Annotated in this window: 105 protein-coding genes and 1 tRNA gene (1 of these 106 only partly in view); 62 read left to right on the plus strand and 44 right to left on the minus strand. The window is 67.0% G+C overall.

What is annotated here, in order from left to right; genetic code table 11:
- Nucleotides 1-338 precede the first annotated feature (338 nt).
- Nucleotides 339-1,265, plus strand: a complete 927-nt coding sequence (locus tag EV147_RS00005; RefSeq protein WP_130389094.1) for a DUF3047 domain-containing protein — start codon at nt 339-341, stop codon at nt 1,263-1,265.
- Here the strand turns inward: EV147_RS00005 and EV147_RS00010 are convergent.
- Nucleotides 1,262-2,455 (minus strand): M20 aminoacylase family protein, encoded by a 1,194-nt coding sequence (locus EV147_RS00010; RefSeq protein ID WP_130389095.1) that lies wholly within the window; start codon nt 2,453-2,455, stop codon nt 1,262-1,264. The genes EV147_RS00005 and EV147_RS00010 overlap by 4 nt on opposite strands.
- Before the next feature lie 328 nt (nt 2,456-2,783).
- Between EV147_RS00010 and EV147_RS00015 the strand changes: the two genes are divergently transcribed.
- The 5 genes from EV147_RS00015 (at nt 2,784) to EV147_RS00035 (ending at nt 8,538) form a co-directional block, all read left to right on the plus strand.
- A complete protein-coding gene (locus tag EV147_RS00015) occupies nt 2,784-4,382 on the plus strand; it encodes an ABC transporter substrate-binding protein (RefSeq protein ID WP_130389096.1) in 1,599 nt (532 codons plus the stop codon).
- Between the two features lie 169 nt (nt 4,383-4,551).
- Complete coding sequence (locus EV147_RS00020; protein ID WP_130389097.1) at nt 4,552-5,529, plus strand: ABC transporter permease; 978 nt, start codon at nt 4,552-4,554, stop codon at nt 5,527-5,529.
- A 3-nt stretch (nt 5,530-5,532) separates the two neighbouring features.
- Entirely contained in the window at nt 5,533-6,462 is a 930-nt protein-coding gene (locus tag EV147_RS00025; RefSeq protein WP_130389098.1) for an ABC transporter permease, read from the plus strand.
- A 16-nt stretch (nt 6,463-6,478) separates the two neighbouring features.
- Nucleotides 6,479-7,477 (plus strand): ABC transporter ATP-binding protein, encoded by a 999-nt coding sequence (locus EV147_RS00030; protein ID WP_130389099.1) that lies wholly within the window; start codon nt 6,479-6,481, stop codon nt 7,475-7,477.
- The gene (locus EV147_RS00035; protein ID WP_130389100.1) at nt 7,474-8,538 is read left to right on the plus strand and encodes an ABC transporter ATP-binding protein; all 1,065 of its coding nucleotides are present in this window, start codon (nt 7,474-7,476) and stop codon (nt 8,536-8,538) included. Before EV147_RS00030 ends, EV147_RS00035 begins: the two co-directional genes overlap by 4 nt.
- A 5-nt stretch (nt 8,539-8,543) precedes the next feature.
- Here EV147_RS00035 and EV147_RS00040 read toward each other — a convergent pair whose 3' ends face one another.
- Nucleotides 8,544-9,740 carry an ABC transporter substrate-binding protein gene (locus EV147_RS00040; protein WP_130389101.1) on the minus strand — a complete coding sequence of 399 codons (1,197 nt, stop codon included), beginning with the start codon at nt 9,738-9,740 and terminating at the stop codon, nt 8,544-8,546.
- A 263-nt stretch (nt 9,741-10,003) separates the two neighbouring features.
- On the opposite strand from EV147_RS00040, the gene EV147_RS00045 reads away from it, so the two are divergent.
- The 4 genes from EV147_RS00045 to EV147_RS00060 all read left to right on the plus strand — a co-directional run bounded on the left by EV147_RS00045 (nt 10,004) and on the right by EV147_RS00060 (nt 15,860).
- A complete protein-coding gene (locus EV147_RS00045) occupies nt 10,004-12,109 on the plus strand; it encodes a molybdopterin-containing oxidoreductase family protein (RefSeq protein WP_130389102.1) in 2,106 nt (701 codons plus the stop codon).
- Nucleotides 12,106-13,239: an aminopeptidase gene (locus tag EV147_RS00050; RefSeq protein ID WP_130389103.1), complete on the plus strand. Its 1,134-nt coding sequence runs from the start codon at nt 12,106-12,108 to the stop codon at nt 13,237-13,239. The genes EV147_RS00045 and EV147_RS00050 overlap by 4 nt, the downstream gene beginning before the upstream one ends.
- Nucleotides 13,240-13,314: 75 nt before the next feature.
- A complete protein-coding gene (locus EV147_RS00055; RefSeq protein ID WP_198680151.1) occupies nt 13,315-13,980 on the plus strand; it encodes a TetR/AcrR family transcriptional regulator in 666 nt (221 codons plus the stop codon).
- Nucleotides 13,981-14,177: 197 nt separating this feature from the next.
- Nucleotides 14,178-15,860 carry a long-chain fatty acid--CoA ligase gene (locus tag EV147_RS00060; RefSeq protein WP_130389105.1) on the plus strand — a complete coding sequence of 561 codons (1,683 nt, stop codon included), beginning with the start codon at nt 14,178-14,180 and terminating at the stop codon, nt 15,858-15,860.
- Nucleotides 15,861-15,933: 73 nt separating this feature from the next.
- On the opposite strand, the gene EV147_RS00065 is transcribed toward EV147_RS00060, so the two are convergent.
- The 4 genes from EV147_RS00065 to EV147_RS00080 form a co-directional block, all read right to left on the minus strand.
- Nucleotides 15,934-16,398, minus strand: coding sequence for a hypothetical protein (locus tag EV147_RS00065; protein WP_130389106.1), 465 nt, complete (start codon nt 16,396-16,398; stop codon nt 15,934-15,936).
- Nucleotides 16,395-16,901: a MarR family winged helix-turn-helix transcriptional regulator gene (locus EV147_RS00070; RefSeq protein ID WP_130389107.1), complete on the minus strand. Its 507-nt coding sequence runs from the start codon at nt 16,899-16,901 to the stop codon at nt 16,395-16,397. Before EV147_RS00070 ends, EV147_RS00065 begins: the two co-directional genes overlap by 4 nt.
- Nucleotides 16,902-16,962: 61 nt before the next feature.
- Nucleotides 16,963-17,964 (minus strand): Bug family tripartite tricarboxylate transporter substrate binding protein, encoded by a 1,002-nt coding sequence (locus tag EV147_RS00075; protein ID WP_130389108.1) that lies wholly within the window; start codon nt 17,962-17,964, stop codon nt 16,963-16,965.
- 182 nt (nt 17,965-18,146) lie between these two features.
- Entirely contained in the window at nt 18,147-19,331 is a 1,185-nt protein-coding gene (locus EV147_RS00080) for a porin (protein WP_130389109.1), read from the minus strand.
- Nucleotides 19,332-19,670: 339 nt separating this feature from the next.
- Here EV147_RS00080 and coq7 point away from each other — a divergent pair, with 339 nt between their 5' ends.
- The 16 genes from coq7 to ftsZ all read left to right on the plus strand — a co-directional run bounded on the left by coq7 (nt 19,671) and on the right by ftsZ (nt 38,297).
- Nucleotides 19,671-20,294, plus strand: coding sequence for a 2-polyprenyl-3-methyl-6-methoxy-1,4-benzoquinone monooxygenase (gene coq7, locus EV147_RS00085; RefSeq protein WP_130389110.1), 624 nt, complete (start codon nt 19,671-19,673; stop codon nt 20,292-20,294).
- Between the two features lie 448 nt (nt 20,295-20,742).
- Entirely contained in the window at nt 20,743-21,171 is a 429-nt protein-coding gene (gene mraZ, locus EV147_RS00090; protein ID WP_130389111.1) for a division/cell wall cluster transcriptional repressor MraZ, read from the plus strand.
- Between the two features lie 7 nt (nt 21,172-21,178).
- Nucleotides 21,179-22,156 carry a 16S rRNA (cytosine(1402)-N(4))-methyltransferase RsmH gene (rsmH, locus tag EV147_RS00095; protein WP_130389112.1) on the plus strand — a complete coding sequence of 326 codons (978 nt, stop codon included), beginning with the start codon at nt 21,179-21,181 and terminating at the stop codon, nt 22,154-22,156.
- Entirely contained in the window at nt 22,153-22,470 is a 318-nt protein-coding gene (gene ftsL / locus EV147_RS00100; protein ID WP_130389113.1) for a cell division protein FtsL, read from the plus strand. The genes rsmH and ftsL overlap by 4 nt, the downstream gene beginning before the upstream one ends.
- Complete coding sequence (locus EV147_RS00105; RefSeq protein ID WP_130389114.1) at nt 22,467-24,281, plus strand: peptidoglycan D,D-transpeptidase FtsI family protein; 1,815 nt, start codon at nt 22,467-22,469, stop codon at nt 24,279-24,281. Before ftsL ends, EV147_RS00105 begins: the two co-directional genes overlap by 4 nt.
- Nucleotides 24,278-25,825 (plus strand): UDP-N-acetylmuramoyl-L-alanyl-D-glutamate--2,6-diaminopimelate ligase, encoded by a 1,548-nt coding sequence (locus tag EV147_RS00110; protein WP_130389115.1) that lies wholly within the window; start codon nt 24,278-24,280, stop codon nt 25,823-25,825. Before EV147_RS00105 ends, EV147_RS00110 begins: the two co-directional genes overlap by 4 nt.
- Nucleotides 25,822-27,231 carry a UDP-N-acetylmuramoyl-tripeptide--D-alanyl-D-alanine ligase gene (locus EV147_RS00115; protein ID WP_130389116.1) on the plus strand — a complete coding sequence of 470 codons (1,410 nt, stop codon included), beginning with the start codon at nt 25,822-25,824 and terminating at the stop codon, nt 27,229-27,231. The genes EV147_RS00110 and EV147_RS00115 overlap by 4 nt, the downstream gene beginning before the upstream one ends.
- A 13-nt stretch (nt 27,232-27,244) precedes the next feature.
- Nucleotides 27,245-28,414, plus strand: coding sequence for a phospho-N-acetylmuramoyl-pentapeptide-transferase (gene mraY / locus EV147_RS00120; protein ID WP_130389117.1), 1,170 nt, complete (start codon nt 27,245-27,247; stop codon nt 28,412-28,414).
- A 50-nt stretch (nt 28,415-28,464) separates the two neighbouring features.
- On the plus strand, nt 28,465-29,976 hold the full coding sequence (gene murD / locus EV147_RS00125; protein WP_130389118.1) for a UDP-N-acetylmuramoyl-L-alanine--D-glutamate ligase: 1,512 nt from the start codon (nt 28,465-28,467) through the stop codon (nt 29,974-29,976).
- Nucleotides 29,973-31,214, plus strand: a complete 1,242-nt coding sequence (ftsW, locus tag EV147_RS00130; RefSeq protein ID WP_130389119.1) for a putative lipid II flippase FtsW — start codon at nt 29,973-29,975, stop codon at nt 31,212-31,214. Before murD ends, ftsW begins: the two co-directional genes overlap by 4 nt.
- A gap of 109 nt (nt 31,215-31,323) precedes the next feature.
- The gene (gene murG / locus EV147_RS00135; RefSeq protein ID WP_130389120.1) at nt 31,324-32,394 is read left to right on the plus strand and encodes an undecaprenyldiphospho-muramoylpentapeptide beta-N-acetylglucosaminyltransferase; all 1,071 of its coding nucleotides are present in this window, start codon (nt 31,324-31,326) and stop codon (nt 32,392-32,394) included.
- Between the two features lie 10 nt (nt 32,395-32,404).
- Nucleotides 32,405-33,820: a UDP-N-acetylmuramate--L-alanine ligase gene (gene murC / locus EV147_RS00140; protein ID WP_130389121.1), complete on the plus strand. Its 1,416-nt coding sequence runs from the start codon at nt 32,405-32,407 to the stop codon at nt 33,818-33,820.
- On the plus strand, nt 33,817-34,800 hold the full coding sequence (locus tag EV147_RS00145; RefSeq protein WP_130389122.1) for a D-alanine--D-alanine ligase: 984 nt from the start codon (nt 33,817-33,819) through the stop codon (nt 34,798-34,800). Before murC ends, EV147_RS00145 begins: the two co-directional genes overlap by 4 nt.
- A 34-nt stretch (nt 34,801-34,834) precedes the next feature.
- Nucleotides 34,835-35,731, plus strand: a complete 897-nt coding sequence (locus tag EV147_RS00150) for a cell division protein FtsQ/DivIB (RefSeq protein ID WP_130389123.1) — start codon at nt 34,835-34,837, stop codon at nt 35,729-35,731.
- A complete protein-coding gene (gene ftsA / locus EV147_RS00155; protein ID WP_061955279.1) occupies nt 35,728-36,960 on the plus strand; it encodes a cell division protein FtsA in 1,233 nt (410 codons plus the stop codon). The genes EV147_RS00150 and ftsA overlap by 4 nt, the downstream gene beginning before the upstream one ends.
- 140 nt (nt 36,961-37,100) lie before the next feature.
- Nucleotides 37,101-38,297, plus strand: a complete 1,197-nt coding sequence (ftsZ, locus tag EV147_RS00160) for a cell division protein FtsZ (protein WP_130389124.1) — start codon at nt 37,101-37,103, stop codon at nt 38,295-38,297.
- An 81-nt stretch (nt 38,298-38,378) separates the two neighbouring features.
- Here the strand turns inward: ftsZ and EV147_RS00165 are convergent, their stop codons facing one another.
- Nucleotides 38,379-38,642 carry a hypothetical protein gene (locus EV147_RS00165; protein ID WP_130389125.1) on the minus strand — a complete coding sequence of 88 codons (264 nt, stop codon included), beginning with the start codon at nt 38,640-38,642 and terminating at the stop codon, nt 38,379-38,381.
- A gap of 49 nt (nt 38,643-38,691) precedes the next feature.
- Between EV147_RS00165 and EV147_RS00170 the strand changes: the two genes are divergently transcribed.
- Nucleotides 38,692-39,198, plus strand: a complete 507-nt coding sequence (locus EV147_RS00170) for a peroxiredoxin (RefSeq protein WP_130389126.1) — start codon at nt 38,692-38,694, stop codon at nt 39,196-39,198.
- Nucleotides 39,199-39,361: 163 nt separating this feature from the next.
- Nucleotides 39,362-40,279, plus strand: a complete 918-nt coding sequence (lpxC, locus tag EV147_RS00175; RefSeq protein WP_130389127.1) for a UDP-3-O-acyl-N-acetylglucosamine deacetylase — start codon at nt 39,362-39,364, stop codon at nt 40,277-40,279.
- Nucleotides 40,280-40,350: 71 nt separating this feature from the next.
- On the opposite strand, the gene EV147_RS00180 is transcribed toward lpxC, so the two are convergent.
- From EV147_RS00180 to EV147_RS00190, 3 genes are all read right to left on the minus strand, one after another.
- The gene (locus EV147_RS00180) at nt 40,351-41,055 is read right to left on the minus strand and encodes a hypothetical protein (protein WP_130389128.1); all 705 of its coding nucleotides are present in this window, start codon (nt 41,053-41,055) and stop codon (nt 40,351-40,353) included.
- Nucleotides 41,056-41,093: 38 nt separating this feature from the next.
- Complete coding sequence (locus tag EV147_RS00185) at nt 41,094-42,266, minus strand: M20 aminoacylase family protein (RefSeq protein ID WP_130389129.1); 1,173 nt, start codon at nt 42,264-42,266, stop codon at nt 41,094-41,096.
- A gap of 160 nt (nt 42,267-42,426) precedes the next feature.
- Entirely contained in the window at nt 42,427-42,930 is a 504-nt protein-coding gene (locus EV147_RS00190; protein ID WP_130389130.1) for a DciA family protein, read from the minus strand.
- A gap of 345 nt (nt 42,931-43,275) precedes the next feature.
- Between EV147_RS00190 and secA the strand changes: the two genes are divergently transcribed.
- From secA to EV147_RS00215, 5 genes are all read left to right on the plus strand, one after another.
- Complete coding sequence (gene secA, locus EV147_RS00195) at nt 43,276-46,068, plus strand: preprotein translocase subunit SecA (protein WP_130389131.1); 2,793 nt, start codon at nt 43,276-43,278, stop codon at nt 46,066-46,068.
- A 172-nt stretch (nt 46,069-46,240) separates the two neighbouring features.
- Nucleotides 46,241-47,467, plus strand: coding sequence for a bifunctional glutamate N-acetyltransferase/amino-acid acetyltransferase ArgJ (gene argJ, locus EV147_RS00200; protein WP_130389132.1), 1,227 nt, complete (start codon nt 46,241-46,243; stop codon nt 47,465-47,467).
- A gap of 53 nt (nt 47,468-47,520) precedes the next feature.
- Nucleotides 47,521-48,411: an ATP-binding protein gene (locus tag EV147_RS00205; protein WP_130389133.1), complete on the plus strand. Its 891-nt coding sequence runs from the start codon at nt 47,521-47,523 to the stop codon at nt 48,409-48,411.
- Between the two features lie 6 nt (nt 48,412-48,417).
- Nucleotides 48,418-48,861, plus strand: a complete 444-nt coding sequence (locus tag EV147_RS00210) for an NUDIX domain-containing protein (RefSeq protein WP_130389134.1) — start codon at nt 48,418-48,420, stop codon at nt 48,859-48,861.
- Nucleotides 48,862-48,952: 91 nt separating this feature from the next.
- Nucleotides 48,953-50,986 (plus strand): OPT family oligopeptide transporter, encoded by a 2,034-nt coding sequence (locus EV147_RS00215; RefSeq protein WP_130389135.1) that lies wholly within the window; start codon nt 48,953-48,955, stop codon nt 50,984-50,986.
- Between the two features lie 76 nt (nt 50,987-51,062).
- Here the strand turns inward: EV147_RS00215 and EV147_RS00220 are convergent, their stop codons facing one another.
- From EV147_RS00220 to ispB, 8 genes are all read right to left on the minus strand, one after another.
- Nucleotides 51,063-51,251 (minus strand): DNA gyrase inhibitor YacG, encoded by a 189-nt coding sequence (locus EV147_RS00220; RefSeq protein ID WP_130389136.1) that lies wholly within the window; start codon nt 51,249-51,251, stop codon nt 51,063-51,065.
- Nucleotides 51,252-51,259: 8 nt separating this feature from the next.
- On the minus strand, nt 51,260-52,018 hold the full coding sequence (gene zapD / locus EV147_RS00225; protein WP_130389137.1) for a cell division protein ZapD: 759 nt from the start codon (nt 52,016-52,018) through the stop codon (nt 51,260-51,262).
- A 228-nt stretch (nt 52,019-52,246) separates the two neighbouring features.
- The gene (coaE, locus tag EV147_RS00230; protein ID WP_130389138.1) at nt 52,247-52,873 is read right to left on the minus strand and encodes a dephospho-CoA kinase; all 627 of its coding nucleotides are present in this window, start codon (nt 52,871-52,873) and stop codon (nt 52,247-52,249) included.
- Between the two features lie 63 nt (nt 52,874-52,936).
- Complete coding sequence (locus EV147_RS00235) at nt 52,937-53,836, minus strand: prepilin peptidase (RefSeq protein ID WP_328591099.1); 900 nt, start codon at nt 53,834-53,836, stop codon at nt 52,937-52,939.
- Between the two features lie 18 nt (nt 53,837-53,854).
- On the minus strand, nt 53,855-55,117 hold the full coding sequence (locus EV147_RS00240; RefSeq protein WP_130389140.1) for a type II secretion system F family protein: 1,263 nt from the start codon (nt 55,115-55,117) through the stop codon (nt 53,855-53,857).
- Between the two features lie 148 nt (nt 55,118-55,265).
- Entirely contained in the window at nt 55,266-56,987 is a 1,722-nt protein-coding gene (gene pilB / locus EV147_RS00245) for a type IV-A pilus assembly ATPase PilB (protein WP_130389141.1), read from the minus strand.
- A gap of 326 nt (nt 56,988-57,313) precedes the next feature.
- A tRNA-Pro gene (locus tag EV147_RS00250) sits at nt 57,314-57,390 on the minus strand.
- 130 nt (nt 57,391-57,520) lie between these two features.
- Nucleotides 57,521-58,450, minus strand: coding sequence for an octaprenyl diphosphate synthase (ispB, locus tag EV147_RS00255; RefSeq protein WP_130391134.1), 930 nt, complete (start codon nt 58,448-58,450; stop codon nt 57,521-57,523).
- 507 nt (nt 58,451-58,957) lie between these two features.
- Here ispB and rplU point away from each other — a divergent pair.
- The 4 genes from rplU (at nt 58,958) to proB (ending at nt 62,010) form a co-directional block, all read left to right on the plus strand.
- Nucleotides 58,958-59,269, plus strand: a complete 312-nt coding sequence (rplU, locus tag EV147_RS00260; protein WP_008647259.1) for a 50S ribosomal protein L21 — start codon at nt 58,958-58,960, stop codon at nt 59,267-59,269.
- 53 nt (nt 59,270-59,322) lie between these two features.
- Nucleotides 59,323-59,583 carry a 50S ribosomal protein L27 gene (gene rpmA, locus EV147_RS00265; protein ID WP_071015560.1) on the plus strand — a complete coding sequence of 87 codons (261 nt, stop codon included), beginning with the start codon at nt 59,323-59,325 and terminating at the stop codon, nt 59,581-59,583.
- Nucleotides 59,584-59,738: 155 nt separating this feature from the next.
- Nucleotides 59,739-60,836, plus strand: coding sequence for a GTPase ObgE (gene obgE / locus EV147_RS00270; protein WP_130389142.1), 1,098 nt, complete (start codon nt 59,739-59,741; stop codon nt 60,834-60,836).
- Nucleotides 60,837-60,891: 55 nt separating this feature from the next.
- Nucleotides 60,892-62,010 (plus strand): glutamate 5-kinase, encoded by a 1,119-nt coding sequence (gene proB / locus EV147_RS00275; RefSeq protein ID WP_130389143.1) that lies wholly within the window; start codon nt 60,892-60,894, stop codon nt 62,008-62,010.
- A gap of 92 nt (nt 62,011-62,102) precedes the next feature.
- Here the strand turns inward: proB and EV147_RS00280 are convergent, their stop codons facing one another.
- Both EV147_RS00280 and EV147_RS00285 read right to left on the minus strand, forming a co-directional pair.
- Complete coding sequence (locus tag EV147_RS00280) at nt 62,103-62,690, minus strand: CNP1-like family protein (RefSeq protein ID WP_130389144.1); 588 nt, start codon at nt 62,688-62,690, stop codon at nt 62,103-62,105.
- Entirely contained in the window at nt 62,683-63,387 is a 705-nt protein-coding gene (locus EV147_RS00285; RefSeq protein ID WP_130389145.1) for an RNA pyrophosphohydrolase, read from the minus strand. The genes EV147_RS00280 and EV147_RS00285 overlap by 8 nt, the downstream gene beginning before the upstream one ends.
- Before the next feature lie 194 nt (nt 63,388-63,581).
- Here EV147_RS00285 and EV147_RS00290 point away from each other — a divergent pair, with 194 nt between their 5' ends.
- The 4 genes from EV147_RS00290 (at nt 63,582) to EV147_RS00305 (ending at nt 67,813) form a co-directional block, all read left to right on the plus strand.
- Nucleotides 63,582-65,303 carry a proline--tRNA ligase gene (locus EV147_RS00290; protein ID WP_130389146.1) on the plus strand — a complete coding sequence of 574 codons (1,722 nt, stop codon included), beginning with the start codon at nt 63,582-63,584 and terminating at the stop codon, nt 65,301-65,303.
- Between the two features lie 16 nt (nt 65,304-65,319).
- Complete coding sequence (locus tag EV147_RS00295; protein WP_130389147.1) at nt 65,320-66,057, plus strand: lytic transglycosylase domain-containing protein; 738 nt, start codon at nt 65,320-65,322, stop codon at nt 66,055-66,057.
- Nucleotides 66,054-66,950, plus strand: coding sequence for a prolyl hydroxylase family protein (locus EV147_RS00300; RefSeq protein ID WP_130389148.1), 897 nt, complete (start codon nt 66,054-66,056; stop codon nt 66,948-66,950). Before EV147_RS00295 ends, EV147_RS00300 begins: the two co-directional genes overlap by 4 nt.
- A 224-nt stretch (nt 66,951-67,174) precedes the next feature.
- The gene (locus tag EV147_RS00305) at nt 67,175-67,813 is read left to right on the plus strand and encodes a LysE family translocator (protein ID WP_130389149.1); all 639 of its coding nucleotides are present in this window, start codon (nt 67,175-67,177) and stop codon (nt 67,811-67,813) included.
- Nucleotides 67,814-67,834: 21 nt separating this feature from the next.
- On the opposite strand, the gene EV147_RS00310 is transcribed toward EV147_RS00305, so the two are convergent.
- Both EV147_RS00310 and ffh read right to left on the minus strand, forming a co-directional pair.
- On the minus strand, nt 67,835-68,377 hold the full coding sequence (locus tag EV147_RS00310; RefSeq protein ID WP_130389150.1) for a hypoxanthine-guanine phosphoribosyltransferase: 543 nt from the start codon (nt 68,375-68,377) through the stop codon (nt 67,835-67,837).
- 44 nt (nt 68,378-68,421) lie between these two features.
- Nucleotides 68,422-69,813 carry a signal recognition particle protein gene (ffh, locus tag EV147_RS00315; protein ID WP_130389151.1) on the minus strand — a complete coding sequence of 464 codons (1,392 nt, stop codon included), beginning with the start codon at nt 69,811-69,813 and terminating at the stop codon, nt 68,422-68,424.
- A gap of 139 nt (nt 69,814-69,952) precedes the next feature.
- Between ffh and EV147_RS00320 the strand changes: the two genes are divergently transcribed.
- The 8 genes from EV147_RS00320 to EV147_RS00355 all read left to right on the plus strand — a co-directional run bounded on the left by EV147_RS00320 (nt 69,953) and on the right by EV147_RS00355 (nt 81,186).
- Nucleotides 69,953-70,888, plus strand: coding sequence for a cytochrome C assembly family protein (locus tag EV147_RS00320; protein WP_130389152.1), 936 nt, complete (start codon nt 69,953-69,955; stop codon nt 70,886-70,888).
- 51 nt (nt 70,889-70,939) lie between these two features.
- Complete coding sequence (locus EV147_RS00325) at nt 70,940-71,215, plus strand: PP0621 family protein (protein ID WP_130389153.1); 276 nt, start codon at nt 70,940-70,942, stop codon at nt 71,213-71,215.
- Entirely contained in the window at nt 71,215-73,269 is a 2,055-nt protein-coding gene (locus EV147_RS00330) for a PAS domain-containing sensor histidine kinase (RefSeq protein ID WP_198680152.1), read from the plus strand. Before EV147_RS00325 ends, EV147_RS00330 begins: the two co-directional genes overlap by 1 nt.
- Before the next feature lie 21 nt (nt 73,270-73,290).
- Nucleotides 73,291-74,961, plus strand: coding sequence for a sigma-54-dependent transcriptional regulator (locus tag EV147_RS00335; protein ID WP_130389155.1), 1,671 nt, complete (start codon nt 73,291-73,293; stop codon nt 74,959-74,961).
- Entirely contained in the window at nt 74,954-75,565 is a 612-nt protein-coding gene (gene ampD / locus EV147_RS00340; protein ID WP_130389156.1) for a 1,6-anhydro-N-acetylmuramyl-L-alanine amidase AmpD, read from the plus strand. The genes EV147_RS00335 and ampD overlap by 8 nt, the downstream gene beginning before the upstream one ends.
- Before the next feature lie 548 nt (nt 75,566-76,113).
- Nucleotides 76,114-79,050: a ribonucleoside-diphosphate reductase subunit alpha gene (locus EV147_RS00345; protein ID WP_130389157.1), complete on the plus strand. Its 2,937-nt coding sequence runs from the start codon at nt 76,114-76,116 to the stop codon at nt 79,048-79,050.
- A gap of 140 nt (nt 79,051-79,190) precedes the next feature.
- Nucleotides 79,191-80,384, plus strand: coding sequence for a ribonucleotide-diphosphate reductase subunit beta (locus EV147_RS00350; protein WP_130389158.1), 1,194 nt, complete (start codon nt 79,191-79,193; stop codon nt 80,382-80,384).
- A gap of 322 nt (nt 80,385-80,706) precedes the next feature.
- Nucleotides 80,707-81,186, plus strand: a complete 480-nt coding sequence (locus tag EV147_RS00355) for a type II toxin-antitoxin system PemK/MazF family toxin (protein WP_130389159.1) — start codon at nt 80,707-80,709, stop codon at nt 81,184-81,186.
- 120 nt (nt 81,187-81,306) lie between these two features.
- On the opposite strand, the gene EV147_RS00360 is transcribed toward EV147_RS00355, so the two are convergent.
- Nucleotides 81,307-81,510 (minus strand): helix-turn-helix transcriptional regulator, encoded by a 204-nt coding sequence (locus EV147_RS00360; protein ID WP_130389160.1) that lies wholly within the window; start codon nt 81,508-81,510, stop codon nt 81,307-81,309.
- A 22-nt stretch (nt 81,511-81,532) separates the two neighbouring features.
- Nucleotides 81,533-81,907 (minus strand): hypothetical protein, encoded by a 375-nt coding sequence (locus tag EV147_RS00365; protein ID WP_198680153.1) that lies wholly within the window; start codon nt 81,905-81,907, stop codon nt 81,533-81,535.
- Between the two features lie 202 nt (nt 81,908-82,109).
- Here EV147_RS00365 and EV147_RS00370 point away from each other — a divergent pair, with 202 nt between their 5' ends.
- Complete coding sequence (locus tag EV147_RS00370) at nt 82,110-83,072, plus strand: quinone oxidoreductase family protein (RefSeq protein ID WP_130389161.1); 963 nt, start codon at nt 82,110-82,112, stop codon at nt 83,070-83,072.
- A 26-nt stretch (nt 83,073-83,098) separates the two neighbouring features.
- On the opposite strand, the gene EV147_RS00375 is transcribed toward EV147_RS00370, so the two are convergent.
- Both EV147_RS00375 and EV147_RS00380 read right to left on the minus strand, forming a co-directional pair.
- Nucleotides 83,099-84,034 (minus strand): recombination-associated protein RdgC, encoded by a 936-nt coding sequence (locus EV147_RS00375; RefSeq protein ID WP_130389162.1) that lies wholly within the window; start codon nt 84,032-84,034, stop codon nt 83,099-83,101.
- A 174-nt stretch (nt 84,035-84,208) separates the two neighbouring features.
- Entirely contained in the window at nt 84,209-84,808 is a 600-nt protein-coding gene (locus tag EV147_RS00380) for a BPSL1445 family SYLF domain-containing lipoprotein (protein WP_130389163.1), read from the minus strand.
- A 253-nt stretch (nt 84,809-85,061) separates the two neighbouring features.
- On the opposite strand from EV147_RS00380, the gene EV147_RS00385 reads away from it, so the two are divergent.
- Nucleotides 85,062-85,514: a hypothetical protein gene (locus tag EV147_RS00385; RefSeq protein WP_235844570.1), complete on the plus strand. Its 453-nt coding sequence runs from the start codon at nt 85,062-85,064 to the stop codon at nt 85,512-85,514.
- A 98-nt stretch (nt 85,515-85,612) separates the two neighbouring features.
- Here the strand turns inward: EV147_RS00385 and EV147_RS00390 are convergent, their stop codons facing one another.
- The gene (locus tag EV147_RS00390) at nt 85,613-86,011 is read right to left on the minus strand and encodes a tautomerase family protein (RefSeq protein WP_130389164.1); all 399 of its coding nucleotides are present in this window, start codon (nt 86,009-86,011) and stop codon (nt 85,613-85,615) included.
- A 130-nt stretch (nt 86,012-86,141) separates the two neighbouring features.
- On the opposite strand from EV147_RS00390, the gene EV147_RS00395 reads away from it, so the two are divergent.
- On the plus strand, nt 86,142-87,029 hold the full coding sequence (locus EV147_RS00395; protein ID WP_130389165.1) for a LysR family transcriptional regulator: 888 nt from the start codon (nt 86,142-86,144) through the stop codon (nt 87,027-87,029).
- A 53-nt stretch (nt 87,030-87,082) separates the two neighbouring features.
- On the opposite strand, the gene EV147_RS00400 is transcribed toward EV147_RS00395, so the two are convergent.
- The 3 genes from EV147_RS00400 to EV147_RS25885 all read right to left on the minus strand — a co-directional run bounded on the left by EV147_RS00400 (nt 87,083) and on the right by EV147_RS25885 (nt 89,219).
- Complete coding sequence (locus EV147_RS00400) at nt 87,083-88,063, minus strand: tripartite tricarboxylate transporter substrate binding protein (protein WP_130389166.1); 981 nt, start codon at nt 88,061-88,063, stop codon at nt 87,083-87,085.
- A 170-nt stretch (nt 88,064-88,233) separates the two neighbouring features.
- Nucleotides 88,234-88,704: a DUF2147 domain-containing protein gene (locus EV147_RS00405; protein ID WP_130389167.1), complete on the minus strand. Its 471-nt coding sequence runs from the start codon at nt 88,702-88,704 to the stop codon at nt 88,234-88,236.
- Between the two features lie 347 nt (nt 88,705-89,051).
- Entirely contained in the window at nt 89,052-89,219 is a 168-nt protein-coding gene (locus EV147_RS25885; RefSeq protein WP_157994656.1) for a hypothetical protein, read from the minus strand.
- A 937-nt stretch (nt 89,220-90,156) separates the two neighbouring features.
- Between EV147_RS25885 and EV147_RS00415 the strand changes: the two genes are divergently transcribed.
- The gene (locus EV147_RS00415; RefSeq protein ID WP_130389168.1) at nt 90,157-90,789 is read left to right on the plus strand and encodes a histone H1-like DNA-binding protein; all 633 of its coding nucleotides are present in this window, start codon (nt 90,157-90,159) and stop codon (nt 90,787-90,789) included.
- 237 nt (nt 90,790-91,026) lie between these two features.
- Here the strand turns inward: EV147_RS00415 and EV147_RS00420 are convergent, their stop codons facing one another.
- The 8 genes from EV147_RS00420 to aroQ form a co-directional block, all read right to left on the minus strand.
- On the minus strand, nt 91,027-91,494 hold the full coding sequence (locus EV147_RS00420) for an outer membrane lipoprotein (protein WP_130389169.1): 468 nt from the start codon (nt 91,492-91,494) through the stop codon (nt 91,027-91,029).
- A 68-nt stretch (nt 91,495-91,562) separates the two neighbouring features.
- Nucleotides 91,563-92,510, minus strand: coding sequence for a carbohydrate kinase family protein (locus tag EV147_RS00425; protein WP_130389170.1), 948 nt, complete (start codon nt 92,508-92,510; stop codon nt 91,563-91,565).
- Nucleotides 92,511-92,622: 112 nt separating this feature from the next.
- Nucleotides 92,623-93,123 carry a thiol peroxidase gene (gene tpx / locus EV147_RS00430; RefSeq protein ID WP_130389171.1) on the minus strand — a complete coding sequence of 167 codons (501 nt, stop codon included), beginning with the start codon at nt 93,121-93,123 and terminating at the stop codon, nt 92,623-92,625.
- Nucleotides 93,124-93,202: 79 nt separating this feature from the next.
- The gene (locus EV147_RS00435; protein WP_130389172.1) at nt 93,203-94,864 is read right to left on the minus strand and encodes a DUF3426 domain-containing protein; all 1,662 of its coding nucleotides are present in this window, start codon (nt 94,862-94,864) and stop codon (nt 93,203-93,205) included.
- A 9-nt stretch (nt 94,865-94,873) separates the two neighbouring features.
- Nucleotides 94,874-95,800: a 50S ribosomal protein L11 methyltransferase gene (gene prmA / locus EV147_RS00440; RefSeq protein ID WP_130389173.1), complete on the minus strand. Its 927-nt coding sequence runs from the start codon at nt 95,798-95,800 to the stop codon at nt 94,874-94,876.
- 43 nt (nt 95,801-95,843) lie between these two features.
- Nucleotides 95,844-97,211 (minus strand): acetyl-CoA carboxylase biotin carboxylase subunit, encoded by a 1,368-nt coding sequence (accC, locus tag EV147_RS00445; RefSeq protein WP_130389174.1) that lies wholly within the window; start codon nt 97,209-97,211, stop codon nt 95,844-95,846.
- Between the two features lie 121 nt (nt 97,212-97,332).
- Nucleotides 97,333-97,791 carry an acetyl-CoA carboxylase biotin carboxyl carrier protein gene (gene accB / locus EV147_RS00450; protein ID WP_130389175.1) on the minus strand — a complete coding sequence of 153 codons (459 nt, stop codon included), beginning with the start codon at nt 97,789-97,791 and terminating at the stop codon, nt 97,333-97,335.
- Between the two features lie 144 nt (nt 97,792-97,935).
- Nucleotides 97,936-98,424 carry a type II 3-dehydroquinate dehydratase gene (gene aroQ / locus EV147_RS00455; protein WP_130389176.1) on the minus strand — a complete coding sequence of 163 codons (489 nt, stop codon included), beginning with the start codon at nt 98,422-98,424 and terminating at the stop codon, nt 97,936-97,938.
- Between the two features lie 80 nt (nt 98,425-98,504).
- On the opposite strand from aroQ, the gene EV147_RS26390 reads away from it, so the two are divergent.
- Nucleotides 98,505-98,633 carry a hypothetical protein gene (locus EV147_RS26390; RefSeq protein ID WP_268907397.1) on the plus strand — a complete coding sequence of 43 codons (129 nt, stop codon included), beginning with the start codon at nt 98,505-98,507 and terminating at the stop codon, nt 98,631-98,633.
- Nucleotides 98,634-98,652: 19 nt separating this feature from the next.
- Here EV147_RS26390 and EV147_RS00460 read toward each other — a convergent pair whose 3' ends face one another.
- Nucleotides 98,653-99,201, minus strand: a complete 549-nt coding sequence (locus EV147_RS00460; protein ID WP_130389177.1) for a TlpA family protein disulfide reductase — start codon at nt 99,199-99,201, stop codon at nt 98,653-98,655.
- A 54-nt stretch (nt 99,202-99,255) separates the two neighbouring features.
- Nucleotides 99,256-99,933: a UDP-N-acetylmuramate--alanine ligase gene (locus EV147_RS00465; protein WP_130389178.1), complete on the minus strand. Its 678-nt coding sequence runs from the start codon at nt 99,931-99,933 to the stop codon at nt 99,256-99,258.
- Nucleotides 99,934-100,085: 152 nt separating this feature from the next.
- On the opposite strand from EV147_RS00465, the gene mpl reads away from it, so the two are divergent.
- From mpl to mtgA, 7 genes are all read left to right on the plus strand, one after another.
- The gene (gene mpl, locus EV147_RS00470; protein WP_130389179.1) at nt 100,086-101,471 is read left to right on the plus strand and encodes a UDP-N-acetylmuramate:L-alanyl-gamma-D-glutamyl-meso-diaminopimelate ligase; all 1,386 of its coding nucleotides are present in this window, start codon (nt 100,086-100,088) and stop codon (nt 101,469-101,471) included.
- Nucleotides 101,472-101,486: 15 nt separating this feature from the next.
- The gene (locus EV147_RS00475; protein WP_130389180.1) at nt 101,487-102,086 is read left to right on the plus strand and encodes a YqiA/YcfP family alpha/beta fold hydrolase; all 600 of its coding nucleotides are present in this window, start codon (nt 101,487-101,489) and stop codon (nt 102,084-102,086) included.
- A 17-nt stretch (nt 102,087-102,103) separates the two neighbouring features.
- The gene (locus EV147_RS00480) at nt 102,104-102,745 is read left to right on the plus strand and encodes a chorismate--pyruvate lyase family protein (protein ID WP_130391138.1); all 642 of its coding nucleotides are present in this window, start codon (nt 102,104-102,106) and stop codon (nt 102,743-102,745) included.
- 155 nt (nt 102,746-102,900) lie between these two features.
- Nucleotides 102,901-105,042, plus strand: coding sequence for a ribonuclease catalytic domain-containing protein (locus EV147_RS00485; RefSeq protein ID WP_130391139.1), 2,142 nt, complete (start codon nt 102,901-102,903; stop codon nt 105,040-105,042).
- Nucleotides 105,043-105,175: 133 nt separating this feature from the next.
- Nucleotides 105,176-106,105 carry an energy transducer TonB family protein gene (locus EV147_RS00490; protein WP_130389181.1) on the plus strand — a complete coding sequence of 310 codons (930 nt, stop codon included), beginning with the start codon at nt 105,176-105,178 and terminating at the stop codon, nt 106,103-106,105.
- Nucleotides 106,105-106,983, plus strand: coding sequence for a shikimate dehydrogenase (gene aroE, locus EV147_RS00495; RefSeq protein ID WP_130389182.1), 879 nt, complete (start codon nt 106,105-106,107; stop codon nt 106,981-106,983). Before EV147_RS00490 ends, aroE begins: the two co-directional genes overlap by 1 nt.
- A gap of 80 nt (nt 106,984-107,063) precedes the next feature.
- Entirely contained in the window at nt 107,064-107,765 is a 702-nt protein-coding gene (gene mtgA / locus EV147_RS00500; protein WP_130391140.1) for a monofunctional biosynthetic peptidoglycan transglycosylase, read from the plus strand.
- A gap of 14 nt (nt 107,766-107,779) precedes the next feature.
- Here mtgA and corA read toward each other — a convergent pair whose 3' ends face one another.
- Together corA and EV147_RS00510 are read right to left on the minus strand one after the other, a co-directional pair.
- Nucleotides 107,780-108,742 carry a magnesium/cobalt transporter CorA gene (gene corA, locus EV147_RS00505; protein ID WP_130389183.1) on the minus strand — a complete coding sequence of 321 codons (963 nt, stop codon included), beginning with the start codon at nt 108,740-108,742 and terminating at the stop codon, nt 107,780-107,782.
- A 186-nt stretch (nt 108,743-108,928) separates the two neighbouring features.
- A complete protein-coding gene (locus EV147_RS00510) occupies nt 108,929-109,813 on the minus strand; it encodes a DMT family transporter (RefSeq protein WP_130389184.1) in 885 nt (294 codons plus the stop codon).
- A 120-nt stretch (nt 109,814-109,933) separates the two neighbouring features.
- Between EV147_RS00510 and pyrF the strand changes: the two genes are divergently transcribed.
- On the plus strand, nt 109,934-110,752 hold the full coding sequence (gene pyrF, locus EV147_RS00515; RefSeq protein ID WP_130389185.1) for an orotidine-5'-phosphate decarboxylase: 819 nt from the start codon (nt 109,934-109,936) through the stop codon (nt 110,750-110,752).
- A 75-nt stretch (nt 110,753-110,827) separates the two neighbouring features.
- On the opposite strand, the gene EV147_RS00520 is transcribed toward pyrF, so the two are convergent.
- A complete protein-coding gene (locus EV147_RS00520; protein ID WP_130389186.1) occupies nt 110,828-111,325 on the minus strand; it encodes a CinA family protein in 498 nt (165 codons plus the stop codon).
- A 43-nt stretch (nt 111,326-111,368) separates the two neighbouring features.
- Nucleotides 111,369-111,420: the final stretch of a phosphatidylglycerophosphatase A family protein gene (locus tag EV147_RS00525; protein ID WP_130389187.1), read on the minus strand. Its footprint extends 521 nt past the window's final position; 52 of the gene's 573 nt are visible here — the last part of the coding sequence; the start codon falls outside the window, past its right edge; its stop codon occupies nt 111,369-111,371.

The following is a 111,420-nucleotide window of genomic DNA, read 5'->3' on the forward strand; positions in this document are numbered from 1 at the left end:
GGACCGTGAAACGACTTTGCGCCGATGATAGTGCGGATACCCGTGTGAAAGTAGGTCATCGCCAGGCTCTTATGCCCCAAAACCCCTCGACAGCTCTCGCTGCGAGGGGTTTTGTTTTTGCGCGCATGGTTTTTATCCAGCTTCGTTCGTGACTGTTGTATTCCCGTTTTCAGGGTCGCGGAGCATTCCTGACGCAATACGCATCTGATAATGTCACCGTCAAGCGCCGAGGAACATCGACGCGATGCAGTCTGCAACAGTGAAGTCGCGGTGCCGCAGGGCCTGACGCATGTTGTTGGATTTGGCTGGCGGGTGGGAAACAGGGTTCAGGGGGTCTTATGCCCAGGAAGTTCGGGCTGGTACTGACGGTACTGGCGGGCGCAGTGTTGCTTGCTGGTTGTGCATCCACGGCGGTGGCGCCGGCGGATCCGTCGAAAATGGTGTCCGTCTCGGACGGCAGCTGCAAGACGTTTGCAACCAAACCGGTCATGCTGAAGGCATCGACCGGTGCCGCAGCCGATCCCCTGGCCGTCGCCAACCGGCAGAAGCCGGTGGAGCCGGATCAGGAGGCCGGGTCCGATGGCGAAGCTGACGCCGAGCCGGCCGCGCTGCAGTTGCTAAGCGAGTTGCCGGCGTTTTCCCTCTTCAATGCGGCATCGGCTGACCCGGCTGGCTGGCAGCCCTGGAAGGTCAATCGCAACAAAACACCCACGCGCTATTCCCTGACCGAGGTCGATCATCACACGGTGCTGCACGCCCAGGCGGACGGCTCGGCGTCGGGATTGTACGTGCCGCTGGTCAGTCGTGAGGCCGGGACGCTGCGCTGGCGCTGGAAGACACGCGACGTGATTCGGGTTGCCGACAACGCGGTGAGCCATCGGGAGGATGCGCCGCTACGGATTTTCGTGGCGTTCGACGGAGATCGCAGCACGTTGCCGCTGCGGGATCAGTTGATGTACGAGATGGCACGCATCACCACGGGCCGCGAGATGCCCTATGCCACGCTGATGTACATCTGGGGTGGGCGCCGCGCCGAGGGCAGTATCCTGAACAATCCGCACACCGATCGCGTCCGCATGATCGTGATGGATTCGGGCACCCGAAATCTGGATCAATGGCGCTGCCACGAGCGCGACCTCCGCGCGGACTACCGCAAGGCCTTCGGCACAGACCCCGGCAAGGTGCTGGCGGTCGGCCTGATGACCGACACCGACAACACCAGAAGCCGCGCCGAGTCCTGGTATGGCGATATTGCTATTGACTAGCTGGGTGCCAGCCATTTCTCCACGAGCTTGACGAAGAACGTCGAACCCACGGGCAGCAGTTCATCGTTGAAATCGTAGCTCGGGTTGTGCAGCATGCACGGACCCATGCCGTGGCCGGCTTCGCGGTGCGAACCCTCGCCATTGCCAATGAACAGGTAGCAGCCGGGGCGCTCCTGCAGCATGAACGAGAAGTCCTCGGCGCCCATCGTGGGCTCCACGTTGCCGTCGACGTTCGACGCGCCCACCAGTTCGCTGGCGATCTCCACGGCGAACTCGGCTTCGGCCGCGCTGTTGATCGTCGGCGGATAGTTGCGGCGGAATTCGAAGTCGATGGTGCAATCGAACGCCTGCGCCACCGCCCGCGCCACCTCTTCCATGCGCCGCTCGATCAGGTCCAGTACCGGCACCGTGAACGTGCGGACGGTACCGCCCAGCCAGACCTCGTTCGGGACGATGTTGGTGGCATCGCCGCCGTGGAACTGCGTGACCGAGATCACGGCGGTGTCGATCGGCCGCTTGTTGCGCGTGATGATGCCCTGCAGCGCCGAGACGATCTGCGCGCCCGTGAAGACCGGGTCGCAGCCGTTGTTCGGCATTGCCGCATGCGCGCCCTTGCCGCGCACCACGATCTTGAACTCGTTGCTCGACGCCATCAGCGGCCCGGCCGTCGTGCCGAACGAGCCGGCCGGCATGCCCGGCCAGTTGTGCATGCCGAACACGGCGTCGCACGGGAAGCGCTCGAACAGGCCGTCCTTGATCATCTCGCGCGCCCCGCCGCCACCTTCTTCGGCGGGCTGGAAGATGAAGTTGACCGTGCCATCGAAGTTGCGGTGTTCGGCCAGGTAGCGCGCGGCACCCAGCAGCATCGCCGTATGACCATCGTGGCCGCAAGCGTGCATCTTGCCTTCGTGCCGGGAGCGGTGGCCGAAGGTGTTGGCCTCCTGCAGCGGCAGCGCGTCCATGTCGGCACGCAGGCCGATCGTGCGTCCGCCGTTGCCGCTGCGCAGCACGCCCACCAGGCCGGTGGTGCCCAGGCCCCGGTGCACTTCGATGCCCCAGGATTCGAGGTTGCTGGCCACCACATCGGCGGTGCGCTGCTCTTCGAAACAAAGCTCCGGATGGGCGTGGATGTCGCGCCGGATGGCACGGATTTCGGCTTGCGCCTGCAGGATTTCGGGAATGAGCTTCATGATGCCGTCGAGGGCTGATCGGACTTTTGGATACCCCGATCATACGACGCCTGTCGTAGAAGCGCCAAAACAAGGCTGAGGCGCCACAGGAACGCAAAAAACTGGTGCACCGCCGCATCGATTCCGGGGGTGGCGCGGGTGGGTTTCCCCGCATGGCGATTGCCCCCGGCTGCTGGAACAGTTCATGCTTGAAGTGCCCGGCCGGCCGCGTGCCGCGCTGCATGGCGGAACACCGCACCAAAACGCGGCCCGTCTCCACCCATCGCAGCCATCCGCGCGGCCGATCCTCATTGTCATTTCAAGACTTCCCATCAGGGAGAATCGCACGATGTCCCTCAGCAACGTCAAGAAGGCAATCGGCAGGACGGTCGGCACCGTCATGCTTGGTGGCGCCCTCGGCTTTGGCCTGTCTGCCCCGGCGCTCGCGGCCGATCTCAAGCTGGCCATGAGCTCGCCGCCCACCTCGATGGACCCGCATTTCTATAACCTGTTCTCGAACATCAACGTGTCCGAGCACGTGTTCGAGGCGCTGGTCAAGCTCGACCCGGACAGCAAGATCGTGCCGGGGCTGGCGGAGTCGTGGAAGCTCGTGAACGACACGACCTGGGAGTTCAAGATCCGCAAGGGCGTGAAGTGGCACGACGGCACCGAGTTCACCACCGATGACGTGGTGTGGTCGCTCGACCGGCCCGCCACCATCGTCAACAGCCCCGGCAAGTTCGATGTCTACACCAAGGCCATCGTCAGCAAGAAAATCATCGACAAGCACACGATCCAGCTGACCACGGCCCAGCCGTATCCGTTGATGCTGAACGACCTGACGTCGATTTTCATGGTGCAGAAGAAGGCCACGCAGGGGCTGGGTTCCGACGATTTCGCGCAGGGCAAGGGCATGATCGGCACCGGCCCGTTCAAGTTCGTGAGCTACGCACGCGACGACCGGGTGGAACTGGTGCGCTTTCCCGACTACTGGGGGCCAAAGCCGGCGTGGGACAAGGTGACACTGCGCTTCATCCCCAACCCGGCCACGCGCCTGGCCGCGCTGCTTTCGGGCGACGTGCAGGCCATCGAGAACGTGCCGACGCCAGACCTGCCGAAGGTGCGCAACGACCCGAAGCTCAGCTTCTTCTCGAAGATCTCGCACCGCGTGATCTACCTGTATTTCGATGCCAAGCGCGACAAGTCGCCGTTCGTGACCACCAAGGACGGCCAGCCGATGGACAAGAACCCGCTGAAGGATGCGCGCGTGCGCATTGCCATCAGCACGGCCATCAACCGGCAGGGCATCAAGGACCGGCTCATGGAGGGCCTGTCCGAGCCGACCAACAATCTCGTGCCGCCCACGCTGTTCGGCCACAACCCGGCGCTGAAGACGCTCAAGTACGACCCCGAGGCGGCCAGGAAGATGCTGGCCGAGGCGGGCTACCCCAACGGTTTCGGCATTACGCTGCACACGCCGAACAACCGCTACGTGAATGACGAGAAGATTGCGCAGACCATCGCGCAGAACCTGACGCGGATTGGCATCAACACCAAGGTGGAGGGGATGCCGATGGCCACGTACTCGTCGAAGGGGATCAAGCACGAGTGGTCGTTCGGGCTGCTGGGCTGGGGCGCGCAGACCGGCGAAGTCAGCTCGCCGCTGCGGGCGCTGCTGGCGTGCGAGGACTCGAAGAAGGGCTTCGGCACCACCAACTGGGGCGAGTACTGCAATCCGAAGATGGACGTGGTGCTCGAAAAGGCGCTGGCCACCGTGGATGACCCGGAGCGCTCCAGGCTGCTGCAGGAGGCCACGGCCATCGCGGTGCTGGACGGAGGCATCATTCCGGTCCACCATCAGGTGACCACGTGGGCCACGCAGAAGGGCATCACGTACGTGCCCCGTACCGACGAACGCACCTACGCGCACCTGTTCAAGCCGCAGTAACGGGCGGCAAGGCAGAGGCAGGCGGGGCCGGCGCGCGGGCGTCGGCTCCGGTATCATCGCGGCCCCGGTCCGTCAGAATGGCCGGGGCGTATCGCCCACGATGTCCCCCGTGGGCCGCGAACCCGCTGGCCGTGCCCCGGCGCGACGGCGAAAGGATAGCGTCCGAAACATGCTGGTCTTCATCATCCGGCGCCTGATGCAGAGCGTGGTCGTGCTGCTGGTCATGTCGCTGCTCGTCTTTCTTGGCGTTTTTGCGATCGGTAACCCGGTCGATATCCTGATCAGCCCGCAGGCCGACCAGGAAGACATCAAGCGCACCATCGCCGCGCTTGGCCTGGACAAACCACTCTGGGAGCAATACTGGATCTTCCTGCAGAACGCGCTGCACGGAAATCTCGGCACCTCGTTCGCGCATGGCACGCCGGCGCTCAAGCTGATCTTCGAGCGCATGCCCGCGACGATGGAACTGGCGATCTGCGCGATCCTGCTGGCCATCGTGCTCGGCATTCCGCTGGGGCTGTGGGCGGGCCTGCGGCCCAACGGCGTGGCCGGCAAGACCATCATGACGGTGTCGATCCTGGGCTTTTCGCTGCCCACCTTCTGGGTGGGGCTGATGCTGATCATGGTGTTCGCGGTGCAGTTGGGCTGGCTGCCGTCGAACGGCCGCGGCGAAACCGTGCGCGTGCTGGGCATGTCGCTGAGCTTCCTGACCGTGGACGGCATCCGGCACCTGATCCTGCCGGCGGTCACGCTGTCGCTGCTCAATATCGCCATGGTGATCCGGCTCACGCGGGCTGGCACGCAGGAGGCCATGCTGCAGGACTACGTGAAGTTCGCGCGGGCCAAGGGGCTGTCGAACGCGCGCATCGTCGGCGTGCACGTGCTCAAGAACATCCTGATTCCGATCGTCACGGTGATCGCGCTGCAGTTCGGCTCGATCATCGCTTTCGCCATCGTCACCGAATCGATCTTCGCGTGGCCGGGCATGGGCAAGCTGATCATCGATTCGATCCAGTTGCTGGACCGCCCGGTGATCGTCGCCTACCTGATGGTGATCGTGACGCTGTTCATCCTGATCAACCTGCTGGTGGATATCGTCTACAGCATGCTCGATCCGCGCATGCGCATTGCTGACAACAAGGGCTGAGCCATGAGCACATCCGCTACCCCGCAAGCCCCCGCCGCGCCGGCACCCGCGCAGAAGGAGCAGACGCCGTTCCGGCGCTTCGCGCGCCAGTTCGTCGAGAGCAAGCTGGCCGTGCTGGGGCTGGCCACGCTGGTGCTGATCCTGCTGATCGCCATCTTCGCGCCGTGGCTGGCGCCGCAGAACCCCTACGACCTGGCCACGCTCGACGTGCTCGATGCCCGCATGGCGCCGGGCGAGCAGTCGGGCATGGGCATGACGTTCGTGATGGGATCGGACGAACAGGGCCGCGACATGCTCTCGGCCGTGATGTACGGCCTGCGCATCAGCGTGGGCGTGGGCGTGGCCAGCACGGTCATCGCGCTGTTGCTCGGAGCCACGCTGGGGCTGCTGGCCGGCTTCCTGGGCGGGCGTACCGAGGCCATCATCATGCGCGTGGCCGATCTGCAACTGTCGTTCCCGCCGATCCTGCTCGCGCTGATTCTTCTGGCGTTTCTACGACCCGGCATCGGCAATATCGTGATCGCGCTGGTGGCCGTACAGTGGGCCTACTACGCACGTACCACGCGCAGCGCGGCGCTGGTGGAGCGGCGCAAGGAATACATCGAGGCCGCCACCTGCCTGGGGCTGCCGCCGCGCCGGATCATGTTCCGGCATCTGCTGCCGAACTGCCTGCCGCCGCTGATCGTGATCGCCGCCCTGCAGGTGGCGTCGGCCATCACGCTCGAAGCCACGCTGTCGTTCCTCGGGCTCGGCGTGCCGGTGACCGAGCCGTCGCTGGGCATGCTGATCGCCAACGGCCAGCAGTACATGCTCTCGGGCAAGTACTGGATCAGCTTCTTCCCGGGCATCGCGCTGGTGGTGACCATCGTGGCGATGAACCTCGTGGCGGATCAGTTGCGCGATGTGCTGAACCCGCGCCTGCAAACGCAATGACCGACCGGGAGCCAACATGACACAACCGACTCTCGTCGTAGAAAACTTAAAAACGCAGTTCTTCACCCGTGCCGGCGTGGCCAAGGCCGTCGACGATGTGTCGTTCTCGGTCGGACGTGGCGAAATCATGGGGTTGGTGGGGGAATCGGGCTCGGGGAAGTCGATGACCGGGTACTCGATCATGGGATTGATCGACCCGCCGGGCAGGGTGGTGGACGGGCGCATTGCGCTGACCAGCCGCGATGGCGTCACGCGCGACCTGCGCACGCTCACGCCGGCCCAGCAGCGCGACGTGCGTGGCAACCGCATCGCCATGATCTTCCAGGACCCGATGATGACGCTGAACCCGGTCCTGCGCATTGACACGCAGATGATCGAGGCCGTGCGTGCGCACGACAACGTCAGCAAGCCCGCCGCCCGCGAGCGCGCCCGCAATGCGCTGGCGCGCGTGGGTATCCCGTCGCCGGACGAGCGCCTGCAGGCGTACCCGCACCAGTTCTCGGGCGGCATGCGCCAGCGCGTGGCCATCGCCATCGCGCTGCTGAACAAGCCGGACCTGATCATCGCCGACGAGCCCACCACGGCACTCGACGTGACCATCCAGGGCCAGATCCTCTACGAGATGCAGACGCTGTGCCGCGAGTCGGGCACCGCTTTGATCTGGATCACGCACGACCTGTCCGTGGTGGCCGGGCTGGCCGACAAGGTCTGCGTGATGTACGCGGGCAAGATCGTGGAATCGGGCGATGTGCGGCAGGTGCTGGAACGCCCCGGCCATCCGTACACGCACGGGCTGATCGGCTCGGCACCGTCGCGCAACCCGCGCGGCACGCCGCTGCGGCAGATTCCCGGCATGACGCCCTCGCTGCTGAACCTGCCGGGCGGCTGCTCGTTCCGCAATCGCTGCCCCTACGCCACGGACGTCTGCCGAACCGATCCGCCGCTCGACACCTCGCCCGATGGCCGGCAGTTGCGCTGCTTCCACCCCGTCAATGCCCAGCAGGAGGCCGCATGAGTACGCCGGTCATCGATTCCCCGAACGCGGCCGCGTCCCCGGCCCAGCCCGAGGCGGGCCTGCCGCCCGCGCCGCTGCTGGAGCTGCGCGGCGTCTCGAAGCGCTTCGTCAAGTCGCTCGACGCGGCGGCGAAAATCGCCAATCTCTTCGGCGCGAAGCAGAAGATGGAGGTGGTGCACGCGGTGGACCGCGTCGACCTGGCGATCCGGAGCGGCGAGGTCGTGGGGCTGGTGGGCGAGTCAGGCTGCGGCAAGTCCACGCTGGGGCGCATGGCGGTGGGCCTGCATACGCTGACCGAGGGTGAACGTTTCTGGCGCGGCACCGATCTGGACCGGCTGCCGCCCGACAAGAAGCGCGAGCGCCAGCTGGCCATCCAGATGATCTTCCAGGACCCGTATGCGTCGCTGAATCCGCGCCTGCGCGTGCTCGACATCGTCGGCGAGGCGCCGGTGGTGCACGGCATGGTCGAGAAGCGCGCCCAGCAGGCGTATGTGGAGGACATGCTGGTGCGCGTGGGCATGGACCCCACGGTGCTGCGCCGCTTTCCGCATCAGTTCTCGGGCGGCCAGCGGGCGCGGATCGGTATCGCCCGCGCGCTGGCGGTGCAGCCCGAGTTCCTGGTCTGCGACGAATCGGTGGCGGCGCTCGATGTTTCGATCCAGGCCCAGGTGCTGAACCTGTTCATGCGCCTGCGCGAGGAACTGAACCTGACCTACCTGTTCATCAGCCATGATCTGGGCGTGGTCAAGCACATCAGCGACCGCGTGGTGATCATGTACCTGGGGCGCGTGGTGGAATCGGCGCCGACCGAACAGGTGTTCGCGGCGCCGAACCATCCGTACACCCAGGCGCTGCTGGCCGAGGCGCCGAAGCTGGAGGTCGGCAAGAAGACCTACGTGGCGATCCGGGGCGAGATTCCGTCACCGCTGCATCCGCCGACCGGCTGCCATTTCCATCCGCGCTGCCCGCATGCGATGCCGCGCTGCCGGGAGGAACAGCCGGTGCTGAAGGAGATCGCGCCGATGCGGTGGTCGGCCTGTCATCTGAATGACATGGCCTGAACCCGCTACCGGATCACCACCCCGCGCGAGTTGATGATCGTCATCTCCACGAACTTCGATCCCACGTGGCTGTCGGGGCCGAACTGGACGATGAAGCCGCCCAGGTCCACGTTGCGCATGCCTTCCACGGCCGAGACGAAGCGCTCGCGGGTCAGGTCGCGGCCCGCGCGGCGCAGTCCTTCCACGAACGCCTTGGCGGCGATGAAGCCCTCGATGCTGGCGTAGTCGAACTCGTTCGGCTTGCCGGCGGCCTGCAACAGGCGCAGGTACTCGCGGACCACGGGCAGCGTGGCGTTGCCGGGGTGCGGCATCACCTGCGAGATGATCACGCCGCTGCCCTGCGGACCCACTTCGCGGGCCAGCGCCTGGGTGCCGACGAACGAGACGTTGTAGAACTGGCCGCTGTAGCCCCGGCGCAGCGCCTCCTTCACGAAGGCGCCCACGGTGCGGTAGGCGCTGATCAGCACCACGGCGTCGGGCCTGGCTTTCATGGCCGTCTGCATCGCGTCGCCGATCTCCACGGTGTTGCGGATCACGCTTTCCTGCGCCACGAGTGTCACGCCGCTGTTGGCCGGCAGCGCCTTGATGGCGTGCTCGATGCCGGAAATGCCGGCGCGGCCGTACGCGTCGTCGTTGTAGACCACGGCGATGCGCTTGAGCCCGGTGGTGTGGATCTGGCGCACGATGGCGGCGGTTTCTTCCTCGTAGCCGGCGCGCACATGGAACACGTAGCGGTTGTGCGGGTCGCGCAGCGACTGGGCGCCCGTGAACGGCGCGAAGAACGGGATGCGCAACTGGTTGACCAGCGGCAGCACGGCCTGGCTCGTGGGGGTGCCCACGTAGCCGAACAGCGCAAAGACGCGGTCTTCCTCGATCAGCTTCTTCGTGTTCCTGATGGCCTCGTCGGGCTCGTACATGTCGTCGAGCGCCTTGAGTTCGATCTTGCGCCCGAACACGCCACCCTGGCTGTTGATGTGGTCGAAGTACAGGCGCGCGCCCGCGTTCATCTGCTTGCCCAGCACCGCCGTGGAGCCGGTCAGCGCGGCCGACTGGCCCAGCACGATGGCGTCGGCGGTGACGCCGGTCTCGCCGGCGCCGGTGTTGGCGGCAAAGGCGGCGGCGGGCAGGCCGCTCGCGGCGATGGCGGACGCCATCAGCAGGCCGACCATCTGGCGGCGCTTGACCCCTGTTCTGAAACCCATGTAAATCCCCGTCAAAAAAATCCGTACAACGTTCTGATGATTCTGGTGGTGCCGTGCTGCCGGCGGACCCCGCGCGCCCCGTCCGGTCTGGTGCCGACAAGGGAAATCCGGCCGGGGCCGGACTGCGCCGGCACATCATAATCGAATACAATCGGAGCCAAACAATTTCCCCCGGTCCGGCAGGCTCGGCCGACGCAGTGGCGCCACAGTCACGCCGTTGACACGCGCCGGCCCCTTCGCCAGACACACCCGTTCATACCGCCATGGCCCCCCGTATCGTCCGTGCCGCCTGTCCCCACGATTGTCCCGATACCTGTGCATTGCTCGTCACCGTCGAGGATGGCCGCGCCATCAAGGTGGCCGGCGATCCCGAGCATCCGGCCACCCAGGGCGTGCTGTGCACGAAGGTCTCGCGCTACACCGAGCGCACCTACCACCCGGACCGCGTGCTGACGCCGCTGCGCCGCGTGGGACGCAAGGGCGAGGGCAGGTTCGAGCCGGTGTCGTGGGACGAGGCGCTCGACGAGATCGCCGTACGGCTGTCGGCCATCGCCGCCCGCAATCCGGAAGCCATCGTCCCCTACAGCTACGCCGGCACGATGGGCCTGGTGCAGGGCGAGAGCATGGCCGCGCGCTTCTTCCACAGGCTCGGTGCGTCGCTGCTGGACCGGACGATCTGCGCCAGCGCGGGTGCCACGGCGCTGAAGTACACCTATGGCGCGACGGTCGGGATGGACATCGAGTTCGTGGCCGACGCCAGGCTGGTGATCATCTGGGGCGGCAACCCGATAGCCTCGAACCTCCACTTCTGGACCCGCGTGCAGGAAGCCAAGCGCCGCGGCGCCACGCTGGTGGCCATCGATCCGTACCGCTCGCTGACGGCCGAGAAGTGCCACCGCCATATCGCGCCGATGCCGGGCACCGATGGCGCGCTGGCGCTGGCGATGATCCATGTGCTGATCCGCGACGGGCTGCTGGACCACGACTACATCGCGCAGCACACCGTGGGCTTCGATGCGCTGCGTGAACGGGCGATGGAGTTCCCGCCGGCGCGGGCGGCCGGGATCTGCGGCGTGCCGGTGGAAGATATCGAATGGCTGGCCGGGCTCTACGGCACGCTGGCCGTCCGCGAGCGCCAGCCGGTGGCGATCCGCATGAACTACGGCATGCAGCGCGTGCACGGCGGCGGCCAGGCGGTGCGCGCCGTGGCGTGCCTGCCGTCGCTGGTGGGTGCCTGGCGCGACCCGGCCGGCGGCCTGCAACTGTCGACCTCGGGCTTCTTCCCGATCGACCACGAGGCGCTGCAGCGTCCCGACCTGCTGCCGCACTGGCCGCAGGTGCCGCGCACCGTCAACATGAGCACGATCGGCGACGCGCTGCTGGACGACGGCACCCAGGGCAACGGCCCGAAGATCGAGGCCGTGGTGGTCTACAACAGCAACCCGGTGGCGGTGGCCCCCGAATCGGTCAAGGTGGCCGAAGGCTTCGCCCGCGAGGACCTGTTCACCGTGGTGCTGGAGCATTTCCGGACCGATACCGCCGACCACGCCGATTTCGTGCTGCCCGCGACCACCCAACTCGAACACGTGGACGTGCACAAGGCGTACGGCCATACCTATTTCCTGGCCAACAACCAGGCCGTCGAGCCGCTGGGCCAGGCGCTGCCGAACACCGAGATCTTTCGACGCCTGGCGGCGCGCATGGGCTTCACCGAGCCGTGCTTCGCCGACAGCGACGAGACCATCGCCAGCCAGGCCATCCTGCGCGACGACCAGCGCGCGGCGGGCATCAGCTGGGATTCGCTGAAGGAGCAGGGCTGGCAGAAGCTCAGGATCGGCAAGGCGCCGTTCGCAAATGGCGGTTTTCCTACGCCTTCGGGAAAGTGCGAGTTCTATTCGGCGGCCATGGCGCGCGACGGCCTCGACCCCGTGCCCGCCTACGTGGCGCCCTACGAGGCCCCGTCGTCGGCGCCCGAACTGGCCGCGCGCTATCCGCTGGCGATGATCTCGCCGCCAGCGCGCAACTTCCTGAACAGCACGTTCGTCAACGTCGACAGCCTGCGCGGCACCGAGGGCGAGCCGCACCTGGACATCCACCCCGACGACGCCGCCGCGCGTGGCATCGTCAACGGCGGCATGGTGCGGGCGTTCAACGACCGCGGCAGCATGCAGGCGCGCGCCCGGGTGACTGACCGGGCCAGGCGGGGCCTCGTGGTGGGCCTGTCGATCTGGTGGAAGAAGCTGGCTCCGGATGGCAAGAACGCCAACGAACTGACCAGCCAGCGCCTGACCGACATGGGCCGCGCACCGGTGTTCTACGACTGCCTGGTCGAAGTGGAGGCGGTCCCCTCGGAGGCGCTCGCATCATGATCCGCTGGCCGGCCCGCCGGCGCCGGGCGGGTATCGTCGCGATACTGGCCTGCGGCGCGCTGGCGGCCGGCTGCGACACGGTCGGCTATTACTACCAGTCGATCGGCGGGCACCTGGGCGTGATGGCGTCGGCCCGGCCCATCGACGACGCCATCGCCACGGCCAACGGCGCCAACGACGCCCGGCTGGCCCAGCGGCTGGAACTGGCGCGCCGCATCCGCGACTACGCCTCGCGCGAACTGAAACTTCCCGACAACGGCAGCTATCGCCGTTACGCCAATCTGCACCGTCCCTACGTGGTCTGGAGCGTGTTCGCCACGCCCGAACTGTCGATGGACCTGCGCAAGTGGTGCTTCCCGATCGTCGGCTGCATCAGCTATCGCGGCTACTACGACCAGAACGATGCCGAGCTTTACGCCAGGGGTCTGCGCGGCGACGGTTTCGAGACCTACGTGGCCGGCATCCCGGCCTACTCGACGCTCGGCTATTTCGACGATCCGCTGCTGAATACCTTCGTCTACCAGCCCGAGGGCGAGCTGGCGCGGCTGATCTTCCACGAACTGGCGCACCAGGTGGTGTACGTGCGCAACGACACCGCGTTCAACGAGTCGTTCGCCACCGCCGTGGAAGCGGCCGGGGTGGAGCGCTGGCTGGCGCAGGAAGGCTCGGCCGACGCCCGCGCCAGCTACCGGATCTACGATGGCCGGCGCCGCCAGTTCCGGGCGATGCTGCTCGATACGCGCGACAAGCTCGTCAAGCTCTACCAGTCGCGGCAGGACGATGCCGCCAAGCGCCAGGGCAAGGCGCGCATCTTCGATGAACTGCGCGCCGAGTACGGCGCCCTGAAGGCGGAGTGGGGCGGCTACACCGGCTACGACCGCTGGTTCGACCAGCCGCTGACCAATGCCCACCTGGCCGCCGTGGCCACCTACCAGCAGTGGGTGCCCGCTTTCACGGCGCTGCTCGCGCAGTCCGGCGGAGACTGGGACCGCTTCTACGCCGAGGCGCGCCGTATCGGCGATCTGGCGCCCCCCGAGCGCGATGCCGCGCTGCGCAAGCTGGCGCCGCCGGCCACCGAGGTCACGCCGCTGACGGCCGGGCAGGCTGGCGGGGCGGCGCCGAAGCCCTGAGCCCCCCTTCGCCGCGGGCTGACACGCGGGAGTTTCCCGATGGTGGCGCGCCCGGCGCATGCGAGAATGTCACCTATGTCTCATGCCCCCAGGAAACCGGCCCATCCGCCGCGCGCCACCGTTGCCGCCACCCTGGCCGAGGACGGCCCGGCGCGCTCGCACGTGGCCGAACGCCAGGAAGCGCGCCGCCGCCAGATCCTCGATACGGCGGCCCAGCTTTTCTACACGAAAGGCTATCCGGGCATGACGATGAACGACCTGTGCCGCGCGCTGGGCGTCACCAAGCCGGCGGTCTACTACTACTTCGCTGACAAGTACGAAATCTTCGACATCCTGTGCCGCGAATCGGCGCAGACCTGCCTGCCGGTGATCCGCGAGACCGCCGATCCGGCGCTGCCGGTGCGCGAGCGGCTGCAGGCCTGCCTGCTCGAAATGGCGCGGCGCTGCGTGCGCTGCCACGTGGCCGCCGCGCTGAGCTTCCGCGACAACCAGTACCTGAAGCCCGACACCGTCGACTGGCTCAACAGCATGGCGCGCGATTTCTACCGCGACCTCTACGGGCTGCTGGAGGAAGGACGCGCAGCCGGCGTGTTCGCGTTCGGCGATGCGCGCGTGACGGCCCATTCCATGGGCGGCGTGATCGGTTTCATGTACACCTGGCACGAGCCCGGCCGCATGGATCCCGAGGCGCTGGCCCGGGAGCTGGCGCAGAACATGATGAAGCTGGTGCTGCCGGCCTGAAGCACTGTCCTTGATCGGGGCCAAACCATGCCGGAATCGTCAGGGTATTCCCTTGAACCGATCGTGGCGTGACGCATAATTCACCAAATCCGCGAGCGAATTCGTGGAGGACTTCGTCTAACGGGTTGTCTTTACATGGGGCAGGCGTTTAGCATTCCCCAAAAATCGAACGACCATTCAGAAATTCAGGAGACGGTATGGAAAAGCTGTGGCTGAAACATTATCCGGCGGGCGTACCGGCAGAGATCGACGCCAGCCAGTTCCGTTCGCTGGCCCAGTTGCTCGAGGAATCGTTCCGTACCTATGCCGACCGCCGTGCCTTCATCTGCATGGACAAGGCCATCACCTATGGCGAGCTGGACGCGCTGTCGCGCCACTTCGCCGCCTGGCTCCAGTCGCGCGGCCTGCGCCCCGGCGCCCGCGTGGCGATCATGATGCCGAACGTGCTGCAGTATCCGGTGGTGCTGGCCGCCGTGCTGCGCGCCGGGTACGTGGTGGTCAACGTCAACCCGCTGTACACGCCGCGTGAGCTGGAGCACCAGCTCAAGGACAGCGGCGCCGAAGCCATCGTCATCCTGGAAAACTTCGCCAGCACGCTGCAGGCCGTGCTGCCGGCCACGCCGGTGCGCCACATCGTGGTGGCCAGCATGGGCGACATGCTGGGCGGGCTGAAGGGCGCCATCGTCAATTTCGTGGTGCGCAACGTCAAGAAGATGGTACCGGCGTGGGAACTGCCCACCTGCGTGCGCTTCAACGACGTGCTGGCCGAGGGCCGCGCCATGGAACTGAAGCCGGTCAGCACCGGCCCGGACGATATCGCGTTCCTGCAGTACACGGGCGGCACCACCGGGGTGTCGAAGGGCGCCACGCTGCTGCACCGGAACATTGTCTCGAACGTGTTGCAATCCGAGGCATGGATGCAGCCGGCGCTGGCCAAGGGCGCCCCCGTGGACCAGGTCATCACGATCACCGCGCTGCCGCTGTACCACATCTTCGCGCTGACGGTCTGCTGCCTGCTGGGCATGCGCAGCGGCGGGCTGAGCATCCTGATTCCGAATCCGCGCGACATCCCGGGCTTCATCAAGGAACTGCAGAAGTACAAGTTCAACATGTTCCCGGCCGTGAACACGCTCTACAACGCGCTGCTGAACCATCCGGACTTTGCCAAGGTGGATTGCTCGGGCCTGCGCGTGGCCAACGGCGGCGGCATGGCCGTGCAGGAAGCCGTGGCCAAGAACTGGCTGGCCAAGACCGGCTGCCCGATCATCGAGGGCTACGGCCTGTCGGAAACCTCGCCGTCGGCCACCTGCAATCCCACCGACACCGACGCATTCTCGGGCACCATCGGCCTGCCGCTGCCGTCCACGGAAGTGTCGATCCGCGACGACGATGGCAACGAACTGCCGCTCGGCCAGCCGGGCGAGATCTGCCTGCGCGGCCCGCAGGTGATGGCCGGCTACTGGAACCGCCCGGACGAGACCGCCAAGGTCATGACCCCGGACGGCTTCTTCAAGACCGGCGACATCGGCGTGATGGACGAGCGCGGCTACACGAAGATCGTCGACCGCAAGAAGGACATGATCCTGGTCTCGGGCTTCAACGTGTACCCGAACGAGGTGGAAGGCGTGGTGGCGGAATGCCCGGGCGTGCTCGAAGTGGCCGCCGTGGGCGTGCCCGACCAGCACTCGGGCGAGGTGGTCAAGCTGTTCGTGGTCAAGAAGGACCCGGGCCTGTCGGAAGCCGACGTGATCGCGTTCTGCAAGGAGCGCCTGACCGGCTACAAGCGTCCGAAGTACGTGGAATTCCGCACGGAGCTGCCCAAGACCAATGTCGGCAAGATCCTGCGCCGGGAACTGCGGGATAGCCGGAAGGCGGCGTAGAGGTTTAATCCCTCGCCCGTTCTTTCCCCTCTCCTGCTGCGCGGGAGAGGGAGACCACCACCGGCCGGCAAACTCAACACTCGTTCGACGGCGCCATCTGCGGTTGTGCCTGCCCATCGGGATAGATCAGCCGCACGCAGGTGCCGGGCTCCAGTCCCTGCGCGGCCGGGGCGTCGATCTGGGCCACGGTGCCGTCGCTGGCCCGCACCTTGTAGCGGTAGAGATCGACCTGCTGCGGCGGCGCCGGCCGGCTGAACAGCCGGGTCAGGTCGACCGACAGGCCAACCCCGCCTCCGCCCCCACCCCCACCTGCAAAACCTCCCACGCCTACCCCGGTGGCGCCGTACCCGGCGCCGGGGCTGGCCACGTCCACGCGTGACAGGAATGCCTTCTCGGTCACCCGCCCGAGCTTGATCGTGGCGTTGACGGGGGTGATCTGCGGGGCCGCCGGGGTGCTGCTGCAGGCGGACAGGGTGGCAAACGTGGCGCCGAGGGCCAGGAGCGCCAGCGGGCGGAGAGGGAGTCGGGATCGGGTCATGGCGTGGTCAGGCTTGTCTTCAAACGTCCCAGCAATCGGAACAGCGCGCGTCTGTCCGTTTCGGCAAGCCCGGAGAACAATTGTTCCACCCAGCTTTCATGGGCGCGCGCCATCTGCGAGAACGCCTCGCGCCCGGCAGGCGTCAGGCGGATCAGGAAAGCACGGCGGTCCGTGGGGAGCGCCTCGCGCGTGACCAGGCCCTCCTGCTGGAGCTGGTCGGTGATGCCGGTGACGTTGCCCCCGGTGACCATCATGCGGCGCGACAACTCGCCCATCTTGAGGCCCTCGGGGTGGCGGTCGAGCTGCGACATGAGGTCGAAGCGCGGCAGCGTGACCGCGAAATCCTGCCGCAGCCGCGATCGGATATCGCCCTCGATCAGCGTGGTGCAGGTCAGCAGCCGCAGCCAGAGCCGCAGCGCCTCGTGCGCCGACTCGCCGGCGCTGGTTTCCAGGTCTACCGGCGCGGGGTCGGCCGGATTGCTACCGGCGGAAGAGTTGGGCATCGTGATCGAGGCACCCTGAACATTTCATGCCTCAAGTATATGCGCGATGCCCGCTGCCGGATCAGTCCACCTTCGCGCCCGAATCCTTGACCACCTTGGCCCACTTGGTGGTCTCCGAGCGGATCAGCGCCGCGAACTGCTCCGAGGTGTTGCCCGAGGGCTCGGCGCCCTGCGCCTGCAGCCGCTCGCGCACGGCCGGCGAGTTCAGGCTCTTGGCTACCTCCTGCTGGATGCGGTTGACGATCTCCGGCGGCGTACCGGCCGGCGCCAGCAGGCCGAACCACGAGCTGGCCTCGAAGCCGGGCAGGTTGGCCGCCTGGGCGATGGTCGGCACGCCCGGCAGCGCGGGAGACGGCTTGGCGCTGGTCACGGCCAGCGCCTTGAGCTTGCCGGTCTTGATCAGCTGCATGGAGGACGGCAGGTTGTCGAACATCACCTGCATCGTGCCCCCGGTCAGGTCGGTCAGCGCCGGGCCGCTGCCGCGGTACGGGAAGTGGACCATGAACGTGCGCGTCTGCGTCTTGAACAGCTCGCCGGCCAGGTGGATCGACGTGCCATTGCCGCTCGACGCCATGTTCAGCTTGCCCGGATTGGCGCGGGCGTAGGCGATCAGGTCGTTGACGCTGTTGATCTTGTTCTGGGCGGCGAAGGCCGGATTGACCACCAGCACGTTCGGCACGGCGGCCACCAGCGTGACCGGCACGAAATCCTTGATCGGATCGAACGGCAGCTTGCCGTACAGCGACTGGTTGATGCCGTGCGTGCCCACGGTGCCCATCAGCAGCGTGTAGCCGTCCGGCGCGGCCTTGGCGGCCATGTCCGAGCCGATGTTGCCGCCGGCGCCGGGTTTGTTGTCGACCACCACGTTCCAGCCCGGCAGCTTCGACAGTTCGGCCGAGACGGCGCGCGCCATGATGTCGGTGGTGCCGCCGGCCGGGAACGGCACGATGAGCCGGATCGGCTTGCTCGGGTAGGCGTCGCTGGCGTGGGCCGCGGCAATGGCCAGCGGGCTCAGGGCGATCGACAGCAGCAGCGCGGAGGCGCGGCGGCGGGTTGCTTGCATGGCAGGGTCTCCAGGGAAGGGCGGCCGGTCATCGGTCTGGAGGCCATTCTAGTGGCCGGCGCCTGCGGCGCAGATGAGGTGAAACCCGTTGAGACATTCGGGCCGGGTGCGGGAGCGGGGGCAACAAAAAAGGCGCCCGGAGGCGCCTTGAAAAGGAACAATGTCGATGCGTGGTACGGCGGTCAGAACTTGTGGCGCACACCCACGGCCACGCCAACCTGGCTGGTCTTGCCCTGCTGCAGCGGATAGCCGTTGGCAAAGCTCACTGCCGAGGTGTCGAAGTTCAGGCCCGAGTTCTTCACGTAGCCGGCCGTCAGGTAGACGTCCGTGCGCTTCGAGAAGTTGTAGTCGGCCACGAAGCTGATCTGCCACGGGTTCTTGGGGTTGTCGCGGGCGAACGCCGACGACGCGCGCATCGTCTTCACGTCGTCGTAGAAGTACGCCAGCGTCAGGCCCAGCGGTGCGGTGACCTGGTAGTTCACGCCGAACCAGTAGTAGTTGTCGCGCAGCAGTTCCTGGTCGGCGTTGTCGGTGGTGCGGCCGTAGCGGTAGCCCGCCATGACCTTTGCCGGGCCGAACGTGTAGCTGGCCGCGGCACCCACCTTGCGCGAGCGGCCCGGCTGGCCGATCGTGATCGTCGGGCGCCATTCGTCGTAGGCCACCGTCAGGCCCAGCGGGCCGCTCATGTACAGCACGCCGGCACCGCCGCCCGCGTTGTTGTTGAAGTTGCCCGGCGATTCGCCGGCACCGGCGCCAGCCAGCGGCACCGGGCCGATCGCGGCCACGCCCGTGCCGAAGCTCCAGTGCGCCTCGGCCGTGACCGGGCCCACCTTGGCGGTGTACTTGACCGTGTTGTCCGAACGGAAGTTGGTGCCCAGCTGCGCCACCACCGGTTCGTAGATCGTCGCGTAGCCGGTCGGCGAGAAGTTCGCGAACATGTCGAACATCGTCGTGTACTGGCGGCCGAAGGTCACGCGGCCGAGCGTCGTGCTCTGCAGGCCCAGGTACGCCTGGCGGCCGAACAGGCGGCCACCCTGCTGCGAGCGGCCATCGTCGAGGCCGAAACCGCTTTCCAGCACGAACAGCGCCGAGAGGCCGCCGCCGAGGTCTTCCGTGCCACGCAGGCCCCAGCGCGAGCCGGACAGGCCGCCGCCGGTCTGCAGGCCCACGCGGCTGCCGCCGCCGGCCAGCGAAGGCGGGCGCCCGTTCGGGCCCCAGCTGGCCGGATTGGTGTTGAAGCCCGGTGCCAGGTGATTGTTATATTCGATCGGCACGTCGACGACGCCGTAGAGCGTCACGCTGGTTTGCGCGTTTGCAGCAGAGGCAAACGCGCTCATCGCGGCAAGCGCGAGTAGCGATTTTTTCATGCTGGGTGATCTCCACTTAAGAATTATTAGTTGAAGCTTCGGAAGGACCTCCTGTGAGCCCTCTATATCCTTCCGCGCTTGACTTCCTTGGAAGCTGCGGACAACTCTAGCAAAACGGTTCTTTTTTTGACCCTGTGGTAAACGTCTTGTCTTGTTTTCACAACTCAGGGTTTCTGGGTACGCAGGCGCAAGCCGGAAGCGCCCGCCGGCCCGCGCGGGCAGACCTGCATAAAGCCGCGCGGGTACAATGCGGGAATTCCCGATGCGCAACCGAGGCATGACTCTACCCATCGGTGGGGCATGCGCGCGGCGCGCCGGCAGACCTCTCCATTGACACGCATGGACACGCTGATCCGAGAATTCGATGTCGCACTGCGCGCGATCGCCGGTGCCACCCGCGCGGGCCGCGACAACCCCGCCGACCGCCTCACGCCCGATACCGAAGCCATGAGCGCCGAGGAGCGCCGCCACGTGGCCGGTCTCATGCGCATCAACCATGTGGGCGAGGTCTGCGCGCAGGCCCTGTACCAGGCGCAGAAGCTGACCGCCCGCACGCCGGAAGTCCGCGCGCAGATGGACGCCGCCGCCAGCGAGGAGGAAGACCACCTCGCCTGGTGCGCCGAGCGCCTGCGCGAACTCGGCAGCCGGCCAAGCCTGCTGAACCCGGTCTGGTATGCGGGCGCCTTTGCCATCGGCTTCGTGGCCGGCCGTGCGGGCGATCGCGTGAGCCTGGGTTTCGTCGCCGAGACCGAGCGCCAGGTGGAGCACCACCTGACCGGCCACCTCGACCGCCTGCCGCCCGCCGATGGCCGCTCGCGCGCCATCCTCGAACAGATGCGCGACGACGAGATCCGCCATGGCGATGCCGCGCGCGATGCCGGCGGCGTACCGCTGCCCGGCGCGGTGCGTGCGCTGATGCGCGCGGCGTCGAAAGTCATGACCTCCACGGCCTACCGTATCTGACCCGTCCGAGCCCGGGGCGGACCCTGTGGAAAACTGCCGCAAGCCCTTGTTCCGGAAGGGCGCGCGGCAAAACGTTGTATCCTTCCCCAACGCGCGGAACCGAATGCATGCCGCGCGGTCTGGCAGTCCCCCTCCCGGCAGTTCTCAGGTGGTTTCTCTGCTTTGCTCCCCAAGTGCTTCATTTCATTAAGGATTCCCATTATCAGTGCGTGAAGTTGTCGCGCTAAGTCTTTGTTCTGATTCAAAAATTCCCTGTTTCTGCCCCGTGACGAGCCTTGACCGGCCAAAATGCTTCCTCTAAAGTGGGAAATAGTGTGAGGAAGTGTATTTTTGTGTGAATTACGGGGCTGTCTCTGCGATCATTCGCAGCGGATGGAACGGTGGCGGACCAGGATGAATCGACCAGCCGCGGGCGCATGAGACGCCGGCGGACACCGGGGGGCTTAGCTTGTTTCAGGGAGCATCGGCGCTGTCGCTGGATGCCAAGGGGCGGATGTCAATTCCGTCCCGGCATCGCGAGGCGCTGCAAACGCAGGCCGAGGGCCGGGTGACGCTGACCAAGCACCCGGACGGCTGCCTGCTGCTCTTTCCCCGGCCGGAATGGGAGGTGTTCCGCGGCCGCATTGCGGCGCTGCCAATGGATGCCCATTGGTGGAAGCGGATCTTTCTCGGCAACGCCGCCGACGTGGAGATGGACGGCGCGGGCCGCGTGCTGATTGCACCGGAACTGCGCAGTGCCGCCATGCTCGACAAGGAAGTGATGCTGCTCGGCATGGGCAGCCATTTCGAAGTCTGGGATGCCGCCACCTACGCCGCCAAGGAACAGGCGGCGATGGCGCAGGGCATGCCCGACGCATTGAAGAATTTCTCTTTCTGAAGAGGTCATGAGCCCTACCGCAACGCCGGGGACCACCGCCCTGCGCCATCGCACCGTGTTGCTGGACGAGGCCGTCGACGCGCTCGTCTGGCGGCCCGACGGCGCCTACGTGGACGGCACGTTCGGCAGGGGCGGGCACAGCCGCGCGGTGCTGGCGCGGCTGGGACCGGCCGGCAGCCTGGTCGCCTTCGACAAGGATCCGGCAGCAATCGCAGAAGCGGGCACCATCGGGGATGCCCGCTTCTCCATTGAGCACGCGAGCTTTGCGGAAATGGGCGCCCGGCTGGCAAGCCGCGCGCCGGTGGCCGGCGTGCTGCTCGACCTGGGCATCAGCTCGCCCCAGATCGACGAGGCGGCGAGGGGATTTTCCTTTCGTTTCGAGGGCCCGCTGGACATGCGCATGGACACCACGCGCGGCGTCACCGCCGCCGAGTGGCTGGCGCAGGCGGACGAGCACGACATTGCCAGGGTGATACGAGACTATGGGGAAGAACGGTTTGCTGTACAGATTGCAAAGGCGATTGTTGCTCGCCGGCGCGAACCCGGCGATGGCGGTCCAGTCGCCACTACTTCAGACCTTGCCGCGCTCGTGGCGAAAGCCGTCAAGACACGTGAGAAGGGTCAGGACCCTGCGACCCGCACCTTTCAAGCTCTACGGATTCACGTCAATCAAGAGCTTGCGGACCTCGAAACCGGTCTGAAGGCCGCATATGACCTGCTGCAGGTCGGGGGCCGGCTCGTGGTGATCAGCTTCCATTCGCTGGAGGACCGCATCGTCAAGCGGTTCATGCAGGCGCACGCGCGTCCCGAGCGGGATGCCGATCCCGCGCTGCGCCGCGCGCCGCTGCGTGCCATCGACCTGCCCCAGCCGACCATGAAGCTGCTGGGCCGCTTCAAGCCCGGCACCGAGGAGGTGTCCGACAACCCGCGCGCCCGCTCGGCGGTGATGCGCGTGGCCGAAAAGCTCGGAGCGCCGCCGGCATGAACCGCCTGACCTTCTTCCTGCTTGCCGCCCTGATGCTCTGCGCGCTGTCCCTGGTCAGCGCGCAGCACCAGGCACGCACGCTGTTCGTGGCGCTGGAGCGCGCGCAGGCCGAGGAGAAGCAGCTCGACATCGACTGGTCACGCCTGCAGTACCAGCAGAGTTCGCTGAGCAAGAGCGCGCGGATTGCCGATTCGGCGCGCGCCCAGCTCAAGATGTCGCCGGCGCTGGCCGGCCGCACGCAATACCTGCAGGGCGTGGTGCTGCCGACGACCCCGCCGGACGCCGGGAAGCCCGCCGGAGGCGCCGACAAATGACCGCGCGCCAGCCCCTGAACCGCCCCCGCAACGGCAACAAGCCCCGTGGCGAGGCGGCGCGTCCGCGTACCGGCCAGTTCTCGGCCAGCCCGGTGCTGGGCCTGCGCCTGCCGATGTGGCGCTCCAAGTTCGTGGTGTTCCTGATGTTCGCGGCCTTTGCGGCGCTGGCCGTGCGCGCGATGTGGATCCAGGGCCCGGGCAACCAGTTCTACGAGGCCGAAGGCAAGAAGCGCTTCCAGCGCACGCTCGAACTGCCCGCCACGCGCGGCAAGATCCTGGACCGCAACGGTCTGGTGCTGGCGACCAGCCTGCCGGTCAAGGCGATCTGGGCCGTGCCCGAGGACGTGCCCAACGACATCGATCCGCAGCGCATGCGCCAGCTGGCGAAGCTGCTGGAAATGTCCGAGAAGGACCTGCGCGCCAAGTTCAACGAGGACAAGAGCTTCGTCTACCTGAAGCGCCAGGTGCTGCCCGACGCGGCCGACAAGATCGCCGCGCTCAAGATCGACGGCGTGCACCAGACGCGCGAATACAAGCGCTTCTACCCGGAAGGGGAGGCGATGGCCCATATCGTCGGCTTCACCAACGTGGAGGACAAGGGCCAGGAAGGCATGGAACTGGCGCGCGAGAGCGTGCTGGCCGGCCGTCCCGGCGCGCGCCAGGTGATCAAGGACCGGCTGGGCCGCGTGGTCGAGGACGTCGGCATCCTGAAGACGCCGCGCGACGGCGAGGACCTGCAGCTGTCGATCGACGCCAAGATCCAGTACCTGGCGTACAACGAGGTCAAGGCCGTGGTCGAACGCCACAAGGCCAAGGCCGCCAGCGCCGTGGTGCTCGACGCCCAGACGGGCGAGGTGCTGGCGCTGGCCAACTGGCCGACGTACAACCCGAACGACCGTGCCCGCCTGTCTGGCGAGCAGCTGCGCAACCGCGTGCTGACCGATACCTTCGAGCCGGGCTCGATGATGAAGCCGATCACGGTGGGCCTGGCGCTGCAACTGGGCCGCGTGACGCCGTCGACGACGATTGCCACCACCGGCAAGTACACATTCGAGGGGGCGACGATCTCCGATACGCACAACTACGGCTCGCTCACGGTGAGCGGCGTGATCCAGAAGTCGAGCAATATCGGCACGACCAAGATCGCGATGATGATGAAGCCGCAGGAAATGTGGGACATGTTCACCAGCGTGGGCCTGGGCCAGGCGCCGAAGATCGGCTTCCCGGGCGCCGTGGCGGGCCGTGTGCGCCCCTGGAAGAGCTGGCGCCCGATCGAGCAGGCGACGATGTCGTACGGCTACGGCCTGTCGGTGTCGCTGTTCCAGGTGGCGCACGCCTATACGATCTTCGCCCATGACGGCGAGCTGATCCCGGTGTCGATGTTCAAGACCAGCGGCCCGGTGACCGGCGAACGCATCCTGACGCCGAAGGTGGCGCGCGACGTGCGCGGCATGCTCGAAACCGTGACGGCGCCGGGCGGCACGGCCCCCGAGGCGCAGGTGATGGGCTACCGCATCGGCGGCAAGACCGGTACCGCGTACAAGCACGTGGGCCGGGGCTATGACCGCAGCAAGTACCGCGCGTCGTTCATCGGCCTGGGGCCGATGTCGAATCCGCGCGTGATCGTGGCCGTCAGTGTCGACGAGCCCACGGCCGGCAGCCACTACGGCGGCGCCGTGGCCGGCCCGGCGTTCTCGGCGATCACCGGCGGCGCCCTGCGCGCGCTGAACGTGCAGCCCGATTCGCCGATCCGGCAGTTGATGGTCACCGACAAGGTGGCCGAGAGCGAACCCTTGGGGGCGATGCCATGACGGCCAAGCCGCTGCTCCCGCTCGAAGTTTCCGCCCAGGCCAGCAACGCGCTGGCCTGGCTGCGTACGCACGCGCCCGCCGGCGCGAAGCTGACCGGCGATACGCGCCGGGTGCAGCCCGGCGACGTGTTCTTTGCGTACGTGCTCGGCAACGAGCGGCTGGCCACCGATGGCCGCCCCTATATAGACAAGGCGATTGCGGCTGGCGCCTCGGCCGTGGTCTACGAGGCCGACGGCTTCGACTGGTTCCACGGCGACGCGGTGCCGCATCTGGGCGTGTCGCGCCTGCACGACCTGGCTGGGCCGATCGCGGCCGGTTGGTACGGCATCGCGGCGCGCGGGCTGGCCGTGACCGGCATCACCGGCACCAACGGCAAGACGTCGTGTGCCCAGTGGCTGGCGCGCCTGCTGCAGGCCGCCGGCACGCCGTGCGCGACGATCGGCACGCTCGGTACGGGCTTTCCGGACGCGCTGCGCCATACCGGATTCACCACGCCCGATGCGGTGCAGTTGCAGGCCAGCCTGGCCGAACTCCACGACGCGGGCGCCCGCGCCATCGCCATGGAGGTCTCCTCGCACGGCCTGGAGCAGGGCCGCGTGGCCGGCACCGGGTTTGGCGTGGCCGTGCTGACCAACCTGACGCAGGACCACCTTGACTACCACGGCACGATGGCCGAGTACGAGGCCGCCAAGGCGCTGCTGTTCCAATGGGATGGCCTGCGCGCCGCGGTGGTCAACCGCGACGACTGCATGGGTGCCCGCCTGCTGGCCGGCAATGCCGCAGCGGTGGCCGCGCCGGTGGTGATCGAATACGGCATCGACGGCAAGGCCGGCGCCACCGCGTCGCGCGCCCAATGGCTGCGCGCCACCGGCGTGCGCGCCACGGGCACCGGTACCGCCTTCCATGTCGATGGCAGCTTCGGCTCGGCCGATGTGAGCACGCCGATGATCGGCACGTTCAACGTCAGCAACCTGCTGGCCGTGCTCGGCGCCGCGCTGGCGCAGGGCGTGGCGTGGGACGCCGCGCTGGCCGCGCTGCGGACGCTGACACCGGTGGAAGGCCGCATGGAACTGTTCGGCGGCCACGACGCCCCGCTGGCCGTGGTCGACTACGCCCACACCCCCGACGCGCTGGTGCAGACGCTGGGCGCGCTGCGCCCGGTGGCCGACGCCCGCCAGGGCCGGCTCTGGTGCGTGTTCGGCTGCGGCGGCGACCGCGACGCCACCAAGCGCCCGCTGATGGGCGGCGTGGCCGAGCGGCTGGCCGACGAGGTGGTGCTGACCAGCGACAATCCGCGCAGCGAGGACCCGCGCGACATCCTCGAACAGATTGCGGACGGCATGCAGGACCGTGGCCGCGCCCGGCTGGTCGAGGACCGCGCCGCCGCCATTCTTTATGCAATCAAGCACGCCGCCCCGGCCGACGTGGTGCTCGTGGCCGGCAAGGGCCATGAGGCCACGCAGGAGATCCAGGGCCGCAAGCGGCCGTTTTCGGACCGCGAACATGTGCGCCTGACCCTGGGCACACGGGGGGTGTCGGCATGACAGGAACCCCGATGACGACTTTGCAGCAAGCCGCCGGCTGGATGGCCGGCGCGCGCATTTCAGGCGATGCGGCGCGCAGCTTCACGCGCGTGCATACCGACAGCCGGACCGTGGCCCCGGGCGACCTGTTCGTGGCGCTCAAGGGCGAGCGTTTCGACGCGCACGACTTCCTGGCCGATGTGGTGGCGCGCGGCGCCGCCGCCGTGCTGGTCAGCAGCGAGGCGGCGCTGGCCGGACTCGACGTGCCCGCGCTGGTCGTGCCGGACACGCGGCTGGGCCTGGGCGAACTGGGCGCCGGATGGCGCCGCCAGTTCACGCCGCCCACGGTGGCCGTGACCGGCAGCAACGGCAAGACCACGGTCAAGGAAATGATCGCCGCGATCTTCGCGGCGGCCGTGGGTGAGGACGACCGCCTGGCGACGGGCGGCAACCTGAACAACGACATCGGCCTGCCGCTGACCGTGCTGCGCCTGCGCCAGCATCACCGGCTGGCCGTGCTCGAACTCGGCATGAACCATCCGGGCGAGACGGTCTACCTGGCCGGCATCGCCCAGCCCACGGTGGCCGTGATCACCAACGCCCAGCGCGAACACCAGGAATTCATGGTCAGCGTGGAGGCGGTGGCGCACGAGCACGCGAGTGCCATCGCGGCGCTGCCGGCGGACGGCGTGGCCGTGTTCCCGGTGGATGCCGAGAGCGGCGGCGCGCACGCGGACATCTGGCGCCGCGCGGCTGGCGGGCGCCGGGTGCTGGCGTTCGGTACCGGTGCGTCGGCCGATGTGCGCGCGACGGTGTCGCTGGAGGATGGCGTACAGGTCTTGCATGTGGACGCGCAGGATAAGGCGTTCGACTTGCGCCTGCCACTGCTGGGCACGCACAACGTGCGCAACGCGCTGGCCGCCACGGCCTGCGCGCTGGCGGCCGGCGTGGAGATCGATGCGATCCGGCGCGGCATTGCCGGGTTTGCCGCCGTCAAGGGCCGGCTGCAGGTCAGGCACACGCCCGCCGGCGTGGTGGTGATCGACGACACCTACAACGCCAACCCCGACTCGATGCGTGCCGCCATCGACGTGCTGGCCGGCTTTGCCGCCCCGCGCGTGCTGGTGCTCGGCGACATGGGCGAGGTGGGCGACCAGGGCCCGGCGTTCCATGCCGAGATCGGCGCCTATGCGAACGAGCGCGGGATCGAGACGGTGTGGGCCATCGGCGAACTGGCGCCGCACGCGGTGCAGGCGTATGGCGCGGCGGGCCGGCATTTTGCCGACGCCGAGGCGCTGCTGGACGCGCTGCGGCAGGACAAGGAGGGCGTGGTGGCCGGTGCGGCCGCCGTGCTCGTGAAGGGATCGCGCTTCATGCGCATGGAACGGATGGTCGAGGCGCTGGTCGCATCACCTTCCGCTCACTAATAGAAGACACACGATGTTATTGGCTCTGGCCCAGTGGCTGCAAAACGATTACAGCTTCCTGCGGGTCGTCAACTACCTGACTTTCCGCGCGGTGATGGCCAACCTCACCGCGCTCGTGATCGGCCTTGGCTTCGGGCCGTGGGTGATCCGTCGCCTGACCGAACTGAAGATTGGCCAGGCCGTGCGCACGATCGGCCCGCAGACCCACCTCGTGAAGTCGGGCACCCCGACCATGGGCGGCGTGCTGGTGCTGATCTCGATCGCCATTTCCACGCTGCTCTGGTGCGACTGGGGCAACCGCTTCATCTGGGTGGTGCTGCTGGTGACGATCGGCTACGGCGCCGTGGGCTGGGTCGATGACTACCGCAAGGTGGTCTACCGCGACCCGCGCGGCATGTCGAGCCGCGAGAAGTTCTTCTGGCAGACGCTGATCGGGCTGGTAGCGGCGGTGTACCTGGCGTTCTCGGTGTCCGAGGCCAGCAACGTGCGTGTCTGGAGCCTGTTCCTGGGCTGGATCGAGGGCGGGATGTTCGCCGACATGCCGTACAAGACCAACCTGATCGTCCCGTTCTTCAAGGAGATCAGCTATCCGCTGGGTGTCACGGGCTTCATCATCCTGACCTATCTGGTGATCGTGGGTTCGAGCAACGCCGTGAACCTGACGGACGGCCTGGACGGCCTGGTCATCATGCCCGTGGTGCTGGTGGGCGGCGGGCTGGGCGTGTTTGCCTACGTGATGGGCAGCTCGGTCTACAGCAAGTACCTGCTGTTCCCGCACATTCCCGGCGCCGGCGAGCTGCTGATCTTCTGCTCGGCGATGGCCGGGGCGGGGCTGGCCTTCCTCTGGTTCAACGCCCACCCGGCGCGGGTGTTCATGGGCGACGTGGGCGCGCTGGCGCTGGGCGGCGCGCTGGGCACCATCGCCGTGATTGTGCGCCAGGAGATCGTACTGTTCGTGATGGGCGGCATCTTCGTGGTGGAAACGCTTTCGGTGATGCTGCAGGTCACGTGGTTCAAGTTCACGAAGAAGCGCTATGGCGAAGGCCGGCGCCTGTTCCGCATGGCGCCGCTGCACCATCATTTCGAGCTGAGCGGCTGGAAGGAAACGCAGGTCACCGTGCGGTTCTGGATCATCACGATGCTGCTGGTGCTGATCGGGCTGTCGTCGCTGAAGCTGCGCTGACCGGGATCATCCCTCTCTCTCTATATATATATATAAGGCAGGAATCCGAAGTGTTTGGCGCGTTGCAGAAACCTCAAGTGCTGGTACTGGGCCTCGGCGAATCGGGCCTGGCCATGGCGCGCTGGTGCGGCCTCAACGGCTGCCGCGTGCGCGTGGCCGACACGCGCGAGGCGCCTGCCAACCTGGGCCTGCTGCAGGCCGAACTGGCGTCGGCGCAGTTCGCCGGCGGCCGGTTCGCCGAAGCGCTGCTGGACGGCATCGGCCTCGTGGCGATCAGCCCGGGGCTGTCGCCGCTGGACCCCGACACCCGGGCGCTGCTCGATGCGGCGCAGGCGCGCGGCATTCCGGTCTGGGGAGAGATCGAACTGTTCGCGCAGGCGCTCGGCTACCTCGAGGCCACCTCGGGTTACGCTCCGAAGGTGCTGGCGATCACCGGCACCAACGGCAAGACCACTACCACCGCACTGGCCGGCCGGCTGGCCGAACGGGCGGGCAAGACCGTTGGCGTGGCCGGCAACATCAGCCCGTCGGCGCTGGACAAGCTCTCGGCATGCATTGCCAGCGCCACGTTGCCCGATGTCTGGGTGCTCGAACTGTCGAGCTTCCAGCTTGAGACCACATATTCGCTGGCGCCCCATGCGGCGACTGTGCTGAACCTCACACAGGATCACCTGGACTGGCACGGCTCGATGGAAGCCTACGCCGCGTCCAAGGCGCGCATCTTCGGCCCGGCCGACAAGGGCTGCGTGCAGGTGCTGAACCGCCAGGACAAGCTGACCATGGACATGGCCCGGGCCGGCGCGCCGCTGGTGACCTTCGGCACGGACCTGCCTGAAGTGGCCGGCAGCTACGGCGTGCTGCGCGACGGCGGCATGCCGTGGCTGGCCGTGGCCGAACCCGACCCCGAGGCGGAAAGCGAGCAGAAGCCGCGCCGCCGGAAGAAGGACGAGCCCGCCGAGCCGCCCGTACCGGTGCGCCACAAGCGCCTGATGCCGGCCGACGCGCTGCACATCCGCGGCATGCACAACGCCACCAACGCCATGGCCGCGCTGGCGCTGTGCCGCGCCATCGACCTGCCGCTGAACGCGCTGCTGCACGGCCTGCGCGAGTATCGCGGCGAGCCGCACCGCGTGGAGTGGGTGGCGACGATCGACGAGGTCGAATACTTCGACGACAGCAAGGGCACCAATGTGGGCGCCACGGTGGCCGCGCTGAACGGTCTGGACAAGCGCGTGGTGCTGATCGCCGGTGGCGAAGGCAAGGGGCAGGATTTCTCGCCGCTGGCCACGCCGGTGGCGCAGTACGCGCGGGCCGTGGTGCTGATCGGCAAGGATGCCGGGGTGATCCGGGCGTCACTCTCCGATGCCGGGACCGAAATCGTGGACGCGGCCTCGCTGGAAGAGGCCGTGGAAAAATCGGCCGCGCTGGCGGAATCCGGTGACGTCGTGCTGCTCTCACCGGCCTGCGCCAGCCTCGACATGTTCCGCAACTACGTCCACCGCGCGCAGGTGTTCCGCGGCGCCGTGGAAGAACTGGCCTTGTCCCGGGGGATCATGCCATGAGCGAGCCACAGGTCAAGCGCAGCGGATTCATCGGCGCCACCATCGGCAACGCCTGGGGTGGGCTGCGCGACGCGGTGTCGGGCGTCAAGCCGACCCGTTCGCGGATGATGGAGTACGACCAGCCGCTGCTGTGGGTGGCGATCGTGCTGCTGACGTTCGGCCTGGTGATGGTCTATTCGGCGTCGATCGCGCTGCCGGACTCGCCGCGCTATGCCAACTACCGCGAAGTGCACTTCCTGACGCGCCACGCGTTTGCGCTGTTCGTCGGGCTGTCGATGGGCCTGGTGGCGTTCCAGGTGCCGGTCAAGGTCTGGGACAAATACGCCCCGAAGCTGTTCCTGATCGCGCTGGCGCTGCTGGTGATCGTGCTGGTGCCGTTTGTCGGCAAGGGCGTGAACGGCGCGCGGCGCTGGATTCCGCTGGGCGTGATGAATTTCCAGCCGTCCGAACTGATGAAGCTGGCCGTGGTGCTGTATGCGGCCAACTACACCGTGCGCAAGCAGGAATGGATGCAGACGGTGTCCAAGGGCTTCCTGCCGATGGGCGTGGCCGTGGTGGTGGTGGGCATGCTGCTGCTGCTGGAGCCCGACATGGGCGCCTTCCTCGTGATCGCGGCCGTGGCGATGGGCATCCTGTTCCTCGGCGGCATCAACGGCAAGCTGTTCGCCGGGCTGGTGGGCGTGGCGGTGGGCGCGTTCGGCCTGCTGATCACGGCGTCGCCATGGCGGCGCGAGCGGATTTTTGCGTACCTGAACCCGTGGGAAGAAAGCAACGCGCTGGGCAAGGCATACCAGCTGACCCACTCGCTGATCGCCTTCGGGCGCGGCGAATGGACCGGCGTGGGCCTGGGCGGCAGCATCGAAAAGCTGCACTACCTGCCGGAGGCGCATACCGACTTCATCCTGGCCGTGATCGGCGAGGAGTTCGGCTTCATCGGCGTGCTGGTGATGATCGTGCTGTTCTACTGGCTGGTGCGCCGCTGCTTCAACATCGGCCGCACCGCGCTGCAGCTCGACCGCACCTTCGCCGGCCTGGTGGCCAAGGGCATGGGGGTCTGGATCGGCTGGCAGACCTTCATCAACATGGGCGTGAACCTGGGCCTGCTGCCCACCAAGGGGCTGACGCTGCCGCTGGTGAGCTACGGCGGCTCGGGGATTTTGATGAATTGCGTGGCGCTGGCCATCGTGCTGCGGATTGATTACGAAAATCGAGTGTTGATGCGCGGAGGGAAGGTATGACCGGAGTGCGTCAACGCTCGATTTCGGTGAAGGCTAACTTCCTGCGTCAGCAGGAAGTTAAGCGCAGCGGCCGAAGCCAAAATCGCGTTCCGATGCGCGGAGGGAAGGTATGACCGCGCGCACTCTTCTCGTCATGGCTGGCGGCACTGGCGGACACGTCTTTCCGGGGCTGGCGGTGGCGCACGCGCTGCGTGACGAGGGCTGGCGCGTGGTGTGGCTGGGCAATCGTACCGGCATGGAAGCCACGCTGGTGCCGAAGCACGACATCCCGATGGAGTTCATCCAGTTCGGCGGGCTGCGCGGCAAGGGCCTGATGACCAAGTTCCTGCTGCCGCTGAACCTGCTGCGCGCGTTCTGGCAAAGCATTGGCGCGCTGCGCCGGGTGAAGCCGGACGTGGTGCTCGGCATGGGCGGCTACATCACGTTCCCGGCGGGAATGATGGCGTCGCTGCTGGGCCGGCCGCTGGTGCTGCACGAGCAGAATTCGATTGCCGGGCTGACCAACAAGGTGCTGGCGAAGGTGGCCGACCGCGTGCTGTGCGCGTTCCCGGACGCTTTGCCGGACAGCGAGTGGACCGGCAACCCGGTGCGCGCCGAACTGGCCGCGATCCCGGCGCCCGAGGCACGCTACGACCATCGCACCGGCCCGCTGCGCCTGCTCGTGGTGGGCGGCAGCCTGGGCGCGGCGGCGCTGAACGACGTCGTGCCGAAGGCGCTGGCGCTGCTGCCCGAGGCCAGCCGGCCCACGGTGAAGCACCAGGCCGGGGTGAAACAGATCGACCAACTCCGTGCGAACTACGCGGCGGCGGGCGTGGCCGGCGAGACCGTGCCATTTATCGACGACATGGCGGCGGCCTATGCCGACGCCGATCTGGTCATCTGCCGCGCTGGCGCGATGACGGTATCGGAAGTGGCGGCCGCCGGAGTGGCCGCACTGTTCGTGCCGTTCCCGCACGCGGTGGACGACCACCAGACCACCAACGCGGCGTTCCTGTCGAGGCAGGACGCGGCGCTGCTGGTGCAACAGAACAACCTGAGCGCGGAAGGGCTGGCACAGACCATCGCCGGCCTGACGCGCGAGCAACTGAAGGACATGGCGCGCGCGGCGCGCAGCCTGGCCAAGCCTGAGGCAACCCGGCGCGTAGCCGAGATCTGCCGGCAGGCGGCGGGCGACAAGTGAAACGAATTCAATGAAGCATATCGTCAAGAACATCCACTTCGTAGGCATCGGCGGCGCCGGCATGAGCGGCATCGCGGAGGTCCTGCTGAACCTGGGCTACAAGGTCTCGGGCTCCGACATGGGCAGCAACGCTGCCACGCGGCGCCTGGCCTCGCTCGGCGCCCGCGTCTGCCACGGCCATGATGCCGCCAACGTGGAAGGCGCCAACGCCGTGGTGGTGTCCACCGCGGTGACCAACGACAACCCCGAGGTGCTGGCCGCCCGCGCCCGCCGTATCCCCGTGGTGCCGCGCGCGGTGATGCTGGCCGAGCTGATGCGCCTGAAGCAGGGCGTGGCCATTGCCGGCACGCACGGCAAGACCACCACCACCAGCCTCGTGGCCTCGGTGCTGGCCGAAGGCGGGCTGGACCCCACGTTCGTGATCGGCGGCCGGCTGAACTCGGCTGGCGCCAACGCGCGGCTGGGCACCGGTGACTTCATCGTGGCCGAGGCCGACGAGTCGGACGCGTCGTTCCTGAACCTGTTCCCGGTGATGGAGGTCATCACCAATATCGACGCCGACCACATGGACACCTACGGGCACGATTTCGCCCGGCTCAAGCAGGCGTTCGTGGAATTCACCCAGCGCCTGCCGTTCTACGGCATCGCGGTGCTGTGCGTCGATGACCCGAACGTGCGCGAGATCCTGCCGTTCGTGTCCAAGCCGGTGGTCCGCTACGGGTTTGCCGAGGACGCGCAGATCCGGGCGATCAACGCGCGCGCCGTGGACGGCCAGATGCATTTCACGGTGCTGCGCCAGCTCAACGGCCATGCCGAGCCGCCGCTGGACATCGTGCTGAACCTGCCGGGCGACCATAACGTGCAGAACGCGCTGGCCGCCATCGCCATCGCCACGGAGCTGGAGGTGCCGGACGCCGCCATCGTCAAGGCGCTGCGCGAGTTCCACGGCGTGGGCCGCCGCTTCCAGCGCTATGGCGAGGTGGCAACGCCCGACGGCGCCGGCACCTTCACGCTGGTGGACGACTACGGCCACCACCCGGTGGAAATGGCCGCCACGCTGGCCGCCGCGCGCGGCGCGTTCCCGGGCCGCCGGCTGGTGCTGGCGTTCCAGCCGCACCGCTTTACCCGGACGCGCGACTGCTTCGAGGATTTCGTGAAGGTGCTCGGCACCGTCGATGCGCTGCTGCTGGCCGAGGTCTACGCCGCCGGCGAGGCCCCGATCGTGGCCGCCGACGGCCGGGCGATGACCCGCGCGCTGCGCGTGACCAACAAGGTGGAACCTGTTTTCGTGGAACAGATCGAGGATATGCCCCAGTCGATCCTGAATGCCGTGCGGCCTGGCGATGTGGTCGTGACGATGGGCGCCGGTTCGATCGGCGCCGTGCCGGGACAACTGGTGTCGCGCCAGGCGGGAGGTCAGCAATGAGTTTCGTGGCCCATCCCAATATCGATCCGAAATCGCTGGGCAAGGTTGGCGTGCTGCTGGGCGGCAAGTCGGCCGAGCGCGAGATCTCGCTGATGTCCGGCAACGGCGTGCTGGCCGCGCTGCAGTCGCGCGGGGTGGACGCCCACCCGTTCGATCCGGCGCTCCAGTCCGTGGCCGAACTGGCCGCGGCCAGGTTCGACCGCGTCTTCATCGCGCTGCATGGCCGCTACGGCGAGGACGGCACGATGCAGGGCCTGCTCGAACAGCTGGGCGTGCCGTACACCGGCAGCGGCGTGCTGGCGTCGGCGCTGGCCATGGACAAGCAGGCCACCAAGCGGCTGTGGATGACCCACGACCTGGCCACGCCGCGCTTTGCCATGCTCCACGCCGACACCGATTTCGACGCCGTGGTGCGCGACCTGGGCCTGCCGCTGATCGTCAAGCCGGCGCGCGAGGGGTCGTCGATCGGGCTGACCAAGGTGACCGCGGCCGACCAGATGGCCGCCGCGTTCCAGAAGGCCGCCGACCTCGACAACGACGTGATTGCCGAATCGTTCATCGACGGCGCGGAGCTGACTTGCCCCGTCGTGGGCGAGGGTGCGACGGCCGAAGCGCTGCCGGTTATCAAGATTGTTGCGCCAGAGTCGAACTACGACTATCAAAATAAGTACTTTACTGACGATACCCAATACCTGTGCCCCTCGACTTTGCCTGAAACGCTGGAGAACGAAGTCCGCGCGCTGGCCGTCGAAGCATTCCGCGTGTTGGGCTGCCGAGGCTGGGCCCGCGCGGACGTAATGCTGACGCGCGATGGCCGCCCGTACCTGCTCGAAATGAATACCTCGCCTGGCATGACCGGCCATTCGCTCGTGCCGATGGCGGCGCGCGCGAATGGCATCAGCTACGAGGACTTCGTGATGCAGGTGCTGGCCCTGGCGACGCTGGACCTGCACCCGAACGAGCACTGGAAACCCGAATAACAGCCGGACCGACGACCCCGAGACCCAACCAACCATGTGGCATAACGCGCGCCTGCTCAACCTGATCGCCTCAGCGCTCTACGCGCTGGTGGCGCTCATGGCGCTCGGCGCCGGCCTGCTGTGGCTGGCGCAGCGGCCCGTGTTCGCCATCACCCACGTGGAACTGACGTCGATGGAGGGCGGCCCGCTGCGGCACGTGAACGCGCCGAGCGTGCGCGCCAACGCGCTGGGCAAGCTGTCGGGCAACTTCTTCACGCTCGACCTGAACGCCGCCCGCCAGGCATTCGAGTCCGTGCCATGGGTGCGCCATGCCAGCGTGCGCCGCGAATGGCCGAACGGGCTGGCGGTGCAGGTGGAGGAGCACGAGGCGCTCGGCACCTGGGGCGGGGCCGATACCGGCCGGCTGATCAATACGTACGGCGAGGTGTTCGTCGCCAACACGGCCGAGGCCGAAGAGGACGCGCAGCTGCTGGCGCTGGACGGCCCGCCCGACAGCGAGGAAGACGTGGTCGGCAAGCTGGAAATCATGCGCGAATGGTTCCGGCCGATGAAGGCCGAGCCGCTGTCGGTGGCGCTGTCGGGGCGCTATGCCTGGCGCGCCCGGCTGTCGAACGGGCTGGTGGTGGAGTTCGGCCGCGAACAGAACGAGGACGACCGCGCCGCCATGGAGGCGCGTGTGAAGCGCTTCGTGGCGTCGTGGCCACAGTTGACGGAGCAGTGGGGCAAGCAGATCGAGTACGCCGACCTGCGCTACCCCAATGGTTTTGCGATCCGCGCGGCCAACGTGCGCTTCCTGACCGATGCCCAGGCCGCCGCGGCGGCCAAGGCGGCGGCGAAGGCGGCAGCGGCAGCGCCCCAGGCGGCTTCGGCCGGTACTACCAACAACAATCCGACGCGACTCAAGAGCAAGAACGCGGAGAAAAGTCGATGAGCAAGGAATACAAGGACCTACTGGTCGGTCTCGACATCGGCACCTCGAAGGTGGCGGCCGTGGTGGCGGAACTGCGCCCCGACGGCAGCTACGAGGTCATCGGGATGGGCCAGTCCGAGTCCAAGGGTCTGAAGAAGGGGGTCGTGGTCAACATCGAAGCCACCGTGCAGTCGATCCAGCGCGCGCTGGAGGAGGCCGAACTGATGGCCGACTGCAAGATCGCCGAGGTGTTCACCGGTATCGCCGGCAGCCATATCCGCAGCTTCAACTCCAGCGGCATGGTGGCCATCAAGGACAAGGAAGTCACCCAGACCGACGTCGCCCGCGTGATCGAGACCGCCAAGGCGGTCAACATCCCGACCGACCAGCAGATCCTGCACATCCTGACGCAGGAATTCATCATCGACGGCCAGGAGGACGTGCGCGAGCCCATCGGCATGAGCGGCATCCGCCTGGAAGTGAAGGTGCACATCGTGACCGGCGCGGTCAGCGCGGCCCAGAACATCGTCAAATGCGTGCGTCGCTGCGGGCTGGAAGTGCACGACCTGATCCTGCAGCCGCTGGCGTCGAGCCTGGCGGTGCTGACCGAGGACGAGAAGGAGCTGGGCGTGGTGCTGGTCGACATCGGCGGCGGCACCACCGACATCGCCATCTTCAGCGAAGGGGCCATCCGCCACACGGCCGTGATCCCGATCGCCGGCGACCAGATCACCAACGACATCGCCATGGCGCTGCGCACGCCGACGCCCGATGCCGAGGATATCAAGATGCAGTACGGCATCGCCAAGCAGGCGATTGCCGATCCGGAAGACATGATCGAGGTGCCCGGGGTGGGCGACCGCGGCACGCGCACGCTGAGCCGGCAGGCGCTGGCAGCGGTGATCGAGCCGCGTATCGAGGAACTCTATTCGCTGGTGCACCAGGTGGTGCGCGAATCGGGCTACGAGGAACTGCTGTCGTCGGGCGTGGTGATCACCGGCGGCACGGCGATGATGCCGGGCATGGTCGAACTGGGCGAGGACATCTTCCTGAAGCCCGTGCGCGTGGGCGTGCCCGAGTACCGCGGCAACCTGCACGAGGTGGTCAAGAGCCCGCGCTACTCCACGGTGATGGGGCTGCTGCAGGAAGGCTGCGTGCAACGCATGCGCGGCCGCAAGGTGGCGGTGCAGAGCGGACAGGTCAAGCAGGTCTGGACACGCATGAAGGAATGGTTCGTCGGCAACTTCTGAAGCCGGCGCGTGTCAGGAAGGTTTCGTAGTGGTATCGGCCATGTTGGCCATGTAGTTATTCGATGGTTTCTTGTTCAGGAACCAAGGGTTGCGGCGGGGAGGCCGCAGCGTTTGGGGACTGATTTTTCTCGGAGGCAGTGATGGACTTTGACATGATTGAAACGGAGATTCAGGACGGCACCATCATCAAGGTGGTGGGCGTGGGCGGTGCGGGCGGCAACGCCGTGCAGCACATGATCAGCCGTGGCGTGCAGGGCGTGGAATTCATCTGCATGAACACGGATGCCCAGGCACTGAAGCGCTCCAGCGCCTCGCGCGTGCTGCAGCTCGGCAATACGGGCCTGGGCGCCGGCGCCAAGCCCGAGGTGGGCCGCAACTGTGCCGAACAGGCGCGCGAGCAGATCGCCGACGCCCTGCGCGGCGCGCACATGGTCTTCATCACTGCCGGCATGGGCGGCGGTACCGGCACCGGTGCTGCCCCGATCGTGGCGCAGGTGGCCAAGGAAATGGGCATCCTGACCGTGGGCGTGGTCAGCAAGCCGTTCGACTTCGAAGGCGCACGCCGCGCCAAGGTGGCCGAACATGGCTCGGGCGAGCTGGAATCGTCGGTTGACTCGCTGATCGTCGTGCTCAACGAGAAGCTCTTCGAAGTCATGGGCGACGACGCCGAGATGGACAAGTGCTTCCAGTGCGCGGATGACGTGCTGCACAACGCCGTGGCTGGCATTGCCGAAATCATCAATGTCGACGGTCTGGTGAACGTCGACTTCGAGGACGTGAAGACGGTGATGGGCGAGCAGGGCAAGGCCATGATGGGCACGGCTACCGTGTCCGGCGTGGACCGCGCCCGCCTGGCGGCCGAGCAGGCCGTGGCCAGCCCGCTGCTGGAAGGCGTGGACCTGTCCGGCGCGCGTGGCGTGCTGGTCAACATCACGGCCAGCCGCTCGCTGAAGCTGTCGGAAACCAAGGAAGTCATGAACACGATCCGCAGCTATGCCGCGGAAGATGCGACCGTGATCTTCGGTACGGTGTACGACGACTCGATGGGCGACGCGCTGCGCGTGACCGTGGTGGCCACGGGCCTGGGCCGTTCGGCCAAGAAGCAGCAGCCGATGACGCTGCTGAAGACTGGCACGGACAACATCCCGGTGCAGATGATGGCCGGCATGGGCGTTGCCACGTCGCACGCGCACGCCGCGCCGGACTACAGCAACCTGGATACGCCGGCAGTGTGGCGCAGCTCGCGTGAGTCGGCATCGGCCCACGTGGCGGCGCTGCAGGAAAAGGGTGTGGATACGTACGACATCCCGGCCTTCCTGCGCAAGCAGGCAGACTGAGTTGGGCTCCGGCAGGGCGGCGGCAGCGGCCGCGCGCCTGGCGGGTTCTCCACGGTCCATCACGCGTCGCCCGAGCGCTCCCTATCCGCTCGGCGATTGCCAGGACTGACGGCCCTCGTCAGCGCGCCCGGCTGCGCCGCGCCCGCGCCTCATGTCGTCCATCGCATCCCGCTGCCGGGACAGGCGGGCCATCGGCCGCCTCCCCGGACTCATCTCCCGCCCTCCGGGCGGCGGGATGTACTCGTCCGCGCGGCGCGTCCAGAAGACGCGCCGCGCGGCGGTTTCCTTTTCAGCTTGAAGTAACGCCTGAAGCACGTACCGCGCACCGGACTTGGTCGCGGTCATGTCAGTCTCTATGATGCAGGCAGGGTTTCCACCAAGAGGGCACAATCCCATGATCGCCGTTGGCCAGCGCGTCCCGGACGCGACGCTGTACGAATTCTTCGACACGGAAGCGGGCGGTTGCGCGCTCGGCCCGAACGCGTTTCCGGTTGCCGACCTCGTGAAGGGCAAGACGATCGTCGTGTTCGGCCTGCCGGGCGCGTTCACCCCGACCTGTTCGGCCAAGCATGTGCCGGGCTTTGTCCGCCTCAACGATGAACTGCGCGCGGCCGGCGTGGACGAAGTCTGGTGCCACTCGGTCAACGACGCTTTCGTGATGGGCGCCTGGGGCCGCGAACAGAATGCCGGCGGCAAGGTCCGCATGATGGCCGACGGCGCCGCCCAGTGGGCCAGGGCGCTCGGACTGGATCAGGACCTGAGCCAGCGCGGCCTGGGTGTGCGCGCCAAACGGTACGCGATGGTCATCGAGGACGGCGTGGTGGCGCACCTGTTCGTTGAAGAACCGGGCGCGTTTCAGGTCAGCAGCGCCGAATCCGTACTGGAAGCGTTGCGCCCCTGATACGAAGCGGCCAGCAAAGGGGTCACTGAAGTGTCTTATTGGGCGCTTCATTAACATGTCTAACAGCCGGAAACAGTTTGGTGCAGCGCAGTACACCGGTTGGTGGTAGCATCCCGTTATTAGATTTCACGCCCAATAGCTTTTTATAATAGTTGAGGCCGCAATGCTCAAACAGCGCACTATCAAATCCCTGGTGAAGACGGTCGGCATTGGTTTGCACTCGGGCCGCAAGGTGACGCTGACGTTGCGACCCGCTCCTGCCGATGCCGGCATCGTGTTCACCCGCGTGGACCTGCCCGAGGCCGTGGAGATTCCGGTCGCGGCATCCGCCATCGGCGACACCCGCCTCGCGTCGGTGCTCCAGAAGGACGGCGCCCGTGTTTCGACGGTCGAACACCTGATGTCGGCCTGCGCCGGCCTGGGTATCGACAATCTCTATGTGGATGTCGATGCCGAGGAAATCCCGATCATGGACGGCAGCGCCGCCTCGTTCGTGTTCCTGCTGCAGTCGGCCGGGATCGAGGAGCAGCCGGCCGCCAAGCGCTTCATCCGCGTCAAGAAAGCCGTGGAAGTGCGCGAGGGCGACAAGCTGGCCCGCCTCGAACCGTTCTTCGGCTTCAAGCTCGCGTTCACGATCGATTTCCGGCATCCGGCCGTCGACAAGACCGGCCAGACCTTCACGATCGATTTCGGCGACACGAGCTACGTCCGCGAGATCGCGCGGGCCCGCACGTTCGGCTTCGCCCACGAGGTGGAAGCGCTGCGCGAGATGGGCCTGGCGCGCGGCGGCAGCCTGGACAATGCCATCGTGCTCGACGAACACCGCATGCTCAACAACGAGGAACTGCGCTATGGCGACGAGTTCGTCCGCCACAAGATCCTCGACGCGATCGGCGATCTGTACGTGGTTGGCCATCCGCTGATCGGCTCGTACGTGGCGCACAAGTCCGGCCACGGCCTGAACAACCAGCTGCTGCGCGCGCTGCTGGCCGACCAGGAAGCCTATGAATTCGTCACGTTCGACAAGGTCGAGGAAGCGCCCGCCGCCTTCCTGCCGCAAGTCCAGCCGGCCTTCGCCTGATGGCCTGATCGTTGGTCCAATGGAAAAGCCCCGCGCTCGGTAGCACGCGGGGCTTTTTCCGTTTCAGGTAGTCAGGCCGGCTGTGCGGACACGGGCTTGGGCCCGGCGATCGCCAGCACGATCCCGAGCGCCACACCGAGTACCGCCGCAAACAGGATCTGCGAGTCGGGCGGTAGCAGGAACGTCAGCCCGTGGGCGGGCACCCAGAACAGCGGGATCGTCTTCTTGAACACGAAGCCCCACTGGGTCTGCCAGTCCAGCGTCTTCAGGTGCTCCCCGACCGCGATGGGCCGCACCAGCGCCCGCAGCGATCCCTGATACCGGGCGATATGCATGTCCGTGATCTTGTGCGCCGTCATCATGACAGGCGAGAAGATCAGGTTGAGCAGGCTACTGATGATCAGCGCCCCCACCAGCTTCAGCATCGTAAACTCGCCATCCATCGCGGCCACCACGCCGTCGATGCCCAGGTATTCGGCGAAATGGGGCGAACCCACCGCGAACACCTTGAAGGCCATGCTGATAAACAGGCCGAGGACACCCCAGACCACGATCTTCGGCAGAATGCCAAAGCCCTTCTTCAGATAGCTGCCGGTACGGATACGCAGCCCGATCACCTCGCCAAGCGTGGCAAGGATGCCGAACTTCACGAACGCCATCACCATGCCGTGCTGGCCGTTGAAGCGCTTGTAGGCGTCCAGAACGTCGGCCGATACGAAAAACGGCACCACGATCAGGCAGAGCAGTGCCAACAGCGCCAGATCCTGCTTCTTCATCGGAAAAACCCCTCTCGATACGTGAACGGCCCGCGGGGTTATTTCAGATAGCTTTCGGTGATCGCGCACCAGTAGGCGGCGGCAGGCACCAGGCACTTGTCGTTGAAGTCGTAGCCGGGGTTATGCACCATGCAGTAGCCTGGTTCGTCGCCGCTGCCGATCAGCATGTAGCAGCCATTCGGATTGGCTTCGAGCATGAACGCGAAGTCCTCGCTGCCCGGCAGTTGGGGCGCATCGGTGTGCACCTTGTCGGGGCCGAATACATCGCGGGCCACCTGCACTGCGAATTCGGTCGCGCTGCTGCCGTTGACCAGCACCGGGCTGCCGTTGACGTGCTTGACCTCGGCCGTGGCGCCAAAGCTCTGCGCCTGCAACTGGGCCACCTCGCCGATGCGCTTGAGCAGCAGCAGGCGAACGGTGGGATTGAGCGAGCGGACACTGAGCTTCATCAGCGCCTTGCTGTTGATGATATTGGGCGCCTCGCCGGACTGGATGCTGCCGATGGTGATCACCGCCGCCTCGAACGGCGAGACATTGCGCGAGACGATACTCTGCAGCGCCGTGCCGATGTGGCAGGCCACCAGCGTGGCATCGATCGCCTTCTCGGGGATCGCGCCGTGGCCGCCTACGCCGCTGACCTCGATATGCAGCGTGTCGGACGACGCCATGAAGGCACCGTCCCGGAAGAAGAACTCGCCCTCCCTGAAGCCCGGCATGTTGTGCATGGCGAAGATCGCGTCGCACGGGAATTTCTCGAACAGGCCGTCGTCGAGCATGACCTTGCCGCCGTAGAGCAGTTCCTCGGCGGGCTGGAAGATCAGGTGCAGCGTGCCGTCGAAATTCCGGGTCCTGGCCAGGTACTCGGCCGCGCACAGGAGGATCGCGGTATGGCCGTCGTGGCCGCAGCCGTGGAACTTGCCCGGCACCGTGCTGCTCCACGGCTTGCCGCTGTTCTCGGTCATCGGCAGCGCGTCCATGTCGGCGCGGATGCCCAGGCGCTTCCCGCTGTTGCCGAGTTTCAGCGTGCCAACCACGCCGGTCTTGGCCAGGCCGCGGTGTACCTCGTATCCCCAGCCTGCCAGCATCTCCGCCACCAGGTCGCTGGTACGGGTCTCCGAGAAGCCAACTTCGGGAAACTGGTGGATGTCGTGCCGGAGCTTGACGTATTTGTCTTCGCTGTCTGCAATCGCTTTGAGGATGCCTTGATACATGGTCGCTTTCCCTTGGTCTGTAGCTGACGTGGTTCACGGAGTGAAGCTAGGGAAAAGAATGCGGCGATTGCGGGGGCGCTTCCTTGTGCGGGATCAAGCCGTGCCGATCCGTGCCGGCCCGGTTGGCGATCTGTCGAGATGCGTCAAAAAGGCATGCGCCTCAGCGGTGATGGGCCAGCAGCGCCTGCACCGCATCCTTGAGCGGCGAGTCCTCGAGGCTGTGCGCCAGGGCATGCATGCTGTGCAGTCCGGCCGGGGGAATGTTGGCGGTGCGCGCCTTGCGCTCGACCGGACCGGTGTCCCAGTCGCCCCGGCCCACCTCTGGTTGAACGCGCACACGGATTGCCGTAACCTGCGACCCACGCTGTTGCAGCCGGGTAAGTAGCGTCGGCACCACCTGCCGGACCCGGGCCGCCGCCGCACCATGCGCGGCCAGCAACAGCAGTGTCTGCTCGGTCTGCGGTCCCCGGCCATCGGCTTTCACGCCAGCCACCGCGATACCGGCCCGCATGCCTGCGGGCAGCAGCGCGAAGACTTCCGCTTCCAGCGAGGCCAGTTGCCGGGCTGTCTGCATCAGCGTGGAAACCGGTCCGGACTTCGCCAGCCAATCTTGCAATGGCTTGGCGGCAGGGGTCTGGAGGGCGTGATGGGTGAACAAGCGCATGCGTGCATTCTAGCGTGCAATCCTGCCCGGACAGAGACGGGACGCGATGGCCGCATGCTGGCCGCGCCCCGGCCCACTGAACCGCACGGCCATCCGCTGAACCCGCCGTCCCCCCTGCCAAAGTGTGGGTGCGGAACATTGAAGCGGCCGGCAACGTCCCAACCTCCTTGGCAGCGCGTCCGTCGACCGTGCCAGGGCTGTTGCAGATGCACAGATTCTGTGCTGGCAATAGGCCGGGTCAGGTCATCGGCACATGATAAACTCGGCGTTTTGCGCCAATCTACCCATTCCTCGCGCTCGGTCGACCCGGTTCCTGCCGGGTGCTCGCGCAGGTGAAAGCACTCGATGATCACGGGCCTTCTCAAGAAAGTCTTTGGCAGCCGCAACGAGCGGCTGATCAAGCAATATCGCCGCACGGTGGCGCAGATCAACGCGTTGGAGCCGAAGTTCGCCGCCTTGTCGGACGACGACCTGCGCGGCATGACCGAGACCTTCCGCCAGCGCCACGCCGGCGGCGAGTCGCTCGAATCGCTGCTGCCCGAGGCCTTTGCCGTCTGCCGCGAAGCCAGCAAGCGCGTCATGAAGATGCGCCACTTCGACATGCAGATGATCGGCGGCATGGTGCTGAACGACAACAAGATCGCGGAAATGCGTACCGGCGAAGGCAAGACGCTGACCGCCACGCTGGCCGTGTATCTCAATGCGCTGACCGGCAAGGGCGTGCACGTGGTGACCGTGAACGATTACCTGGCCCAGCGTGACGCCGAGTGGATGGGGCGCCTGTACAACTTCCTGGGGCTGTCGGTGGGTGTGAACCTGTCGCAGATGCCGCATGACCAGAAGCAGGTGGCGTATAACGCGGACATCACCTACGGCACCAACAACGAGTTCGGCTTCGACTACCTGCGCGACAACATGGTCTATGACCCGTCGCAGCGCGTGCAGCGTCCGCTGCACTACGCGATCGTCGACGAAGTGGACTCGATCCTGATCGATGAGGCGCGTACGCCGCTGATCATCTCGGGCCAGGCCGAGAACCAGACCGATCTCTACCAGCGCATGAACGGCATCCCGAAGCTGCTGGAGCGCCAGATCGGCGAGGAAAAGTCCGATGGCACGGGCGTCGAGAAGCCGGGTGACTACTACGTGGACGAGAAGGGCCACCAGGTCTACCTGACCGAGTCCGGCCACGAGAAGGCCGAGCAGATCCTGGCCGCCCAGGGCCTGATCGGCGAGGGCGAATCGCTCTACGCGCCGCAGAACATCACGCTGATGCACCACCTCTACGCCGCCCTGCGCGCGCAGAGCCTGTTCCACCGCGACCAGCACTACGTGGTGCAGAACGACGAGGTGATCATCGTCGACGAATTCACGGGCCGCCTGATGACGGGCCGCCGCTGGTCCGACGGCCTGCACCAGGCCGTGGAAGCCAAGGAAGGCGTCACGATCCAGCAGGAAAACCAGACGCTGGCGACGATCACGTTCCAGAACTACTTCCGGATGTACGAGAAGCTGGCCGGCATGACCGGCACGGCCGACACCGAAGCCTACGAGTTCCAGGAAATCTACGGCCTCGAAGTGGTCGTGATCCCGACCAACCGCCCGGCCCAGCGCAAGGACCTGCAGGACCAGATCTACAAGACGTCGAAGGAGCGCTACGATGCCGTGGTGCGCGACATCCGCGACTGCCACGAGCGCGGCCAGCCGGTGCTGGTGGGCACGACCTCGATCGAGACGTCCGAGTACCTGTCGGATCTCCTGAACAAGGAGAAGCTGCCGCACCAGGTGCTGAACGCCAAGCAGCACGAGCGAGAGGCCGAGATCGTGGCCCAGGCGGGCCGTCCGAAGATGATCACGATCGCCACGAACATGGCCGGTCGCGGTACCGACATCGTGCTGGGCGGCAACGTGGAGAAGCAGTCGGGCTTCATCGAGGCCGACGCGAGCCTGTCGGACGCCGAGAAGGCCGAGAAGATCGCCCAGCTCAAGGACGAGTGGCAATCGCTGCACGAGCAGGTCAAGGCCGCCGGCGGCCTGCATATCGTGGGCACCGAGCGCCATGAATCGCGCCGGATCGACAACCAGCTGCGCGGCCGTGCCGGCCGCCAGGGCGATCCGGGCTCGTCGCGCTTCTACCTGTCGCTGGACGACCAGCTGCTGCGCATCTTCGCCGGCGACCGCGTGCGCGCGATCATGGAACGCCTCAAGATGCCCGAGGGCGAGCCGATCGAGGCCGGTATCGTCACGCGCTCGATCGAATCGGCGCAGCGCAAGGTGGAAGGCCGCAACTTCGACATCCGCAAGCAACTGCTGCAGTACGACGACGTGGCCAACGACCAGCGCAAGGAAATCTACAAGCTGCGCAACGACGTGCTCGAAGCGCAGGACGTGGGCGACATGGTGGCCAACCTGCGCGAAAGCGTGCTGGTGGAGATGTTCCGCGACTACGTGCCGGCCGAGAGCATGGAGGAGCAGTGGGACATCGCCGGCCTGGAGCAGCGCCTGCGCGAGGAGTGGAACCTCGACGTGCCGCTGGCCAAGACCATCGAGGGCGCGCAGAGCATCGAGGACGAAGAACTGCTCAACATGATCATGACGGCCGCGCGCGAGACGTACGACGCCAAGATCGCCCAGGTCGGCCGCGAGTCGTTTGCCGGCTTCGAGCGCTCGGTCATGCTGCAGAGCATCGACACGCACTGGCGCGAGCACCTGGCCGCGCTGGACCACCTGCGCCAGGGCATCCACCTGCGCGGCTATGCCCAGAAGGATCCGAAGCAGGAATACAAGCGCGAATCGTTCGAACTGTTCGCCCGCCTGCTCGACGTGATCAAGAGCGAGGTGACGCGCGTGGTGTTCAACGTGCAGATCCAGTCGCCGGAGCAGCTGGAGCAGGCGTCCGAGGAAATCGAGGAAGGTCTGTCGCACCTGGCGAACGTGCAGTACAAGCATGACGACTTCGCTGGCGGCGCCGAGCCGGTCGAGCAGGCCGCGCCGCGCAGCGGTGCTGCGCTGGCGGCTGCCGCGGCCATGGGTGCCGACGATGTCGCGCTGGCCGGCATGCCCAAGGTCGGCCGCAACGACCCGTGCCCGTGCGGCTCGGGCAAGAAGTTCAAGCAGTGCCACGGCCGGCTGAGCTGAAGCCTGCCGCAGGAGGAGCCGGCGCGCGGGAGTTGGCGCGCCGCACCTCGCGATAACCCGAACATGCCCGCTTGGACTGCCGTTCAAGCGGGCATGTTCGTCAGAAAAGTCCGAATCAGACAGCATCGCGGCCACGGCGCCGCCACAGTCTGAGTCCCGTAAAGGAACGCAAATGCCCGTGAACTTGCCCCTGCCGCTGGCAGCAAACCTGAAATCCGTCGCTGGCGTCGAACTCGGCTGGGCCGAGGGCGGCATACGCAAGGCCAACCGCAAGGACGTGCTCGTGGTGAAAGTGGCCGAGGGCAGCACCGTGGCGGGCGTGTTCACGCAGAACCGCTTCTGCGCCGCCCCGGTGCAGGTCTGCCGCGAGCATCTGGCGGCTGGCGCCGGCATCCGCGCGCTGGTGGTGAACACGGGCAACGCCAATGCCGGTACCGGCGAGCCGGGCCTGGCCGCCGCGCGTGCCACGTGCGAGGCGCTGGGCAAGCAGCTCGGCATCGCCGCCAGCCAGGTGCTGCCGTTCTCGACCGGCGTGATCCTCGAAAAACTGCCGGTGGACCGCCTGACCGCCGCGCTGCCGGCGGCCATCGCCAACGCGCGTGCCGACAACTGGCTGGCCGCGGCCGAAGCGATCATGACCACCGACACGCAGCCGAAGGCGGCCTCGCGCACGGTGCAGATCGACGGCAAGACCGTGACGATGTCCGGCATCAGCAAGGGTGCAGGCATGATCCGCCCGAACATGGCGACGATGCTTGGCTTTATTGCGATGGATGCCGCCGTGGCGCAGCCGGTGCTGCAGGCGCTGGTGTCGCATGCGGCCGACCACTCGTTCAACAGCATCACGATTGACGGCGATACCTCGACCAACGATTCCTTCGTGCTGATCGCCTCGGGCCAGTCTGGCGCCGCGGTGACCAGCGCCGGGGGCGCGGCCTTCGAGGCGCTGCGCGACGCCGTGACCAGCCTGGCCCAGGAACTGGCGCAGATGATCGTGCGCGATGGCGAGGGCGCCACCAAGTTGATGACGATCCGCGTGGAAGGCGGCCGGAACGTGGCCGAATGCCGACAGATCGCATACGCCGTGGCCCACTCGCCGCTGGTCAAGACCGCGTTCTATGCGTCGGACCCCAACCTGGGCCGTATCCTGGCCGCAGTGGGCTACGCCGGTGTCGACGATCTCGACGTGAATCGCGTGAACCTGTGGCTCGATGACGTCTGGGTGGCCCGCGACGGTGGCCGCAACCCCGACTACCGCGAGGAAGATGGCCAGTGCGTGATGAAGCAGGCCGAGATCACCGTGCGCATCGCGCTGGGCCGGGGTGACGCAGAAGCCACTGTGTGGACCTGCGACCTGTCGCACGACTACGTGTCGATCAACGCCGACTATCGTTCCTGAGCAGTGCAGGAATCGTAATAACGCCAAGTTTCAGCTTTCAAGCTATCGCCCCCATGTCTGACCTCGCCGCCCGCCTCGACAGTTTTCTCTCCCGTCTCGAACAATGGTTGCCGCCGGAACTGACCGATGCGGACTGGAAGGAGGCGGTAGCGTTCCGGTGGCGCAAGCGCCAGAGCCTGTTCGGCAACATCGGCTACCTGCAGGCGATCCGCCAGCTGCCGCCGATCCATCTGGACGATCTCAAGAACATCGAGCGCCAGAAGGACGCGATCGTCGCCAACACCCGCCAGTTCGTGAAGCACCTGCCGGCCAACAACGTGCTGCTGACCGGCGCGCGGGGCACCGGCAAGTCGTCGCTGATCAAGGCGTGCCTGAACGAGTTCGTGCAGGATGGCCTGCGGCTGGTGGAGGTGGACAAGGACGACCTCGGCGACCTCGGCGACATCGTCGAGCGGCTGGCGTCGCGGCCCGAGTGCTTCGTGATCTTCTGCGACGACCTGTCGTTCGAGGACGGCGAATCGGGCTACAAGTCGCTGAAATCGGCGCTCGACGGCTCGGTGGCCGCGCAGTCGGACAACGTGCTGATCTATGCCACGTCCAACCGCCGCCACCTGCTGCCCGAGTACATGAAGGACAACGAGACCTACCAGCACACGTCCGATGGCGAGATCCATCCCGGCGAGGTGGTCGAGGAGAAGATCTCGCTGTCCGAGCGTTTCGGGCTGTGGCTGTCGTTCTACCCGCCCAAGCAGGACGAGTACCTGGCGATCGTCGGGCACTGGCTGTCGCACTTCGGCTGCAGCCAGGCCGATATCGAGGCGGCGCGCGGCGACGCGCTGATCTGGGCGCTCGAACGCGGTTCGCGCTCGGGGCGCGTGGCGTGGCAGTTCGCCCGCGACTGGGGCGGCAAGCACGGCCAGCCGTTCGCGGCCGACAAGGAATAGGCAAGCATGAGTGGTCAGGTGGAAACCGTGACGACGCCCGATGGGCAGACCCGCAAGGTCACCGAGGTGGCTGTCGGCGTGATGATCCAGCCCGACGGACGCTTCCTGCTGGCCCAGCGGCCGGCCGGCAAGCCGTACGAGGGCTACTGGGAGTTTCCGGGCGGCAAGCTCGAACCCGGCGAGAGCGTGGAGGCGGCGCTGGCGCGCGAGCTGCACGAGGAACTCGGCCTCGATATCCTGCGCAGCGAACGCTGGCATACGCTGGAGCATGACTACCCGCACGCCTATGTGCGGCTGTATTTCTGCAAGATCACAGACTGGCGCGGCGAGCCGGTGGGACGCGAGGGCCAGGCGTTTTCCTGGCAGGCGGTGCCGGTCGATGTAGGGCCGCTGCTGCCGGCGACGATCCCGGTGGTCGAATGGCTCGCGGATGAAGCGCGGGCTGGCTGAAGGATGTGAGGAAAGGCCCGGCGGAGATGCCGGGTTTTTCTTTTCGCCATCGTATTTTCCTTAAACCCAACAACACGAATCAGGAGGCTCCATGCAACGTGTCGATCGTATCGATGACGCTGTCTCGCTGCCCGAACTGACCTTGCGGGGCATCATCCTTGGTGCCCTGATCACGGTGGTTTTCACCGCGTCGAACATCTACCTGGGCCTGAAGGTGGGCCTGACGTTCTCGTCGGCCATCCCGGCGGCGGTGATCTCGATGGCCGTGCTGCGGCTGTTTCCGCGCGCCAACATCCTCGAAAACAACATGGTGCAGACGCAGGCTTCCGCCGCGGGCACCCTGTCTTCGATCATCTTCATCCTGCCGGGCCTCGTGATGCTCGGCCACTGGCAGGGCTTCCCGTTCTGGCAGACGCTGGCGATCTGCGCGGCGGGCGGCATGTTGGGCGTGATTTTCAGCATTCCGCTACGCCATGCGATGGTCGTGCAGAGCGACCTGCCATACCCCGAAGGGGTGGCGGCGGCCGAGATCCTGCGGGTCGGGAGTGCCGGCAGGGACGCTTCGGGTGCGAAGCAGGCTACCGGCATGGCCGACCTGATGGCCGGTGGGCTGGCCGCGGGCGTATTCAGCTTCGCCGCCGGCGGGCTGCGGCTGCTGGCCGAGGGCGCCAACGCCTGGCTGGCAGTGGGCGCCTCGGTGGTGCGGCTGTCGATGGGTTTCTCGCTAGCGCTGGTCGGCGCGGGCTACCTGGTCGGCATCGTCGGCGGGCTGGCCATGCTGCTGGGGCTCGTGCTGACCTGGGGCGTGGCGGTACCGTGGCTGACGGCCATCACGCCGATGCCGGCCGGGGCCACGCTGCAGAGCTTCGGCACCTCGGTGTGGAGTTCCCAGGCGCGCTTCATCGGGGCGGGGACGATCGGGATCGCCGCCATCTGGACGCTCGCCACGCTGTTCAAGCCGATGGTCGAGGGCGTGCGGGCGTCGATGGGCGCGCTGCGCGGCAACGGCGGCGCCGGGGAGGGCGGCACGGTCCCGCGTACCCAGCGCGACATGCCGGCGGTCTGGATCGGCCTGCTGATGGTGGTGCTGCTGGCGGTGCTGGCCGTGACGTTCGGACACTTCCTGGCGCCCGCGCCGCTGGACCGCGCCGCGAGCTGGAAGCTGGTCGGATGTGCGGTGCTGTTCGCGTTCATCTTCGGCTTTCTCGTGGCGGCCGCATGCGGCTACATGGCCGGGCTGGTCGGCTCTTCGGCGAGCCCGATCTCGGGCATCGGCATCATCGCCGTGATCCTGGTGTCGCTGCTGATCCTGGGCCTCGGCACGCTCGACGGGCTGCTCGATACTCCTGAAGGCGGCAAGTTTGCCATCGCCCTGGCGATTTTCACGACCTCGGCCGTGGTGGCCGTGGCGTCGATTTCGAACGACAACCTGCAGGATCTGAAGACCGGCTGGCTGGTTGGCGCCACACCGTGGCGGCAGCAGGTGGCGCTGCTGATCGGTTGCGCGGTCGGCGCGGCGGTGATTCCGCCGGTGCTGGAACTGCTCTACAACGCTTACGGCTTCGCCGGCGCCCTGCCGCGTGCCGACATGGACCCGAACCAGGCGCTGGCGGCACCGCAGGCGACGCTGATGACGGCCATCGCCACCGGCATTTTCACGCACCAGCTGAACTGGACGATGATCCTGATCGGCATCGCGCTGGGCGTGGTGCTGATCTCGATCGACGAAATGCTGCGGCGCCGGGGCGGCGTGGCCCGCCTGCCCGTACTGGCCGTCGGCATCGGCATCTACCTGCCGCCGACCATCAGCTCGGCGCTCGTGGTGGGCGCGGTGCTGTCGTGGGCGCTGCTGAAGGTGGAGCGGCGTCGCGCCGAGGCGCGCGGCGATGACGTCAAGACCGTGCTCGAACATGCCGAGCGGCGCGGCACGCTGTTGGCGTCGGGCCTGATCGTCGGGGAAAGCCTGGTCGGCGTGGCGCTGGCGGCCGTGATCGGCCTGTCGGGCAAGGAAGCCCCGCTGGCGCTGGTCGGCGAAGGGTTTGCCGGCACGGCTCAGTGGCTGGGACTGGCCGCATTCGTGCTGGTGTGCGTGGGATTCTGGCGGCGGGTGGTGGCGGCGCGGTGAGGGTTGTCTTCACGCGCTGTTTTCTCCCCTCTCCCGCATGGCCGGAGAGGGGAGAAAACCGGAGGGGGGAATCCCTTCAATCGTCCTTGTCCTCAGGCAGTTCCGGCGACGCATCGGCCGGCTTGCCTTCGATCACGTACTTTTCCGACGCCCACGCGCCGAGGTCGATCTGCTTGCAGCGCTCGGAGCAGAACGGGCGGAACTTGTTCTCGGGTGCCCAGACCACGTCCTTGGCACAGGTAGGGCATTTGACGACGGCAGGCATGGGAAACTTCAGAAATTACAGAGCTTGAGCAGGAAGGGGATGTCGGCGTCCACCGAGCGCGGGCGCATGTCGCCGTCCTGCTGGGTGAAGCGCACCCAGAGCATGTACTTGTTGGCGCTCATTTCGGGAATGAACGCCAGCAGCGACTCGTCCAGGTAGACCTGCATCAACTGGTAGCTGCGCCCGGACAGCATCTGCTGGAAGCTGCCGCCGGTGGCGATCACCTTGCCGCTCTGGCCCGATTCGCGCAGCAGCCGCAGCACCATGGTGGTACCCATGCGCAGCGACGTCAGCGGACGGGCCCACTTCAGGATGTCGGCGCGGCGATCCTCGGCGGGCCGGTGTTGCCAGGCGTAGTAAGCCGGCAGGTCGAATTCGCAGGTGCCGCCGGGGATGATGGCCCGGCTGCGGATGCTGGTCAGCCATTCGTTGTCGGTCAGTAACTGACCGGCCTTGCCGACGGTCTGATTCAGCGCGGTGATGCCTTGTTCCAGCTCCCCGATGACCGCCGAGAGCGCGTCCTGGTCGATCTGCGGATTGGCGCGCAGCGGGGCGAGTGCCTGGCGCTGGCGTTCCAGTTCCTTGATCAGGTCGGTCTTGAGGTCGGCACGGCCGGCCACGTCGATGATCTCGAAGATCGTGGTGATGGCGACGTGGTGCTGCAGCGGATGTTCCTGCCCGAGGAAATAATCCAGCCGATCGAACAGGTCCTCCAGGCGCAGGAGTGTCCTGATGCGTTCGTTGAAAGGATATTCGTACAGGATCAAGTCGGTATCCGTGCTGCGCGCCGATGGGCGCTTCGGGCGAATCGTGTCAGTCGGGGGCGCCGGGCGCTGTCCGCTTGCCGGCGAGGGGCAGATGGCGCGCTCGGGCAGGGGCCGGAAGCCGCCATGCATTGCAAATTTGCCAGCATGTTCCAGCGCATTCTATGCGAGTCACGGCGCGAGGACAAATCGAATTGTCCCCAAGCGGCGTACGCGGGGCGTGCGGGGCCGCTATGCGGCCGAATCCGGGGTTTGCGAGAGCAGCCGGTACAGCGCGTCGAGCCGTTCCACCTGCGGGGCCAGGGCTTCGGGCGGGCCGTCGTTGTCGATGACATCGTCGGCCACCGCCAGCCGCGCGGCGCGCGTGGCCTGCCGGTCCATGATGGCCTGCACCTGCTCGCGCGTGAAGCCGTTGCGTGCCATCACGCGCGCCACCTGCGTGGCTTCCAGGCAGTCCACCACGAGCACGCGGCCCACGCGCGTGCGCCACGTGCCCGACTCCACGAGCAGCGGCACCACGTAGATCAGGTACGGATGCTGGCCGCCGGCACGGATCGCCGCGGCGCGGGTCTCGGTCAACTGCCGGATCAGCGGATGCGTGATGGCTTCGAGCCGGGCCTTGGCAGTGGGGTCCGAAAACACCAGCGCACGCATTGCATCGCGGTCCATGGCCCCGTCAACCCGCAGGCAGCGCGGGCCGAACGCCGCGACCAGCGGCGCAATGGCCAGCCCGCCGGGCGCGGTGATCTCATGGGCGAGCAGGTCGGTATCGATCAGCGCGGCGCCGTGGGCCGCGAACATGTCCGCAACGCGCGTCTTGCCGGAGCCGATGCCGCCGGTGAGGCCAATTTCCAGCATGGAGCGAACGAATATTCCGAGTGGCGATCCCGCCAAGATACCAGCTTTGGCGCGGGCTGCGCGTCAAACGCCCGGCAGCACCAGCGGCAGCAGGCGCGGGCCGAAGAACAGGTACACCACGGCCGCGCCGACGATATAGGGACCATACGGGAACTGCGTGTCCTTGCCCTTGCTCCGCAGGAGCAGCAGGGCGCCGCCGAGCAACGCGCCGACGATCGACGACAGCAGAATCAGCGCAGGCAGCGATTGCCAGCCAAACCAGGCGCCCAGCGCGCCCATCAGCTTGAAATCGCCGTAGCCCATGCCATCGTGGCCGCGCACCAGCCGATAGACCGCGTTGACGCTCCAGAGCACCAGGTAGCCCGCCGCCGCGCCGATCACCGCGTCGGAAAGCGGTGCGAACCAGCCCTGCAGGTTCAGCAGCAGGCCCAGCCAGAGCAGCGGCAGCGTGATCTGGTCCGGCAGCAACTGGGTATCGGCATCGATCATGAACAGGGCCACCAGCGCCCAGAGCATGGCAATGGCCGCCAGCGCCTGCACGGTCGGCCCGAAATGCCACATCGCCAGCGCGCTGAGCACGGCCGTGGCGGCCTCCACCAGCGGATAGCGGATGCCGATCGGCGCCTTGCACGACGCGCAGCGCCCGCGCAGGAACAGGTAGCTGACCACCGGGATGTTCTCCCACGCGGCAATCTGGTGCCCGCAGTGCGGGCAGGCCGAGCGCGGCACCATGAGGTTGTAGCGCTCCGGGTGCGGATGCGGCTCGCCCCGGACCTCGGCGATATAGTTCGCCTCCTCGTGATCCATCATCTTCGGCAGGCGGTGGATCACCACGTTCAGGAAGCTGCCGACCACCAGGCCGAGCAGCCCCGCCACGGCCACCAGGAACGCCGGCGGCAGCGCCGCCAGCGCGTCCAGCACCGCCAGGGGAAGGGCGCCCCCGGCGCCAGGTACGGCATGCATGCTTGTTACCATCCTTCGTCAGACCACCTGGCCCAGCTTGAAGATCGGCAGGTACATGGCAATCACCATGCCGCCAATCAGCACGCCCAGGATCACGATGATCAGCGGCTCGATCAGGCTGGAAATGGCCGCCACGGCGTCATCGACCTCGCGCTCGTAGAACTCGGCCACCTTGAGCAGCATGTTGTCCAGCGCGCCCGATTCCTCGCCGATCTGCGTCATCTGCAGCACCATGTTGTCGAACACGTGCGTGGCCTGCATGGCGTTGGTCAGGCTCGTACCGATACGCACCGACTGTTCGATCTCGCGTGTGGCATCGTAATACAGCCAGTTTCCTGCGGCGCCAGCGACCGATTCCATCGATTCCACGAGCGGCGTGCCGGCGGCGAACATCGTCGCCAGCGTCCGCGTCCAGCGCGCGATGACGGCCTTGCGGAACAGGCTGCCGAAGATCGGCAGCTTCAGCAGCGCCTTGTCATGCCATCGCTGCACCTTTTCCGACCGGTTCCGGGCATAGAAATAGCCGAAGATCGAACCAATGGGGATGCCCAGCACCGCGTACCAGTAATCGACGAAGAAGTCGGAAATGCCGATCACGAACTGCGTCGGCGCCGGCAGCGCCGCACCAAAGCTGGAAAACACGCCCTTGAATGCCGGGATCACGAAGATCATCAGCACCACGGTCACCCCGAAGGCCACGGTCAGCACGGCAATCGGGTAGATCATCGCGGACTTGATCTGGCTCTTCAGCGCGATGCTCTTTTCCATGTACAGCGACAGGCGTTCAAGCAGCGCATCGAGAATACCGCCCTGCTCGCCGGCGTCGATGAGGTTGCAATACAGCGTGTCGAAGTACTTCGGATGGCGCCGGAACGCCGTGGCCATGCTGCTGCCGGCCTCGATGTCGAAACGGATGTCGTTGAGCAGTTGCGTGAAGTTCGGGTTGGCGTGCCCGCGCGCAATGATGTCGATCGACTGCAGCAGCGGAATGCCGGCCTTGAGCATCGTCGAAAGCTGGCGGGTGAAGTACGCAATGTCCTTCTCGGTGATGCGCTTGCCGCGCGCCGCCTTGCGCTTCTTCATCTTGACGACGGTCAGCCCCTGCTTGCGCAGCGTGGCCGACACCTCGGCCTGGCTCTCGGCCCGCTGCTCGCCCTTGAAGGACTTGCCCTTGCGGTCCTTGGCTTCCCATTCGAAGATGTACTGCGTGGGCGCCTTCCGCCCTCTGGCCCGCGACGGCGCTGCCGTCCGGGCGCCCGCCGCTGGTGCGCGCGTCGCCATGATGTTTGACCCCCGACTAATGCGGTGAATTGCTATTGTTTTGAGACATCCGCATCGTCGTGCGGATGCCGTTTGCGCGGCCTACCCATCGTGGAACCGCCGCGGCCGCGCGCCTCGGCAGTCCTGTCCTCAAAATCTGGCTTTTCTACTAGCTGTTGGTCGTCGCCAGCACCTCTTCCAGCGACGTGATGCCCTGTTTCACCTTCAGCAGCCCGGCGTCGCGCAACGATAGCACGCCCTCGCGCCGCGCCTGCTCGGCAATCTGCAGCGCGGTGCCGTGCGACAGGATGATCTGCTGCATGGCCTCGGAAATCGGCATGACCTGGTAGATCCCGCACCGCCCCTTGTAGCCGCTGCCGTTGCAGCGCTCGCAGCCCACCGGGTGGTACGGCTGCCAGGTGCCGTCGATATCGGCCTCGGCGAAACCGGCGTCCACCAGCACCTGCGGCGCCAGGTCGCCCGCGCGCTTGCAGGTGCAGAGCCGGCGCGCCAGGCGCTGCGCGGTAATCATCAGCACCGACGACGCAATGTTGAACGGTGCCACGCCCATGTTCATCAGGCGTGTCAGCGTGGTCGGAGCGTCGTTCGTATGCAACGTCGACAGCACCAGGTGGCCCGTCTGGGCGGCCTTGATCGAAATGTCGGCGGTTTCCAGATCCCGGATTTCGCCGACCATGATGATGTCCGGGTCCTGCCGCAGGAACGATTTCAGCGCCGCCGCGAAGGTCAGGCCCGCCTTGTCGTTGACGTTGACCTGGTTGATGCCGGGCAACTGGATTTCCGCCGGGTCTTCGGCCGTGGAAATATTGATGTCGCCCTGGTTCAGCATGTTCAGGAACGTATAGAGCGACACCGTCTTGCCGCTGCCCGTGGGGCCGGTGACCAGCACCATGCCGTACGGCCGCTTGATGACTTCCAGCAGCAGCGCCTTCTGCTGCGGCTCGTAGCCTAGCTGGTCGATGTCGAGCTTGTCGGTCGAGGAGTCGAGAATCCGCATCACGATCTTCTCGCCGAACAGCGTCGGCAGCGTCGAGACGCGGAAATCGATGGCCTTCTCCACCGTTTCCTTCCCGTCCTTGTCCTTGGGGATCGAGATCAGCAGCTTCATGCGGCCGTCCTGCGGCACGCGCTTCTCGGAAATGTCCAGGCGCGAGAGCACCTTGATGCGGGTGGCGACCTTGTCGCGGATGTCCAGCGGCGGCCGCGCCACCTCCTGCAGCACGCCGTCCACGCGGAAGCGGATGCGGTAGAAGAACTCGAACGGTTCGAAGTGCAGGTCCGACGCGCCGCGGTTGAATGCCTCGTTCAGCAGTTTCTGCAGGAAGCGGACCACCGGCGCATCGTCGATCTCGTTGCCGGGCCCCTTGCGCGCGGCCGCGGCCGCAGAGGGGTCGTACTCGATCATCTTGGTCGCGGTGGGCGTGACCGGCGAGATGTTCTTGAGCGTCCCGAGCGCCTCGCCCGCGGCGCGCACGTGCTTCATCAGCTTGTCGTGCTCGACCACCACCGTTTCCACGGGCAGGTTGAATTTCTGCCGGATGGCCTCCACGCCCGCCTGGTTGGCCGGGTCGGACATCGCCACGACCAGCCGGTTCTCGCGCCGGCCCAGCGGCAGCAGCCGGTGGGCGTGGAACTCGCGGTTGCCGGCCAGCGCCGGCGGCACGCGGGCAAGGTTGTATTGCGCCAGGTCGAGCAGCGGCAACTGGTACTTGTCGGCGGCGAAGATCGCCACGTCGTGCGCAGACATCGTGCCGCTGCCGATGATCTCGTCGATCAGCTGCGACTTCTTCTCCCGGGCCGATTGCTCCAGCTGGGCGAGCAGCGCTGGGGCGATCCGCCGGCTCTGGGCTAGTGCAAGGCCTAGTGTCATGGCGAAAACTGTGCGTGGTGCGCAGGCCCGGTCTGGAAATATCGGGCGCCGCGATGGACTGCAGCGGGAGCTGGGCAGGGGTCCCGGACCGGGGCAGTTTGCCGCCGGGGTCACTTTTTGTAAAGCTGGCGCGCCCGCGCATTGGCGTTTGCGCGACACGGCTGCAACCCTACTTGCGCGGGGGAGGATTTGGGGAGTGGGACGCGGGAAGAGGAGGGGGGCGGAGCGCCCCGGCGCGGAAAACAAAAAAGCCGCACATCGCTGTGCGGCTTTTCCGTTGATGCTGCGCGAGTCCGGCAGAGCCGATCGTCGCGATCATCGAAATCTGGTCGGGGTGAGAGGATTCGAACCTCCGGCCTCTACGTCCCGAACGTAGCGCTCTACCAGGCTAAGCTACACCCCGATTTCGGTCTGCTGGCGAACTGGTGAAGCGGTGTCGTCAGCAGCAAAGAACAAAAGTTTAGCAGCGTTTCTGGAGAATGGGAAGACCCGTCTCAAGAATTTCGCTCGGTGACCGTCCCGACGTCCGGCCGTCAGCTCTGGCGCTGCAGCGAGAACGCGCAGAGTTCGATCAGCGTGGTCTTGAGCGGCGAATCCGGGAACTGCCGCGCGGCAGCTTCGGCGGCTTCGGCCTCGCGCTGGGCGGCGGCGAAGGTGACGTCGAGCGCGCCGCTGGCGTGGATGGCCGAGAACACCGCGTCGAAGTGTTCGGTGCCGCCCTGGACGATGGCTTCGCGCGCCAGTTCGCGCTGTTCGCCCGTGCCATGCTCCAGCAGGTGCAGCAGCGGCAGCGTGGGCTTGCCTTCGCGCAGGTCGTCGCCGGCGTTCTTGCCCATCTGCTCGGCGCTGGCCGTGTAGTCGAGCATGTCGTCGATCAGCTGGAACGCGGTGCCGATGCGGCGGCCGTACTCGGCGGCGGCCTCTTCCATGGCGGCGTCGGCGCCGGCCAGCACGGCGCCGAGCTGCGCCGAGGCCTCGAACAGCTTGGCCGTCTTGTAGCGGATCACCTGCAGGTAGCGCTCCACGGTCACGTCGGGGTCGTGCATGTTCAGCAACTGCAGCACTTCGCCCTCGGCAATCACGTTGGTCGCGTTGGAGAGGATCTCCATGATGCGCATGCTGCCGGCGTCCACCATCATCTGGAAGGCGCGCGAATAGAGGAAATCGCCCACCAGCACGCTGGCGGCGTTGCCGAACACCGCGTTGGCGGTCTGGCGGCCGCGCCGCAGTTCGGACTCGTCCACCACGTCGTCGTGGAGCAGCGTGGCCGTATGGATGAACTCGACCACGGCGGCCAGTTCGTGGTGGCGGTGGCCTTCATAGCCGAACGCCCGCGCGGACAGCAGCAAGATCACCGGGCGCAGGCGCTTGCCGCCCGCGCTGATGATGTATTCGCCGATCTGTTCGACCAGCGGAACCTCCGACGACAGGCGTCGGCGGATAACGGCGTCAACGGCGCGCATGTCGGCAGCGACCGGGGCAAGCAAGGCAGTGGCGGAAGACTGGGACAAGATCAGATCACCGATTCGCGAAACCGGGGGATTATATGCGATGCAGTTGACCTGTGACGGTTCCGCCAGCGGGACAACGTGGTTCCCCGGACGGGTCAGTCCCGATGCGGCAGGCCGCCCCCGCATCTATAATGCCGCGCATGGACAAGCCAAGATCGTCTCCACGGCAGGTCCGCCGCACGGCATGGTGGGTGGCGTTCGCTGCCCTGGCCGGATTCCTGCTGGCCGACCTGACCTGACGCGCGCATCCCGGATGTGCGCTGCCCGCCGCCGCTGACGGCCCGGCGGGCTATCTCGTTGTTTTCTTTGCGGTTTTCAGTTAACCGCGCTATAATCCCCGGTTCCTTCGGTCGCGTCTACGGGCGCGTGCCGTTTGCGGCGCACGAAACGGCGCCGGCCCGGCGGCTCCGGCTTTCCGGGCAGCAATCCTCGTTTCATTCATACATGAGAGGTTCGACAATGTACGCGGTCGTAAAAACCGGCGGCAAGCAATACAAGGTTGCTGCTGGCGAAAAACTTAAAGTAGAACAGATACCGGCTGACATTGGCGCAGAAATCACGCTGGACCAGGTGCTCGCAGTGGGCGCAGGCGACCAAATCAAATTTGGCACGCCGCTGGTGAGCGGGGCTTCCGTCAAGGCTACCGTTATCGCCCAGGGTCGTCACGACAAGGTGAAGATCTTCAAGATGCGCCGTCGCAAGCACTACCAGAAGCGTCAGGGCCATCGTCAGAATTACACCGAACTGCGCATCGAAGCCATCGTCGCCTGAGCCCCGGCTCGGACACAGGCTTTCATCGCAAACAGGTCAACTGGAGTTAAGACATGGCACAGAAAAAAGGCGGCGGTTCCACGCGGAACGGCCGTGATTCGGAATCGAAGCGTCTGGGCGTGAAGGTGTTCGGTGGCCAGGCTATCAACGCCGGCGGCATCATCGTTCGCCAACGCGGCACGCGTGTTCACGCTGGCGACAACGTGGGCGTGGGCAAGGACCACACCCTGTTCGCGCTGGTGGACGGCCACGTGCAGTTCGCCGTCAAGGGCGCTGCCAAGAAGCAGCAGGTCAGCGTCGTTCCGGCGGCCTGATCTCAGCCTTTGCAGCACGAAAGGCCCCGCAGCGCATGCGGGGCTTTTTTTGTTTTGAGAACGCTACCAAAACGAATCTGGCGTAGTGCGCCTCGCTCTGGTAGCGTTTTCGGTCGGCACCATGCCCGGCCGGATCCTCCTCGGAAGAACCCAACATGAAGTTCATTGATGAAGCCCGCATCGAAGCGATCGCCGGCAATGGCGGTAACGGTAGCGCCTCGATGCGGCGCGAAAAGTTCGTGCCGTTCGGCGGCCCCGATGGCGGCGACGGGGGCCGGGGCGGCAGCGTGTTCGCCCAGGCCGACCGCAATATCAACACCCTGATCGATTTCCGCTACGCCAAGAAGCACGTGGCGAAGAACGGCGAGAACGGCCGTGGCGCGGACTGCTATGGCGCAGCCGGCGAGGACATCACACTGCGCATGCCGGTGGGCACGCAGATCGTCGACATGGATACCGGCGACGTGGTGGCCGACCTGACCGAGCATGGCCAGATCGTGTGCCTGGCCGAGGGCGGCATCGGCGGCTGGGGCAACCTCCACTTCAAGTCGAGTACCAACCGCGCGCCGCGCCAGCAGGTGGACGGCAAGCCGGGCGAGCGCCGCATGCTCAAGCTCGAACTGAAGGTGCTGGCCGACGTGGGCCTGCTGGGCATGCCCAACGCGGGCAAGTCCACCTTCATCTCGCATATCTCGAACGCCCGCCCGAAGGTGGCCGACTATCCGTTCACGACGCTGCATCCGAACCTGGGCGTGGTCCGCGTGGACCATGAGCAGTCGTTCGTCGTGGCCGATATCCCGGGGCTGATCGAAGGTGCCGCCGAGGGCGCCGGCCTGGGCCACCAGTTCCTGCGCCACTTGCAGCGGACGGGTCTTTTGCTGCACATTGTGGATCTGGCGCCGTTCGACGAGTCGGTGGACCCGGTGGCGGAAGCGAAGGCCATCGTCAACGAACTGAAGAAGTACGACGAAACGCTGTACGAGAAGCCGCGCTGGCTGGTGCTGAACAAGCTCGACATGGTGCCGGAAGGCGAGCGCGCCGCCCGCATCAAGGATTTCATCAAGCGCTACAAGTGGAAGGGGCCGGTGTTCCATATCTCGGCGCTGACCGGCGAGGGCTGCCGCGAGCTGATCTATGCGATCAAGGACCACCTTGTGGCGCTGAAGGCCGAAGAGGCCGCCGCGCTGGCCGAGCCCGATATCCGCCTGGACGATCGCCTGCACAACGTCGACCGGGACGGTTCCGAAGGCTGAACCGGCGTCCATCCACCCTGACAAGCACCAACGAACCCCGGAGACAGTTCCCGCCATGCAATCGGTCATCGCCCAGGCAAAACGTATCGTCGTCAAAGTGGGTTCGAGCCTGGTTACCAACGACGGCAAGGGGCTGGATCACGATGCCATCGCGCGCTGGGCGGCACAGATCGCCAAGCTGCGCGGCATGGGCAAGGAGGTGGTGCTGGTCAGCTCGGGCGCCATTGCCGAGGGCATGCAGCGGCTCGGCTGGGCGCGGCGCCCGAAGGAAATCCACGAGTTGCAGGCCGCCGCCGCCGTCGGGCAGATGGGGCTGGCGCAGGTCTACGAGAGCCAGTTCGGGCGCTACGGCATCCGCACCGCGCAGGTGCTGCTGACCCACGCCGACCTGGCCGACCGCGAGCGCTACCTGAACGCCCGTTCCACGCTGCTGACGCTGCTGGGGCTGGGCGTGGTGCCGATCATCAACGAGAACGACACCGTGGTCACCGACGAAATCAAGTTCGGCGACAACGACACGCTCGGCGCGCTGGTCACGAACCTGATCGAAGGCGATGCGCTGGTGATCCTGACCGACCAGCGCGGCCTCTACACCGCCGATCCCCGCAAGCATCCGGACGCCCGCTTCGTCGACGAGGCGCTGGCCGGCACGCTGGAACTCGAGGCCATGGCGGGTGGCGCCGGATCGTCGATCGGGCGCGGCGGCATGCTGACCAAGATACTGGCCGCCAAGCGCGCCGCGAAGTCGGGTGCCCATACGACGATCGCCTCGGGCCGCGAGACCGATGTGCTGGGCCGCCTGGCGACGGGCGAGGCCATCGGCACCCAGCTGCTGGCGCCGACCGGCCGGCTGACGGCCCGCAAGCAATGGATGGCCGACCACCTGCAACTGCGCGGCCGCGTGCTGATCGACGCCGGCGCCGTGGAAAAGCTGACCGGCGGCGGCAAGTCGCTGCTGCCGATCGGCGTGACCGAAGTCCAGGGCGAATTCGCGCGTGGCGAGGTCATCGCGTGCATCGACACCGAGGGCCACGAGGTGGCGCGCGGCATCACGAACTATTCGAGCGCCGAGGCACGCCTGATCGCGCGCAAGCCCTCGTCGGAGATCGAAGCGGTGCTCGGGCACCTGAACGAGCCCGAACTGATTCACCGCGACAATCTCGTACTGGTCTGAGATCGGCCAGGCGGGAAGGGAACGAGCCAAGCAAAACGGCGAGCCAGGCGGGCTCGCCGTTTTGCTTTCTACCGGGCAAGGCCGGACGGCTATCAGGGGCCGGCCTGGCGCGGCGCGTAGGCCTTCAGGTCGCGGATCAGGCGCTCCGGCTTGCCGGCCACGGCACGGCCATCGCAGAAGTAATCGCGCGCCAGCGTGGCCGCGTAGGCATTGCGCGAGCGGGTCTGCATGCGGATCCACAGGTCGCGCTCTTCGCCCTGGTTCGGAATCCAGGCAGGGGCACCCTTGGGTAGCGTGGCGTAGATGCGACGCTCGAAGGCATCGCAACGCAAGCCTTCGTAGCTGACGTTGCGGCCGCCGCCCGAGCTGGTGATGACCACGGTGTAGCGCACCACGTTGTCATCGCCGACCGAGATGGACTTCGGGTCCACGGCGAAGCGGAAGTTGTCCGCGGAGTCGTTGACCGAGAAGGGAATCAGGTCGGCATCCTGGGGCAGGGCGGGCAGCGCGGCCTGCTGTTCCTTGAACGGCTTGTCCTCGAACGGATTCACAAAGCCGCTGCTGGCTTTTTCCTCGTCTTCGGGCATGCCCTTGCCGGTGGTCTTGCAACCCGCCAGCGCGAGGCAGGCGGTCAGGCACAACAGGCCGGCGCGAACGCCCCGGCCGCTGAAACTAGTCATCGGAACTCCGTGAAGTGGTTGCCGGGCTGGCCGGCGATACTGGTTCGGCGGGCGCTTGCGCCGTGGCGGTGGCCGGGGCCACGGCCGCCGCGTGCATGGTAGCCGATCCGGGCGCCTCCGCCAGCACCGCCGGTTCGCTGACCTGCGGCCGGGCCGGGCGCGCGCCTTCGCCATGGCGGCCGTGGCTGCCATGGTGATGCCCGTACGGGCTCAGCGGCACCCGGGCGCGATGCAGGAAGCGCGACAGCTCGGTCAGCGCCATCTGGTAGACATCGCGCTTGAACTCGATCACCGCGTCGAGCGGCACCCAATACTGGCTCCAGCGCCAGGCGTCGAACTCCGGATGGTCTGAGGCACGCAGGTGGATGTCGCAATCGCGGCATACCATGCGCAGCAAAAACCAGATCTGTTTCTGGCCCCTGTAATGGCCGCGGATTTCGCGGCGGATGAACTTGTCCGGCACCTCATAACGCAGCCAGTCGCGCGTGCGACCGACGATCCTGACGTGCTCCGGCAGCAGCCCGACTTCTTCCTGCAGTTCGCGGTACATGGCCTGTTCAGGCGTTTCGCCGTACTTGATGCCACCTTGCGGAAACTGCCAGGAGTGTTCGCCGATGCGCTTGCCCCAGAAGACCTCGTTACGTGCGTTGATGAGGATGATGCCGACGTTCGGGCGAAAGCCTTCACGATCGAGCATGACTGCACCTCGAATCCTTTAGAATTACGTCGATTATAAAGGATGCGCGCAAGTCGGCCCGTCAGCGGGGATGCTGGTTTTCCCGAGCAAATGGGCAGTTTCAGGCGCGCGGCCTCCAATGGACGCCCATGTCAGCCGGGCGGGCGGCGTGGCCGGAATGGCCCGCCGTGCCCGGCCTTACGAGAAAGCAACGGATGAAAGCCTCGCAATTCTTCATTTCCACCCTCAAGGAAGCACCCGCCGACGCGGAAATCGTGTCGCACAAGCTCATGATGCGCGCCGGCATGATCAAGAAGCTCGGCGCCGGCATCTACAGCTACATGCCGGTGGGGTTGCGGGTGATCCGCAAGGTGGAGAACATCGTGCGCGAGGAAATGAACCGCGCCGGCGCCGTGGAGCTGTCGATGCCGGTCATCCAGCCGGCCGAACTCTGGCAGGAAACCGGCCGCTGGGACAAGATGGGCCCGGAACTGCTGCGCCTGAAGGATCGCCACGAGCGCGATTTCGCCGTCCAGCCCACTTCCGAGGAGGTGGTGACCGACATCGCCCGCAGCGATATCCGCAGCTACAAGCAGCTGCCGGTCAATTTCTACCAGATCCAGACCAAGTTCCGCGACGAGCGCCGTCCGCGCTTCGGCATCATGCGCGGCCGCGAATTCACGATGAAGGACGCCTATTCGTTCGACCGTGACGTCGAGGGCCTCAAGGTGTCGTACCAGAACATGTACGCCGCCTACCAGCGCATCTTCGGGCGCTTCGGGCTGGAGTTCCGTGCCGTGGCGGCCGATAACGGCGCCATCGGCGGCTCGGGCTCGCACGAATTCCATGTCATTGCAGACACTGGCGAAGACGCGATCGTCTACTGCCCGACCTCGGAGTACGCCGCCAACATGGAGGCCGCCGAGGCGCTGCCGCTGCAGGCGGAGCGCGCCGCCCCGGCCGAGGCGCTGGCCAGGACCGCCACGCCTGGCAAGGCCAAGTGCGAGCACGTGGCCGAATTCCTGAACATGCCGCTGGCACGCACGGTCAAGTCGATCGTGCTGGCCACCGAGGGCGACGCCGGCGTGCAGATCTGGCTGCTGCTGATCCGCGGCGACCATGAGCTGAACGAGGTCAAGGCGTCTAAAGTGGAAGGATTGGCTGAATTCCGATTCGCCACGGAAAGCGAGATCGTTGCCGCCTTCGGCTCGCCGCCGGGCTACCTTGGGCCGATTGGCACGAAGCAGCCGGTCAGGGTGGTGGCAGACCGCACCGTGGCCAACATGGCCGATTTCTGCTGCGGCGCCAACGAAGCCGACTACCACTACACCGGCGTGAACTGGGGCCGCGACCTGCCCGAGCCGGTGGTGGCCGACCTGCGCAACGTGGTGGCCGGCGATGCCTCGCCGGACGGCCAGGGCACGCTGGAGATCTGCCGCGGCATCGAGGTGGGCCACGTGTTCATGCTCGGCACGCGCTATTCGGAATCGATGCGCGCCACGTACCTCGACGAGAACGGCAAGACCCAGCCGATGCAGATGGGCTGCTATGGCATTGGCGTGACCCGTATCCTGGGCGCGGCGATCGAGCAGAACTACGACGAGCGCGGCATCATCTGGCCGGCCGCCATTGCCCCGTTCGCGGTGGTGGTGTGCCCGGTGGGCTACGACCGCAACGAGGCCGTGAAGGCCGAGGCGGACCGCATCCACGCCGAACTGCTGGCTGCCGGCGTCGACGTGATCCTCGACGACCGTGGCGAGCGCCCCGGCGTGATGTTTGCCGACTGGGAGCTGATCGGCGTGCCGCACCGCGTGGTAGTGGGCGACCGTGGCCTCAAGGAAGGCAACGTCGAGTACCAGGGCCGCCGCGACGCGCAGGCGTCGCCCGTGGCCGTGGCCGACGTGGTGGCGCATGTGCGCAACCTGCTGGCCAACTGACCGGCCCCGCATCGCCATGCGCCGACTTATCCTGCCGACGCTGGCCGCCGCGCTGATTGGCGTCGCGGCCGGGCCCGCCCACGCGGGCGCGCAGAAGGAGGAGGCGCTGGCCGATTCCGTGCGCGGCGCGCTGGCGGCGGCCATCGCCGACAACCGGCCGGTGCGTCCCACGTTCGTTTCGGGGAGCGAGAAGCTTGGCTACCTGAAGTGGCTCGGCGAGATGTCGCGCCGGCTCGAAGCGAAGATGCCGAACCCGCAGACGCGCGTCGAACTGATCGAAACGGTCTACTACGAGGCCAAGCGGGCCGGGCTGGAACCGTCGCTGGTGCTGGGCCTGGTGCAGGTGGAGAGCGGATTTCGTAAATATGCGATCAGCTCGGCCGATGCGCGCGGGCTGATGCAGGTGATGCCGTTCTGGGTGCGCACCATCGGCGATGGCGACACGCGCAAGCTGTTCCACCTGCAGAGCAACCTGCGCTACGGCTGCACCATCCTGCGCCATTATCTCGACCGGGAGAATGGCGACCTGTTCCTGGCGCTGGGCCGCTACAACGGCAGCCGGGGGCGGCCCGAGTATCCCAACGCCGTGCTCGGCGCCTGGAAGCGCTGGCAGTATTCCGAGGCCACGGTGACGATTGCCGGCGATCCTGACGGCGCGGCGCCCGTGGCCACGGCGCCGTCGCGCCGCTCGCTGCCGCCGGAGCCGCCCGAGCGCAATCCCTTCTCCCCGCAACGACTGTCGAACCCGTCATGACGCGTGACACCCGCGCCGGCTACGCCGCCTCGTCGCCCGAGCTTGAACAGTGGCTGGCGCGGCATATCGAACAGGGCTTCGACGCGGAATCGCTGGTGCTGTCGATGCTGCGCTCCGGCTACGACGCCACGTTCGCGCGCGATACCGTGAATGGGGCGCTGGGCCACAGGGCGCCGGTCCGCCAGCCGCCGGCAGCGGCGCCCGCGCCGGCGCGGCAGCCCGTGCTGCAGGCGGCTACCTCGCCGGTGGCCGGCAGCAACGTGTTCCGCCACGAAGGGCGCGAGATTCCGATCCTGTTCGCCCTGGAGGCGCCGCGCGTGCTGCTGCTGCAGAACCTGCTCGACGGTACCGAGTGCGACGCGCTGATCTCGCTCGCGCGAGACCGCCTGCACCGCTCGCCGGTGGTCAATCCGGACACCGGCGCCGAGAACCTGATCGACGCCCGCACCAGCATGGGCGCGATGTTCCAGGTGGGCGAGCATGCGCTGATCGAGCGCATCGAGGCCCGCATCGCCGCCGTGACCGGCCTGCCCGCCGACCACGGCGAGGGTTTGCAGATCCTGAACTACAAGCCGGGCGGCGAGTACCAGCCGCATTTCGATTTCTTCAATCCGCAGCGCCCCGGCGAAGCGCGCCAGTTGCGCGTGGGCGGCCAGCGCATCGCCACGCTGGTGATCTACCTGAACAGCCCGCCGGCCGGCGGTGCCACGGCGTTTCCCAAGCTCGGCCTCGAAGTGGCGCCGGTCAAGGGCAACGCGGTGTTCTTCAGCTACAAGCTGCCTGACGGCGGGCTGGACGACCGCACGCTGCACGCGGGGTTGCCGGTGGAATCGGGCGAGAAGTGGATAGCCACCAAGTGGCTGCGCGAGTTGCCCTACCGGAGCAAGGGGTGAAGCGCAGGAATTAAGCGAGCCGTGAGACGTTTGAGCCAGAAACAGGGTGGTTTCTTGCTCAAACGTCTCATTCTGGCGTTGCCTTGGGGCGGCAGCGGGGCACAACCCGCCATGCTGCCGGCGACGCCATACCCGTACCGGCACATTTCTAGCCAACTGTATCGGTACTGTACTGTCGAGCGTGCCTAGACTGAGCGCCTACCTTGAATCACAGGAGCGCCGTCATGGCTCTGACCCTTCCTCCCGAACTGGCCGCCAGCACTGGCGCACTGGTTGCCTACGCCGCCTTCGTCCTCGTTTCGTCGATTACACCGGGCCCCAACAACACGATGCTGCTGACCTCGGGCGTGAACTTCGGGCTGCGCCGGACGGTGCCGCACCTGTTCGGCATCTGCATCGGCATGGTGGTCATGATGGTGGTGGTGGGGCTGGGGCTGGGTTCGGTGTTCACGGCCGTGCCGTGGACATGGAGCGTGCTGCGCGTGGCGGCCACGGTCTACCTGGTCTGGCTGGCGTGGAAGCTGGCCACGGCCGGCGGGCTGCAGGACCGCGACGTCAAGCGGCCGATGAGCTTCCTGCGCGCGGCGGCGTTCCAGTGGGTCAACCCGAAGGCGTGGGTGATGGCGGTGGGGGCGTGCAGCGCCTATGTGCTGCATCCGAACCTGTGGGTCAATGCCGCGCTGATGGCGGCACTGTGTGGCGTGGTGAACCTGCCGAGCATCACCACCTGGGCGGTGTTCGGCGCGGCGCTGCGCAAGTGGCTGGCGAATCCGCGCGTGCTGCGCGTGTTCAATGTGACGATGGCGCTGCTGCTGCTCGCCTCGCTGTATCCGATCCTCGGCGCCCACCCGCACGGGGCGTGACGCCGGGCGGATGAAACCGGCTCAGACCAGCGCGCGGATGGCGCCGAGGTTGCGCCAGTAGCCCTTGACGTCCATGCCGCAGCCAAAGACGTAGCGGTCCGGCACCTTGAAGCCGCAGAAGTCGGGGTGCATCGGCTTGAGCTTGGTCAGCGTCTTCTCGCAGAGCACGGCGGCGTGGAACTCCTTCGCGCCCATGTCCATGATGCGCTGGCGGATGGCCGCCATGGTCTCGCCCTCGTCGAGGATGTCGTCGAGCACCAGCACCACGCGGTCCTTGACCGATTCGCGCGGCGCCACGCGCCACTGCATCTCGCCGCCCACGGTCTTGTTGTTGTAGCGCGAGAGGTGGATGTAGTCGAATTCCAGCGGAAACTGCAGCTTGGGCAGCAGCATGCCGGTGAACACCACGGCGCCGCCCATCACGGACAGCACCAGCGGGAACGCGTCTCCCATCTTCTCCGTGATCTCGCCGGCCATGCGGTCCAGCGATTCCTGCACCTCGGCGGCGCTGACGATCTCCTCGGAGCCGGCCCAGAGTTCGCGGGCCTGTTCGGCGGTCATCATGTTGTCTGTCCTGTTATCGATCATGTTGCGCAGGGGCCCGCCGCTCAGCGGTTGAACAGGCCCTTCATGCCGCCCTTCATCCCGCCCATCTGGCGCATCATCTTCATCATGCCGCCGCCCTTGAGCTTTTTCATCATGCCCTGCATCTGGTCGAACTGGTTCAGCAGGCGGTTGACCTCCTGCACCGGCACGCCGGCGCCGGCCGCGATGCGGCGCTTGCGGCTGGCCTTGATCAGCTCGGGCTTGGCGCGCTCGGCCGGCGTCATGCTGTTGATGATGCCTTCCATGCGGCCAACCTGCTTCTCGGCCTGATCCATGTTGGCGCCCTGCGCCTGCTGGGCGAACTGCGCCGGCAGCTTGTCCACCAGGCTGCCCAGGCCGCCCATCTTCTTCATCTGGCCGATCTGCGCCTTGAAGTCTTCCAGGTCGAAGCCGCCCGTCTTCTTGATCTTCTTGGCCAGCTTTTCGGCCGCTTCCATGTCCACGCCGCGCTGGGCTTCCTCGACCAGCGCGAGGATGTCGCCCATGCCCAGGATCCGCTGGGCCATGCGGTCGGCGTGGAACGCCTCGAGGCCGTCGAGCTTCTCGCCCACGCCCACGAACTTGATCGGCCGGCCGGTAATGTGACGTACCGACAACGCGGCGCCGCCCCGGGCGTCGCCGTCGAGCTTGGTCAGCACCACGCCGGTCAGCGGCAGCGCGTCATTGAACGCCTTGGCGGTGTTCACGGCGTCCTGGCCGAGCATCGCATCGACCACGAACAGCGTCTCGGCGGGCTTCAGCTCGGCGTGCAGCGCGGCGATCTCCTGCATCATCGCCTCGTCGATACCGAGCCGGCCGGCCGTATCGACGATCAGCACGTCGTGGTAGTGCTTGCGCGCCCAGTCGAGCGCCGCGCGGGCGATGTCGACCGGCTTCTGGTCGGGCTGCGACGGGAAGAAATCGGCACCCACCTGCTCGGAGACGGTCTTGAGCTGGGCGATGGCGGCGGGACGGTACACGTCGCACGACACCGTCAGCACCTTCTTCTTGCGGTTTTCCTTGAGCCACTTGGCCAGCTTGCCCGAGGTGGTGGTCTTGCCGGCGCCCTGCAGGCCGGCCATCAGGATCACGGCGGGCGGCTGGACGTTGAGGTTCAGCTCGTTGGATTTGGGGTCGGCCAGCGATTCGTCGCCGCCGATCACGGCGGTCAGCTCGCGCTGCACCACGCCTACCAGGGCCTGGCCCGGGGTCAGGCTCGTGACGACATCCTCGCCGAGGGCCTTTTCCTTGACGCGGGCCACGAAGTCGCGCACGACGGGCAGCGCCACGTCGGCTTCGAGCATGGCAAGGCGCACTTCGCGCAGCATCTCGGCGGTGTTGGCCTCGGTCAGTCGGGCCTCGCCGCGCATGGTCTTGACGACCCGCGCCAGGCGTTGAGTGAGGTTATCCAGCATGGCAGGAAAGTGGGGAGGAGTTCGGCTTGTGTGCGGGGGCGCAGCACGTCTTCGCAGGGATTCCGCGGGTTTGTGGCGGCGATCCATCGTCCGGATCACCCGCGAACCGCCCGCGTAAGCACTAGGGTAAACTGCGCAAATGGCCATTGTACTGTATGCCTTGACGGCACTTCTCTACTGCGCCCTGGCCTTGCACGGCTGGGCGACGCGCAACCCGCAGCTGGCGGCTGCCGGCGGGGCGGCGCTGGGCCATCCGGGACGCCAGGGCGTTGGCGCCGCCGTGCTGATGCCGGCTCCGGCCGGGGCGCGCGCCGACGGCCAGCCGGCCTGGTGGCACGGGCTGGTCATGGTGGCGCTGGTCAGCCACGGCATGCTGCTGCACGAGACGATCTTCCCGGCAGACCGCATGGTGTTCGGCTTCGCGTTCGCGCTGTCGGCCATGCTGTGGCTGGGCGTGGGCATCTACTGGATCGAAAGTTTCTTCTTCTCGCTGGCCGGGCTCGGGCTGATCGTGTTCCCGGTGGCCATGCTGGCGAGCCTGATCCCGCTGGCGTTTCCGGGCACGCAGATCCTGGGTTACGCGGCGCGGCCACTGTTCAAGCTCCATTTCGTGATCGCCAACGTGGCCTACGGGCTGTTCACGCTGGCGGCGTTCCATGCCTTCCTGATGCTGCTGGCCGAGCGCCGGCTGCACGGCTTCAACCGGCCGGCGGGCAGCGATGGCGCGCAGGGCCAGTGGCTGGGCCGCTGGCTCGACCTGCTGCCGCCGCTGCTGACGCTCGAAAAACTGCTGTTCCGGCTGATCGGCGCGGGCTTCGTGCTGCTGACGCTGACGATCGTGTCGGGCTTCCTGTTCTCGGAACAGTTGTTCGCCCGGGCGGTCCGCGTGGACCACAAGACCGTGTTCGCCATCCTCTCGTGGATGATGTTCGGCGGCATCCTGGTCGGGCGCATGTTCCGGGGCTGGCGCGGCCGCACGGCGCTGCGCTGGGTCATCGCCTCGTTTGGCATCCTGCTGCTGGCCTACGTGGGCAGCCGTTTCGTGATCGAGGTGGTGCTGCACCGGCTGGCCTGAGCGCCCCTCGCCCCCCGCGCCCCCGTACTCCCCTCCCGTCTCTCCCGATCCATGGCAAGAATCTTCCTACTGCTGGCTGTCGTGCTGGGCATCATCTGGTGGCTGCGCGCGCGTGCCAGTGCGCGCGACCAGGCCGACGCGGCGCGGCAGCAGCGCGAGGCCGCGCCGCAGGCGTCCGGCACCCCCGGCGATGGCGCCATCGAGCCGATGGTGCAATGCGCGCAGTGCGGCGTGCACCTGCCGCGCACCGATGCCATTGCCTGGCGCGGCCTGCACTACTGCCGCCGCAGCCATCTTCCTGACACCTCGGCCGAAGGCGGCGCCTGATGCCGCGCGCCTCGGGGTGGTCGTCGCTGAACGGCTGGCGTGTGCTGGTCGATCTCTGGCGCCAGCCCGAGCCGCCTGAATTCCACTGGCGCCTGCTGCGCTATTTCTGCTGGACCCGCGTGGCCGTGGCGCTGCTGCTGTTCGGCTACGCCTGGCTGCCGCTGGAACGCGGCACGGCCGACATGGCGGTGTCGATGGCCACCAGCGCCCGCACGGCCGCGGCCATCCCCGTGGTGGTGCCGTATCTCTGCATCGGCGTGGTGGCATTGCTGGGATCGCTGTGGCGGCGCCATTTCCATGTGCGCGTGCGTGCCCAGATCATCGTCGACCTGGTCTTGCTGGCGGCCGTCTACACGGTGCTGGGCCGCAGCGGCAGCCATGGCGAGGGGCTGGCGATGATCTTCCTGCTGCCCGCCCTGGAAGCCGGCGCGCTGACCAGCCTGCTGTTCGCGCTGTCGGCGGCGGCGGTGTCGGCGATGCTGGTGATGGTCAACCCGTTCCTGCAGACGCTGCTGGCGCGCCAGGCCGATGCCAACCTGCTCGGCTCGGGCCTGTTCGGGCTGGTCTTCATGATCGCCGCGCTGCTGATGTACATGCTGGCCAACCGCCAGATCGCCCAGGAGCAACTGGCGCTGGCGCGCGAGCAGGAACTGCGGCTGCAGCAGCTGGTGAACCGGCTGATGGTCAACGACATGCAGGACGGCGTGATGCTGGTGCGCGCCAACGGCGTGGTGGTGGCGGCCAATCCGGCGGCGTTCGTGCTGCTGGGGGTGCAGCCGCACGAGCGGATCCGCGAGGGGCAGGTGCGGGCCGGGGAGCGCGACAATGCGCTGTTCGACCTGCGCCGCATCGCACGGCTGCAGCCGCTGATGGAAATGCTGCGCGACTGGATCGCCCGCAAGGACGACGTGCCGCGCATTCTGCAACTGCTGCCGCTGCCGTCGCGCCCGAGCTCGGCGCGCAGCCCGATGCTGCATACCCGGCTGCGGCTGCGCTTCGTGCTGCCGGGGCTGGCCGGGCTGCGCTCGACGCTGGCGGGGGCGGCCACCACGCCGTCGGGGCTCGACACCGTGGGCTGGAACGACCTGTCGCCCGAGGGCGCGGCGCGGCTGCGGCTGGCCATCGCGCAGGACGAGGCCATGGCCTGGAGCCCGGCCGACGAGACGCTGCTGCGCTCGGAGATGCGTGACACCGTACTGGTCCACATCGAAAGCTGGGAGCGGATTGCCGAGCAGGTGCAGCAGGAAAAACTCGCCGCGATGGGCCGGCTGGTGGCCAGCGTGGCGCACCAGATCCGCAACCCGCTGGCGGCGATCAGCCAGGCCAACGAACTGCTGGCCGATTCGGGCAACGGCCCGGGCGGCCCGGGCGGGCAGGGCGGGGAGGGCGGCAACATCGATGCCCGCCTGCTGCGCATCATCAGCGACAACGTGCGGCGGCTCGATCAGGTGATCTCCGACGTGCTGCAGCTCTCGCGCCGGCCCAAGACCGGCCATAGTTCGGCCAACCTCGCGCAGGCGCTGCCCGAGATCGTGGACCGCTGGCGGGCCGAGATGCGCTCGCGGGCCGGGGCGCGGGCCGAGGTCAATCCCAACGCCATCCGCGTGACCGTGGACCTGCAGCGGCCCGTGATCTTCGATACCGCGCACCTGCAGCAGGTGCTCGGCAACCTGCTCGACAATGCCTGGCGCTACTGCAGCCGGCTGCCGGGCTCGATCCGGCTGCTGGCGCACGCGCTGGACCAGCACCATGCCGAACTGATCGTCTGGAACGACGGCGCCGAAGTCACGCGCGAGCAGCAGCGCAGCCTGTTCGAGCCGTTCTTCACGAGCAATCCGCAGGGCACCGGGCTGGGCCTGTTCATGGCGCGCGAGCTGTGCGGCGCCAACGATGCCCAGGTGCGCTACGGCAGCGTGGCGCTGGAGGCGTTGCTGGAACGCACCGGCATGCTGGCGGGCGGGGCTCGCGATACACTTCCGGCCAAAGCTTTCGTGCTGACGATGCGGATCGAGACCCCCGAGATGGTGGCCGCCGCTTCGTCCACACCGACATAACGACACCGACCCCCGCCCATCATGCCCGCCAGACCGTCCGCTCCCGATCCGATCCTCGTCATCGACGACGAGGCCGACCTGCGCGAGCTGCTCGATATTTCCCTGCGCCGCATGGGGCACGACGTGGTGATGGCCGGCTCGCTGGCCGAGGCACGCGTGCGGCTGGCCGAGCGGCGCTACAGCCTGGTGCTGACCGACATGCGGCTGGGGGACGGCCTCGGCATCGAAATCGTGCGCCAGTTGTCGGCCTCGCCCGAGCGCACGCCGGTGGCCGTGATCACGGCCTACGGCAGCGCGGACAACGCCGTGGATGCGCTCAAGGCGGGCGCCTTCGACTACATCGCCAAGCCGGTTTCGCTGGAACAACTGCGCACGCTGATCCTGAACGCGCTGGGCCGCCATGCGCGCGCGCCGGCCGATGGCGGGACGTCTGCCGAGGGGGCCGAGAGCGCCGAACTGGCCGATCTGGGCGACCGGGCCGCCGGGCTGCTGCCGGGTATGTCGCCGGCCATCCACGAGGTGCGGCGCTCGCTGGCGCGGCTGGCGCGCAGCATGGCGCCGGTGGTGATCAGCGGCGAGTCCGGCAGCGGCAAGGAGCGCGCGGCGCGGGCCATCCACGCCATCAGCGCGCGTTCGGCGCATCCGTTCGTGGCCGTGAACTGCGGCGCGATTCCCGAAACGCTGATGGAATCCGAGTTCTTCGGCCATGTGAAGGGCGCCTTCACCGGCGCCGACGCCGAGCGGGGCGGGTTCTTCCAGGCCGCGCATGGCGGCACGCTGATGCTCGACGAGGTGGCCGACCTGCCGCTGGCGATGCAGGTCAAGCTGCTGCGCGCGCTGCAGGAGCGCCGCGTGCGCAAGATCGGCGCCAGCAAGGAAGACACGGTGGACGTGCGCGTGATGTGCGCGAGCCACAAGGACCTGGCCGCGATGGTGGCGGCCGGCACGTTCCGCCAGGATCTGTATTACCGGCTCAACGTGCTGGAACTGCGCATGCCGACGCTGCGCGAGCGCGTGGAAGACGTGCCGGTGCTGGCGCGCGCCATTCTCGAACACCTGGCCGCGCGCTATGGCGACGCCCATCCGAAGCGGCTGTCGCGCGCGGCGCTGGAGCGGCTGGCGGCCTACCCGTTCCCCGGCAACGTGCGCGAGCTTGAGAACCTGCTTGAGCGCGCCTACGCCTTTGCCGAAACCGAGGCCATCGAGGTGGCCGATCTCGGACCGCTCGAAGCCGGCATGGAGCGCGCCAGCCTGCTGCAGCCGCGCCCGGCGCCGGTGCCGGCCGCGCCGCCGGCCTACCAGGCCTGGGGCTCGACGGCCGGCTGGTCTCCCGCGCCGGCCATGCCGCCCGCCGCGCCGGAACTCCCGGCCGAGCCGGCCTCGCCCGTACAGGCCGAGGCGGCGCCCGAGACCGATCCGCTGGCCGATGCACTGGCCGGGGTGCCGTTCCCGATCGATCTCCAGGCACGGCTCGAAGCCGTGGAGCGCGAACTGATCCTGCGCGCGCTGCGCCAGACCGGCTTCAACCGTACCGCCGCCGCGCCGTTGCTGGGCCTGAACTTCCGGCAACTGCGCTATCGCATCCAGCAGCTTGAAATCCGTGACGAACGCGAAGGCCGCGACGGCCGCGATGGCGCCGACGGCAGCGAGGACGGCGAATCACTGGCCGAAGGCGAGGGCCGCGATGGCTGACGTGCCGGTCGCCGCCAGCCTCCTGCCGGACTTCCTGCCCGACGCCGCTGGCTGGGTGCCGGCGGCGCGGCGCGTGCCATCGCCCAACTTCGACGCGCGCCCGGACGGCATGCCGCTGGATGTGGTGGTGATCCACAACATCAGCCTGCCGCCGGGCCAGTTCGGCACCGGCGACATCGAGGCGTTCTTCCAGAACCGGCTCGATGTATCGCGGCATCCGTTTTTCGAAACGATCCGCGAGGTCCGTGTCTCGGCCCATTTCCTGATCACGCGCGAGGGGGAACTGGTGCAGTTCGTGGCGTGCACGCAACGCGCGTGGCATGCCGGGCAGTCTGAATACTGCGGCCGGCAGCGCTGCAACGACTTCTCGATCGGCATCGAGATCGAAGGCGCCGATGACCAGCCGTTCACCCCGGCCCAATACACCACGGCGGCTGCGCTGGTGACCGCACTGCGCGCCGCCTACCCGATCCAGGGCGTGGCGGGCCACAGCGACATCGCCCCGGGCCGCAAGACCGATCCGGGCCCACACTTCGACTGGCCGCGGTTTGTCGCGCTGGCGGGGCTGCCGGCCGGGTTGCTGCCCTATCGGCGGGAGGGCTGACCGGCCCCTGGCCGAGTCGTCCCGCTCCAATCTGGCGCATTTTGGGTACAATCGCGCCCCCGCCTTCGTGCCGGACTTCCCCATCCTGGGTCACCTATCGGTGATCCATGGTCATTAAAAAAATTTCTGGATTTTGTGCGATACCGAACCGGCTCCCGCGAAGCCTTGCGGCAGCGCGCTTTGCGGGAATGTGGCGCTGCCGCACGGCCCTGATTCGACCCTTCGGACGTGTCTGTCAAGTCTGTTCATTCCCTTTCAGTTCACTATACTTAGCCCAGTTTTGAAACGGCACCACTACATCTAGTGGTGCTACCGGGGAGCCGGCCCCGATGTGGCGTGGGCGTTGCAGCAAGGCTGCGGCGCAGGCGGCACAGGGGTGAGGGGGCCGGGGCAGTGCCAGAAAGTCCCTAGCAAAGTGTTTGCAGTGCAGTTTGGTTCTCAGCCGGCTGGATCGGCATCGAGCGTCTTCTGAAGCACATTTTGCTAGGGACTTTGTCGTCTTCTTATCAGTACTCAAAAAACACACGGGTTAAAACAGGAGTTACCTCATGCAAACGGCCCAAAACGAACAACAAACCACCGCCGCCGGCCTGGCTGGCGCCGTCGCCGGCAATGCGCAGCAAAGCCCCGCCGCAGCAGGCGTGTCGTATCAGGACTACAAGCTGATCCGCCGCAACGGCGCCGTGGTGTCGTTCGAGCCGAACAAGATCGCCGTGGCCATGACCAAGGCGTTCCTGGCCGTGAATGGTGGCCAGGGTGCGGCGTCCGCGCGTGTGCGCGAGATCGTCGAGCAGATGACGCAGGGCGTGGTGCGTGCGCTGGTGCGCAGCCGTCCGAATGGCGGTACGTTCCATATCGAGGACGTGCAGGATCACGTGGAACTGGCGCTGATGCGCTCGGGCGAACATGAGGTGGCCCGCGCCTACGTGCTGTACCGCGAGAAGCGGACGCAGGAACGCGCCCAGGCCAACGCCCAGGCGGTGGCCCGCGTGCAGGAGAGCGGCGTGTCGGTCAACGTGACCGACAACGGCGTGACCCAGCCGCTGGACCTGGTGGCGCTGCACGCGCTGATCGACAACGCCTGCAGCGGTCTCGGCGATGCCGTGAGCGCCGAGCCGATCCTCAAGGAGACGCTCAAGAACCTGTACGACGGCGTGCCGATGACGCAGGTCTACGACTCGGCCATCCTGGCCGCCCGTACCCTGATCGAGAAGGACCCGGCCTACAGCCAGGTGACCGCCCGTATCCTGCTGCACACGATCCGCAAGGAAATCCTGGGCGCCGAAGTCACCCAGGCCGAAATGTCGACGAAGTACGCCGAGTACTTCCCGAAGTTCATCGCCCGCGGCATCGAGGCCGAGCTGCTCGACGAAAAGCTGGCCACGTATGACCTGGCCCGCCTGGGCGCCGCGCTGGACGCCTCGCGCGACTTCCAGTTCAACTACCTGGGCCTGCAGACGCTGTACGACCGCTACTTCCTGCACATCGAGGAACAGCGCATCGAAATGCCGCAGGCGTTCTTCATGCGCGTGGCCATGGGCCTGGCGCTCGAAGAGAAGGACCGCGAAGCCCGCGCCATCGAGTTCTACCAGCTGCTGTCGTCGTTCGACTTCATGTCGTCCACGCCCACGCTGTTCAACTCGGGCACGCGCCGCTCGCAGCTGTCGTCGTGCTACCTGACCACGGTGTCGGACGACCTGGAAGGCATCTACGAAGCCCTGAAGGAAAACGCGCTGCTGTCGAAGTTCGCCGGCGGCCTGGGCAACGACTGGACCAACGTGCGCGCGCTGGGCTCGCATATCAAGGGCACCAACGGCAAGAGCCAGGGCGTGGTGCCGTTCCTGAAGGTGGTCAACGACACGGCCGTGGCCGTGAACCAGGGCGGCAAGCGCAAGGGCGCGGTCTGCGCGTACCTGGAGACGTGGCACCTGGACATCGAGGAATTCCTGGAGCTGCGCAAGAACACCGGCGACGATCGCCGCCGCACGCACGACATGAACACGGCCAACTGGATTCCGGACCTGTTCATGAAGCGCGTGATGGAAAACGGCGAGTGGACGCTGTTCTCGCCGTCGACCTGCCCGGACCTGCACGACAAGGTGGGCAAGGCGTTCGAGCAGGCCTACACGGCCTACGAGGCCAAGGCGGCCAGCGGCGAGCTGAAGCTGTTCAAGAAGATCCCGGCCATGCAGCTCTGGCGCAAGATGCTGGGCATGCTGTTCGAGACCGGCCATCCGTGGATCACGTTCAAGGATCCGTGCAACATCCGCAGCCCGCAGCAGCACGTGGGCGTGGTGCACAGCTCCAACCTGTGCACGGAAATCACGCTGAACACGAACGACAGCGAAATCGCCGTGTGCAACCTGGGTTCGGTGAACCTGGTGGCCCACCTGGCGCAGCAGGCCGACGGCTCGTACGTGCTGGACCACGCCAAGCTGCAGAAGACGATCCGTACGGCGATGCGCATGCTCGACAACGTGATCGACATCAACTACTACGCGGTGGACAAGGCGCGCAATTCGAACCTGCGCCACCGCCCGGTGGGCATGGGCATCATGGGCTTCCAGGACTGCCTGCACGTGCTGCGTACGCCATATTCGAGCGACGCCGCCGTGAAGTTCGCCGATACGTCGATGGAGGCGGTCTGCTACTACGCCTACCACGCCTCGACCGAACTGGCCGAGGAACGTGGCCGATACAGCACTTATGAGGGTTCGCTGTGGGACCGAGGCATCCTGCCGCAGGATTCGCTGAAGCTGCTGGCCGAAGAGCGCGGCGGCTACCTGGACGTGGACCTGTCGACCACGATGGACTGGGATTCGCTGCGTGCCCGCATCAAGCAGCACGGCATGCGCAATTCGAACTGCATCGCCATCGCCCCGACCGCGACGATCTCGAACATCATCGGCGTGTCTGCGTGCATCGAGCCGACGTTCCAGAACCTGTACGTGAAGTCCAACCTGTCGGGCGAATTCACGGTGGTCAACGACTATCTCGTGCGTGACCTGAAGTCGCGCGGCCTGTGGGACGAGGTGATGGTTGCCGACCTGAAGTACTTCGACGGCTCGCTGGCCCGCATCGACCGCATTCCGCAGGACCTGCGCGACATCTACGCCACCGCGTTCGAAGTGGAACCGACCTGGCTCGTGGAAGCGGCCAGCCGCCGCCAGAAGTGGATCGACCAGGCCCAGTCGCTGAACATCTACATGGCCGGCGCATCGGGCAAGAAGCTGGACGACACCTACAAGCTGGCCTGGCTGCGCGGCCTGAAGACCACGTACTACCTGCGCACGATGGCGGCCACGCACGTGGAGAAGTCCACCGTGTCGCGCGGCTCGCTGAACGCGGTGTCGTCGGGCTCGGACGCCGGCTCGGCCATGGCCGCCGCCGCGGCATCGGCCCCGGCCATGCCGGAAGCCGAAGGCGCGGTCTGCACGATGCGCCCGGGCGACCCCGGCTTCGACGAGTGCGAAGCCTGCCAGTAACAGACTGAACCACCCCCCTCGGTTTTCTCCCCTCACCCGCATGCGGGAGAGGGGCCGGGGGAGAGGGCCGGCGTGTCAATGACCGATGCGCAATGCTGGCCACCAGCCGCCCCTAACACGCGAATTTCCGGAGAACCACCATGCTGAGCTGGGACGACGACGTTCAAGCCACCCCGCAGGCCGCACCGCAGCCTGCCCTGCAACCTGCATCCGCCGCATCGGCCGCCGTCGACCAGCATGGCGTCCTGCCGCCGGCCGCCACGGCGCCGGCCGGCATCCTGGGCAACAACCCGAACGCCGCCGCCGCCCAAAGCTCGCGCCGCGTGAGCGCCGCCGACAAGCGCGTGATCAACGGCGCCACCGACGTGAACCAGCTGGTGCCGTTCAAGTACAAGTGGGCGTGGGAAAAGTACCTGGCCGGCTGCGCCAACCACTGGATGCCGCAGGAAATCAACATGTCGCGCGACATCGCCCTGTGGAAGGACCCGAACGGGCTGACCGAGGACGAGCGCCGCATCATCAGCCGCAACCTCGGCTTCTTCGTGACGGCCGATTCGCTGGCCGCCAACAACATCGTGCTGGGCACCTACCGCCAGATCACGGCGCCGGAATGCCGCCAGTACCTGCTGCGCCAGGCGTTCGAGGAAGCCATCCACACGCACGCCTACCAGTACATCGTGGAGTCGCTGGGCCTGGACGAGGCCGAGATCTTCAACGCGTACCACGAGGTGAAGTCGATCCGCGACAAGGACGAGTTCCTGATCCCGTTCATCGACACGCTGACGGACCCGTCGTTCAAGACCGGCACGCCCGAGAACGACCAGAAGCTGCTGAAGAGCCTGATCGTCTTCGCCTGCATCATGGAAGGGCTGTTCTTCTACGTGGGCTTCACGCAGATCCTGGCGATGGGCCGCCAGAACAAGATGACCGGTGCCGCCGAGCAGTACCAGTACATCCTGCGCGACGAGTCGCTGCACTGCAATTTCGGTATCGACCTGATCAACCAGATCAAGCTCGAAAACCCGCACCTGTGGACGCCCGAGTTCAAGGCCGAGATCACCGAGCTGTTCAAGAAGGCCGTGGACCTGGAATACCGCTACGCCGAGGACACCATGCCGCGCGGCGTGCTGGGCCTGAACGCACCGATGTTCAAGGGCTACCTGCGCTTCATCTGCAACCGCCGCTGCCAGCAGATCGGCCTGGACCAACTCTTCCCGAACGAGGAAAACCCGTTCCCGTGGATGAGCGAGATGATCGACCTGAAGAAGGAACGCAACTTCTTCGAAACCCGCGTGATCGAGTACCAGACCGGCGGCGCGCTGTCGTGGGATTGATCGGCGTGATCGATTGAAGGGTCGGCTGCAGCGGTACCAAACGCAGGAATAAGTCCAGCAGCCAGGACGGGTGAGGAACGGCCACCGGGTGAAAGCCCGGTGGCTGTTTTTCTTTTGGGGGGCGCCGTATTCCTGGAAAGTCCTGGCCTCTCTTTAGCATCACCCGTCGAAGGGTGGGGTCAGAGCACCTCGCTTCGAAGCGCACCGTTCTCTGAGTTGGTTTTGACCGTCGCCAATTAGCGCTCGCTTTGAGAATCGGCTCACACCGTCTTGCGGCTCGCCTGTCTACGATGGCCCTCCCACCACTGGAGGACTGACCACGATGAAAGTAGGGCAGCTGATGGAATGTGATTTTGGGGACTACAGCTACGATGCGTTCCGACAGCGGATAGACGACCGCGATGGTCATATCGCGCCCGAAATGGTGAAGAACCGTCTCGCTGTCATCCTGAACTTCAAACTGGCCCACGGGGCACTAGTCGTTCCGGTGTCTTCCAGTCTCGACCTGAGCAAGGTGCAGCGCGGACTGCACGTCCTGATTGATCCGGCCTATGTCACGCAAACCAGCTTCTACGACAAGCGCGACAGGTGGGCTCTTTGCGACCACGTGCAGCAAGTGAGCAAGAAACGGCTGAGAAGCGTAACGGGCGCGCGAGGGTACGTTACCGACATCCTGCCGTGGTGGCTTGTGGCGGAAATTCAGAAGGGGGTGATCGCCGGCATCAACGCCCGCTCGCTGCTGCCCCCGGACGCAGCCGGCATCCCGGGCGGCGTTGACACTGGCGGCCTGATGCCAGCATAATCGCCCCACACGCCCTTGAGGCGACCCGCAGTTTCGGTAGTACCCTCCCCATTGAGGGAAATTCAAAAGCCCAGCCTGAACCGCTGGGCTTTTGCTATTTTTGCTTCAGGAGATCGGGCGTCAGCCCACTCCCTGCCCATCATCAAATATCTCCTCGATCCTGAGCCCGAACACCCGGGCGATGGTGAACGCCAGGGGCAGGCTGGGGTCGTAGCGGTCGTTCTCGATCGCGTTGACGGTCTGGCGCGAGACCGAGAGGGCGTCGGCGAGGTCGCTCTGGGACATGCCCCGCGCGGTGCGCAGTTCCCGCATCCGGTTCTTCATCGTGTCGGCGAGTTCAACGAGTTCAGCGATAGCGGCGCGCGCAGAGGATGCCCGCAAGGATCCACAGCGTGGCCATGACCGGCCAGACCACGAACAGCGACAATTTCGGAAAGCCCACGCCTTCCAGGAAGCCGTAGCTGAACGTGAGTAGCGCGGTGCCTGCAAACGCCACGGCCAGCGCTTCGAACTGGACCTTGCGGACCAACTCGTCGACGCGGCGCAGCTGGCGTACGACCACCCAGCAGATCACGCCGCCGGCCAGCATCGGGCACAGCGCCACCGCAATCCGCGCCGGCTCGCTGTCCACCCAGCGCAGGTTCAGCGCCGTGATCGACAGCGCCAGCAGTGCGATGTAGCCGAGCAGTGCCGCGGCCATTTCCCAACGGTAACGATTCATGATGCCTTGCCTCGCAGAAAGCATGTAAAGGATGCTTTACAGCATAGCGCAAGCCGACGGCAGATGTAAAGGAGGCTTTACAGACCGGAAGTCGGCCTCTTGATCGTCGTCGACGCCGCCCCCGCTTTCAGAATCGGCTCACACCATTCCGCATCCCGGCTCCCTACGATGGCCTTCCGATATCGACAAGGAGGTCGTCACGATGCAAGCCGTAGTCCTGCAGCACCTCGGCGAGGTGCCGCGCTTCACCACGTTCCGCGACCCGGTGGCGCGCGACCACGAAATCCTGGTCCGGGTGCGCGCCGCTGCGATCCGGCCGGCGGATCTGAAGATCGCCCGGGGGCATCATCCGAGCATGCCGATGGAGTTGCCGCACCTGTGCGGGCGCGACGGCACCGGCTATGTGGCCACGGGGCGGCCGGTGTACTTCCAGACCCGCCGCAGCCCGTATGGGGCGATGGCCGAGTACGCGCCGGCCGACTGGATCGTGCCGATTCCCGACGGCGTGGACATGGCGATGGCCGCGGCGCTGGTCGGACCGGCGCTGCGCGCGTGGCTGCCGCTGGCGATGCGGGCCGATCTGGAGCCCGGCGAGACCGTGCTGGTACTCGGCGCATCGGGCGTCATGGGCCGGCTGGCGGTGCAGGCCGCGCGGCTGCAGGGGGCGGGCAGGGTGCTCGTGGCCGGGCATCGCGTCGACCTGATGGGCCTGACCGGCGCCGACGCGGTGATTGATCTGGGGCAGGCGCCGAGCATGCTCCAGTACGCGTTCGCATCGCATGCCGTGGATGGCATCGACGTGGTGCTCGACTATGTCTGGGGAGAAACGCTCGAACTGCTGCTGTCGGCGATGGTCGAGCCGCACGGCCCGTCGGCGGGTTCCGAGTACCGGGGCGTGCGCGTGGTGTCGATGGCGGAGCGGTGCGCGGGCAGCGTGGTGATCGCGCCCACGGCATTGCGCGACTCGCGCGTGGTGCTGATGGGCGCCGGCCCGGCCAATGCTCCGGGCATCGAGGACGTCAGGCTGCTGGTGGAGGAAATCCTGGCCTACATGCGCCTGGGCGACCTGCGGATGAACGTGGACACCATGCCGATGGCGGCGGTGGAGGCCGCCTGGCGGGCGGCCCGCGACCCCGCGCGACGCGTCGTGCTGACGCTGGACTGACGCCCAGGGCCGGGCACGCCGCCCGCTCAGGCCGCCTTGCGCTGTTCCACCGGCGCCTCGCCGCCAGCCTTGCGCTCGCCGCCGAGCGCGTCGGTCAGGTCGGCCAGCATGCCGGCCAGTTCGCCGGCCATCAGCGCGAAATCGGCGTCGAAACGCTCTTCCTCGTCGTGGAGCGTGGCGTCGGCCTGCTCCTTGATCACGTCGAGCGGGTTCACGCGCTTGACCGCCAGCGCGTCAGTCAGCACGAACGACACGCGGTCGTTCCATGTCATCGCCAGCCGCGTGCAGCGCTTGCCGGCCGCGATGTGGCGGCGCAGGTCCTCGGGATCGAGCGGATGGCGTACATAGCGAACGGTCGCCTTGCTCTCGCTGCTCGATTGCAGCTCGATTTCCTGGTCTACCGTGAAGCCGGCCGGCGCGGTCTCGGTGGCCAGCCACTCGGTCATGGCCGCCACCGGCGACAGGTTGACCTGCAGCCCCACCACGGGCAGCGGATCGATGGCCTTGAACAGCATGCCGCGCACCTCATCGGCCTTGGCCGTGCCGGCCGCGTCGATGGCGAGCCAGCCGTTGGCGGGGTCGATCCAGACGCGCGTGTCGCGGCGGATGCTGAAGGCGCGCGGCAGCAGTTCCTCGGTGATCTGTTCCTTGAGTTCCTTGAGCTGCTTGCGGCCCGGCTTGAAGCCCTGCTGCTCCTCGAGCTCGGCGGCGCGCGCCTTGGTGACCTGGTTGACCACGGTGGCCGGCAGCAGCTTCTTCTCGGTGCGCAGCACCAGCAGCATCTGGCGGTTCACGCAATGCACGAGCTGACCGTTGTCGCGCGGCGACGCCCAGCCCTGGGTCTGCATTTCCAAGCTGGTGCCCGGGTAGAACGCGTGTTTGCCGAGCGCGGCTTCCACGTCTTCGACGGTCAGCGTCCACGGGGCGGAGAAACGATGGATCTGGAGATTCTTGAACCACATAGGGAATTCGGCCTCGCGTACGGTAGGAAAATTGGCAAGGGACGAATTCTAACGGGTTGCCGCGGGCGGGTACGACACATGACGGGCTAGAAAAAACGCCCGTCACGCGGAACGCAGGTTCCGGGCAACGGGCGCAGCGGAGGGCCGGCGGCTGCGGCGCCGCCGGCCGGGCCGTCAGATGTCGAGCTTCGAGATCTTGGTGCCTTCCAGGCTCAGGCCAGCCATCAGGCCAGCGTTGGTCATCGCAAAGCCGATGATCGGCTGCTGGGCCGTGTTGGTGTCGATCTGGCCATTGGCGCCGATCGTGGCCAGGGCCACCGTGGCGTCGGCACCCACTTGCCAGCCGCTGCTGCGGACAAACTTGTCGTAGGCTTCCTGCGTCATGAACATCAGCACGAAGGCCTTCGACTGGGCGCCGATCTGCCAGCCCACCGAGCCCGAGATGGCGCGGTAGTAGCCACGGTTGGCGCCGCCCGAGCGCAGCACGCCGTCGCCATACTCGCCGCCGACGATGAAGCCCGCGGACAGCAGCTTCGGGAAGATCAGGATGCCCTTGGCCTTGGCGCCAAGATCGCGCGCGCCATTGGCCGTGGAATACAGGCGGTTCAGCGTATCGCTGGCCCCGGTATCGATTTCGCGGCGCTTGGACGCGGCATCTTCGCCGCTCTTGGGGCCGGTGACGCTGCAACCCGTGAGCGAGAGCGCACCGAGGGAAAGACCGGTAAGGCCGACAAGACCAGCGCTGCCGGCGGACAGGAAGGTTCGACGTTTCATTATTTCCTCCAGGGGAGTTCGTGTGTTGCAACCGCCTCTACAGCATAGGCGGGCAAGGCACTTCCGCAAATGCGATTTTGTCTGACACGGAGCCGGAGAGACTCTGACATGACATGGTCATACTTTCTTGCAAATGCAGGGAACTAATTTCGGAACCGCATGATTTACGGCAGGTCTTTGATTCATGCACAAGACATTTGCCCCCACCGCAAGCGCGGCACGCCCTACCGGCCGTGTCCCTCTCCAACCCGGCATGGATGCGATTGATGCGGCGCAGCGAGCGCCGTGGCGTGTGCGCCTGGGTGCGGCCGCGATGCCGCTCGCCGCGCTGTTCCTGGCCGCGTGCTCGTCGGCCCCTTCGGTCGAATCCTCCGAGGCGAAGCAGGAAGTGGCGCAACTCAATTCGGGATGGCAGGCCGAGCGCGCCAAGTACATGGAGTGCGTACAGGACAAGGCCGACTCCGGCGCCAAGGGCAAGGGCACGTCGCGCGACGTGGCGGCCGGTGCCATCGACGCGTGCAAGGACCAGCTCAAGGTCATGCACGACGCCTTCCAGTCCTATCTCTCGGCACAGATGAGTTCGAGCCACGGCCAGAACAGCGCCCGCCAGGCCGCCGACCGCGTGACGACCGATACCCGCGAGAAGGCCCGCACCTACCTGACACGTTACGTCGAGGTGGAGCGCTACAAGGCCGGCCAGCGCTGATTGCCGGCCTTCAGGAACCTGGAGAAACTACGATGCGGCGCCCCCCATGGGGCGCCGTTTTTCTTGTGCGCCTATATATATAGTGCGCGGCCGTGCGGTCAGCCGTGCTGGTGCCGGAATTCCTGCGTCTTGCCGCCGTAGCCGTAGGCAGCGGCGCGGGCGTCGATCACGTGGATGTACGAGACCGGGTTCACGTCGTCGATCAGCGCAGACAGCGCCTCGAACGCCTGCTTCAGGTACTCGGCCTTCTCGGCCTTGGTGTTGGTTTCGTCCGTCACGCTGATATCGAGCTGGAAGGCGTTGCGACCGCTGGCGTGCGCCGACAGCGGCGTGCCACCGATGAACCATTGGTCGCGCGGCAGAAAGCTGACCGTGGTGACAATCACCGGGGCATCCTTGCGCAACACGCGCTGGGTCAGCTCGCCCACCACCGCCACGGCGCGGTGCATCAGTTCGGAATCGGGCTGGCCGGAAATCTGCAGGGAAACGTGAGGCATGACGGGCTCCTTTATCGGGTGAATGGACGATCTGCTACGTGTTGCGATGACGTCATCGTAGTGCGCGTCTTGCTTTCGGAAAAGCGGAAAGATACGATGCTATCCATCGGATAAACCGAAAGATGGAATCATGCGCTTCTTTGATGCCGAGCAACTGCGGACCTTCGTGACTGTGGTCGAGAGCGGCAGCCTGTCGGCGGCCGCGCCGAAGCTGTTCCTGTCGCCGTCGTCGGTCAGCGACCAGCTGCGCAAGCTGGAGGAACGCGCCGGCGTGACGCTGCTTACGCGTGGCAAGAAAGGCGTGGCGCCCACCGCCTCCGGCGTGCGGCTGATCGAATACGCGCGGAGCATTCTTTCGCTCAACGAGATGGCCTTGGCCGATCTGCGCGACCAGACGCTCGACGGCGAGCTCCGGCTGGCCGTGACCGACTACTTCCGCCCGCAGGAAATCGCCATGATCCTGCGCCACCTGCGTGATCGCTACACGCAACTGAAGCTGCACGTCACGGTGATGAAGAGCGCGGCCATCGAGGCGGAGGCCGAGCGGGACACCTTCGACATCGGCCTGAGCATGCGGCTGGTGCCCACGCGCGGCGCGGCGCCGGCGAAAGCCGGCGGACGCGGTGCAGTGGTCTTGCGGCGGGAGACGTTGTCGTGGGTAGCGGCGCCGGACGTGGCGATGTTCCCGGCCGAGACACTGCCGCTGGTGCTGCTGCCCGAGACCTGCTCGATGCATCAGTTCGTGGTGCAGTTGCTGACGCGCCGCAAGCGCGCGTTCGAGATTGCCCATTCGGCTTCGGGCGTGCCCGGACTCAACCTGGCGCTGGAGGCCGGGCTGGGCGTGTCCTGCCTGAATGCTTCGGCGATCAGCCCCGGCGCGCAGGCGCTCGATGGCGCCACCGCCGCCCGCTGGAAGCTGCCGGCGCTGCCGGCGGCGGAGTTCTACCTGCTCGGTCCCCGGCGCGGGGAGAGCGAGTTCATCGGGCAGGCGCGCCAGGCACTGGCGGAGCGTTTCTGACTCCGCCCGGCGAAGTATCTATATGGATACCGGCGCCGCCCATCGGATAAATCCTATTCGGCAGTCATGTGGGCGTTCTTCGCGATGCGCCCGAGTCGATCGCGCTCGGTCCGGATGAACGCCACGAAGCTCTCCACCGAACCGCCGGCCGGCTCGATACCGTTCTGGATCAGCCGCTCGCGGATCTCGGCGTTCTGCATGCCCGCCGTCAGCTCGGCGTTGAGCCGCTTGACGATGGCCGGGTCGGTGCCCTTGGGCGCGAAGATGCCGGCCCAGTGGCCGATGCGCACGTCGGCCAGCCCCTGCTCGGCCGTGGTCGGGATGTTGGGAGCTGCGGGCATGTGCTTGTCCCACGTCGCGCCCAGCGCCTTGAGCTTGCCCGCCTTGATCTGCGGCAGGACCACGATCGACGCCTCGGATGTTGCCGCCACCTGGCCGCCGATCACCGCCGTGATGCTTTCCGAGCCACTCTTGTACGGCACCACGTTCAGGTCGGCGCCTTTCTCCTTGAGCATCTCCTCGACGAAGTGGGGCGTGCTGCCGCTGCCGGCCGTGGCAAACGGCACGCCACCCTGTTTCTTCGAGTAAGCCACGAGTTCGGCCACATTGTTCACCGGCAGCGACGGCGACGCGACGATCACCGACGGACTGACGGCGATCAATCCCACCGGCACGAGGTCATCGGGCTGGTACGGCATCTTCGGACGGATCAGGCTGTTGGTCACGGTGCCCACCGCGCCCACCAGGAAGGTGTAGCCATCGGGCTTGCTCTTGGCCACGTAGTCGGCGCCCACCACGCCGCCCGCGCCGGGCCGGTTCTCGATCACCACCGGCTGGCCAATGCGCTTGCTGACGGCCTCGGCGCCGGCACGCGCCACGAGATCGTTGGCGCCGCCCGCCGTGAACGGCACGACGAACTTGATGACGTGATTGGGCCACGCATCGGCCGCATGGGCGAGCGGGGCGGCAGACGTGAACAGGGCGGCGGCGGCGAGCGCCAGGCCCCGGACGGGGCTGCGGAAGGAACGGGTCATGCTTGTCTCCGGAGTGTTTTATGGGTGCTGCAAGACCCATGCTACCGAAGCAAGCTGTCAGTTGGCTGTAGAGGCGGGGAGGGCGGGGAGGGCGGGGAGGGCGGGGAGGGCGGGAGCAGCGCGGTGCGCTGCCCCGGGAGGCGGCGAATGCCCGGGCATCGCCGCACGGATCACTGCCGGATCCAGCTCTGCGTCCGGCCAATCAGGCTGATGCCGATGAAGCCGCGCACCTTGAGCGTCTTGCCGTCGTCGGCCAGCGACATCTTGCACTTGTAAAGCTTGCCGGTCTCGGGGTCCAGGATTTCACCGCCGGTCCACTCGTTGTCGGCCGTCTTGCGCAGGCCGGTCAGGATGGTCATGCCGATCACGGGCTGATCCTTGCGCGAATCGGTGCACTTGTCACAAGTCGAAGGCTTTCCTTCGGTCGGCACCAGGCTCTTCACGATCTTGCCGCTGTACACGCCGTCCTGTTCCGTGATCTCGATCACGCCGCGCGGCTTGCCGGTGGTGTCGTCGATGGTGTGCCACGTGCCGGCGGGCGTGGCCTGGGCGGCGGCCATCGCGCTGGCAGCCAGCGTGCCGACGAAGGTGGTGGCCAGGACGGTGGCGCGCAGCAGGGCGCGGAGGTCGGTCAGGCGCATGAGGGTTCTCCGTTTCTGAGTTTCGGTGATGCAGTGTCGCAGGTTGCGCGGTTGCGGGCGGGCAACAGCGCCCGAGGCAATACTCTAGCGACCCGCCGGCGTTGCGCCAACGCACCACGCATCGGTAGGAACCCGGATGCTAGCGCACTGTTCAGCCGCTGCTGCGTCAGACATCGTGCGACAGGCGGTGAGCGGTGCGCGATGACACCGGTCCGATGCGCGGGAGCGCGTGCGATGCGTTGTGTTGCGTTGTCCGATTCGTGTCGTCACAGCGTCGACGCACGTCCGTTCGATGTCGAAACGCCAACGCGATCATGGCCGCGGCAACAAACCGTTGCGCTGACGCATCACTCTTCGTCGTACTCGCGCAACTGTCCGGACGATGCGCGCGCGCTGTCGCATCGCACCGACGCGGCGTGCGAACGCACGATCGATTTCACGCGCGAGCCGATGCCGCGATGGTGCCGCGCGCGATGCCATGCGACGCGCGCCGTCACGCTGCGCGGCGTCATCATGGCGCGCGGCGTCGCACACGCGCGCGATCCCGAAAGCCAATGTTCATGCGGATCTCCAGCCGGTGGCCGGTGTCGCGCAAGTGTGTCGGCGGAGGTGTGGCGATGGTCGCGACGGTTGTGTCATACCGTGCGCGAACGCAATGCGCAGCGGTTGCGCGAAGCGGTCCGGCAACGCGCGGCCGCATCATGCGAACACACGTCGATGGAACTTCATCGACGGTGTGGAAGTCGAGATCGATGAGTGTGTCGAAGGTGTTGAGATCGCAGTGCGTGCGCGAAGTAGATCGATTCGATCTTGCGCGCAAGTTTTTTTGCACTTTTTTCTTAACATCATCGAGCAAACGAATTATGATTCGCCTTGACAAGAGTCTCACTTCATTGCATCGACGTGTGGTGTCACAACAAGCAAGCAGAAGCAACGATGAAGCGATGCTTCGATGCAGGTGAACGCGGGTAGCCGAGGAGCACCAGAACTTTGACGCAGACCGAGCCGATCCGGTTTTCAACAACGCGTGCAGTGTGCTGTAGCCCGATGACGGGATGGGCGAGCTACCCCCTGATGATTGCCGTCTGCGGTGCGCGAGGCCAAGCCCGTGCCGCAGGCCTGCTGACCGATATCTCCTCTTTTCTGGTTGCGCGCCGCCACGACGGACGGCGCGGGCCAGTCGAATATTCCAGGGCACGGCCTGCCCCGGGGATCCGCCTGTACGCTGGCTCTGCCGCCAGCGCGCGAATCCCGTGCCGCCGTGTACGACCCGCACCGCGCGCCGAAGCGCGCGGGGGTTTCCCTGCCACCGAATTCATTAGCGTGCGGTCAGAGATGTGTCGTGCGCCGATGAATCGCTCGCTCGATTGGGGTGCGCGACGTGCGCGTCTCGGGTCGGTCGGGTCGTCCATTTAGGTCATTCGATATTTCACGCTAGTGAAGGAGTTATCCATGGCAACTGCTGCAAAGAAAAAGCCGGCGGCTAAGAAAGCCGCCAAGCCGGCCGCCAAGAAGGCCGCCGCCGTGAAGAAGGTCGCCGCCAAGAAGGCAGCGCCGGCCGCCAAGAAGGCAGCCACCAAGAAGGTCGCCGCCAAGAAGGTAGCAGCCAAGAAGCCGGCCGCCAAGAAGGCAGCACCGGCCAAGAAGGCCGCAGTGAAGAAGGTCGCCGCCAAGAAGGTTGCAACCAAGAAGGTTGCCGCCAAGAAGGCAGCACCGGCCAAGAAGGCCGCAGTGAAGAAGGTTGCCGCCAAGAAGGCCGCACCGGCCAAGAAGGCAGCCGTCAAGAAGGTAGCCGCCAAGAAGGCCGCACCGGCCAAGAAGGCTGTTGCCGCCAAGAAGCCGGCCGCCAAGAAGGCTGCACCGGCCAAGAAGGCCGCCGCTGCCAAGAAGCCTGCTGCCAAGAAGGCTGCTGCGCCTGCGAAGAAGGCTGCCGCACCGGCCAAGAAGGCCACCGCTGCGAAGAAGCCGGCTGCCCGCAAGGCTGCCAAGCCTGCTGCCGCTCCGGCCGTGGCTCCCGCTGCTGCTGCAAAGACCGCGCTGAACCCGGCAGCGGCCTGGCCGTTCCCGACGGGCAACCGTCCGTAATCGCTTCGCCTCGTGCGAGCGGTCACCACTGGGAATCGCCTGGGCACGCATCGCGTGCCGCACTGACCGGATACGTGGTATCCGGTCCGCAAGACAGCAGGTCTTGCCGACCCGCCGATGGCATCCGTGCCCGGCGGGTTTTTTCATGGGCGCGCGCCAATGCAAAACGCCGCGGCCCGGAGGCACGCGGCGTTCATTGCAGCGATGTCATGTTGCCGGCTGACGCCGGCGGCAGGGTCAGTGCGTGACGCGCGTCACACCGCCCGAGGAGAGCAGCCGGACGCGATCGCCGGGGCGGAACATCTCGTCGGCCTCCTGCGTGATGGCGCGCACGTCGCCGTCCTCCAGCTGGACCGTGATTTCGAGTCCGCGCCGCTGGGTGATGCGGTTCTCGGCCGCGCTGCCGGCCAGGCCGCCGAGCACGGCGCCCAGCAGGCCGGCCGCGACCGAACCGCCGCCGCTGCCGATGGTGCTGCCCGCGGCCACGCCGCCGATCGCACCGCCGGCAATGGTGCCGGCGCCCGTGGAGCCACCCTGGATCATCACTTCGCGCACCCCCTGCACCACGCCGTAGCGCACCACCTGCTCGCGCTGGGCCTGGCCCGGCGAGTAGACGCTGCCGGAGTTCGAGTAGTTGGCGCAGCCGCTGGCCAGGGCCGCCGTTGCCAGCACCGCCACACTGCCGATTCGAAGCATCTGATTCATGGCAACTCCCGTCTGAATGCCGCGCCGTACGTTTTCAGGTGCGGTGCGCGCGGTGCACCGTTTCCATCTTACGCGTATCGATAACCGAATGCCGCCTCGAAGCGGCTGCCGATCTCTTCACGCGAAATCCAGTGGTTCTGGGGCCCTTGCCGGGCGATCTTGAGGGCGCCCATCAGCGACGCGAGGCGGCCGGTGGTTTCCCAGTCCAGGCCGTTCTCGATGCCGTAGAGCAGGCCGCCGCGGAAGGCGTCGCCGCAGCCGGTGGGATCGACCACCGCTTCGGGCTGGACGGCCGGAATCGCGTACTGCTGGCCGTCGGCGAAGATCGTCGCGCCGCGCTCGCCGTGCGTCACGATGAACGCGCGCACCTTGGCGGCGATATCGGCACTGGTCCACGCCGTGCGCGACAGCATGACCTGCGCTTCGTAGTCATTGACCGTCACGTAACTGGCGAGTTCAATGAACTGCCGCAGGTCCTCGCCGTTGAACAGCGGCATGGCCTGTCCCAGATCAAAGATGAACGGGATACCGGCCTCGGCGAACTGGCGCGCGTGGTGCAGCATGCCCTCGCGGCTGTCCGGCGCCACGATGCCCAGTGCCGGGCGCTGGCCTGCCGCCACGGCATCCTGCACATTGTTGAGCGCGGACTGGCCCATCGCGCCGGGGTGGAAGGCGGTGATCTGGTTGTTGTCCAGGTCGGTCGTGATCATGGCCTGCGCCGTGAAGGTTTCGGGCAGTGTGCGGATGTGATCGGTGGCGATGCCGAGGCCGCTGAAGTAGTCCAGGTAGGGGCCGGCGTCCTGACCCACGGTGGCCATCACCACGGGCTCGCCGCCGAGCATCTTCAGCGTGAACGCGATGTTGCCGGCGCAGCCGCCGTACTCGCGGCGCATGCCCGGCACCAGGAACGAGACGTTCAGCATGTGGATCTGATCCGGCAGAATGTGTTCGCGGAAGCGCCCATCGAACGTCATGATGGTGTCGTAGGCAACGGAGCCGCAGATCAGGCTGGACATTTCATCTCCATGCGGCCCGGTGTCCGGGCCGTAACAAGTACGTTAAAGAACTCCGCCCGTGCATGACGGGCGGATGGGTAACAGTCGATTGTGTGCTACCGCACAGATAGATTTACTTCAGGGCGGCCAGCGCAGCGTCGTAGTTCGGTTCCTGCTTGATTTCGGCAACCAGTTCGCTGAACTTGACCGTGTCGTTCTCGTCGAGCACCACCACGGCGCGCGCGCAGGCACCGGCCAGCGGGCCCGACTTGATATCCACGCCGTAGGCGTTCTTGAACTCGGCGCCGCGCATGGTCGAGAGCGTGACCACGTTGGCCAGGCCCTCGGCGGTGCAGAAGCGGCCCATGGCGAACGGCAGATCGGCCGAGACCGTCAGCACCACGGTGTTGTCCAGGCTGCTGGCGGCCTCGTTGAACTTGCGGGCCGATGCCTGGCAGACGGGCGTGTCGAGGCTCGGCACGATGTTCAGGACCTTGCGCTTGCCCGCAAAGCTGGCCAGCGTCACGTCCTTGAGGTCCTTGCCAACCAGCGAGAAGGCCGGGGCCTTGTCGCCAGCCTGGGGAAACTTGCCGCCAACTTCGATGGCGTTGCCGCCGAGGGTCACGTTGCTCATGGTGCGCTCTCCTGTCAATGGATGAATACGGCCCGCCGGCCCGGTACATTGCCGGCCGGCGTGGCGGGGGGCGAAGGAATCAGGGGTAGAAGATCAGCACGCGGTAGTTGGCTACCGCCTGCTGCGTCCGGAATCGTACCCGAACCGGCAGCTCGCTGCCCGCGCGCAGGCCCGTGGTGGCAAAGCCGCGCTGGGCCGCGTCGAGGTACTCGGCTGGTTGCAGCACGCGGCGCAGCAGCAACTGGTCCTGCAGGTCGGTCATCACGAGCTCGATGGCCGGCAGTGCCGTGGTGGCGCGACCCTGGTTGCGCAGCGTGACGGCGAGCTGGTAGACGTCCGTGCCTTCGTCCTGCTTCTGCAGTTGCGATGTCTCGATGCGCAGCGCGTCCAGGTCGCGCCATGGCGGCACCTGGCAGCCGAGGGGCGCGCACGCGGCTTCCAGTACCGGCCGCAGCACCGGTATGCTGCCGGCGATCTGGCTGCGGGCCAGATAGGTGGCCTGGACCAGCGCGGCGAGCGCCAGCAGCACCACGGCCGCGCGCATGCGGCCGCGCCGGGTGCCCGGCAGCGACACCGGCCGGCCTGGGGTGCGTGCCGCGTCGCGTCCGCGTGCATGGCGCAGGAAATCGGGCGCGAAGACCGGACCCTGGGCGCCGCCCGGCGCGGGCGCGGCGGCCGCGTCCTGGCGCAGCCAGTGGCGCGTGGTGGTCTCGCGGGCCACGGCATCGGGCGTACCGTCGTGCGGCGTCACGCCGAGGTCGTGTTCGATCACTTCCCGGGCCTGCGCGGCCCAGGCTTCGGCCTCGGGGTCGGTCGGATCGGCCACGCGCAGGAAGCCGCTGGCGCTTGGCACCGGCTCCTCCTGCGGGAGCGATGGAGGCGCGGGCGGGAGGTCGGTCGGGTCGGCCTCGCGCGGTGCCTCGGCTTCGACGTCATCCCCGGCGGTGGCCGGCGCCTCGGCGTCGACATGCGGCGCCGGCGGCGCCTCGGTCGGCTTCAGCGCGGGCCATGCCAGCGGGGCGCTGTAGGCGCCCGAAGGCTGGTGCGTCGGTGCCGGCGGCGCGAACGCCGCGGCGGGGTCGAGCGAGGAGTGCGGTGCGGGCGCCGGTGCCGGTTGGTCGTCGAACGCCGCATGGTCGAGCGTCGGCCACGGCACTGCCGGGGGCGGCGCTGCTTCCGGCTCCGGTGTTGCCGGCGATGTCGACGTTTCGGCCAGCGGTGCCGGTGGCGCGTCGGCGATGTCGTCGGTGTCCGTGTCGGTGTCCGTATCGGTGTCGAGGCGGTCTTCGGCGGCAGGCCTGGCGGCGGCGAAGTGCGCGGGTCCGGCCGGCAGGGCAGGTTCGGGCTCCGGCTCCGGCTCCGACATCATCGTCGTCGGCGAATCGAGCGCGGGGACTTCGTAGCCAGGGTCGTAGCCGGGGTCGAACGGCGCCTGCTGGTCACGGGTCTGCGCGCTGTCCTGCATCCGCTCGGCATGGGCGAGCGCAGCGGCCAGCGTGACGGCTGGCGCGGCCGGCGGCGTTGTCGTGACAGGGGGTGTTTCAGGCGATGCCGCAGCCGGCGCAGGCGCTGTCTCGGCGGACGCCCGCACGGGCACCTCGATCAGGTGTTCGCGGGCGTCGAAGACGGTATCGCATTGTCCGCAGCGGACCAGTCCCTGGCGCAGCCGCAGCTGGTCCGCCACAAGCCGGAACGCGGTGCGGCAGGCCGGGCAGCGCGTAACAAGCTTGGCAGCGGCCATGATGGACGATCAGGATTGGGCGGGCTTGGACGCGGCGTCCGATGCCGGGCGCGTGCCGTGCAGGCAGACCCAGCCTTCCTCGCTGCGCCACACCGACATGGCGAGCCACGGCGCGTAGGCGGCGGCCACTTCGTCGGCCTGCCGTTCGAGCACGCCGGACAGGATCAGCCGGCCGCCCGGACGCACGCGCGCACTGAGCATCGCGGCCATCAGCTTGAGCGGGTTGGACAGGATGTTGGCCACCACCAGGTCATGGGTGGCTTCGGACACCGCTTCCGGCAGCGCGAAGCTGGCTTCCACGCGGTTTCGCTCGGCGTTGTAGCGCGAGGCTTCCACGGCGTTCGGATCGATGTCGATGCCGACCGTCTCGCCGGCGCCGAGCTTCTTCGCCACGATGGCCAGGATGCCCGAGCCGCAGCCGTAGTCGAGCACGGTCTCGCCGGCGCGCACGTTCTGCTCCAGCCACTGCATGCACAGCCGCGTGGTGGGGTGGCTGCCGGTGCCGAACGCCAGGCCCGGATCGAGTTCCAGGATCACGGCGTCGGGGTCTGGCGCGTCGTGCCAGGACGGCACGACCCAGATCTTCTCGCCGATGCGCATCGGCTCGAACTGAGACTGGGTCAGACGCACCCAGTCCTGGTCCTCCACCGGGCGCAGCACGAACGCCGGCACCGGATCAACGCCAAGCTGGTTCGCCGCCGCCGTGACCACCAGCGCCGGATCGGTCTCTTCGTCGAAGAGCGCCACCACGCGCGACCGGTTCCAGGCGAGCCGCGTCGGCTCCATCCCGGGCTCTCCGAAGAGCGGTTGCTCGTCGGGCGTATCGGCATCGGCATCTTCTACCGACACCGACAGCGCGCCGAGGTCGAACAATGCGTCGGACCAGGCTTCAGCCTGCTCCTGCGCAATTTCGATCACACATTCCTGGAAAGCCACGGGATTCCTCATTGACTGCCCGGCTGACCCGCCGGGCGACGCTTCAGGGCTTTTCGCCCGAAGCGTTGGCCTTCTGGGCCAGGCGATGTTCAAGATAGTGGATGCTGGTGCCACCTTCGACGAAGTTGGCGTCCAGCATCAGTTCGCGGTGCAGCGGCACGTTGGTCAGGATGCCGTCCACCACCATCTCCGACAGCGCAATGCGCATGCGGGCGATGGCCTGGTCGCGCGTGGCGCCGTACGTGATGATCTTGCCGATCATCGAATCGTAGTTGGGCGGCACGAAGTAGCCATCATACGCGTGCGAATCCACGCGCACGCCGGGACCGCCCGGCATGTGCCAGGCGGTGATGCGGCCCGGCGACGGCGTGAACTTGAACGGGTCCTCGGCGTTGATGCGGCACTCGATCGCGTGGCCGCGCAGTTCCACGTCCTTCTGGCGGAAGCGCAGCTTCTCGCCAAAGGCGATGCGGATCTGTTCCTGCACGATGTCGATGCCCGTGATCATCTCGGTGACCGGGTGCTCCACCTGCACGCGCGTGTTCATCTCGATGAAGTAGAACTCGTTGTTTTCGTACAGGAATTCGAACGTGCCGGCGCCCCGGTAGCCGATCTTCTTGCAGGCTTCGGCGCAGCGGTCGCCGATGCGCTCGATCAGGCGGCGCGGGATGTGCGGCGCCGGCGCTTCCTCGATCACCTTCTGGTGGCGGCGCTGCATCGAGCAGTCGCGCTCGCCCAGCCAGATGGCCTGCTTGTGCTGGTCGGCCAGGATCTGGATTTCCACATGGCGCGGGTTCTCGAGGAACTTCTCCATGTAGACCTCGGGATTGCCAAAGGCGCGGCCGGCTTCTTCGCGCGTCATGTTGACGGCGTTGATCAGCGCGGCCTCGGTGTGCACCACGCGCATGCCGCGGCCACCGCCGCCGCCGGCGGCCTTGATGATCACGGGATAGCCAACGCGGCGCGCGGTGGCCAGGATTTCCTTGGGATCGTCGGGCAGGGCGCCTTCCGAGCCCGGCACGCACGGCACGCCGGACTTGATCATGGCCTGCTTGGCCGAGACCTTGTCGCCCATCAGGCGGATGCTGTCGGCGGTCGGGCCGATGAAGACGAAGCCCGATTTCTCCACGCGCTCGGCAAAGTCGGCGTTCTCCGACAGGAAGCCGTAGCCCGGGTGGATGGCCTGGGCGTCGGTGACTTCGGCGGCCGAGATGATGGCCGGCATGTTCAGGTACGACAGCGGCGAGGGGGCCGGGCCGATACAGACGGCTTCGTCGGCCAGCTTCACGTACTTGGCTTCCTTGTCGGCCTCCGAGTACACCACCACGGTCTTGATGCCCAGCTCGCGGCAGGCGCGCTGGATGCGAAGGGCGATTTCGCCACGGTTCGCGATCAGAATTTTTTCAAACATGGTCTCTCTCTGCGAGATCAGGGGCGGGCCCGCGCACGCCACTCAGGGCGTTCCGGGCCAACGCTGGCGGCCGCGTCCATGCCGGACCGGGCCGTCCACTCCAACCGGTTCGGGCCGGTCTTCAGCCGATCACGAACAGCGGCTGGCCATATTCCACGGCCTGGCCGTTCTCGACCAGGATTTCCTTGATCACGCCGGCCTTGTCGCACTCGATCTCGTTGAGCAGCTTCATGGCTTCGATGATGCAGACGGTCTGGCCTTCCTTGACGGTATCGCCCACGTTGACGAACGGGGCGGCACCCGGCGACGGGGCGCGGTAGAACGAGCCCACCATCGGCGACGTCACCACGTGGCCGGCCGGGGCGGCCGGAGCGGCTTCGGCAGCCGGGGCGGCAGCGGCGGCCGGTGCGGCGGCAGCGGCCGGCAGGGCCTGCATCTGCGGCATGGCCATCGGGGCGGCCACGACCTGCGGGGGTTGCTTGACGATGCGTACCTTGCCCTCGCCCTCGGTCACTTCGAGTTCCGAAATACCGGATTCGGCCACCAGGTCGATCAGCGTCTTCAGCTTGCGCAGGTCCATCTTCTTATCCTCCAGAATCGGGTTGCCCGGCGGCCCTGCTGCGGGAGCGGGGGTGGCCGGCTTCGTTTGAGTCATTGGTGGGACCGCCCCGCGGCGCGCGGCGGTCCCGGTTGTCTCGGTATCTATCTATATAGGGGAGCGAACCTAGCTGCCCGGTGCTGCCTGTTCCTGCGCCAGCGCGTACTCCAGCGCCAGCAGGTATCCCTGCCAGCCCAGGCCGCAGATCACGCCCACGGCCTGGTCGGAAAAATACGAGTGATGGCGGAACGGCTCGCGGCGGTGCACATTCGACAGGTGCACCTCGACGAACGGAATCGCCACGCCGGCCAGCGCATCGCGCAGCGCCACGCTGGTATGTGTGTAGGCAGCCGGGTTGATGACGATGAAGTCCACCCCTTCGCCCCGCGCGGCATGGATGCGATCCACCAGCGCGCCTTCGTGGTTCGACTGGAACGTGTCCAGGCCGATGCCGGCGTCGTCGGCCCGCTTGCGCAGCGCCGCGTCGATATCGGCCAGTGTCACATGCCCGTAGGTCTGCGGCTCACGCGTACCCAGCAGGTTCAGGTTCGGCCCATGGAGGACCAGCACCTTGCGGTAGCGGGGAGCGCGGCTGACGGTGGGGGAAGTGGACACTGCGGCTCGACCAGTTCAACGAAATTGCGCGGAGATTACCGTAGCTTAGAGGGATTTGTCTAGCGTGGGATACAAGGCGCATGTCGGCCCGGCTGCATTTTCGCGCCGGCGGATGCCTTTTGCGCCACAAACATGCGTTCGGCAGAAGCTTCGGTGGCATTTACTGGCAGATCAGCGGCATACGGGTGCAGATCGGCGAAGTTGCCTGATTGGCGCCTGCCGAGGCACTCAGGCGCCGGGCAATTCCTTGCGCAACTCGTCGGCATGGACCCGGCCCATCTTGCGGTACTTGACCGCGCCATCCGGGGTAATCACCACGGTGTAGGGCAGGCCGCCCTGGGCATTGCCGAACTGCTTGGCCAGTTCGGTCCCCGAGAAACCTGCCACGGCCAGCGGGTACTTGACCGGCACCTTCTTGAGGAATTCCTGGATATTGGCGGCTGAATCGATGCCAATGCCGACAAATTCGACATTGCGTGCGGCGTACTCGCCATGCAGCGCCGTCAACTCCGGCATTTCCTCAACGCACGGGCCGCACCAGGGTGCCCAGAAGTTGACGACCAGCGTCTTGCCGCGCAGCGTCGCCAGATCGAGCTCGGCGCCCGACGGATCGGGCAGTTTCGTCTGGAAGAAGCTCTCGACGGCGGTGTCCGACGCCGCCTTGGGCGACATGGCGAAATGCGCGGCCAGCGCGCCGGCGGCGGCTGCCACGATGGCCAGGACGATCCAGACGGCCAGCGGCGTGCGGCGGGCGGAAGCGGAGGAAGAGGCGGTCATGTTCGGCAAGGGATTCGGAGATTTCTGGACAGTTCTATATAGATAGGAGGCAGATCAGGGCGCGGCAGCCTCGACCAGCGCCCGCACGGCCTTCAGGTCGGCCCGCGCGGGCCGGCCGCTGCCGTCCGACCGCAAGGCGCCGCGTTCGTCGTCGGCGTCGTAGAGCGCAATATGGATGCCGACCGGCGCGCCAAGCGTTTCGCGCACCTCGCCCGCCAGCAGCCGGGCCTCGCGCAGGTTGGGCCACTGGCCGCGCCACAGGAAGCTCAGCGTCTCCACATCGTCGCGGCCGGCGAAGTGGCGCGATTCGCTGGTGTCGAAATCGACCGAGGCGTTGAGCAGATGCAGGGCCACGTCCTTGGGGCTGTCGCAGAAGCACTGGATATAGACGTCCGAGTGCTCGGTAGCGGTGCCGTTGAGCACGGCGCCGGCCAGATAGGGGCGGAATGGCGCCAGGTCCTCCATGGCCAGCATGGCCAGCCGGCGCAGCAGCGCCAGGATGCGGGGCTGGTGTTCGCCATGGAAGAGGGCCTGGTAGGCGCGTACTTCCTCCTCGATCATCTCGTTGTCGGGCAGCCACTCGCCGGCCACGCGGGCATCGCCAAGCACCTGGCGGGCGGCCTTGCGCTTGGCCGTGGCGTAGTCGGCGCCGTCTTCGGCGATCATGCGCGCGGCAGCCTGGGCGATTTCCTCGCGCAGGCGGGTGGGGTCGGAAGGCATACGTCGGGACATGGCCCGATGATACCCGCATGGGCGCCGCCCGGCTGTGGATGCGGCGTGCCGCCACAGGGCTGGGAACCGGAGGCATGCGGGTACAATCAGAGCCTTCTTTGCGCCCGGTGGCCGCTGCCGCCGCGGACCCACGCCTTTTCCCCGACGCTTTCATGCATATTCACATCCTTGGCATCTGCGGTACGTTCATGGGCGGCCTGGCCGTGCTGGCCCGTCAGGCGGGCCACCGCGTGACCGGCTGCGACGCCAATGTCTACCCGCCGATGAGCACGCAACTGGAAGCCCAGGGCATCGACCTGATCGAAGGCTTCGACCCCGCCCAACTGGCGCTGGAGCCGGACCTGTTCGTGATCGGGAATGTGGTGTCGCGCGGCAACCCGCTGATGGAGGCGATCCTCGACCGCAACCTGCCGTACACGTCGGGGCCGCAGTGGCTTGGCGAGCACGTGCTGAACGGCAGGTGGACGCTGGCGGTGGCCGGCACGCACGGCAAGACCACCACCACGTCGATGCTGGCCTGGGTGCTGGAGGATGCGGGCTACAACCCGGGCTTCCTGGTGGGCGGCGTGCCGCAGAACTTTGGCATCTCGGCCCGGCTGACCGAGTCGGACTTCTTCGTGATCGAGGCCGACGAGTACGACACGGCGTTCTTCGACAAGCGCAGCAAGTTCGTGCACTACCGGCCCCGCACGGCCATCCTGAACAATCTTGAGTTCGATCACGCCGACATCTTCCCCGATCTGGCCGCCATCGAGACCCAGTTCCACCACCTGGTGCGTACCGTGCCCGGCCAGGGCCGGGTCGTCGTCAATGGCGTGGAGCCGGCGTTGGCGCGCGTGCTGGAGCGCGGCTGCTGGAGCGAGGTGGAGCAGTTCGGCCTGGGCGACTGGCGCGAGGGCGACGCCAAGGCGCCCGCGCCCCACGGCAAGGATGCCTTCGACGTGTTCTTCCGCGAGGAACTGGTGGGGACCGTGGTCTGGGACCTGCAGGGGACGCACAACCGCATGAACGCGATTGCCGCCATCGCCGCCGCCCGCCATGTGGGCGTGCCGGCGCCGCAGGCAATCGAGTCGCTGGGGCGCTTTGCCAACGTCAAGCGCCGCATGGAGATCCGCGGCGTCAGCCACGGCGTGACGGTCTATGACGATTTCGCGCACCACCCCACGGCGATCCAGACCACCCTTGACGGCCTGCGCCGCCGCGTGGGCAACGCCCGCATCCTGGCCGTGCTCGAACCGCGCTCCAACACGATGAAGCTCGGCGTGATGGCCGCGCAGTTGCCGGCCAGCCTCGAAGCCGCCGACCTCGTGTTCGGCTACGGCGCCCCGGCCGGCAAGGACGCGCTGGGCTGGAACCTTGGCGAGGCGCTCGCGCCGCTCGGCGACAAGGCTCGCGCCTTCCAGGACCTGCCGGAGCTGGTCGAGGCCGTGCGCGCCGCCGCGCGGCCCGGCGACCAGGTGCTGGTGATGAGCAACGGCGGGTTTGGCGGCGTGCACCAGAAACTGCTCGACGCCATTGGCGCCGGCGCCAAGGCCTGAGCGCCGGGAGCCCAGATGCTGCTGTACCTGCACGGATTCCGGTCATCGCCGCAATCGATGAAGTCCCGGCTCGTCCAGTCGCGCATGCGCGAGTGGGGGCTGGAGAAGTATTTCGCCTGCCCGGTGCTGAATGTGTCGCCCTCGCAGGCGATTGCCCAGGCCGAGGCCGCGATCCGGGGGGCGCGCGCTGGCGGCGAGGACGAGATCGCCATCGTCGGGTCGTCGCTGGGCGGCTTCTACGCGCGCTGGCTGGCCGAGCGGCACGGCTGCCGCGCGGTGTTGCTGAATCCCGCGATCCACCCGTGGACCGATCTCGAAAAGTATCTCGGCGAGCAGCCGCTGTACCACGGCGGCGGCTCGGTGACGGTGAAGCGCGAGCATTTGCAGGAGTTGCTCGACCTGCGCGTGGACACCATCACCCGGCCCGAACGCTACTACCTGCTGGCCGCCACCGGCGACGAGGTGCTGGACTACCGGGAGATGGTCGAAGCCTGCCCGGGCGCCCGCATCCGTGTGATCGAAGGCAGCGACCATGGCATTTCGGAGTTCGACGATTACGTTGACGACGTCCTGGCGTTCTGCGGCTATACCCCCGACGGGCGCCAGCGCGCATGACGGGGGAGTTGTCGGCCTTGCAGGGGCTGCGCGCGGCCTGGCATGCCCATCTACCCTATGACGCGGCGATTCCGGTGAACCAGCGGCGCTGGATCGTGGGCGAGGGTTCGCTGACCGCGCGGCTGATGTCGGCCTCGGCGCGCCGGTTCCACGTGACCCGCCTCGCGCAGGCGCCGCAGGTACCGTTCGCGGACGAGTGGCAGGCGCTGGGCCTGGTCCGGCCGGTGCCGGCCATCACGCGCGAGGTGCTGCTGGTCTGTGACGATGTACCGGCGGTCTTCGCCCACACCATCGTCGATGCGTACCGCGCGCGCCGGGACTGGCCGTTCCTGCGCGGGCTCGGCAACCGGCCGCTGGGCGGGGCGCTGTTCGTCGATCCGCGCGTGCGGCGCGAGCCGTTCCAGTTCGCGCGGCTGTCCGTGCACCACCCGTTGCGCCAGGCGCTGCAGCGCGTGTTGCCCGCGATGGCGGCGGTGCCGATGCTGCCGGCGCGGCGCTCGGTGTTCCGCCGGGGCGGCGGCGCCATGCTGGTGACCGAAGTGTTCCTGCCCGACCTGCTGGTGCGGCCCGCGCCGGCCAGCACGGGCGCCGGCGGCACGCGGCTGCCGCGCCGCATCGATACATTCCGCGCGCTGCCGGGGCAGGACGCGCGGCCCTGAACGTCATGAACGCCCGGGAAGCACCGGCTGGCGGCCCTTGGCCGAAGGCGCGGTGCGGTATCATCCCGGCTCGAATATCTCCCCGGAGCCATTCGCTGAAAAGTGCGTAGATGCGCACGTCGAGGCGGGTTCCGGTCTTTGTGAAAGCCCAATCCATGCAGTTGCTGTTCGAAGAAGGCGGCGAAATCCGCGCCGGCACCGTCCTTGCCCAACAGGGCGAGGCCTACCAGGTGGAGTTGCCCGCTGGCAAGCGCACCAAGGTCAAGGCAAAGGACGTGCTGCTGCAGTTCGCCCAGCCGTCGGCAATCGAAATGGTGCGGCAAACCGGCGACCTGACCGCCGAGATCGACCTCGACTTCCTCTGGGAATGCGCGCCGGCCGAGGAATTCGGCTTTGCCGAGCTGGCCGCCGAATACTACGGCGCCGATGCGGGCGCGGTGCAGCAGGCCGCGCTGGCCATGGCGCTGCACGGCAACCCGGTCTACTTCCGCCGCAAGGGCCGGGGCCGCTACGCGCGCGCGCCGGAAGACCAGCTCAAGGCCGCGCTGGCCGCGGTGGAGCGCAAGAAGCAGCAGCTCGTGCAGCAGGCCGGGTACGAGGCCCAGCTGAAGGACGGCAAGCTGCCCGAGGCGTTCCGCGGCAAGGTGCTGCAACTGCTGTTCAAGCCCGACAAGAACAGCCTCGAATACAAGGCCATGGACGCCGCGTGCACGGCGCAGGGCATGTCGCCGATGCGGCTGATGGTGGCCGTGGGCGGCGTGGAAAGCCCGCGTGCGCTGCACGAGGCCAAGTTCCTGGCCGACTGCTTCCCCAAGGGCACCGGCTTTCCTGACGTGGAGGTGCCCGAGCCGTCCGGCGACCTGCCGCTGGCCGACGTCCAGGCGTTCTCGATCGACGATGTCACGACGACCGAAATCGACGATGCGCTGTCGGTGACGCCTGCCGGCGACGGCAAGCTGCGCGTGGGTATCCACATCGCCGCGCCGGGCCTGGGCATCCGCCGGGGCGAGGCGCTCGACGCCATCGCGCGGCACCGGCTGTCCACGGTCTACTTCCCCGGCGACAAGATCACGATGCTGCCCGACAGCGTGGTGGACAAGTACACGCTGCAGGAAGGGCGCACCTGCCCGGCGCTGTCGCTGTACGTGACGATCGACCCGCATGGCATCGACGGCCTGACGATCCTCGGCAGCGAGACGCGCGCCGAACTGGTGCCGATCGCGGCCAACCTGCGCCACAACCTGCTCGAAGACGTGGTGACCGAGGCCGCGCTGGCCGCCGGCACTGGCGACTACCCGTTCCGCGAGGCGCTGACCGAACTGTACAGGCTGGCCAACCATCTGCACGACGAGCGCCAGAAGGCGCGCCTGGCCAGCGGCCTGCGCCCGGAATCGCACAACCGCGCGGACTTCAACTTCTATATCGATCCGCAGGACGACGGCAGCGAGCGCGTCCGGATCGAGCAGCGCCGGCGCGGGTCGCCGCTCGACAAGATCGTGGCCGAACTGATGATCCTGGCCAACAGCACGTGGGGCAAGCTGCTGGCGGACCACGGCGTACCGGGCATCTACCGCACGCAGAAGGCGTGGGGCATGCACCGCACGCGCATGCAGACCTATCCCGCGCCGCACGAGGGGCTGGGCGTGGCGCAGTACGCGTGGAGCACCTCGCCGCTGCGCCGCTATGTCGACCTGGTCAACCAGTGGCAGATCCTGGCGGTGGCCCAGCATGGCGTCACGGCCAAGCTGGTGGCGCCGTTCAAGCCCAAGGACGCCGACCTGCTGGCCGCCGTGGCCGACTTCGAAGGCACCTACGCCGCCTACGCCGACCACCAGTCGACCATGGAGCGCTACTGGTGCCTGCGCTGGCTCAAGCAGGAAAACCGCGACAAGCTGATGGCCACCACGCTCAAGGAAGGCGCGGTGCGCTTTGCCGAGATCCCGCTGGTGACGCGCGTGCCGGAGCTGGCGCAGGCGTCGCGCGGCACCCAGGTGCTGCTCGAAATCGGCGCCACCGACGAAATCTCGCTCGAAGTCTCGTGCCGGGTGCTGGAGGTGTTCGCCGGCGAAGGCGAACTGCCCGAGGAGGAACTGGCCGGCGACGGCGGCGAGGAAGGTGACGAGGTGGGCGACGAGGAAATGGCCGAGGTGTCGGCCGAAGCCGCCGCCGACGCGGCCGCCGAGGATGCCGCCGAGGCGGCTGCGGAGGCCGGCACCGAGGGTGCCACGGAGGTGGACGAAGCGCCGGACGGCGAGGCGTCGGCGCCACGCGACACCGGGGCGGCTCCGGCCGCCTGAGCGCTTCGGTAAACAGGGCGGCTCCCGTACAATCGGAGTCTGCGCCGGCCATCCCCCTGCCGTGGGGTGGCCGGCGCGTGACCGAAATACTGCCCCCTTCGACCGACCCGCCCCCATCAGGCCGCTACCCACCGTGAACGCCGTTCTCCCTGCTCCCCGCCACCCGCGCGACTGGTGGCAATCCAGCGGCACGCTGGCCAAGGCGCTCGTCGTCTCGGTGGCCATTCACGCGGTGCTGCTGATGGTGCGGATTGCCGCGCCCGAAGTCTTCGAGATCAAGCGCTCCGACCCGCAGCTCGACGTGGTGCTGGTCAACGCCAAGTCGGCCGAGAAGCCGCGCAACCCGACCGTGCTGGCCCAGGCCAACCTCGACGGCGGCGGCGACCACGACGCGCAGCGCGCCACCACGCCGCTGCCCGCGCAGACCGAGTCCAAGGACGGCGAGCTGATGAAGCTCACGCAGCGCCGGCTCGAACAACTGGAAGAAGAGCAGCGCCGGCTGCTGACGCAGTCGCGCGAGACCGCGCCCTCGGTGCGCAGCCAGCCGCTGAAGCCGGGCGAGCAGCGCACCGACACCCCGGTGCGCGGTCAGGACGACCGCACGACCACCGACGAAATGGCGCGGCTCGAAGCCGAGATCGGCAAGAACCTGGAGCAGTACGCCAAGCGCCCCAAGCGCCTGCAACTGACCGCCACGAGCGCGCAGGGGGTGGACTACGCGCAGTATTACGACCGCCTGCGCCGCAAGATCGAATCGCGCGGCACCACCGATTTCCCGCAGAAGAACGGCAAGCCGATCTACGGCCAGCTGATCCTGGTGATCAACGTCAACCGCCAGGGCAAGCTCGGCTACAACCGGGACGGCTACAACATCGAGGCCATCGACGTGGCGAAAAGCTCGGGCGACCCCGCGCTTGACCGCCAGGCCGTGGCCATCGTCCGCGCCGCGGCGCCGTTCGGGGCATTCACCCCGGAAATGCGCACCAGGCAGGACATCCTCGAAGTCATTTCCACTTTCAAGTTCACGCGCAGCGGGCTCGACGTCCGGCTGCAAGGACGCTGATGACCGCAGAACCGCAATCCGTCGACCGCTACGTGGTGGTTGGCAACCCCGTCTCGCACAGCCGCTCGCCGGCCATCCACGCCGCCTTCTCGCGCCAGACCGGCGAGGCGGTGCAGTACGACCGCCTGGAAGCGCCGCTCGACGCGTTCGCCGACACCGTGCGCCGCTTTCTGGCCGAGGGCGGCCATGGCTTCAACGTGACCACGCCGTTCAAGCTCGAAGCCTATGACCTGGCCGACCGCCTGACGCCGCGTGCCGAAGCGGCCGGCGCGGTCAACACGATGTGGATCGAGGACGGACTGATCCACGGCGACAACACCGACGGCGTGGGCCTGGTGCGCGACATCCAGGACAACCTCGACGTGCTGCTCGAAGACCGGCGCATCCTGGTGCTCGGCGCCGGCGGTGCGGCCATGGGCGCGCTGCTGCCGCTGATCGAGTGCCGCCCGGCGCGGATCGTGGTGGCCAACCGTACCGCGCAGAAGGCCAGCGACATGGTCGAGAACTTCGTCGAGGCGGCCGACCAGTATGGCGTGGAACTGTGGGCCGGCGGCCTCGACGCGCTCGGCGCGCTGTCCGAGGAGGAAGGCTGCGACGTGGTGATCAACGCCTCGGCCAGCAGCCTGCAGGGTGAACTGCCGCCCGTGCCCGATTTCCTGCTGGGCGAGGGCGTGCTGGCCTACGACATGATGTACGGCGCGAAGCCGACCGTGTTCCTGGCGCACGCGGCGCGCTGCGGTGCGCGGACGTCCGATGGCCTGGGGATGCTGGTCGAGCAGGCCGCCGAGGCGTTCTACAACTGGCGCGGCGTCCGGCCCGCCACGGCACCGGTCCTGGCCGAGCTGCGCGCCGCGCTGCAGGCCGAAGCCGGCCGCTGAGGGGGCCGCCCTTGGCCCGCCAGCGTAGCGCCGCCACCCGCCCGGCCCGGGCCGCCCGCACGGGCGGCGCCGCCAACCCGCTGCGCTGGATCGGCTATTTCGGCGAATGCCTGATCATCGGCGTGCTGGCGATGCAGGCGTATTTCTTCCTGCAGATTGCCGCGTGGCAGTATCTGAACCCGTCGTCCACGTCGTTCATGCGCGCCGAGCAGTGGCGTTTGTGCGGGATCAACGTCTGGAGCTGCAAGGTCGACCACCGGTGGGTGGGCTACGACCAGATGTCGCGCAACATCAAGCGCGCGGTGATTGCCAGTGAAGATGCCGATTTCGTCAACCATCCCGGCTACGAACTGGACGCGATGCTCGACGCCTGGGAGCGCAACAAGAAGCGCGGACACATCGTCCGTGGCGGTTCCACGATTACCCAGCAGTTGGCCAAGAACCTGTTCCTGGCATCGGAGCAGTACTACGTGCGCAAGGGCCAGGAACTGGCCATCACGTGGATGCTCGAATTCTGGCTCGACAAGCAGCGCATCTTCGAGATCTACCTGAACTCGGTGGAGTGGGGCGAGGGAGTGTTCGGCGTGGAGGCGGCGGCCCAGCACTACTTCCGCACGTCGGCGTCGAAGCTGACGGTCGGCCAGGCTGCCCGGCTCGCGGCGGCACTGCCGGCGCCGAAATGCTTCGACAAGAAGGAATACTGCGCGAACGTGCGGGTGAACTTCCGGGTGAAGGCGGGGATCATCGCCCGCCGGATGGGGGCGGCGGCGCTGCCCGATTGAGGGGCAGCGATGCCTCAGCTCAGCCACCCCTTCCTGCGGAAGTACACCAGCGGAATCGCCGCCGACACCGCCATCAGCGCGATGGCCCACGGGTAGCCGATGGCCCAGTCCAGCTCCGGCATCAGCTTGAAGTTCATGCCGTAGATGCTGGCGATCAGCGTGGGCGGCATCAGCGCCACCGACACCACCGAGAACAGCTTGATGATCTTGTTCTGGTTGATGTTGATGAAACCGACCGTGGCATCCATCAGGAAGTTGATCTTGTCGAACAGGAACGCGGTGTGGTTCTCGATCGAGTCGATGTCGCGCAGGATCTGGCGCGCCTCGTCCTGCTGCTCGGCCGACAGCAGCTGGCTGCGCATCAGGAACGACACCGCCCGGCGCGTATCCATGACGTTGCGGCGGATGCGGCCGTTCAGGTCTTCCTCGCGGGCGATGGTTTCCAGCACGTCGGCGGCGGCGGCATCGGTCACGTTCTCGGCCAGCACGCGGCGGCTGGCTTCCTCCAGGCGCTCGTAGATCTCCTCGATCGAATCGGCCGAATACTCGGCGTCGGTCGCGTAGAGGTCCATCAGCACGTCCTTGGCGTTGCGCACCGAGCCGGGACGCATCCGGGCGCGCAGCCGCACCAGCCGGAACACGGGCAGGTCTTCGTCGTGGATCGAGAACAGGACGTCGCGCGTGAGCACGAACGCCACGCGCACGTTGCGCGAGGCTTCATCCTCGGCCAGCAGGAAATCGGTGCGGATGTGGATGTTCTCGTCCTCGCCCTCGAAATACCGGGCCGACGCCTCCAGGTCACCCAGGTCTTCGAGTTCCGGCAGGACGACGCCGTAGGTTTCCTTGATCCACGCCAACTCCTCGTCGTCGGGGCTGACTACGTCGATCCAGATGGGCTTGTGCTGCAGCAGCTCATTGCGCTCGTCGACCTGCTCCTGGGCAAGCCGGCCTTTCTGCAGGACGAACAGGTTGATCATCCCTGGAATTCCTTGTGACTGTTTGCGCTGTGCCGAGGTCTCGGCGGCAGGGCAGGCAAGGCATCGCCAGCGACGCGGCCATGGAACTGCCATGGGGCGGCCGGCAAGCGTGATCGCGCCGCAGGCGCGTGGGATTCTGATGGCCGCGAGTGTAATCCACCGCGGGGGGGCTTGTTAAGCGAAATCTCAGCCCCGCCGGCGCAGCAACGGCGCCAGCATGACCGACGACAAGGCCGCGAACATCAGCACGATGGCGGCGTAGTCCTGCCAGTGCGGCGTCTCGCCCAGCAGCCACATGCCCGAGAACACCCCGACCACCGGAATGAACATGATCGACAGGCTCGACACCACCGGCGGCAGGCTGCGCGCCAGCGCGAACCAGACCAGGTGGCAGTAGGCGAAGACCACCACGGCGTTGTAGGCAATGGCCGCCCACTCCACGGCCGTGGGCAGGCGCCAGCCGGTCTCGAACAGCAGCGACCCGACGGCCAGGAACGGCAGCGTCACGGCCAGCATCCAGAAGGTCAGCGCGCCGATCGGCACGTCCAGCGGCGTGCGCTTCATGAGCTGGGTGCCGAAGCCCCAGCCGGCGGCGGCCACCAGCATCAGCAGCGTGCCGGCCGGGCTTCCGGTCAGCGCGGCGATCTCGCCCGAGAGCAGCAGCACGGTGCCGGCCAGCGCGCAGCCGATGCCGATCCAGGCCGACAGCGCGATGCGCTCGCGGAAGATCACCAGCCCCCAGACCACGGCCCAGATCGGCATCGTGTAGCCCAGGATGGCGGCCCGGCCCGACGACAGCATCTTGACGGCGCAGATCGCGAACAGGTGCCAGATGACCATGTTCGGGATGGCCAGCTTGACCACGGTGGGCCAGGTGGCGCGCGGGATATGGAGCGAATCGCCACGCACCCTCAGCGCCAGCCCCAGCGCCACCAGCCCGCCGGCCATGCACAGCAGCCGGAAACCCATGGCCGGGAAATGCGCCACGCCGATCTTCATGATGGGCCAGTTCAGGCCCCAGGCGAGGGTGAGGAAGACGAGCAGGAGCAGGCCGCGGCGATCGAGTTGCATGGACGTGGCGACGTGCACTGCGTCGCTCTTTTAAGCGGAAGCTGCAGACAATAGCACGCCAGCCCGGAGGCCAGCGGGTAGAATTGGCGTTACCCCCGAATCAGATTGACCGAGCCTCTCATGACATTTACCGAGCAGCTGTCCGCCGCGTGGCAGCGTAACGATTCCCTGCTGTGCGTCGGGCTCGATCCGGACCCCGACAAGCTGCCGGTTTCGATGACCGGTACCGGCGGGGCAATTTTCTCGTTCTGCCGCGAAATCGTCGACGCCACGGCCGACCTGGTCTGCGCATTCAAGCCGCAGATCGCCTATTTCCACTCGCAGCGCGCCGAAGACCAGCTTGAGCAGCTGATCGAGTACATCCACGACGCCCATCCCGGGATTCCGGTGATCCTCGACGCCAAGCGCGGCGACATCGGCTCCACGGCGGAACACTACGCCATCGAGGCGTTCGACCGCTACAAGGCCGATGCCGTCACGGTCAGCCCGTACATGGGTTTCGACTCGATGTCGCCGTACCTGGCGCATCCCGGCAAAGGCGTGATCGTGCTGTGCCGGACATCGAACCCCGGTGGTTCGGACGTGCAGTTCCTGCAGGTCGACGGCAAGCCGCTGTACCAGGTGGTGGCCGAGGCGGCCCGCGAGCGCTGGAATACCAATGGCCAGATGGGCCTGGTGGTGGGCGCGACGTTCCCGAACGAGATCGCCAAGGTGCGCCAGATCGTCGGCGACATGCCACTGCTGATCCCCGGCATCGGCGCCCAGGGCGGCGACATCGAGGCCACCGTGAAGGCCGGCCGTACCGCCGACGGCACCGGCATGATGATCAATTCGTCACGCGCCATCCTGTACGCCGGCCGCGACAAGAACTTCGCCGCAGCGGCCCGCAACGTGGCGCTGCAGACGCGGGAGACGATCAACCGGTATCGGCACGGGTAAGAACCTCTTCCCGTTGGTTTTCTCCCCTCTCCCACTACGCGGGAGAGGGGAGCACTCCGACAGCAGCTGTCAGAGCTACTCCTCGTTCCTCACCATCTCGATCAGCCCACGCATGGCGTGCTCCGCCGCCTGGCGGCGGATCTGGGCGCGGTCACCCTTGAAGCGCTGGGTTTCGGTACGCGTGGTGATGCGGTTGCTCCAGCCGAAGCAGACCATGCCGACCGGCTTTTCCGGGGTGCCGCCGCTGGGACCGGCCACGCCGGTAATCGACAGCGAGACCTGCGCGCGGCTGTTCAGCAGGGCGCCTTCGGCCATGGCGTGGGCCACTTCCTCGCTGACGGCGCCGTGGTCGCGGATCAGCTTGGCCGGCACGCCGATCATCGTGGACTTGGCCTCGTTGGAATAGGTCACGAAGCCGCGCTCGAACCAGCCCGACGACCCCGATACATCGGTGATGGCCGCCGCCACCAGCCCGCCCGTGCAGGACTCCGCCGTGGCAAGCATGAGCGAGCGTTCCGCAAGGGCGGCTCCGGCCTGGATGGCAAGCTGGTCTAGCAGGCGGCTGACGGACATGGCGCGGTTTTTCGTAGAAATGCGATGCGAAACGCCTTGGCGCTCAGATCGAGCGCCACAGCGCGAATACCAGCAGCGTATAGAACGCCGCGAAG

Origin of the sequence: Cupriavidus agavae, assembly GCF_004217045.1 — a bacterium.
Classification (GTDB): Bacteria; Pseudomonadota; Gammaproteobacteria; order Burkholderiales; family Burkholderiaceae; genus Cupriavidus; species Cupriavidus agavae.

What these genes read in the sequence shown, in the direction of transcription:
- EV147_RS00005 (WP_130389094.1), top strand. Translation starts at nt 339, where the DNA reads ATGCCCAGGAAGTTCGGGCTGGTACTGACGGTACTGGCGGGCGCAGTG.
- EV147_RS00010 (WP_130389095.1), bottom strand. Translation starts at nt 2,455, where the DNA reads ATGAAGCTCATTCCCGAAATCCTGCAGGCGCAAGCCGAAATCCGTGCC.
- EV147_RS00015 (WP_130389096.1), top strand. Translation starts at nt 2,784, where the DNA reads ATGTCCCTCAGCAACGTCAAGAAGGCAATCGGCAGGACGGTCGGCACC.
- EV147_RS00020 (WP_130389097.1), top strand. Translation starts at nt 4,552, where the DNA reads ATGCTGGTCTTCATCATCCGGCGCCTGATGCAGAGCGTGGTCGTGCTG.
- EV147_RS00025 (WP_130389098.1), top strand. Translation starts at nt 5,533, where the DNA reads ATGAGCACATCCGCTACCCCGCAAGCCCCCGCCGCGCCGGCACCCGCG.
- EV147_RS00030 (WP_130389099.1), top strand. Translation starts at nt 6,479, where the DNA reads ATGACACAACCGACTCTCGTCGTAGAAAACTTAAAAACGCAGTTCTTC.
- EV147_RS00035 (WP_130389100.1), top strand. Translation starts at nt 7,474, where the DNA reads ATGAGTACGCCGGTCATCGATTCCCCGAACGCGGCCGCGTCCCCGGCC.
- EV147_RS00040 (WP_130389101.1), bottom strand. Translation starts at nt 9,740, where the DNA reads ATGGGTTTCAGAACAGGGGTCAAGCGCCGCCAGATGGTCGGCCTGCTG.
- EV147_RS00045 (WP_130389102.1), top strand. Translation starts at nt 10,004, where the DNA reads ATGGCCCCCCGTATCGTCCGTGCCGCCTGTCCCCACGATTGTCCCGAT.
- EV147_RS00050 (WP_130389103.1), top strand. Translation starts at nt 12,106, where the DNA reads ATGATCCGCTGGCCGGCCCGCCGGCGCCGGGCGGGTATCGTCGCGATA.
- EV147_RS00055 (WP_198680151.1), top strand. Translation starts at nt 13,315, where the DNA reads ATGTCTCATGCCCCCAGGAAACCGGCCCATCCGCCGCGCGCCACCGTT.
- EV147_RS00060 (WP_130389105.1), top strand. Translation starts at nt 14,178, where the DNA reads ATGGAAAAGCTGTGGCTGAAACATTATCCGGCGGGCGTACCGGCAGAG.
- EV147_RS00065 (WP_130389106.1), bottom strand. Translation starts at nt 16,398, where the DNA reads ATGACCCGATCCCGACTCCCTCTCCGCCCGCTGGCGCTCCTGGCCCTC.
- EV147_RS00070 (WP_130389107.1), bottom strand. Translation starts at nt 16,901, where the DNA reads ATGCCCAACTCTTCCGCCGGTAGCAATCCGGCCGACCCCGCGCCGGTA.
- EV147_RS00075 (WP_130389108.1), bottom strand. Translation starts at nt 17,964, where the DNA reads ATGCAAGCAACCCGCCGCCGCGCCTCCGCGCTGCTGCTGTCGATCGCC.
- EV147_RS00080 (WP_130389109.1), bottom strand. Translation starts at nt 19,331, where the DNA reads ATGAAAAAATCGCTACTCGCGCTTGCCGCGATGAGCGCGTTTGCCTCT.
- coq7 (WP_130389110.1), top strand. Translation starts at nt 19,671, where the DNA reads ATGGACACGCTGATCCGAGAATTCGATGTCGCACTGCGCGCGATCGCC.
- rsmH (WP_130389112.1), top strand. Translation starts at nt 21,179, where the DNA reads ATGAGCCCTACCGCAACGCCGGGGACCACCGCCCTGCGCCATCGCACC.
- ftsL (WP_130389113.1), top strand. Translation starts at nt 22,153, where the DNA reads ATGAACCGCCTGACCTTCTTCCTGCTTGCCGCCCTGATGCTCTGCGCG.
- EV147_RS00105 (WP_130389114.1), top strand. Translation starts at nt 22,467, where the DNA reads ATGACCGCGCGCCAGCCCCTGAACCGCCCCCGCAACGGCAACAAGCCC.
- EV147_RS00110 (WP_130389115.1), top strand. Translation starts at nt 24,278, where the DNA reads ATGACGGCCAAGCCGCTGCTCCCGCTCGAAGTTTCCGCCCAGGCCAGC.
- EV147_RS00115 (WP_130389116.1), top strand. Translation starts at nt 25,822, where the DNA reads ATGACAGGAACCCCGATGACGACTTTGCAGCAAGCCGCCGGCTGGATG.
- mraY (WP_130389117.1), top strand. Translation starts at nt 27,245, where the DNA reads ATGTTATTGGCTCTGGCCCAGTGGCTGCAAAACGATTACAGCTTCCTG.
- ftsW (WP_130389119.1), top strand. Translation starts at nt 29,973, where the DNA reads ATGAGCGAGCCACAGGTCAAGCGCAGCGGATTCATCGGCGCCACCATC.
- murG (WP_130389120.1), top strand. Translation starts at nt 31,324, where the DNA reads ATGACCGCGCGCACTCTTCTCGTCATGGCTGGCGGCACTGGCGGACAC.
- murC (WP_130389121.1), top strand. Translation starts at nt 32,405, where the DNA reads ATGAAGCATATCGTCAAGAACATCCACTTCGTAGGCATCGGCGGCGCC.
- EV147_RS00145 (WP_130389122.1), top strand. Translation starts at nt 33,817, where the DNA reads ATGAGTTTCGTGGCCCATCCCAATATCGATCCGAAATCGCTGGGCAAG.
- EV147_RS00150 (WP_130389123.1), top strand. Translation starts at nt 34,835, where the DNA reads ATGTGGCATAACGCGCGCCTGCTCAACCTGATCGCCTCAGCGCTCTAC.
- ftsA (WP_061955279.1), top strand. Translation starts at nt 35,728, where the DNA reads ATGAGCAAGGAATACAAGGACCTACTGGTCGGTCTCGACATCGGCACC.
- ftsZ (WP_130389124.1), top strand. Translation starts at nt 37,101, where the DNA reads ATGGACTTTGACATGATTGAAACGGAGATTCAGGACGGCACCATCATC.
- EV147_RS00165 (WP_130389125.1), bottom strand. Translation starts at nt 38,642, where the DNA reads ATGACCGCGACCAAGTCCGGTGCGCGGTACGTGCTTCAGGCGTTACTT.
- EV147_RS00170 (WP_130389126.1), top strand. Translation starts at nt 38,692, where the DNA reads ATGATCGCCGTTGGCCAGCGCGTCCCGGACGCGACGCTGTACGAATTC.
- lpxC (WP_130389127.1), top strand. Translation starts at nt 39,362, where the DNA reads ATGCTCAAACAGCGCACTATCAAATCCCTGGTGAAGACGGTCGGCATT.
- EV147_RS00180 (WP_130389128.1), bottom strand. Translation starts at nt 41,055, where the DNA reads ATGAAGAAGCAGGATCTGGCGCTGTTGGCACTGCTCTGCCTGATCGTG.
- EV147_RS00185 (WP_130389129.1), bottom strand. Translation starts at nt 42,266, where the DNA reads ATGTATCAAGGCATCCTCAAAGCGATTGCAGACAGCGAAGACAAATAC.
- EV147_RS00190 (WP_130389130.1), bottom strand. Translation starts at nt 42,930, where the DNA reads ATGCGCTTGTTCACCCATCACGCCCTCCAGACCCCTGCCGCCAAGCCA.
- secA (WP_130389131.1), top strand. Translation starts at nt 43,276, where the DNA reads ATGATCACGGGCCTTCTCAAGAAAGTCTTTGGCAGCCGCAACGAGCGG.
- argJ (WP_130389132.1), top strand. Translation starts at nt 46,241, where the DNA reads ATGCCCGTGAACTTGCCCCTGCCGCTGGCAGCAAACCTGAAATCCGTC.
- EV147_RS00205 (WP_130389133.1), top strand. Translation starts at nt 47,521, where the DNA reads ATGTCTGACCTCGCCGCCCGCCTCGACAGTTTTCTCTCCCGTCTCGAA.
- EV147_RS00210 (WP_130389134.1), top strand. Translation starts at nt 48,418, where the DNA reads ATGAGTGGTCAGGTGGAAACCGTGACGACGCCCGATGGGCAGACCCGC.
- EV147_RS00215 (WP_130389135.1), top strand. Translation starts at nt 48,953, where the DNA reads ATGCAACGTGTCGATCGTATCGATGACGCTGTCTCGCTGCCCGAACTG.
- EV147_RS00220 (WP_130389136.1), bottom strand. Translation starts at nt 51,251, where the DNA reads ATGCCTGCCGTCGTCAAATGCCCTACCTGTGCCAAGGACGTGGTCTGG.
- coaE (WP_130389138.1), bottom strand. Translation starts at nt 52,873, where the DNA reads ATGCTGGAAATTGGCCTCACCGGCGGCATCGGCTCCGGCAAGACGCGC.
- EV147_RS00235 (WP_328591099.1), bottom strand. Translation starts at nt 53,836, where the DNA reads ATGCATGCCGTACCTGGCGCCGGGGGCGCCCTTCCCCTGGCGGTGCTG.
- EV147_RS00240 (WP_130389140.1), bottom strand. Translation starts at nt 55,117, where the DNA reads ATGGCGACGCGCGCACCAGCGGCGGGCGCCCGGACGGCAGCGCCGTCG.
- pilB (WP_130389141.1), bottom strand. Translation starts at nt 56,987, where the DNA reads ATGACACTAGGCCTTGCACTAGCCCAGAGCCGGCGGATCGCCCCAGCG.
- ispB (WP_130391134.1), bottom strand. Translation starts at nt 58,450, where the DNA reads ATGCGCGCCGTTGACGCCGTTATCCGCCGACGCCTGTCGTCGGAGGTT.
- rplU (WP_008647259.1), top strand. Translation starts at nt 58,958, where the DNA reads ATGTACGCGGTCGTAAAAACCGGCGGCAAGCAATACAAGGTTGCTGCT.
- rpmA (WP_071015560.1), top strand. Translation starts at nt 59,323, where the DNA reads ATGGCACAGAAAAAAGGCGGCGGTTCCACGCGGAACGGCCGTGATTCG.
- obgE (WP_130389142.1), top strand. Translation starts at nt 59,739, where the DNA reads ATGAAGTTCATTGATGAAGCCCGCATCGAAGCGATCGCCGGCAATGGC.
- proB (WP_130389143.1), top strand. Translation starts at nt 60,892, where the DNA reads ATGCAATCGGTCATCGCCCAGGCAAAACGTATCGTCGTCAAAGTGGGT.
- EV147_RS00280 (WP_130389144.1), bottom strand. Translation starts at nt 62,690, where the DNA reads ATGACTAGTTTCAGCGGCCGGGGCGTTCGCGCCGGCCTGTTGTGCCTG.
- EV147_RS00285 (WP_130389145.1), bottom strand. Translation starts at nt 63,387, where the DNA reads ATGCTCGATCGTGAAGGCTTTCGCCCGAACGTCGGCATCATCCTCATC.
- EV147_RS00290 (WP_130389146.1), top strand. Translation starts at nt 63,582, where the DNA reads ATGAAAGCCTCGCAATTCTTCATTTCCACCCTCAAGGAAGCACCCGCC.
- EV147_RS00295 (WP_130389147.1), top strand. Translation starts at nt 65,320, where the DNA reads ATGCGCCGACTTATCCTGCCGACGCTGGCCGCCGCGCTGATTGGCGTC.
- EV147_RS00300 (WP_130389148.1), top strand. Translation starts at nt 66,054, where the DNA reads ATGACGCGTGACACCCGCGCCGGCTACGCCGCCTCGTCGCCCGAGCTT.
- EV147_RS00305 (WP_130389149.1), top strand. Translation starts at nt 67,175, where the DNA reads ATGGCTCTGACCCTTCCTCCCGAACTGGCCGCCAGCACTGGCGCACTG.
- EV147_RS00310 (WP_130389150.1), bottom strand. Translation starts at nt 68,377, where the DNA reads ATGATGACCGCCGAACAGGCCCGCGAACTCTGGGCCGGCTCCGAGGAG.
- ffh (WP_130389151.1), bottom strand. Translation starts at nt 69,813, where the DNA reads ATGCTGGATAACCTCACTCAACGCCTGGCGCGGGTCGTCAAGACCATG.
- EV147_RS00320 (WP_130389152.1), top strand. Translation starts at nt 69,953, where the DNA reads ATGGCCATTGTACTGTATGCCTTGACGGCACTTCTCTACTGCGCCCTG.
- EV147_RS00325 (WP_130389153.1), top strand. Translation starts at nt 70,940, where the DNA reads ATGGCAAGAATCTTCCTACTGCTGGCTGTCGTGCTGGGCATCATCTGG.
- EV147_RS00330 (WP_198680152.1), top strand. Translation starts at nt 71,215, where the DNA reads ATGCCGCGCGCCTCGGGGTGGTCGTCGCTGAACGGCTGGCGTGTGCTG.
- EV147_RS00335 (WP_130389155.1), top strand. Translation starts at nt 73,291, where the DNA reads ATGCCCGCCAGACCGTCCGCTCCCGATCCGATCCTCGTCATCGACGAC.
- ampD (WP_130389156.1), top strand. Translation starts at nt 74,954, where the DNA reads ATGGCTGACGTGCCGGTCGCCGCCAGCCTCCTGCCGGACTTCCTGCCC.
- EV147_RS00345 (WP_130389157.1), top strand. Translation starts at nt 76,114, where the DNA reads ATGCAAACGGCCCAAAACGAACAACAAACCACCGCCGCCGGCCTGGCT.
- EV147_RS00350 (WP_130389158.1), top strand. Translation starts at nt 79,191, where the DNA reads ATGCTGAGCTGGGACGACGACGTTCAAGCCACCCCGCAGGCCGCACCG.
- EV147_RS00355 (WP_130389159.1), top strand. Translation starts at nt 80,707, where the DNA reads ATGAAAGTAGGGCAGCTGATGGAATGTGATTTTGGGGACTACAGCTAC.
- EV147_RS00360 (WP_130389160.1), bottom strand. Translation starts at nt 81,510, where the DNA reads ATGAAGAACCGGATGCGGGAACTGCGCACCGCGCGGGGCATGTCCCAG.
- EV147_RS00365 (WP_198680153.1), bottom strand. Translation starts at nt 81,907, where the DNA reads ATGAATCGTTACCGTTGGGAAATGGCCGCGGCACTGCTCGGCTACATC.
- EV147_RS00370 (WP_130389161.1), top strand. Translation starts at nt 82,110, where the DNA reads ATGCAAGCCGTAGTCCTGCAGCACCTCGGCGAGGTGCCGCGCTTCACC.
- EV147_RS00375 (WP_130389162.1), bottom strand. Translation starts at nt 84,034, where the DNA reads ATGTGGTTCAAGAATCTCCAGATCCATCGTTTCTCCGCCCCGTGGACG.
- EV147_RS00380 (WP_130389163.1), bottom strand. Translation starts at nt 84,808, where the DNA reads ATGAAACGTCGAACCTTCCTGTCCGCCGGCAGCGCTGGTCTTGTCGGC.
- EV147_RS00385 (WP_235844570.1), top strand. Translation starts at nt 85,062, where the DNA reads ATGGATGCGATTGATGCGGCGCAGCGAGCGCCGTGGCGTGTGCGCCTG.
- EV147_RS00390 (WP_130389164.1), bottom strand. Translation starts at nt 86,011, where the DNA reads ATGCCTCACGTTTCCCTGCAGATTTCCGGCCAGCCCGATTCCGAACTG.
- EV147_RS00395 (WP_130389165.1), top strand. Translation starts at nt 86,142, where the DNA reads ATGCGCTTCTTTGATGCCGAGCAACTGCGGACCTTCGTGACTGTGGTC.
- EV147_RS00400 (WP_130389166.1), bottom strand. Translation starts at nt 88,063, where the DNA reads ATGACCCGTTCCTTCCGCAGCCCCGTCCGGGGCCTGGCGCTCGCCGCC.
- EV147_RS00405 (WP_130389167.1), bottom strand. Translation starts at nt 88,704, where the DNA reads ATGCGCCTGACCGACCTCCGCGCCCTGCTGCGCGCCACCGTCCTGGCC.
- EV147_RS25885 (WP_157994656.1), bottom strand. Translation starts at nt 89,219, where the DNA reads ATGATGACGCCGCGCAGCGTGACGGCGCGCGTCGCATGGCATCGCGCG.
- EV147_RS00415 (WP_130389168.1), top strand. Translation starts at nt 90,157, where the DNA reads ATGGCAACTGCTGCAAAGAAAAAGCCGGCGGCTAAGAAAGCCGCCAAG.
- EV147_RS00420 (WP_130389169.1), bottom strand. Translation starts at nt 91,494, where the DNA reads ATGAATCAGATGCTTCGAATCGGCAGTGTGGCGGTGCTGGCAACGGCG.
- EV147_RS00425 (WP_130389170.1), bottom strand. Translation starts at nt 92,510, where the DNA reads ATGTCCAGCCTGATCTGCGGCTCCGTTGCCTACGACACCATCATGACG.
- tpx (WP_130389171.1), bottom strand. Translation starts at nt 93,123, where the DNA reads ATGAGCAACGTGACCCTCGGCGGCAACGCCATCGAAGTTGGCGGCAAG.
- EV147_RS00435 (WP_130389172.1), bottom strand. Translation starts at nt 94,864, where the DNA reads ATGGCCGCTGCCAAGCTTGTTACGCGCTGCCCGGCCTGCCGCACCGCG.
- accC (WP_130389174.1), bottom strand. Translation starts at nt 97,211, where the DNA reads ATGTTTGAAAAAATTCTGATCGCGAACCGTGGCGAAATCGCCCTTCGC.
- accB (WP_130389175.1), bottom strand. Translation starts at nt 97,791, where the DNA reads ATGGACCTGCGCAAGCTGAAGACGCTGATCGACCTGGTGGCCGAATCC.
- EV147_RS26390 (WP_268907397.1), top strand. Translation starts at nt 98,505, where the DNA reads ATGTCGGCCCGGCTGCATTTTCGCGCCGGCGGATGCCTTTTGCGCCAC.
- EV147_RS00460 (WP_130389177.1), bottom strand. Translation starts at nt 99,201, where the DNA reads ATGACCGCCTCTTCCTCCGCTTCCGCCCGCCGCACGCCGCTGGCCGTC.
- EV147_RS00465 (WP_130389178.1), bottom strand. Translation starts at nt 99,933, where the DNA reads ATGTCCCGACGTATGCCTTCCGACCCCACCCGCCTGCGCGAGGAAATC.
- mpl (WP_130389179.1), top strand. Translation starts at nt 100,086, where the DNA reads ATGCATATTCACATCCTTGGCATCTGCGGTACGTTCATGGGCGGCCTG.
- EV147_RS00475 (WP_130389180.1), top strand. Translation starts at nt 101,487, where the DNA reads ATGCTGCTGTACCTGCACGGATTCCGGTCATCGCCGCAATCGATGAAG.
- EV147_RS00485 (WP_130391139.1), top strand. Translation starts at nt 102,901, where the DNA reads ATGCAGTTGCTGTTCGAAGAAGGCGGCGAAATCCGCGCCGGCACCGTC.
- aroE (WP_130389182.1), top strand. Translation starts at nt 106,105, where the DNA reads ATGACCGCAGAACCGCAATCCGTCGACCGCTACGTGGTGGTTGGCAAC.
- corA (WP_130389183.1), bottom strand. Translation starts at nt 108,742, where the DNA reads ATGATCAACCTGTTCGTCCTGCAGAAAGGCCGGCTTGCCCAGGAGCAG.
- EV147_RS00510 (WP_130389184.1), bottom strand. Translation starts at nt 109,813, where the DNA reads ATGCAACTCGATCGCCGCGGCCTGCTCCTGCTCGTCTTCCTCACCCTC.
- pyrF (WP_130389185.1), top strand. Translation starts at nt 109,934, where the DNA reads ATGACATTTACCGAGCAGCTGTCCGCCGCGTGGCAGCGTAACGATTCC.
- EV147_RS00520 (WP_130389186.1), bottom strand. Translation starts at nt 111,325, where the DNA reads ATGTCCGTCAGCCGCCTGCTAGACCAGCTTGCCATCCAGGCCGGAGCC.